This window comes from Pseudomonas sp. OTU5201, assembly GCF_038440135.1.
Classification (GTDB): Bacteria; Pseudomonadota; Gammaproteobacteria; order Pseudomonadales; family Pseudomonadaceae; genus Metapseudomonas; species Metapseudomonas resinovorans.
The window spans coordinates 1-112,955 of sequence record NZ_JASATC010000014.1 but is presented as its reverse complement, the minus strand read 5'-3'; the positions used below and the strand labels follow the sequence as shown (position 1 = coordinate 112,955).

Genomic DNA, 112,955 nt, shown 5'->3' with positions numbered 1-112,955 from the left:
CGCTCGAAGCGGCTGCGACAACCCCCGGGTTCACTACGGTTCAAGAACGCTTGGCGCAACTGGATGAGGGCTATTCCGCCTAGTCGCGAGGGCATTTTCCGCTCCTTCGACTACAGCTCCTGACCGGGCTGTAAACCAAATTGCGGGCTCTGGAAAACGCCTATCACCTATCCCATCGCGCGACCAGCAGCGTCATCGCTCGCCCGAGCAATCATCTCGGCCCACCAAGCCAAACTCATGGTCGCCTGCCGGGCGTGGCCCGTCGTCATCGAAAAGATGCTGGATCCGATGTTCTTGGCGTAGGGCTGCTAATGCCATGAAGAAGCAGCGCTCGCAGAGATGCACTTCGTAGCGCTCACCGTCATGCGTCGCCCCATGCCCCCAGTGCGCCTGGAGCGTCCCGTACTGCAGCCCATGGCCAGGCACCCGGGTGGTGCCGCCGCACACGTTGCAATGGATGTCGGGAGGACAGTCCTCTGTGACGATTGCCACGTGTCACCTCCACCTCACTGAAAAAGACTGGCCACGATGGTTGAATCGGCACTCAGCCGGCAGCCCGCACCGAGCAGCACGTAGACCGTATTTCGCGTCTCGAAAAGACCGCCCTCCGTGTACGAAACCAGCAGTGTGGTGCGAACCCAGTGCCCGGGCCGAAAGCGCGCACGGCTGTCAAACACGATCGTTTCAGCGAAGATCAGCGCCGGTCGACGACCCGAGCGTTCAACCTCCTCAAGCGCTGCGCCATCCAACTGTAGGTCGAGCCACCGCCAGTCCCGTACCAAGCAATAAGGCTTGTGCGGAAACTGCTGCTGCACCCATGCGATCGCTTCCGCCTCCGTGAGGGCGCAGCCCGGCAACGACTCGCCTTTGCCATAGAACACCTCGGCTATTTTCGACAAGAACTCGACGATGTCCATCACCGTTCTCGCTCATCTGGCGCACCGTTGAGCCCGTCCTGTTGCGGGTCGAGACATAGCTCCGTCAGGCACTTGTGCGCATATGGATCGCCGGCGACGATCGGGTACACCGCCCCGAAAAGGCGTTCCCGTTCAGCCCGACTCGCCAAAACGAGGGCCGCACGCCCAAGCTCTGCGTGCAGGCGACGAACCACTTGCGCCCGCTCGGCCAACAGCCGACTTTCCGTCGGCTGCATCAGCTGCGCGGCAAGGCGCCCAATAAGTTCAGCGGCGCGCTGGATGTTCAGCTCATCACCTGGATACAGAAGCTGGCTCACCGCACGGGCCTGCACTCCCAGGAACAGAAGCGTGCCTTGGTCGCCTTCGGTGAGCTCAAACGTGAGTGAGATAGCGCGCATATCGACCTCCTGCGTAGGCCTACTGCAAGGTGGAAGGCGCCGGATGGGCCTCGCTGAACAGCAACCATGCGTAATTCGCAAAGGTCGCCAAACCATCTGCTGGATCGAAACTGACGATCAGGTACTGGCTGTAATTCACCGTCCGGATAGTCCAATAGCCGTTCAGCCGCCGAACCTGAGCAATGCGCCCCGTGCGAATGCGCATACCCTCGGCAAAGCGCTCCAGCACGTCGGCGAAGACGCGTCCTGTGGCGCGACCATCTTCAATCCGGACATCGGCCAGGAAGGCCGTCATGGCCAGCAACAGGTCGGGGTCTTGGAGTACTCGGTGCAGTGCCTTGGTTGTCATGGCTCCACCTCTTCGATGAGAGCGAGCAACGCCGTCTGGCCGGTGCTGGGATCAGGTGACCTACGGTCGCCGCCCACGCCCTGCTTCACACGCAGTAGTCGACGGCATCGCCACACCAGATCAAGCAGGCTCTTCGTCTTTCACACAAAACGCCTCCACGATTTCCGCGAAACGTAGCGGCTGACGTAACTGAGCGCCTGACAGTAGGTCGTCGACACTCAGCAGGACACCGCGCCGCGCACCGGTGCCAGTCTGTGGCGCCAGGGCCTCCCGAATGCCAGCGGGCTTCAGCGACTGCAGGATCCAGTTGGATTTGCTGCCTGCGCGCCGCGCCAGATCAGCCAGCACGGCGTAGCGCGACATAAACTGAATCAGCGACGACAACGGAATCACCGTCTCCTGGCGGCGGCCGCGCGTTTCCTGGCTGGTGTGCAGGAAGCCGCCGGCAATCCATGCTTTGATGCATTCATGCTTCCAACCGCTGAGTCGCACCAGCTCGGTGATCAGCAAGCTGGGTTCGCGCCACTCGTTGATCAGCCGAGCCTGAATCTCACGCCAGTCGAAGCGCAAGCCGGCGATACCAGGCATACCTGCGATCACCGCAACCGGTGAAATCACGCCGTGCAGGATGTCCTGCAAGATCCCGGTGATGCGGTCATTTGACACCCCGCGTCGGGCCGAGATGTCCTGGATGCCCACGGAGCGCTCGACCGGAATCGGCCTGGGGCGCAATTGTTGGTGGAGTTGGCCAATGACCGTGTCGACATCCGCAAGGCGATATTCACCCGCCACCAGGACGGGACGATCGACTTTCGCCAAACGCGTCAAGCCGCCGGCTTGAATAAAGCGCTCGAAGAACACCTTCGACACCCCCAGCCGTTTCCGCGCATCGGTCGCCGAGAGGTGAGCCCTGCGGGCGGCGTCCAATTGCTCCACCACGCTTCGTTCAAGCGAGACAAATCGACTGCTCCCGACGGTATGGACACGCCCGGGAATTGCTCCATTTACCACCTGGGCGGCGAGGATCTGGTCACCGACGCCCAACAGACGCGCCGCCTCGGCCGACGATAGCCAGCTTTTGCCTTGCTGCTGCTCGGGGCTCAGCGTCCGTAGGCGCAGATTGATATGGCCATCGAAGTGCTGCACGACTATGGAGATCAGTGCATCGCGGAAGAAACTGTATGCCGAATCGGCGAACTCGCGATGCAGCATGCCGTACCAGCTGCCCAATCGTTTTGTCAGGCCTGGCCCCCCGCCCTCCTGCAATCGCGTCACCACTAACTGTTCCAGGGCCATGGGCCAGTGGCCCAAGACTGACCACAGCCGCTCAATCAGCGCGCGGGACTCCCCGAGGCTCGTCGGGCGCGCCGCTTTTCGTGGCTTGGCGGGAGCGTCGGCGCGCACATGGGCGGCCAGAAAGGTCAAAAATTCCCCGATGGAGCCGGGGGCCGCACCCGTGCCCAAGCTCCCCGGTAATCTGCCACGCGCGCCATGCTCCACCGACGCCATCAGGGCCGATATCGCCAGCTCGGCCTCATCGGCCGGTACAACCGGGACGTCGGACAGTGCAAAGCCACAGCCGTCACAGCCGTTGAGACCGGTACGCGATAAGGTGACAGGCTCCGTACAATTGGGGCATTCATCAATTAAACGGACGCCGTGCGCGGGGCAGGCCGTCACCAGGTCGTGTGCCCAGGCTTGGTTCAGATTCGGCGCCTCCGCCAGGCATTGCGGACACACCGGACACTTGGTGGCGCGCTGAAAGCGCAGATTCAACAGCGGATTGAGATGACCGGCAGCTGGATTGCGTGCAGCTAGCTCCTGCTCATCCAAACCGAACTCCTCGGCAATGATTGCCAATTGAGCCGAGGTGTACGCTTGGCGGGGGCTGAGCCCCACTGCTTTGAGCAGGTCGGCCACCGATCCCACGAGGTTTGCCTGGGCGAGGCGCAGGAAATAACCGTTCAACGCCTCTTGAATGGCAGGTGTCAGGATTACGAGCAAGGTCATAGCCTCGCCTCCACCGCGGATGCCGACTTGGACGAAGCCCGCCGACGTTGACTGCTCGGCACCGGCATATGCGCCTCGTCCAATAGCTTCACGTACCCCTGCACCAACACACTGTCATCCAGCACAGCATCAGGGTCGAAAGGGTTGTCGGCGATTAACTTCGTGCCAATGCTTTCGGCGTAAGCCCGAAACAGCAACGGTGTATCCAGGCGTGCAGCCTTGCTGGCCGCCTCGGCCGAGACGAACAATTTAATCAGCATGCCAATGCGTCCCAGACTCGCCGCGTAAGCACGTCGCACGAAGTCGGGACAATGGGCGTCGGGAATCTGCCAGCCAGCCTGAGCCAGTACGTTACACAAAGCCGTGAGAGTTCCCTGAAATGCGGCCCGTTCTGTCGGTTCGTTCCAGTTGTAGGGGTAGAACCAAAAGGGCGCCTCTGCGCGATAACGGAGCTGCTCGTTACGGTTCAAGATCTCCTCGGCAATGGGCAAGCCGACCATGAGGATGGTCAGGCGCATCTCCTCACCCAAGACTTTCAGCCAGTCGGCCGCCTCACGGGCAGCGGACTTCGATGAGCGTTCCACGAAGTGTTGGATTTCATCGAAGATGATCACTCGTGTATCCGCCAACTCGAGCAAACCACGGGCACGTGCGGTTAGCTGCTCAGCCGAGCTGCGGCCATATTTGCGCGGATCCAGAGTGGCTAACAGCGCCTCGGGCAAGGATCGGCGCGTCGGATTGACTGGGGTCGTGACCCGCAGCACCGGGATCATGCACCGCCCCTCCAGGGTGGATCGTGGGTGATCCTGCATCAGCATTTTGATCAGTTCAGTTTTGCCCACGCGGGAGGGGCCGAAGAGGGGGAGGATCAGCGCCTCCCCCTTCTGACCACGCAGAATCACTTGGCGGGCGCGCTCAAGAGCGCCCGAGAACCTCGGATGCAGCAGCAGTTTCTCTGCCGAAACCTGCATCATGGTTGAGCCTCCTTCTTGCGGGTCACCACCTGCACCACAACCGGCATCGTGACCTCGACATCGGCGAGCGGCTCATCTAGCGGTGCTGCGTTCTGCCGTTGCAGTTGCTGTGCGCGTTGTTGCTTGTCTGCTGCACGCGCACCTTGTCGGCGTGTTGCGACCTTCCTCGAGCGGTTCTTCTGGTCAACCTCGCGCATGATGCGCACGTAGGACTGCATATAGTTCTCGGCACTGAGGTCATAGTCCGACTTGTAGAAGCGTTGGCGAATCAGCTTCGCGTCGGCAAAGCTCATCGGCGGCAGGCCGCGCAACTTGTTGTCAGCAAGGACGGTACTCTTACCGTCGCGCGGATCGACGACATAGACGCGCGACACATCCAGGGGGAAGCTGCGGAGCTCCACCTTCGAATGTGGTGGCAAAGCCCGGAACAACTCCTGCAGTGCCGGGCTGTTGAAGACGAATGTACTGTAATGCACGCCTTGGTTGGTCAGATTCACCCGCTTGATCTGGAACTGCATGCAGGCCTTTTCGAACGCTTCCGGCGTCGGCGGGGGAATGCGCGGGTACTTCTCGCACAGCAGCTGCATCGCCCGCCGAGGCGAGCACGGCTCGCCAAATCGGCGGGTCAAACGCGGGTTCGGGGTATCCATGTAAACGTCCGCCAACCACTGGACAATGGCGCGCTCCAGTTCCGGCAGCGTGTAGCAAGCCTCGCGCATCGCTCGACCGAGGGGGTCTGGCTCCAAAGGCTCCTGGGAGACTTTGGCCCCGGCCAGCATTGCAATCAGGCCGGTCTCCAGCGTCTGGAAATACCGTTCCACAAAGGGTTTCTGCTGCGGAGTCTCCGCCTGAGCATATTCCGCGGTCGCTCCCAAATACCGCGCGGCGAGCATCATGGCATCGGCGTGATGCGCCGCCGCGTTATCCACGACCAAGCTACAAAACATGCTGGGCGCAGGTAGCGTGCGCTCAAGGCCGTACTTCTGCATGAAGACTTGGTCTTTCGGTGCAAACGCGGACTGTAGCACTTGCAATAACTCAATCTGATTCTCCGGCTGAATGCTTAGGCCAAATCCAACAGCCGCTGCCGACGCGCAATCAATCATGAGGTAAAGGGTGGGCGATCCTAATGGCTCACCTTTGTCGTCAACCACCAGCACTTTGAGCGGTGTCGCATCCAACTCGACACGCTCATACGGTCGTTCAACCTCCAGATACTCGATGGCCGCGCGCATGGCCTGACGCATGGTTCGAGAGTCCAGGCGACCCTGCTCATAATCGGCCAATGCGAACTTACGGATCAGGCGCGCGACGGTGCGCCGGGATACCCCACGACACGACAACTGCCTTGCCTCAGAAACCTCCCGTAAGCGGGTGTTGACCGCATCCGTGATACGGCGAGTGGAGAAGCGATCCGTCGAGAGATACCAACGCTGCAACTCCTCGAAGAGCACCTCACGCTGCTGATCCGAGAGGTCATAACTGCGCCGACCGCGCCGAGAAAAGCGCGGTGCGGCCAACTCCGGGAAGGGGCCGGGCTGCATCGATTTATTCCAGCGCTGCAGCGTGCGCATGCTCGGCGAGGCGCGACCAGTCGTCTGCCGAACTTTCTGCTCAATCTCCCCCCACGCAACGCCCTGTGCGCGAAGCTGGTTCACTTCGCTCAAGATGGGCAGCCGAGCGTCGAGCGCTTGTTTTTCGGTGCGGGTCAAAGTCCGAAGGCGGCCCGACACCTGGGTAACCGCTTCACTGTCGGTGAACAGCGGGATCAGTTCTCCGCGGGCGACCTGGTTGTGGAAGTCGTCGATCGGATAGACATGGCTGTCGCCCAGTTTGCCTTCGAGGATGATTTGGTTGTGCTGGGGCTTGATGGCGGTGATTCGCAGCAGGGTGTTGCCGGCACGAAACAGCGAATCGACTTTGAAGGCTTGGATGTGATTGCTCATAGCGGCAGTACCTCCAGGTGAGACAGGTCACCCAGTCCAGCCCGCAATGGCGTATCGGGGGCAAACAGATCTTCCGTAAGATCTGCGCTGAAGATGCCGCGTACGACCGCGACGGCAACGCCAAACAGACCCAGGTGGGTGGTTTGAGCGAGCTCGCCAGACGTCCAGCAGGCACGTTCGGCGGCCGCTTGGTTCAACGCCTCGAGCACCGGCTCCAGGCGGTCTTGCAGATACGGCGCGGTGGCAGCCTTGAGATACTTGGCATTCACCACCAGCGCGGGCGTGAGCTGCGCCTCGGTCAGAATCACGAGCCGCATGCCCAGTCGCTGCAGAAGGCACGCCGCCTCCTGCAACCTCACCTGCTCTTGCGCCAACCCGACCTGGCTCTTGACCTCGAGCACCAGCTCGACACCGCCCGCGAGACCGCAGAGAAAATCGGGGGTGTAAAAACTCGGCTTCAGGCCCGTGCGAGTCACGAAGTGCTTGCGGGAGGGGAGACGCTCGCCCGTCACCAGCTCCAAGGTGAACGGCTGCTCACGGTAGCTATGGACGCGAGGATCCAGCTCCAAGAGATAACCAATATCCCGTTCCAGGAAACTCTCTGCAGCGATCGTCAGACCCGGATTCTTGGCCGAGCCGTAGACGTGGCACCGGGTGCCACGCTTGACCCGTCTCGAAACATCCCGAGCCACCGATTCCGCTACCGTACTGCGTTTCATCAAGCATTCCTTTTTGATGGTTGTTAACCATTTAAATCATATAGGTCTCCTTGCCCCTGCCGTCAAGATAATTTATCGTTCACCAACAATTCGCATATATTGACAGGGCGTCGTGAGCAGACGCCCTGGGTGGGGAAGCTTCGTGGGACGGAAGGTAAATACGGCCTGGTTCGGCGCCTATCGGGCAGCCGAGGCGGCGTTGTCGGCCGCCATTCTGGCTGGCACCGGTCAGACCGAGGTCATCCGGCAGCACGCCCAGGAGGCCGGCATTAAGGAACAGTCGTTCTCCCGATTGATCAAGGCTGGGCGCTTTCTGGACAGCCAGGTTCCGACACTCGCAATGGAACAGGTTCAGTGCAGCTATGTGCAAGTGGAGGTACTGGCCAAGATCGCGCGAATTGCCCCGGAGATAGCCCAGGACAAGCTGGTTGCCGTCATTGACAACCAGGTCTCGCTGGCCGAGCTCGAAACGCTCCATGCGCAACTCACAGAACAGAACCCCGTGGCCCAGGCCAAAGTCATTCGCGAGAGCGTCAGGCGAAAAGCCGCCACCCACGAGCGCAATTGCACGGAGGCTGTACGTCAAGCCGGCCCAGCATTTTTCGGCGCACCGGGCGGAGAGATCTTCAAGCAAACCAAGGCGCGGGAATATGTCTCGCCACCTTTTGTCGTGATGCACGAGGGGAAACCGTTCGCTTCGTTGTACCTCCGGGTAGGGGGGCAGTCCAAGTCAGCTCTGGCCAATGCCTTTGAACTCTATGACTTGGCCTGTACCCGCAGGGACTTCACACCCAACATCTGGTTTATCTTCCCCGAGCATTCGGACATCGTGGACTGTCTGGCCTACTTGGCCTGCCGGCTAGGCGGGAGCCCGTTTAGCGGAGGCTGGCTGAAACTGGCCACCCTACCGAGTGCTGACGGCACCTTGAACGCACTGGATGAAATCGGTTTTGCGGCAGCGTTGGAACGTGACTTTCATCTTGGCGGGAGTCTCAAGCCGAACTTTGCATGGCAAGGTAAGAGTCTGATCCGCGACCGGCTTCTGACAATTGAAATGTACAAGCCGTTGGCAGAGCTAAAACCAACCTGACGTACTTGAAACGACGGAGCTGAGATGTCGGATAGCCGGACGCAGAACTGTCGGCATTGTGTACGGCAGAAAAATGCAATCGCCGACGCCGTAACGTCTGATCGGCGCCGCCTCACCATCGAAGATTACTTCTACAAGGTGGAAATCCGTCGATAGCTTTCGTCGAGGCAGCAGCCAGTCGCACCGTGACTGAGCGGCACACGCCAACGCTCCCCACACCACTAACGAGCGCAAGGCCACAACGTGATTGATACCCAGTTCGATGATCAATTGCTGCAGATTGCGCACCTGGCTCAGTACCCCAACCTGTTGCCCTGGGTCGGCAGCGGCTACCGCACGGCTGGCTTGAAGGTGCTCCTCCTGGGGGAAAGTCACTATCTGCCGCCTGGCGTGAGCTACCACCATGACCCGGCGACCTGGTACGCGGGGCTGACCATCCCGGACGCGCAATCCCTTCGCTGGATGAAAACCCGAGGCATCATCCAAAAGGGTCTCGCCTCAAACTGGAAGGGGGCGTCGAAAACCATCTATCGCCACCTGTCCTCCGCCGCCGAGGCGGGTGGTTTTGCGTCGACACCGCCGGTCTTCACCCAGCTGGCCTTCATGAATTACTTTCAGCGCCCCGCCGAAGTCACGGGCGACTCAATCCAGGTGTCGTCACTGGATCGCCAGGTCAGTGCGCAAACGGTCGAGGAGGTCGTCCGGGTGCTGCAACCACGGGTTGTGGTGTTCTGCAGCCGGCTGGCCTGGCGTGCGGCCGGGCAGTCCGGGCTGGTCGCGGCCCTGATAGCCGCAGGCCAGGTGGTCGGCCATACGCCTCACCCGGCCTCCGCCTGGTGGCACCGGCCGTCCCGCAAGCGCCAAGGGCGTAACGGGCGAACCGAGTTCATCGAGTTGTTGCGGCAGGCGACGACGAGCGGGCCAGCTTCGCTGGGATAGCATTGTGCGTTACATCCGAACGCTGGCGCGTCGTACCCGTCCGCAGCGTGCACGTAATGGGGCGTTATGGTCAATCGCCCCCCGCGCCTGGCCAATCGCTGGTGACTCCTGTCCAGAGGGCTGGCGACCAAGCCTACCCCCTACGCTATACCAGAACTCCAGGCACTGGTTGGACGCGTGAGCGGGGAGTAGGGCATGAAGCGTGCGATTGAACAGGACACCTTGCAGGCGCTGGTGGAGACCGGGGCGGCGCGGGAATTTCGCGTGCTGCGCGACGGGGAGAGCTGGCGGTTGGAGTTGCGCCTCGGGGTGAAATGGCTGACGGTGCGCTCACGACGGGAGCCGGTGCGGCTGTGGCGCTCGCTGACGGCGGTGGGGCGGTTTTGTGAGGGAGTGGGAATCAAGGTGCTGCCGGTCGAGCTCTGACACCCGCCACCACTCCCCTAAGCACCTACTGCCAAGCCTGCATAGAGTACCCGTACCCGTCCACTAGCAGTCTTCAAATATCCCACGGAGTTATAGAATTCCATTGTGCGAACTTTACGCATATTTTGCTTTCTTGACGCAAAGCAAGCTTTTCCATACATTTAACTCACGGTCACCCCATGCAGCAGGCCCACCATGCACACCACTCAACACTGCAAGACTCGTCAATCCCAGCGCGGTATCTCGCTCAAGATGGTCGATTACGTGCTCACTCACGGGTCTTTGGAAAACGACAAAATCGTGCTCGGGAAGAAAGAGGCCAAACAGCGCCTGGCTGATCTGGAGCGGGAAAAGCGCCTGCTGATGAAGATCGCGGACAAAGGCGGCGTCGTAGTCGTGGCCGAGGGAGAAGCGCTGATCACGACCTACAACTGTTCACATCGCATTTAATGCGCCTCAACGCGTGGAAAAACGAAATCACATGAACGACAAAATTCTTCCCCAGTTGCTGGATGTGGCCCGCAGGCTAGGAGCAGACAGCTACACATCCTTGTCTCTGATCCTACAGTTACTGTGCTGGTGGAAGCTTTCTAAGGAGCAGGTCGTCCCAGAGGGACATCGTTTCGATGCGCTCGCAGAGCAGGGACTTTCCACGCAGTTGGAAGCGCTGCGCAGCTTGCAGCCAAGTACGCCGTTTCCATTTCTTGATGAAGGGGTCTGGCAAAACCTGCGCGGCATACCCGATATCTCCCCGCTCATCCATAAGATCCGAGTTTTGGATGCTCAGGGCCTACTCGACGCGCTGCTCTTGGATGACGCCATCTACTGGTTCGGCGAGTCGCGCCTGGATAGCTTTGCTCATGCCCCAGGCCTGTGTGATCTGTTGATTAGCTTGGCCGGAGTGAATGCCAACCACAAGGTGTACATCCCCTGGGAAATCTCCGGACAGATTGCCGCGCGGGCAGTCCGCACGGGCGCAACGGTCTGGGCTGAATCTCAACAACCGACCACACCAGCGCAAATTCTTAATCTCACCGGCGGTAGTGCCTGGGAAATGCACCCCACAGATCCGGTGAAGGCTCCCTTGGCGATTCATCAAGGCAAACTGTTGCAGTTCGACGCCGCAGTCTGCGCCCCGCCCATGAATGTCAACTATTCCCATGAGGTTGCCGAGAACGACCTGTGGGGGCGTTTCGTCGAGAAGACTCCCGCCGGCAACGTGCTCCAGATTCGCCACCTTCTCGCACAAACCCACGGCCGGATTGTGGTGATGGTTCCGAACTCCGTGCTCTTTGGCAAAGGAGCCGAAAAGCAGCTGCGCGAAGACCTGATCAAGCACGGCTACCTGCAAGCCGTCGTGGCGCTTCCGCCGGGGTTGTGCAGCCACACCAGCATTCCGGTAAACATCCTTGTCCTGAACAGCGACCACCGGAGTCACACCATCCGTTTTGTAAATGCGAACGCTGACGAATTCCGAGAAGTGACAGCCAAGAGACGCTGCGAACTGAAAAACATCGCCAGACTGGTGCAGCTAGTCGAGGATGGCACCGCTTCGCCGATGGCCATCAGCGTCATGGTCGAGGAGATTGCAGCAAACGACTTCGGACTGGAGGTCGGCCGCTACGTACTGGACGAATCAACACGTCAACTAAACACAGCCCTAGAACGCTACCCGACTCGCAAACTGGGAGAGCTCTTCGAGATCCTGCGCCCGCGCCAACATGCCACGGCCTCATCCGGAGCCGAGGTGATGGAAGTGCTGGCCCAGGATCTTCCCCAATTCGGCTACATCCATAGTGCCGGCAAGGAGACCCTGTTTGACTTGGACTCCCCCAAGGCGGACACCTACTTCATCAGGCCGAATGACATCCTGATGACCTTCAAGGGCGTCGTTGGCAAAGCAGGCATCGCCGGCCCCGTTCCCAATCCAGGCGACAGCGGCTGGATCGCGGGGCAGTCCCTAGTTGTGTTACGCAGCCGATTCCCCGAAATCTATCCCCCCGAGGCGCTATTGATCTATCTGCGCTCAGCGATGGGGCAGGGGTTGCTGAGTCGCATGGCAGTGGGCGCCTCGATTCCCTCCATTCAGCTTTCTGCTCTCAAAGAAATGCAAATTCCCGTGGCCTCGATTGAGGAAATGCAGACGATGGCTCATGCGTTCGATGAAGAAGCGCAAATCCAAATGGAAATTGAGCAATTACGAATCCGGCAAGCCGAGCTAACCAAAGACTTCTGGTCACTCGAATAGATCAGCACTAAGCCAAAAGCGGATCAGTCACGTGTTAATGGCATGAAGACACATCCGCAGCGAATCGAACACTTTTCAGGAACTGCTCATGCAAAATGCTCAACATCAAAACCTAGTCGGCTTCATCTGGAATATCGCCAACAAGCTGCGTGGGCCCTATCGTCCGCCACAGTACCGTCGTGTGATGCTGCCGCTGATTGTGCTGCGTCGCTTTGATCTGGTGCTGGCTGAGAACAAGCAGAAGGTGCTGGACGAAAAGAAACGCCTGGAAGACAAAGGCATCACCGGCCCTGCGCTGGAGAAGGCGCTCTCACGCATCGCCGCTACCGACCGCAAGCAAGAACTGTTCAACACCAGTGGCTTCACATTTGAGAAGCTGCTGGGCGATGCGCCCAACATTGCTGGCAACTTAATCGCCTACATCCAGGGCTTCTCGCCGCGCGCCCGCGACATATTCGACAAGTTCGAGTTTGAAACCGAGATCGCCAAGCTAGACGAGGCGAACCGGCTCTACCTCATCATCAAGGAGTTCTGCTCCGCAGACATCAATCTCTCGCCCAAGGCCATCAGCAATTTGCAGATGGGCTATCTGTTCGAAGAGCTGGTGCGTAAGTTCAACGAACAAGCCAACGAAGAAGCAGGGGATCACTTCACTCCACGGGAAGTCATTCGCCTCATGGTGCAGTTGCTGTTCACCGGCGAGGACGGCATCTACGAAAAAGGCATTTATCGCAGCGTGTATGACCCCACCGCCGGTACTGGCGGCATGCTGTCCGAATCGGAGAAGTTCATCTGCGGTGACGGCTTCACAAACGGCCTGAACCCAGATGCAAACATCGAGTTGTTCGGCCAGGAATACAACCCCGAGTCCTACGCCATCTGTTGTTCAGACTTGCTGATCAAGGACGAGCCGATCAATAACCTGATCTACGGCGATACCTTGGGCATCAAGAATGCTAAGAACAAGACCAATGGTTTTGTGCCGCACGATGGGCATCCGGGTAAAAAATTCCACTACATGCTGGCCAATCCACCTTTTGGGGTGGAGTGGAAACCTGAAGAAGATTACGTCCGCGAGGAATACAGCAATCACGGCTTCTATGGACGTTTCGGCGCAGGCCTGCCACGCATCAACGACGGCTCGCTGCTCTTTTTGCAGCACATGATCTCTAAGATGCACCAGCCGCCCAAGCTGATCGATGGCAAGAACGTCGGTGGCGACGGCTCCAAGATCGCTATCGTATTCAATGGTTCCCCCCTATTCACGGGTGACGCCGGATCAGGCGAGTCCAATATTCGCCGCTGGATTATCGAGCGAGACATGCTGGACGCCATCGTCGCCCTGCCAGACCAGATGTTCTACAACACCGGCATCTACACCTATGTCTGGATCGTAACCAACAAGAAGCCAGTACACCGCCAAGGTAAGGTGCAGTTGATCGACGGCACACGCCATTTCAAGAAAATGGACAAGAGCCTGGGCAACAAGCGCAACGAGCTCTCGGATGACCATATCAAGGAACTGGTGCGTCTCTACGCCGAGCACGACCACGATGCGGAAAGCGAAGTATTGGTGGACAGTAAGGCTGAACGCAGGGTTTGCAGCAAGATCTTCGATAACCGCGAGTTTGGCTTCCTTAAGATCACCGTTGAGCGCCCACTACGTTTGAACTTCCAGGCCAGTGCTGAGCGGATCGCCAAGCTGGATGAGCAGAGCGCCTTCGTCAATCTGGCCAGTAGCAAGAAGCGTAAGGATGAGGCTACCTACCGCGCGGAAATCGCAGCAGGCCAAGAAACACAGGCGGCCATCAAAGCCGCCCTCGAAGGCATGGACAGTGAAGCGCTGTACCGCAATCGTACCGCCTTCTACGCAGTGATCGAAGCCGCCCTGAAAATGGCAGCCATCAAGGTCGGTGCGCCGGTCAAGAAAGCCATCCTGGCAGCACTGTCTGAGCGTGACCCCAAGGCCGACATCTGTTTGGACTCCAAAGGCAACCCGGAACCGGATGCCGACCTGCGCGATACTGAAATCGTGGCTTTACCGGGCGACATTGAGTTGCCGCTTCCGCTGGGCTACGACAACGAAACTGGCCACGACAAACTGCTGGCCTTGGTCAAAGACCACTGCGAGGACTACCTCAAGGCTCAAGTCCTACCGCATGTGCACGATGCCTGGATTGACCACAGCAAAACCAAGGTGGGCTATGAAATCCCACTGACCCGGCACTTCTATGTTTACCAGCCACCGCGTCCTTTGGAGGTGATAGCGGGCGAAATCGGCCAGCTGGAAAAAGATATCATGGCAATGCTGAGCGAGGTAGTGTGATGGCTCTTTACCCCGCGTATAAGAAGTACAAACAGACTCGTTGTGCTTGGCTTAAGGAAATTCCAGAGCATTGGGAATTCAAGCGCATAAAAAATGTGGCCTCACACAATGACGAGGCTCTTGACGAGCGAACCGACCCTGATTTGGAAATCGAGTACATCGATATTTCAAGCGTCTCTTTGATAAATGGAATTGAAAAAACAGAATCAATGCCTTTTGAGAAGGCGCCATCCCGCGCCAGACGTAAGGTAAAAGATGGAGACATTATCGTTTCCACCGTTCGCACTTATCTCAAGGCAATCGCCCCCATTTGTAAGCCTCAGGAAAACATGGTCGTTTCGACCGGGTTTGCGGTTATTAGACCAAGAGAAAACCTATTCTCCGGATTTGCAGCCTACCTACTCCAATCCAATGGATTTGTTGGCGATGTGGTTGCTAATTCGGTTGGGGTTAGCTATCCGGCCATCAACGCAAGTGACCTTGTTCGGATTCCAGCTGTAGAGCCGCCGTTGGAAGAGCAAAAAGCCATCGCTCGCTTCCTCGATTTCAAGACCGCGCAAATCGATGCGCTGATCGCGAAGAAAAAATCCCTGCTCGACAAGCTGGCCGAAAAGCGCACGGCGCTGATCAGCCATGCCGTCACCAAGGGACTTGATCCGTCGGTGCCGATGGAGGATTCAGGGGTAGCATGGTTGGGGGTGATTCCAGCGCATTGGAAATTTACTCGTGTGCGCTTTGCAATCGAAGCGCTAGAGCAGGGATGGTCACCACAATGCAACAGTGATCCTGCGGATGATGAGCAATGGGGCGTTATGAAGGTTGGCTGCGTAAATGGTGAGACTTTCGATAGCACGGAAAACAAAGCTCTGCCAGACGACTTACTACCGCTAACTCAATATGAACTTAAAGACGGCGATATCTTGGTTAGTCGGGCCAATACAAAAGAACTGCTTGGCAGCGCTGCGCTCGTAAAAAACGTTCGCCCCCGCCTTCTTCTTTGCGACAAGCTATATCGAATGAAAGTAGCTCCTATAGTCGATTCCGAGTATTTGGTGAGGTTTCTCAGATCATCTATCGCAAGATATCACTATGAGCGTCATGCCACCGGCACAAGTGGTTCCATGCAAAATATTGGACAGGATACTTTAAAGAACCTTCCTTTTCCTTTGCCCCCCAAGCCTGAGCAAATCTCTATTGCCAAATATATTGATTCTGTAGCTTCGAATATCTCCATGCAGATGCAGAAGGTAGGAAATGCCATTGAAAAGCTCAAGGAATACCGATCAGCACTAATCACCAATTCCGTCACCGGAAAAATCGACGTGCGCGGTTTTGAGATTCCGCAACCCGCCGAAGGGATTACCTCATGAATGAAGGTAAACCCAAATGGCGTTGAATGCGCAAGGCTATTTCAACTGCCTGAAGTCCTACCTGAACACCAACCACTACGGCCAGCAGCAGGCAAGTAGCAGCGAAGTTGTACTGAAGGAGAAGGTGTTCGGCCAAAGCGGCAGCAAGCCCATCGAGTACAAGGTGAGCTTGCAGACCACGGGCGAGACCTTGGTGATCAAGCTGGACACCAAGAAGAAAGGCTCATCGCTGCCGCTGTTTCACTTTCTGGACGATACCGCCAAGCCCTGGTCGAAGCGTTGTGACTTCGTGGTGTTCAACCTCCGCAAGAGCAAGCTGCATGTGTACTGCCTTGAGTTCAAGTCAGAGAGCATCCCGCACGACGTACCAGATCAGTTGAAAGCCAGTGTGGATTGGCTCAAGGCGCTGCACGCGACCATCAATGCCTATACCACCAAGCGCAGTGCTATTCATGCCACCAAGTAGGTTTTGAGCAATCATCCAGACCCGATGCCGTATCTGGATGAGGATGGCAAGTACCTTCAGCGCGATCACACGATACGCCACTACCGCTATGCCGACCTCAATGGCATCGCGCTGGCGGATTTGGAAAACAGCAATATTGAAGTGATTCGCTAACAGGCCGAATCGAATGCATTTAAGGGTGGGAAGATGCACAAAGAAATCGACTTTGAAAACGACATCGAGCACACGCTGGTAAGCCAAGGAGGGTACGAGAAGGGTGACCCTAACACCTACAATCCGGATATCGCGCTATTCCCGGCAGATGTCGTTGCTTTTGTGCAGAAGACGCAGCCAAAGATCTGGACTCGTCTGACCCAACTCGACGCAGCCAAAGCCTCAGCGTTTTTGTTGGATAGCTTGGTGAAAGAGCTTGCCCTTAAAGGCGCGCTGGCGATCTTGCGTGAAGGATTCAAGTGCGTGGGCAAGACGGTGCGGTTGGCCTACTTTGCGCCCAACACTGGACTCGACCCCGCAAGTACCGAGCGTTACGACGACAACCGCCTGACCATCGTGCGGCAGGTCAACACCAAGAGTGGGGCCATCCCCGACGTAGTGTTGGCGGTGAATGGCCTGCCTGTGGCCACGCTTGAGCTGAAGAACCCTATGTCGGCCACACGCTGGAACGTGGAGAACGCAAAGTACCAGTACCGCTTTGAGCGCGATCCCAATGAGCAGTTGTTCGCCTTCAAGCAGCGTTGCTTGGTGCATTTTGCCGTAGACACCGAATTGGTCTTCATGACAACCAAGCTGGAGGGCAAGGACACATTCTTCCTGCCTTTCAACCTTGGACATGACCACGGTGCCGGTAACCCGCCTGTTGAAGGCGATGTGCGTACCGCCTACCTGTGGCGCAAGGTGCTTACGCGCGACAGCTTGATGGACGTCCTTGCTCGGTTCATCCATCTGGACGTCGAGGAAAAGACCGTCGTGACCGAAAAAGGCATCAAGCGCCATAGTAAGGAGTCGATGATTTTCCCACGCTACCACCAGTTGGATGCGGTGCGAGCACTGACCGACCATGCGCAAGTGCATGGTTCGGGGCACAACTACTTGATCCAGCATTCCGCTGGTTCAGGCAAATCAAACTCCATAGCCTGGCTCGCACACCGTCTCTCCAGCCTGCATGATGCCTACAACGAGAAAATCTTTCATTCAGTGGTGGTGATCACCGACCGGCGCGTGCTGGATCAACAGCTGCAAGACACGATCTTCCAGTTTGAGCACAAGCTGGGTGTGGTGCAGAAGATCGACGAAAATACGCAGCAGTTGGCCAAGGCGCTGGCCGATGGCGTGCCGATCATCATTTCCACCATCCAGAAGTTTCCCTTCATCACCCAAGCCATTCGCACGATGGAAGCCAACGGCAAAGGGGTGGCCATCTCGACAGCAGGCAAGCGTTTCGCGGTGATCGTAGACGAGGCGCACAGCTCGCAGAGCGGTGAAACGGCGATGGAGCTGCGCAAGATCCTGAACAAGGATGGCATTGAATCCGCCATTGCTGAGCAGTTGCTGGATATGGACGACGATGCCTTGAGCGAAGAGGCAAAGAAGGAGCTACTGCGTGAGCAGCTCAAGCGCGCCAAACAACCCAACCTGAGTTTCTTTGCCTTCACGGCGACGCCCAAGTTCAAGACCCTGGCCGTTTTCAACGAGCCCGGCCCCAACGGCAAAGCGCCGTTCCACCACTACAGCATGCGGCAAGCCATCGAGGAAGGCTTCATTCACGACGTATTGGCCCACTACACCTGTTACAAGCGCTACTACAAGCTGATCCAGAAGGTGGAGGCTGATCCGGAGGTACCGCGCCGCAAGGCCGCCCGCGCACTGGCGCGTTTCGTCGAGTTTCACGACTACGAGATCGCGCAGAAGGTAGAAGTGATCGTGGAGCACTTCCGCACCCATACCCGCCACAAGATTGGCGGCAGGGCCAAAGCGATGGTGGTGACTGGCTCGCGCGAACACGCCGTGCGCTACAAGCTGGGGTTCGACAAGTACATCAAAGACAAGGGATACACCGACGTGAAATCGCTTGTGGCTTTCTCCGGCGAAATCACGCTCAAAGAGTTTGCCGACAAGAAATTCACCGAAGTGAGCATGAACAGCGGCATCAAGGAATCTGAGCTGCCGGAGAAGTTCAACACCGAGGAATACCAAGTCTTGCTGGTGGCCGAGAAGTACCAGACGGGCTTTGACCAGCCACTGTTGCACAGCATGTACGTCGACAAGCGTTTATCCGGCATCCAGGCGGTACAGACACTTTCGCGCCTAAATCGCACGACACGCGGTAAGACTGACACTTTCGTGCTCGATTTTGTCAACGAACCTGCGGACATCTACACCGCCTTCAAGCCCTATTACGAGACAACGGACAAGGGCGACGACACCGATCCGCAACAACTCAACACGTTGGCACATACTCTGGCTGGCTGGAAAATTTACACCGGGGCAGAGGTCAGCGCTTGGTGCGAGATTTGGTTCCGCAATCGCCTGAACCCTACTGGTGGCGAGCACAAGAAATTGAATGGCCTTCTCGATCTTGCGATTGAGCGATTCAAGAAACTCGGGGAAGAAGACCAAAACCTGTTCAAGGGGCAGCTGGTCAGCTTCCGCAATCTGTACAGCTTTGTTTCTCAGATCGTGCCTTACCAGGACTCCGATCACGAGAAGCTGTACACCTATACCCGTTTCCTCCTGACCAAGCTGCCACGCACGACGGACAACCGGACGGTGCAGGTCGACGACGAAGTCGAGCTCAAGTACTACCGCCTGCAAAAAATCAGCGAGGGGGCGATTGATCTGAAGGCGGGCGAGGCGGATGCGCTTGAGGGCCCGACCAACGTAGGCACAGGTCAAGCAGACGAGGATGTGCAGCTTTCGACCTTGGTTGGAAAGCTCAATGAGCGCTTCGGAACAGAGTTCACTCCTGCAGACCAGCTCTTCTTCGATCAAGTCCGTGAAACTGCCGTGGCCAATGAGCAGTTGCGACAGGCAGTCATGGCCAACAGCATCGAAAACTTCGAGCCGGTGTTCAACAAGCAGCTTGAGAACCTGTTCATTGAGCGCATGGACGGCAACGAAGAAATCTTCGTGCGCCTGATGAACGATGAGGCGTTTAGGAATGTTGCTGCAAGCCATCTGATGAGGGCGGTGTATCAACAGATACGAAAAGCCGACCAAGATTTTTAAGGTTCGTACATACAGCACCATAGTGAAGGTCACCAACTGAAGCAGCTGGCATCATTCCTTCAATGCTAAAAGCCCCTGCTGGTCTTACAACCAGCAGGGGCTTTTAGCAGGATGTAGGTACTTTCGCCGAATTACTTAACTTTGCCGACCTACACCCTGCCTGCCTGCCTGCCTGCCTGCCTGCCTGCCTCAGCATGGCGTCATTTCCGAAGAACCCGCAAAGAGGTTCGAACGCTTCGCCCATCAGCTCCGCGAGTGCAGTTCGTCATCCCTAGTTCGGACGGGCAGGGCGCCAAGAGCTGGCCGACCTAAAAGAAAAACCCCGGCGCAGAGGCCGGGGCTTCGGGTTGGGTCGCGACATTAATTCCGCTCAAACGCGACAATTAATATGCCCGTTCACAGTACGTCAGACGTCGAGGTTCGACACCGCCAGGGCGTTGCTCTCGATGAAGTCACGACGCGGCTCGACGGCGTCACCCATCAAGGTGTTGAAGATCTGGTCGGCGGCGATGGCGTCTTCGATGGTGACCTTGAGCATGCGACGGACAGTCGGGTCCATGGTGGTTTCCCACAGCTGCTCCGGGTTCATCTCACCCAGCCCTTTATAGCGCTGGATGGTGTGACGCTTGGTGCTTTCGGTCATCAGCCAGGACAGTGCTTCCTTGAAGCTCGTCACCGGTTTCTTGCGCTCACCACGCTGCACGTAGGCACCATCTTCCAGCAAGTTATTGAGCTGGTCGCCCAGCTCGGTCACCTGGCGGTAGTCGTTGCTGGCGAAGAAATCCCGGTTGAAGGTTATGTAGTGGGAGAGACCATGAGCAGTTTGCTCAACTTCCGGCAACCACAAGTGACGCTCGCGGTCTTCACGAAGGCTGGCAGTGTAGGTCAGACCCGACTTCTCCGCGGCCTTCAGACGCGCCTGCAAGCCTTCCAGCCAGGCTTGCATCGCCGCCTGGTCGGAGAGCTGATCAACACTGACACGTGGCATGTAGATCATGTACTCAGTCAGGTCCTGGGGATACAGGCGCGACAGGCGTTTGAGTGTGCGCATCACGTTGCGGTAATCGTTCACCAGACGCTCGAGGGCTTCACCGGAGAGACCAGGTGCATTCTCGTTGACATGCAGGCTGGCGTCTTCCAGGGCCGACTGGGTCATGTACTCATCCATGGCCTCGTCATCCTTGATGTACTGCTCCTGCTTGCCCTTCTTCACTTTGTACAGCGGCGGCTGCGCGATGTAGACGTAGCCGCGCTCGATCAGCTCTGGCATCTGCCGGAAGAAGAACGTCAGCAGCAGGGTTCGGATGTGCGAACCGTCGACGTCAGCGTCGGTCATGATAATGATGTTGTGGTAGCGCAGCTTCTCGATGTTGTACTCCTCACGCCCGATCCCGCAGCCTAGTGCAGTAATCAGGGTGCCGACTTCCTGGGAGGACAGCATCTTGTCGAAACGGGCTTTCTCTACGTTGAGGATCTTGCCCTTGAGCGGCAGGATCGCCTGGGTCTTGCGGTTGCGGCCTTGCTTCGCCGAGCCACCGGCGGAATCACCCTCCACGATGTAGAGTTCGGAAAGGGCAGGGTCTTTCTCCTGGCAGTCGGCCAGTTTTCCCGGCAAACCGGCGATGTCCAGGGCACCCTTGCGGCGGGTCATCTCACGAGCCTTGCGCGCCGCCTCTCGGGCGCGTGCGGCGTCGATCATCTTCCCGACTACGGCCTTGGCTTCGTTCGGGTTTTCCAGCAGGAAGTCAGCGAAGAACTTGCCCATTTCCTGTTCCACCGCGGTTTTCACTTCGGAGGAAACAAGTTTGTCCTTGGTCTGGGAGCTGAACTTGGGATCCGGCACCTTTACCGAAATAATGGCAGTCAGACCTTCGCGCGCATCGTCACCAGTGGTGGCGATCTTGTACTTCTTCGCCAGGCCTTCCTGTTCGATGTAGTTGTTCAGGTTACGGGTAAGCGCGGAGCGGAAGCCCGCCAGATGGGTGCCACCGTCACGCTGAGGAATGTTATTGGTGAAGCAGAGGAGGTTTTCGTTGAAGCTGTCGTTCCATTGCAGGGCGACTTCTACACCAACGCCGTCTTCTTCGCGCTGAACATTGAAGTGGAAGACCTCGTTAACGATGGTCTTGTTGGTGTTCAGATACTCGACGAAAGCCTTTAGGCCGCCTTCGTACTTGAACAGCTCTTCCTTTCCACTGCGCTCGTCGCGCAGCACGATGCCTACGCCCGAGTTGAGGAAGGACAGTTCACGCAGGCGCTTGGCCAGGATGTCCCAGCTGAAGTGGATGTTGCTGAACGTCTCAGACGACGCCTTGAAATGCACTTCGGTGCCGGTACCATCGGTCTCGCCCACCGGGCGCAACGGGAACTGCGGAACGCCATGGCGGTAGATCTGTTCCCAGACCTGACCGGCACGACGGATGGTAAGACGTAGCTCTTCGGAGAGGGCGTTCACAACGGACACACCCACTCCGTGGAGGCCGCCAGACACCTTGTAGGTATTGTCGTCGAACTTACCACCCGCGTGCAGAACGGTCATGATGACCTCAGCGGCAGAAACCCCTTCTTCCTTATGGATATCTACCGGAATGCCACGACCGTTGTCGCGAACGGTGATGGATTCGTCAGTGTGGATGGTGATGCTAATTTCCGAGCAGAAGCCGGCAAGCGCTTCGTCGATCGAGTTATCAACGACCTCGAACACCATGTGGTGTAGACCTGTCCCATCATCGGTGTCGCCGATGTACATACCGGGGCGTTTGCGTACGGCATCCAGCCCCTTCAGCACCTTGATGCTGGAAGAGTCGTACGTTCTATTCTCGCTCATGCTTCACTCCCGATGATCGTGGGGCTGATACAGCCATGTTCCACGTGGAACATGGCAACTGGCGTATCCGTGCGCCAGCCATCCCTCAGAAATTCATGGTCAACGCAGGTAATGAACACCTGGCAATCCAAATCTTCCAGCAAACGGCAAAGTGATTGCCGATGCTGCTCGTCCAACTCTGACGGTAAGTCGTCAACTAGGTAGATGCACTGGCCACGTTTCGTATGGTTCACCAAATGGCCCTGCGCGATTCGCAAGGCGCAAACCACTAGTTTCTGTTGACCGCGCGACAGTATGTCGGACGCGCTATGTGCACCTGAACGCAATCGCAGATCTGCGCGTTGCGGTCCGGCCTGGGTGTGACCGATTTGTTGATCGCGGAGAAGGGAAGTGGCCAGCACTTCGGATAGCTCCCGATCCTTGTCCCAGCCACGGTAATAACTAAGCGTGAGACTATCGAGTTCCACCAGGTCAGCAAGAGTCTGTTGAAAGACCGGTTTCAACGCCTGGATGTAGGCCCGGCGATACTGGTCTATCTCATCACTGGCCAGGCATAGTTCCCGGTCCCAAGCCGCCTGCGAAGCGGCGTCCAGTGTACCATGCCGGAGCCACGAGTTCCGCTGCCTAAGCGCCTTCTGCAGTCGTTGCCAAGCTGGAAGGAACCGAGGTTCCACGTGGAACACTCCCCAATCGAGGAACTGTCGACGTATCTTCGGAGCACCTTCAAGCAGACGAAAACTGTCCGGATTGATCAGCTGAAGCGGCAGGGTCTCAGCCAGCTGGGCAGCACTTTTTGCATTTTGCCCATCGATGCGAATCTGGAACTCGCCCTGACGATCCCGGGAAATCCCCAAACTACTCTGCCCACCCTCAGCAAGGCTGACTTGACCAAACACCGTGCACGCAGACTGTTCATACTGAATGACTGGTTGCAGCCTAGTACTGCGAAACGAACGGGCAAGACCGAGGAGGTGTATTGCTTCCAGCAGGCTGGTTTTTCCGCTGCCGTTAGCGCCGTAGAGAATGTTGATGCGGGGGGAGGGGGAGAGGGTCACCGGCTGCAGGTTGCGCACACCGGTGACCGAGATACGGCTAAGGGACATTGAGTCGTTACAGACGCATCGGCATTACGACATAGGAGGAGTCGTCGTTGCCAGCTTCCTGCACCAGGGCACTGCTGTTCGCATCGGACAGAATCAGACGAACCTGCTCGGTGGACATCACGCCCAGTACGTCCAGAAGGTAGCTCACGTTGAAACCAATCTCCAGGTTACTGCCGTTGTAATCCACCGCTACTTCTTCCTCTGCCTCCTCCTGCTCGGGGTTGTTCGCCTGGATCTTCAGCAGGCCGGAAGCAAGCGTCAGGCGAATACCACGGTACTTTTCGTTGGAAAGGATCGCAGTACGGCTGAAGGCTTCGCGCAGCGCCTGGCGGTCACCGATTACCAGCTTGTCACCGCCACGAGGAAGCACGCGCTCGTAATCCGGAAACTTACCGTCCACGAGTTTGGAGGTGAAGGTGAACTCGCCGGTAGTAGCGCGGATATGGTGCTGGCCGAGCACAATGCGAACTTCACCATCCTGCTCTGTCAGCAGGCGAGCCAGTTCCAGAATGCCTTTGCGCGGCACAATGACCTGGTGCCGGTCGACACCTTCAAGCCCGGCTTCCATGGCACACATGGCCAGTCGGTGACCGTCTGTGGCAACGGCACGCAAGACACCGGCATTCACCTCCAGCAACATGCCGTTGAGGTAGTAACGAACGTCCTGCTGAGCCATGGCAAAACTGGTGCGTTCGATTAGCCGACGCAGCTTGCTCTGCACGAGACTGAAATTCAGTGAGCCTGGACCTTCTTCCACAGTCGGGAAATCGTTCGCCGGCAGCGTCGAGAGCGTGAAGCGGCTGCGGCCAGCCTTGATCAACAGCTTCTGCTCGTCGAGACGGATGTCGATCAGCGCGTCGCTGGGCAGGCTCTTGCAGATGTCCATCAGCTTACGGGCCGGTACGGTGATCTCGCCCGGCTCAGCCAGTTCTTCCAGGGCAACGCGCCCAACCAGCTCGACCTCGAGGTCAGTGCCGGTCAACGACAGCTGCTGGCCTTCGACTACCAGCAGCACGTTGGAGAGGACCGGCAAGGTCTGGCGGCGCTCGACGACGCCGGCGACCAGTTGCAGGGGTTTCAACAGGGCTTCGCGTTGAATTGTGAAATGCATGGTCTAGTCCCTTGCCTCTTGGGCTGCGGTCAGGTGGTCAATGTGCGCAGCAGATTCTTGTAATCCTCGCGGATGTCCGCGTCGGATTCCCTTAGTTGAGCAATCTTACGACAGGCGTGGAGCACCGTGGTGTGGTCTCGTCCGCCGAACGCATCGCCGATCTCCGGAAGACTGTGGTTCGTCAATTCCTTGGACAGCGCCATGGCGACTTGCCGCGGCCGAGCCACCGAACGCGAGCGGCGCTTGGAGAGCATGTCGGACATCTTGATCTTGTAGTACTCGACTACAGTGCGCTGGATGTTATCGATGCTGACCAACTTGTCCTGCAAGGCCAGGAGATCCTTGAGTGACTCACGGATCAGTTCGATGGTGATATCCCGGCCCATGAAGTGGGCGTGGGCAATCACACGTTTCAGCGCACCTTCCAGTTCGCGCACGTTGGAACGAATACGCTGAGCGATGAAGAACGCGGCGTCGTGCGGCAGATCGACCTTGGCCTGCTCGGCCTTCTTCATCAGGATGGCGACACGGGTTTCCAACTCCGGCGGTTCGACCGCTACCGTCAAACCCCAGCCGAAGCGGGACTTCAGGCGCTCTTCTAGGCCTTCGATTTCCTTCGGGTAGCGGTCACTGGTGAGAATCACCTGCTGACCGCCCTCCAACAGGGCGTTGAAGGTGTGGAAAAACTCCTCCTGCGAACGCTCCTTGCGGGCGAAGAACTGAATGTCGTCGATGAGCAGCGCGTCTACAGATCGATAGAAACGCTTGAACTCGTTGATGGCATTCAGCTGAAGAGCCTTGACCATGTCTGCGACGAATCGCTCGGAATGCAGGTAAACCACCTTGGCATTCGGATTCTTCTTCAGCAGGTGGTTACCCACAGCGTGCATCAGGTGAGTTTTACCCAGACCCACACCGCCATAAAGGAACAGTGGGTTGTAGCCATGCTTGGGATTATCCGCCACCTGCCAGGCCGCCGCGCGGGCAAGCTGGTTGGACTTGCCCTCGACGAAGTTCTCGAAGGTGAAAGTGCGATTCAGGTAACTGGTGTGCTTCAACGCCCCTTCCACTTGCACGGAGCGCTCCGTACGGATCGCCGGTGCAGATACCGCCGATGCCAACGGATCGAGATTGTCGCGGGTTTCTTCCACGGTCTCGATGCGCTTATGCGATGGTGCGGCAGGAGGGGGTGGCGGAGGCGCCATGACCGGAGGCGGAGGCGGTGGTGCCTTCCGCGGAGCTGGGCTGCGCTTACTGCCTATTAATAATGAAAGAGCAGGCGCCAGGCCGTTGCCCCGTTCGCCGAGCAACTCGAGGAGCCGCCCCATGTACTTCTCGTTGACCCAATCGAGCACGAACCGATTCGGCGCGTAAACGCGCAGTTCGTCTCCATCGGCTTCAACCTGCAATGGGCGGATCCAGGTGTTGAATTGCTGGGCAGGCAGCTCATCGCGCAAGAGCTCCACGCACTGCTGCCAAAGTTCCACTGACACGGATGTCCCCCAAGTCGGAATGATGCCGGACTCAAACAAAACAGCCGTCATTGTAGCGGCGACAGGAAGAGTTATCCACACGAAAAATGTCGGATGGATGAATAAAATCAATATGTTATTCACTGCGCAGAATGACGCTGTGTCTGGCATGAATCTTGTGGATAACCACGCCATAACCCAGCCTTCTCCCCTGGGGAAAAGTGCCTGCATAACCCGCCTGTGGGTAACATCGCGATTCACCCCCAGCTTCTACCCAGATCCCCCACAGCCAGACCACCTCTTTCTGACAAGGTTGTTAGTCGACTCGCACGCAGATGGGATGCGGTCTGTGCCTGGTTGTCCACAGGCAAGGCTCAGGCACATTTATAAGAAACATAACCAAGCTTTTTTAAATTTCCCTTTCTTCTATATTCTTTTACTCGACAGCGCTGGTTGGAAATTGACCTGCCCGCACGGTTTCACTAGAATTGCCGGTCTCTTTAAACGGGGGCCACTTCCGGCCCGTAGTGACCACCAGGTAAAAGCATCATGAAACGCACTTTCCAACCCAGCACCATCAAGCGCGCTCGCACCCACGGTTTCCGTGCCCGCATGGCCACCAAGAACGGCCGTCAAGTCCTGTCGCGTCGTCGCGCCAAGGGCCGCAAGCGCCTGACCGTCTGATTTATCCGGAACGGGTGGTGAGTCAGGGCTTCGATCGGGAAAAGCGACTGCTGATACCCCGACAGTTCAAGGCAGTCTTCGACTCACCCACCGGAAAGGTTCCCGGCAAGCACGTCCTGCTCCTCGCGCGTGACAACGGCCTTGATCACCCCCGCCTGGGTCTGGTGATCGGCAAGAAAAGCGTCAAGCTTTCCGTCGAGCGCAATCGCCTAAAACGCCAGATTCGCGAATCCTTCCGCCAAAACCTTGAGTTACTGGTCGGGTGGGACATCGTCATCGTGGCGCGCAAAGGTATTGGCGATCTGGAGAATCCTGAGCTGAGACATCAGTTCGGCAAACTCTGGAAACGCCTCGCGCGCAGCCGGACTCGCCCTGAACCTTCTCCCGGATCAGGGGTGTCCGACAGTCCCCATGCGTAAACTGGCCCTCGCTCCGATCCAGTTCTATCGCTACGCCATCAGTCCACTGATGGCCAGTCACTGTCGTTTCTATCCCAGTTGTTCCTGCTACGCGCAGGAGGCCATCGAACAACATGGCATCCTGCGTGGCGGCTGGCTGACCCTGCGTCGGCTGGGCCGCTGTCATCCGTGGAATCCGGGCGGCTATGACCCGGTGCCACCCGCCAACACTCCCCAACCCCCTTCGATGGCCGAGTAATCATGGATATTCAACGCTCGATCCTGATCGTCGCCCTGGCAATCGTGTCCTACCTGATGGTTCTGCAGTGGAACCAGGACTACGGCCAAGCCGCCCTGCCGAGTGCAGGCAACAGCGCAAGCTCCGTGCAAGCGACGCTGCCGGACGACAACTCAACCGCCAAGTCCGGCGACGACGTGCCGACCGCCAGCGCTGAGCGCAGCGAACCGGCAACTCCCCAGACCGTCGCTCCCAGCAGCGAACTGATCCGTGTTGAAACCGACGTACTGAGCCTGGCCATCGATCCGAATGGCGGTGACATCGTCCAGCTGACCCTGCCGAAGTACCCGCGCCGCCAGGATCATCCGAATGTGCCATTCCAGCTGTTCGACAATGGTGGTGAGCGCCTCTACCAGGCCCAAAGCGGCTTGGTCGGTGCCAATGGTCCGGACGCCCGGGCCAACGGTCGCCCCATGTATAGCGCCACTCAGCGCAGCTACAAGCTGGCCGATGGTCAGGAACAACTGGTAGTCGACCTGACTTTCAGCGAAGCCGGTGTGAACTACACCAAGCGCTTCACCCTGAATCGCGGCAAGTACGAGCTGCAGGTGGCCTACAAGGTCGACAACCAGAGCGCCCAGCCCTGGTCCGGCAGCATGTATGCCCAGCTCAAGCGTGACGCCAGCGCCGATCCTTCCGCGACCACAGCCACTGGCGTGTCCACCTACCTGGGCGCTGCAGTCTGGACTCCGGACGAGCCGTACAAGAAACTTTCCATGAAAGACATGGACAAGCAGTCTTTCAAGGAAACCGTGCAGGGAGGCTGGGTCGCCTGGCTGCAGCACTACTTCGTGACCGCCTGGGTCGCACCTAAGGACCAGAACAACGCCATCCAGACCCGCAAGGACTCCCGCGGCAACTACATCGTCGGCTTCGTAGGCCCCTCGCTGAGCGTGCCAGCAGGTGCTTCGGCCGAAACGTCCGCGATTCTCTACGCCGGTCCGAAGACCCAGGATCACCTCAAGGAACTCTCCCCGGGCCTGGAACTCACCGTCGATTACGGCTTCCTGTGGTTCATCGCACAGCCGATCTTCTGGCTCTTGCAACATATCCACAGCCTGCTGGGCAACTGGGGCTGGTCGATCATCGTCCTGACCATCCTGATCAAGGCTGCATTCTTCCCGCTCTCGGCAGCCAGCTATCGATCCATGGCGCGTATGCGTGCCGTGTCGCCGAAGCTCCAAGCCCTGAAAGAACAGTTCGGTGACGATCGCCAGAAGATGTCCCAGGCGATGATGGAGCTGTACAAGAAGGAAAAGATCAACCCGCTGGGCGGCTGCCTACCGATTCTCGTGCAGATGCCAGTGTTCCTGGCCCTCTACTGGGTACTGCTGGAAAGCGTGGAGATGCGCCAGGCCCCGTGGATGTTCTGGATCACCGACCTGTCGATCAAGGATCCGTTCTTCATCCTGCCGATCATCATGGGCGCCACCATGTTCATCCAGCAGCAGCTGAACCCGACGCCGCCGGACCCGATGCAAGCCAAGGTACTGAAGCTGATGCCGATCATCTTCACCTTCTTCTTCCTGTGGTTCCCGGCCGGCCTGGTACTGTACTGGGTGGTCAACAACGTCCTGTCGATCGCACAGCAGTGGTACATTACCCGTCAGATCGAGGCGGCCAGCAAGAAGGCAGCAGCCTGACAGCGACGCCAGACAGCTTGAACAAGACGCCCCCTCTGGGGGCGTCTTGCTATCTGCCATTCGAAGATCCCAAGGTATCCACAGATGAATCCTATCCGTGACACCATTGTCGCCGTCGCCACCGCCCAAGGCCGCGGTGGCGTGGGCATCGTCCGCGTATCCGGGCCACATTCCGCGCGGATTGCCGAAGCCATCAGCGGTCGCTCGCCCAAACCCCGCTTTGCTCACTACGGACCCTTCCTCGATGGTTCCGGGCAAACCCTCGACCAAGGAATCGCGCTCTATTTTCCAGGCCCCAACTCCTTCACTGGAGAAGATGTCTTTGAGCTCCAGGGCCATGGCGGCCCGGTCGTGCTCGACCTGCTGCTGCGCCGCTGTATGGAATTGGGGGCTCGCCAGGCACGTCCTGGTGAGTTCAGCGAGCGTGCATTCCTCAATGACAAACTCGACTTGGCCCAGGCGGAGGCCATCGCCGATCTCATCGAAGCCAGCTCCGAACAGGCTGCGCGCAATGCCTTGCGCTCGCTGCAGGGGGAGTTCTCCAAGCGCGTACATGGACTGACCGAGAAGCTGATAGAGCTACGCATCTACGTGGAAGCCGCCATCGACTTCCCCGAGGAAGAAATAGATTTCCTCGCTGATGGTCACGTGCTGGGCCTGCTGGATGGCGTGAGGGAAAACTTATCCACAGTCATCCGTGAAGCAGGCCAGGGCGCTCTGCTGCGCGATGGCATGACCGTAGTGATCGCTGGTCGCCCCAATGCCGGCAAATCCAGCCTGTTGAATGCGCTGGCAGGGCGCGAAGCAGCCATCGTGACCGAAATCGCCGGCACCACCCGCGACGTACTGCGGGAACATATCCACATCGATGGCATGCCCCTGCACGTTGTAGATACTGCCGGCCTGCGCGATACCGACGACCATGTGGAAAAGATTGGCGTCGAGCGTGCCCTGAAGGCCATTGGCGAGGCTGATCGGGTACTGCTGGTGGTGGACGCTACCGCGCCTGAAGCGACCGATCCCTTCGCGCTATGGCCAGAGTTCCTTGACCAGAAGCCGGATCTGGCGAAAGTCACCCTGATCAGAAACAAAGCCGATCTCAGTGGCGAAACTAGCGCGCTTGAAATCAGCGACGATGGGCATGTCACCCTCAGTCTGTCGGCTCGCTCCGGAGACGGCCTTGAGCTGCTTCGCGAACACCTGAAGGCCTGCATGGGTTATCAACAGACTGCCGAAAGCAGCTTCAGCGCCCGTCGTCGTCACCTGGAAGCCCTTCGCCAGGCGGGTTCCTTCCTTGATCATGGTCGTTCCCAGCTCACGCTCGCCGGCGCTGGTGAACTGCTCGCCGAGGACCTTCGCCAAGCCCAGCAAGCCTTGGGCGAAATCACCGGCGCATTCAGCTCCGACGACCTGCTCGGCCGCATCTTCTCCAGTTTCTGCATCGGCAAGTAAGCCACCCCCCTTCTTATCCACAGAGAACGCGACTGCCTGCCAAACGGGCGGTTCGTTCCTGCCTTCTCGCCTGGAAAATGGTTCGCCGGAACCCTGTTAATAACTGGCCTTTAACCCAGTCGATAACCCTGGTGAAAAGCCAAGGGATAAATCTCCTGTGCATAACTACCATATAGATACACAGCTTTCTGACGGCATACTCAACGGCTACGGTCAGGAACGCCACAGAGTTATCATCCTCTGAGACCACCGCTCTTAAAGGCCTTGATAGACTTATCAACAGAAAAGCCTTCCCCTAAGGTATAAACATAAAAACAGGCTTTTTAAGAAATTCTTCTCTTTTTTCTATTCTTACCCACAGAGACTTTTCCCCATCTGGATAACTTCCCAAGGAGAAAGCGAGGTAAGGCTGTTGGCTATTTTTTGGCCAGACGGCTTCATGAGAGCGAGTGAATTCCCCTATACTGTGCGGCTTTCTCTATTTCCCAGCCTTGAACAGGCACGAGGTGCGTGGTGGATTTCCCTTCCCGTTTTGACGTGATCGTGATCGGTGGCGGCCATGCCGGCACTGAGGCCGCCTTGGCGGCCGCACGCATGGGCGTGAAGACCCTGCTGCTGACTCACAATGTGGAAACCCTCGGCCAGATGAGCTGCAACCCGGCCATCGGTGGTATCGGCAAAAGCCATCTGGTCAAAGAGATCGATGCCCTCGGCGGCGCGATGGCTATCGCCACTGACCTGGGGGGCATCCAGTTCCGTGTGCTGAACAGCCGCAAGGGCCCAGCCGTTCGTGCCACGCGTGCTCAGGCTGACCGCGTGCTCTACAAGGCCGCGATTCGCGAGATTCTCGAGAACCAGCCGAACCTGTGGATATTCCAGCAGGCCTGTGACGACCTGATTGTCGAGAACGACCAGGTCAGAGGCGTCGTGACTCAGATGGGTTTGCGCTTCCTCGCTGAATCTGTAGTGCTCACCACGGGCACCTTCCTCGGCGGACTTATCCACATTGGTCTACAGAACTATTCCGGCGGCCGTGCGGGAGATCCACCATCCATAGCCCTGGCCCGGCGCCTGCGAGAGTTGCCTCTGCGTGTCGGTCGACTGAAGACTGGCACCCCTCCGCGCATCGACGGTCGCTCTGTGGATTTCTCGGTGATGACCGAGCAACCTGGCGACACCCCGATCCCGGTCATGTCCTTCCTCGGCTCCAGGGAACAACACCCGCGCCAGGTCAGTTGCTGGATCACCCATACCAACACGCGGACCCACGAGATCATCGCCAGTAACCTGGATCGCTCACCGATGTATTCCGGCGTGATCGAAGGCATTGGTCCGCGCTACTGCCCGTCCATCGAAGACAAGATCCACCGCTTCGCCGACAAGGACAGTCACCAGGTGTTCCTAGAGCCGGAAGGTCTGACCACCAATGAGCTGTATCCCAACGGCATCTCCACGTCGCTGCCATTCGACGTGCAGCTGGACATCGTCCGGTCCATTCGCGGTATGGAGAACGCCCATATCGTGCGTCCTGGTTATGCCATCGAATATGACTACTTCGATCCACGCGACTTGAAGTACAGCCTGGAAACCAAAGTCATCTCCGGCCTGTTCTTCGCCGGTCAGATCAACGGCACCACTGGCTACGAAGAAGCCGGTGCCCAGGGCCTGCTCGCTGGCGCCAATGCCGCCCTGCGCGCCCAGGGCAGGGACGCCTGGTGTCCGCGTCGCGACGAGGCCTACATCGGCGTGCTGGTAGACGACCTGATTACCCTGGGTACCCAGGAGCCCTACCGCATGTTCACGTCGCGCGCCGAGTACCGGTTGATCCTGCGCGAGGACAACGCCGACCTGCGCCTCACCGAAAAAGGCCGCGAGCTCGGCCTAGTGGACGACAACCGCTGGGCGGCTTTCGAAGCCAAGCGCGAGGGCATCGCGCTCGAAGAGCAACGACTGAAAAGCACCTGGGTCCGTCCTGGAACGCCCGAGGGTGATGCAATCGCCCAGCGTTTCGGGACTCCTCTGGCCCATGAATACAACCTGCTCAACCTGCTGAGTCGTCCGGAAATCGATTACGCCGGACTGGTGGAAGTCACCGGTGGTGGCGCCGAGGATTCGCAAGTTGCCGAGCAGGTAGAGATCAAGACCAAATACGCCGGTTACATCGACCGGCAGCAGGACGAGATCGCACGCCTTCGGGCCAGCGAAGATATTCGACTGCCCGACGATCTGGACTACGCCACCATCTCGGGTCTCTCCAAGGAGATTCAGCACAAGCTCGGCAACTCCCGTCCGGAGACTCTCGGCCAGGCCGGTCGTATCCCCGGCGTGACCCCTGCGGCGATTTCCCTGTTGCTGATCCACCTGAAGAAACGCGGTGCCGGCCGCCATCTGGAGCAGAGCGCCTGATGTCCCTGGTTTCCCAGCGCCATGCCGACGAACTGGCCACTGGCGCACAGCAACTCGCTGTCGAACTCACCCCGGAAAAGCACGAAAAGCTCCTCGCCTACCTGGCCTTACTGATCAAGTGGAACAAGGCTTACAACCTGACTGCGGTCCGTGATCCGGATGAGATGGTCTCGCGCCACCTCCTCGATAGCCTGAGCGTTGTGCATCATGTCGCCGAGCTTGGGGATAACTGGCTGGACGTCGGTAGCGGCGGTGGCATGCCGGGCATACCGCTGGCCATCCTGTTCCCGGAGCGCCACTTCACCCTGCTCGATTCCAATGGCAAGAAAACCCGTTTCCTGACTCAGGTGAAGCTGGAACTGAAACTCACCAACCTCGAAGTGGTCCACAACCGGGTCGAAGCCTTCACTCCCGAGCGACCGTTCAGTGGCGTTGTGTCGCGCGCCTTCAGTTCGCTGGAGGATTTCAGTAACTGGACGCGCCATCTCGGAGATGGTGAAACACGCTGGCTGGCCATGAAAGGCTTGCACCCGGATGACGAGCTGCAGGCACTGCCCGCAGACTTCCGTGTCGAGTCCGCGTATCGGCTGGAGGTTCCCGGTTGCCAAGGTCAGCGCCATCTGCTGATACTGCGCCGCACGCTATGAGGGGGAAGGCAGCCATGGCCAAGGTATTCGCAATCGCCAATCAGAAAGGCGGGGTCGGCAAGACCACCACCTGTGTCAACCTCGCCGCGTCGCTGGTCGCTACCAAGCGGCGCGTGCTACTGATCGACCTCGATCCCCAGGGCAACGCCACCATGGGCAGCGGTGTCGACAAGCTTGCCCTTGAACATTCCGTCTACGACGTGCTGACCGGCGAGTGCGACCTGGCTACGGCCATGCAGTACTCCGAGCACGGCGGCTACCAGCTGCTGCCGGCCAACCGCGATCTCACTGCTGCCGAAGTGGCATTGCTGGACATGCCGAGCAAGGAACATCGCCTGCGCGAAGCCCTCGCCCCGATTCGCGAGAATTACGATTACATCCTCATCGACTGCCCGCCTTCGCTGTCGATGTTGACGATCAACGCTCTGGTCGCTTCCGACGGCGTGATCATCCCCATGCAGTGCGAGTACTACGCACTCGAAGGCTTGTCGGACCTGATGAACAGCATCCAGCGCATCGGCCAGCTGCTGAACCCGAACCTGAAGATCGAGGGCCTGTTGCGCACCATGTACGATCCGCGCATCAGCCTGACCAACGACGTTTCGGCGCAGCTCAAGCAACACTTCGGCGACAAGCTCTACGACGCTGTCATCCCTCGTAACGTACGGCTGGCAGAAGCCCCTAGCTTTGGCATGCCTGCCTTGGTGTACGACAAGCAATCCCGTGGCGCCATCGCCTATCTGGCGCTGGCAGGCGAACTGGTCCGACGCCAGCGCGCCAATGCCAAAACCGCTACCGCATAAGGAATCCGCATGGCCGCGAAAAAACGAGGTCTGGGCCGTGGCTTGGACGCCCTGTTGGGCGGCAGTACCGTCACCACGCTTGAAGAAGAAGCCGTAAAGGTCGATACCCGCGAGCTTCAGCACCTGCCCCTGGACCTGATCCAACGCGGAAAGTACCAACCCCGCCGCGACATGGACCCCACCGCCCTGGAAGAATTGGCCCAGTCGATCAGGGTTCAGGGCGTCATGCAGCCCATCGTGGTGCGCCCCATCGGTGCGGGCCGCTTCGAGATCATCGCCGGTGAGCGCCGTTGGCGCGCCAGCCAACAAGCCGGACTGGACAAGATCCCGGCCATGGTCCGAGAAGTGCCCGACGAAGCAGCCATCGCCATGGCGCTGATCGAAAACATCCAGCGCGAAGACCTCAACCCCATCGAGGAAGCCATTGCGCTGCAGCGTCTGCAGCAGGAATTCCAACTCACTCAGCAGCAAGTGGCTGAAGCGGTCGGCAAGTCCCGCGTCACCATTACCAACCTCCTGCGCCTGATCGGCTTACCTGAAGAGATCAAGACCCTCCTTTCCCACGGCGACCTGGAAATGGGGCACGCTCGGGCGCTGCTCGGTCTACCCCTGGAACGTCAGGTGGAAGGGGCGCGACATGTTGTCGCACGAGGTCTGACCGTGCGCCAAACCGAAGCACTGGTACGGCAGTGGCTGAACGCCACTGAAAAAACTGTCGAACCGGTCAAGGCCGATCCGGATATCAGCCGGCTTGAACAGCGCCTGGCTGAGCGGCTGGGCGCTCCGGTGCAGATCAAGCACGGCCAAAAAGGCAAAGGCCAACTGGTCATCCGTTACAACTCCCTCGACGAACTGCAGGGCGTCCTGGCCCACATCCGCTGAAACATTTGACGCTGTAGCGACGGTCGGATTTCACTACCCGGCAGTTGAACAGGGGGGGTTCCCCCCCTATACTCTGCGCGCAATTTTGTCGGCACAAAGTATGCCAAGTCGTTGATTCCAGCGGCCGACACCAGAGGAACTGCTGCGATGGAAATCCGCACGCCAAACCGCTTGCCCTTCCATCGTGTACCGGTTTTCCCGGTACTGCTGGTTCAACTGGTCGTACTGCTGCTCGCCGCTGTCGTTCTCTGGCAGTGGCGGGGTACGGTCGCTGGATATTCTGGCTTGTGCGGCGGTTTGATCGCCTGGTTGCCGAACCTGTATTTCGCCCGCAAGGCGTTCCGTTACAGCGGAGCCCGTGCAGCCCAGGCGATAGTCCGCTCTTTCTATGCGGGCGAGATGGGCAAGTTGATTTTGACGGCAGTGCTGTTTGCACTGACGTTTGCAGGTGTGAAACCCCTGGATGCGCCGGCAGTTTTCGGCGCTTTCCTGCTGACTCAGTCGGTCAGCTGGTTCGCCCCCCTGCTGATGAGAACAAGATTTTCGAAACCTTAGGGCGTTTGAGGCAAACATGGCAGAGCAAACCGCTTCGGGCTATATCCAGCACCACCTGCAGAACCTGACCTTCGGTCGTCTGCCCAATGGCGATTGGGGCTTCGCCCACAGCGCCGAGCAAGCCAAGGAAATGGGCTTCTGGGCTTTCCACGTCGACACCCTGGGCTGGTCCATCGGACTGGGCCTGATCTTCGTGCTCCTGTTCCGCCTGGCGGCCAAGAAAGCCACCTCCGGCATCCCTGGCGGTCTTCAGAACCTGGTGGAAGTCATGATCGACTTCGTCGACACCAACGTGAAGGACACTTTCCACGGTCGTAATCCGCTGATCGCCCCGCTGGCGCTGACCATCTTCGTCTGGATCTTCCTGATGAACGCCATCGACCTGATCCCAGTGGATTGGATCCCGATGCTGGCCGTGCTCATCTCCGGTGATTCGCACATTCCGTTCCGTGCCGTTCCGACCACCGACCCGAATGCCACCCTGGGCATGGCCTTCTCGGTGTTCGGCCTGATCATCTTCTACAGCATCAAGGTTAAAGGCATCGGCGGTTTCCTCGGCGAACTGACCCTACACCCCTTCAGCAGCAAGAACATCTTCGTCCAGATCCTGCTGATTCCGGTCAACTTCCTGCTCGAGTTCGTCACCCTGATCGCCAAGCCGATCTCCCTGGCTCTGCGTCTGTTCGGCAACATGTACGCCGGCGAGCTGGTGTTCATCCTGATCGCCGTCATGTTCGGCGCCGGCATTCTGCTGCTGAGCGGCCTGGGCATTGCACTGCAGTGGGCGTGGGCTGTGTTCCACATACTGATCATCACCCTGCAGGCTTTCATCTTCATGATGCTGACCATCGTCTATCTGTCGATGGCGCATGAGGACAACCATTAAGAACCTCTTGGTGCACCTGGTCGCTCTCCCGCTGGGGAGAAATCAAGTGCACCTGTGGTTCTGATGGTCCCGCGCTACTGCGCGGGAAGCCCGAAAGGGCAGTAGGAACAAAACGATTTCGCTTTACCGCTTCACTTAAACCTTAACCAACACGACATAAAGTCGGGAGGAAAAATGGAAACTGTAGTAGGTCTGACCGCGATCGCCGTAGCTCTGCTGATTGGTCTGGGTGCCCTGGGTACCGCCATTGGCTTCGGTCTGCTGGGTGGCAAGTTCCTGGAAGGCGCTGCTCGTCAGCCGGAAATGGTTCCGATGCTGCAAGTTAAAATGTTCATCGTGGCCGGTCTGCTTGACGCCGTAACCATGATCGGCGTTGGTATCGCTCTGTTCTTCACCTTCGCTAACCCGTTCATTGCTCAGGTAGCCCAGTAATCCTCGATTTTCGAGGATTCGACTGACAACGAACGAGCGAGGTGTTGGCGTGAATATTAATGCAACCCTGATCGGCCAGTCCGTTGCGTTCTTCATCTTCGTACTGTTCTGCATGAAGTTCGTGTGGCCTCCGGTCATCACTGCTCTGCGTGAACGTCAGAAGAAGATCGCTGATGGCCTGGACGCTGCCAACCGTGCGGCTCGTGACCTGGAGCTGGCCCATGAAAAAGTGGGTCAGCAACTGCGCGAAGCCAAGGCTCAGGCAGCAGAAATCATTGAGCAAGCCAAAAAGCGCGCTACCCAGATCGTCGACGAATCTCGCGATCAGGCACGTGCTGAAGGTGAGCGCCTGAAGGCGCAAGCTCAGGCCGAGATCGAGCAGGAACTGAACAGCGTCAAAGACGCGCTGCGCGCCCAACTGGGTAGCCTGGCCGTTAATGGTGCCGAGAAGATCCTGGGTGCCACTATCGATCAAAACGCGCACGCGGAGCTGGTTAACAAACTGGCAGCCGAAATTTAAGCGAGGGCGATCATGGCAGAACTGACCACGCTGGCCCGACCTTACGCCAAGGCTGCTTTCGAGTACGCCCAGGCCCATCAGCAGCTGGCCGCTTGGTCGGCCATGCTAGGCCTGGCCGCTGAGGTGTCGCAAGACGACACCATGCAGCGCGTGCTCAAAGCCCCGCGACTGACGAGCGCAGAGAAAGCCAACACCTTCATAGAGGTGGTTGGCGACAAGTTCGACGCCCAGGCACAGAACTTCATCCACGTTGTTTCCGAGAACGGCCGCCTCGTGCTGCTGCCGGAAATCGCCGAACAGTTCGAGCTCTACAAGGCCGAACAAGAGAAATCGGTAGACGTGGAAGTCACCAGTGCCTTCGCATTGAGCGATGAACAGCAAGACAAACTCGCCAAGGTTCTCAGCGCACGGCTCAGCCGGGAAGTGCGTCTGCACGCCGTGGAAGACTCCAGCCTCATAGGTGGTGTAGTCATCCGCGCCGGCGACCTGGTTATCGATGGCTCGGTTCGCGGCAAAATCGCGAAACTGGCCGAAGCGTTGAAATCTTGAGTTTGAAGGGGCAGCAGAGCAATGCAGCAACTCAATCCTTCCGAAATTAGTGAAATCATCAAGGGACGTATCGAGAAACTCGACGTCTCTTCCCAAGCCCGCAACGAAGGCACCATCGTCTCCGTTTCCGACGGCATCGTGCGCATCTACGGCCTGGCCGATGTGATGTACGGTGAAATGATCGAGTTCCCGGGCGGCATCTACGGTATGGCGCTGAACCTGGAGCAAGACTCCGTTGGTGCCGTAATCCTGGGCAAATACCTCGGCCTGGCCGAAGGTATGAGCGCCAAGTGCACCGGCCGCATCCTGGAAGTCCCGGTTGGTCCGGAACTGCTGGGTCGCGTCGTTGACGCCCTGGGCAACCCTATCGACGGCAAAGGTCCGATCAACGCTGCTGCCACCGATGCGGTGGAAAAAGTAGCGCCGGGCGTGATCTGGCGTAAGTCGGTAGACCAGCCGGTACAGACCGGCTACAAGGCCGTTGACGCCATGATCCCGATCGGCCGTGGCCAGCGTGAGCTGATCATCGGTGACCGTCAGATCGGCAAGACTGCCCTGGCTGTCGACGCCATCATCAACCAGAAAGACAGCGGCATCCGCTGCGTATACGTAGCCATCGGTCAGAAGCAATCGACCATCGCCAACGTAGTTCGCAAGCTGGAAGAAAACGGCGCCCTGGCCAACACCATCATCGTGGCCGCCAGTGCTTCCGAATCCCCTGCTCTGCAGTACATCGCTCCGTACTCTGGCTGCACCATGGGTGAATTCTTCCGCGACCGCGGCGAAGACGCCCTGATCATTTACGATGACCTGTCCAAGCAGGCCGTAGCCTACCGCCAGATCTCCCTGCTGCTGCGCCGCCCGCCGGGCCGCGAAGCCTACCCGGGCGACGTGTTCTATCTCCACAGCCGTCTGCTGGAGCGCGCTTCCCGCGTTTCCGAAGAGTACGTCGAGAAGTTCACCAACGGCGCTGTGAAAGGCAAGACCGGTTCCCTGACCGCCCTGCCGATCATCGAAACCCAGGCTGGTGACGTTTCCGCGTTCGTTCCGACCAACGTGATCTCCATCACCGACGGTCAGATCTTCCTGGAATCCGCCCTGTTCAACTCGGGTATCCGTCCGGCCGTTAACGCCGGTATCTCGGTATCCCGTGTTGGTGGCGCGGCCCAGACCAAGATCATCAAGAAGCTGTCCGGTGGTATCCGTACCGCCCTGGCCCAGTACCGTGAACTGGCTGCGTTCGCGCAGTTCGCTTCCGACCTGGACGAGGCTACTCGCAAGCAGCTCGAGCATGGTCAGCGCGTTACCGAGCTGATGAAGCAGAAGCAGTACGCGCCCATGTCCATTGCCGACATGTCGCTGAGCCTGTACGCCGCTGAGCGTGGCTTCCTGCAGGACATCGAGCTCGCCAAGATCGGCGCCTTCGAACAAGCCTTGATCGCCTACTTCAACCGTGATCACGCCGCACTGATGGCGAAGATCAACGAGAAGGGTGACTTCAACGACGAGATCGACGCCGGCATCAAGGCTGGTATCGAGAAGTTCAAGGCCACCCAAACCTGGTAAGCCGCAGCGGGGGGTCGTAAGGCCCCCCGCCTGCTAACCCGATAGGTGTTACATGGCAGGCGCAAAAGAGATTCGCAGCAAGATTGCGAGCATCAAAAGCACGCAGAAGATCACCAGCGCCATGGAAAAGGTGGCGGTCAGCAAGATGCGCAGGGCTCAACTGCGTATGGCTGCCAGCCGCCCCTACGCGGAGCGCATCCGCCAGGTGATCGGTCATTTGGCCAACGCGAACCCGGAATACCGCCATCCCTTCATGATCGAACGTGAGGTCAAGCGCGTCGGTTACGTGGTGGTGAGCAGCGACCGTGGTTTGTGTGGCGGCTTGAACATCAACCTGTTCAAGACTCTGGTCAAAGACATGGCGGGTTACCGTCAGGACGGCGTGGAGATCGACCTCTGCGTGATTGGTGGCAAGGGTGCGGCCTTCTTCCGCAACTACGGCGGTAACGTCGTTGCAGCCATCAGCCACCTCGGCGAGGAACCCTCGATCAACGACCTGATCGGCAGCGTCAAGGTCATGCTCGATGCATACCTGGATGGCCGTATCGATCGCCTGTTCGTGGTCTCCAACAAGTTCGTCAACACCATGACGCAGAAGCCGACCGTGGACCAACTGGTTCCGCTGGTGGCCGACCCGGATCAAGAGTTGAAGCATCACTGGGATTACCTCTACGAACCCGATGCCAAGGAGATCCTCGAAGGTCTGCTGGTGCGCTACGTGGAATCCCAGGTGTATCAGGCCGTGGTAGAGAACAACGCCTGCGAGCAGGCGGCACGGATGATCGCGATGAAGAACGCCACCGACAACGCCGGTGACCTGATCAGCAACCTCCAGCTGATCTACAACAAGGCGCGTCAGGCAGCGATCACTCAAGAGATTTCGGAAATCGTCGGCGGCGCTGCCGCGGTTTAAGACCGGTTCATATATTTAGAGGAACCAGATATGAGTAGCGGACGTATCGTTCAAATCATCGGCGCCGTTATCGACGTGGAATTCCCGCGTGATCAGGTGCCGAACGTATACGACGCGCTGAAAGTCAGCGGCGTCGAAACCACCCTGGAAGTTCAGCAGCAGCTGGGCGACGGCGTGGTTCGTTCCATCGCAATGGGTTCGACCGAAGGCCTCAAGCGTGGCCTGGACGTCTCCAACACTGGCAAAGCCATTTCCGTCCCGGTCGGTAAAGCGACCCTGGGCCGCATCATGGACGTGCTCGGCAACCCGATCGACGAAGCCGGCCCCATCGGCGAAGAAGAGCGCTGGGTTATCCACCGCGACGCTCCGTCCTACGCCGAGCAGGCGGGTGGCAACGAGCTGCTGGAAACCGGCATCAAGGTAATCGACCTGGTCTGCCCCTTCGCCAAAGGCGGTAAGGTCGGCCTGTTCGGTGGCGCCGGTGTAGGCAAGACCGTGAACATGATGGAACTGATCCGTAACATCGCGATCGAGCACAGCGGTTATTCCGTGTTCGCTGGCGTGGGTGAGCGTACTCGTGAGGGTAACGACTTCTACCACGAGATGAAGGATTCCAACGTTCTGGACAAAGTGGCCCTGGTATACGGCCAGATGAACGAGCCGCCGGGCAACCGTCTGCGCGTTGCACTGACCGGCCTGACCATGGCCGAGAAGTTCCGTGACGAAGGCCGCGACGTTCTGCTGTTCGTCGACAACATCTACCGCTACACCCTGGCCGGTACCGAAGTGTCCGCGCTGCTGGGTCGTATGCCGTCCGCTGTGGGTTACCAGCCGACCCTTGCCGAGGAAATGGGCGTTCTGCAAGAGCGCATCACCTCCACCAAGACCGGTTCGATCACCTCCATCCAGGCCGTATACGTTCCCGCGGACGACCTGACCGACCCGTCCCCGGCGACCACCTTCGCCCACCTGGACGCCACCGTCGTACTGTCCCGTGACATCGCGTCCCTGGGTATCTACCCGGCCGTTGATCCGCTGGACTCGACCTCCCGCCAGCTGGACCCGCTGGTGATCGGTCAGGACCACTACGAGACCGCTCGTGGCGTCCAGTACGTCCTGCAGCGTTACAAGGAACTGAAGGACATCATCGCGATCCTGGGTATGGACGAACTGTCCGAAGCGGACAAGCAGCTCGTTAACCGTGCTCGTAAGATCCAGCGCTTCCTGTCCCAGCCGTTCTTCGTGGCCGAAGTCTTCACCGGTTCCCCGGGCAAGTACGTGTCGCTGAAGGACACCATCGCTGGCTTCAAAGGCATCCTCAACGGTGACTACGACCACCTGCCCGAGCAGGCGTTCTACATGGTCGGCGGCATCGAAGAAGCCATCGAGAAAGCGAAGAAACTGTAACCCCCTGAGCGCCCGGCAACGGGCGCTTACGTGAGGCAAGCGTATGGCTATTACTGTCCATTGCGATATCGTCAGCGCCGAAGCGGAGATCTTCTCCGGTCTGGTGGAGATGGTGATTGCGCACGGCCACCTGGGCGATCTGGGTATCGCTCCGGGTCACGCCCCGCTGATCACCGACCTCAAGCCGGGTCCGATCCGCCTGGTCAAGCAGGGTGGTGAGGAGGAGGTGTACTACATCTCCGGTGGTTTCCTCGAGGTCCAGCCCAACATGGTGAAGGTCCTGGCCGACACCGTGCTGCGCGCCGGCGACCTGGACGAAGCTGCTGCTCAGGAGTCCCTCAAGGCTGCTGAGAAGGCCCTCCACGAGAAGGGCGCGGAGTTCGATTACTCCGCCGCCTCCGCTCGTCTGGCCGAGGCCGCGGCGCAGCTGCGTACCGTCCAGCAGATCCGCAAGAAGTTCGGCGGCTAAGGCCCAAGGCTTCATTGTGGATAAGTAAAAGGGTAGCCTTGGCTACCCTTTTTCTTTTCCGGCATTCCGGTTTTCGCTTACCAGCCTGATTCGGTGATTTTTTCCATGTCCCTCGATATCGTCATCCTCGCCGCTGGCCAGGGCACGCGCATGCGTTCGGCCCTGCCCAAGGTGCTGCATCCGGTGGCCGGCAAGGCCATGCTCGGCCACGTCATTGACTCCGCCCGCAAGCTCGATCCCCAGGGCATCCACGTCGTCATCGGCCATGGCGCCGAGACGGTACGCGAGCGGCTGGCCGCGGATGATCTCGGCTTCGTGCTGCAAGCCGAACAGCTGGGCACCGGCCATGCCGTCGCCCAGGCCCTGCCGCAGCTCAGTGCCGAACGCGTGCTGATCCTCTATGGCGACGTGCCGCTGATCGAGGTGGAGACCCTGCAGCGCCTGCTGGAGAAGGTGAAGGACGACCAGCTCGCCCTGCTCACCGTGGACCTGATCGATCCCACCGGCTACGGCCGCATCGTTCGCGACGCGGCGGGCCTGGTGAAGGCCATCGTCGAACACAAGGACGCGACCCCTGAGCAGCGCGCCATCTGCGAAGGCAATACCGGCATTCTCGCCGTGCCTGGCAAGCGCTTGGCCGACTGGCTGGGGCGGCTGTCCAACAACAACGCCCAGGGCGAGTACTACCTCACCGACGTCATCGCCATGGCCGTGGCAGACGGGCTGGTGGTGGCCACCGAGCAGCCCCATGACGCTATGGAGGTGCAAGGCGCCAACGACCGCATCCAGCTCGCCGAGCTGGAGCGTCACTTCCAGAAGCGCGCGACGCGCCGCCTGATGGCCCAGGGCGTCACCCTGCTGGACCCGGCGCGTTTCGACCTGCGTGGCGAAGTGACCGTGGGCCGCGACGTGCTGATCGACATCAACGTCATCCTGGAAGGCCGCGTGGTGATCGAGGACGGCGTGCAAATCGGCCCGAACTGCGTGATCAAGGACAGCACCCTGCGCCGTGGCGCGATCGTCAAGGCCAGCAGTCACCTGGAAGGGGCCGAACTGGGGGAGGGTGCCGACTGCGGTCCGTTCGCCCGCCTGCGTCCGGGTTCCGTGCTGGGGGCCAAGGCCCATGTGGGTAACTTCGTCGAACTGAAGAATGCCGTGTTGGGCGTAGGTGCCAAGGCCGGCCACCTCACCTATCTCGGCGATGCCGAGATAGGTGCGCGCACCAACGTCGGCGCCGGCACCATCACCTGCAACTACGACGGCGCCAACAAGTTCCGCACCGTCATGGGCGAGGACGTATTCGTCGGCTCCAACAGCTCCCTGGTGGCTCCGATCATCCTGGGTGACGGCTCCACCACCGGTGCCGGATCCACCATCACCCAGGACGTGCCGGCCAACAGCCTGGCCGTCGGTCGCGGCAAGCAGCGCAACATCGAAGGCTGGAAGCGCCCGGTAAAGATCAAGAAGTAAAGGCTGTGGAAAACCCGGCTGTGGATAACCATAGCCGGCCAAGGGGCGGCCAAGGCCGCCTTTTGTCGTTTTCGGGGTTGACGCATAGCCTTCGTTAGGTTTTGATTCGCGTCATTATCTTTCGAACCGAAACTTTCGTTGATGACGAAACGCAATACGCCGCAACGCCGCCATGCGATCCTCGCGCTGCTTGACCAGCAGGGCGAGGTGAGTGTCGACGAACTGGCGAAGGCCTTCGCCACCTCCGAAGTGACCATTCGCAAGGACCTCACCGCACTCGAGAAGAACGGCCTGCTCTTGCGCCGCTACGGGGGTGCCGTACCGATGCCCCAGGAGCTGATAGGTGAAGTCAGCCAGCCGGTGTCTTCCTACAAACTGGCCATTGCCCGTGCCGCCGTCGGCTCCATTCGCGAGCACGCGCGCATCATCATCGACAGCGGCAGCACCACGGCGACCATGATTCCTGAGCTGGGGCACAAGCCCGGCCTGGTGGTGATGACCAACTCCCTCAGCGTCGCCAATGCGCTGCGCGAGCTGGAGCATGAGCCCGTGCTGCTGATGACGGGCGGCACCTGGGACCCACATTCCGAGTCCTTCCAGGGCCAGGTGGCCGAGCAGGTCCTGCGCTCCTATGACTTCGACCAGCTCTTCATCGGTGCAGACGGCATCGACCTGCAGCGCGGCACCACAACTTTCAACGAGCTGCTGGGCCTTTCCAGGGTCATGGCCGAAGTCGCCCGCGAAGTGATAGTCCTGGCCGAGTCCGACAAGGTCGGCCGGCGCATCCCCAACCTCGAACTGCCCTGGAGCAGTATCGATACCCTGATTACCGATGAGCGCCTTGCCCCGGAAGCGCGCGAACAACTGGCCGCGCGCGGGATCAAGCTGATCTGCGCGAGCATTGATTGAGAAAGGAGAACAACCATGTGTGGCATCGTTGGCGCCATCGCCGAGCGCAATATCACCGCAATCCTGGTCGAGGGCCTGAAGCGCCTTGAGTACCGAGGCTACGACAGTGCCGGCGTGGCCGTATTCAGCCACGAAGGCGAGCTGGAACGCCGCCGCCGCGCCGGCAAGGTCGCCGAGCTGGAACAGGCCCTGCTGGATGAGCCCCTCGCGGGCCGCCTGGGCATTGCCCACACCCGTTGGGCCACACATGGCGCCCCCTGCGAGCGCAATGCCCACCCGCACTTCTCCGGCGAGCAGCTGGCCGTGGTGCACAACGGCATCATCGAGAACCACGACGCCCTGCGCGAGCAGCTCAAGGGCCTGGGCTACGTCTTCACCTCGGATACCGACACCGAGGTCATCGTCCATCTGCTGGACCACAAGTTGGCCGCGCTGGGCGACCTCACCAGCGCGCTCAAGGCAGCCGTGACCGAACTGCACGGTGCCTACGGCCTGGCCGTGATCAGCGCCAAGCAGCCGGACCGCCTGGTGGCGGCCCGCAGCGGCAGCCCGCTGGTGATCGGCCTCGGCCTGGGCGAGAACTTCCTCGCCTCGGACCAGTTGGCCCTGCGCCAGGTCACCGACCGTTTCGTTTACCTGGAGGAGGGCGACATCGCCGAGATCAGCCGCGACAGTGTGCAGATCTGGGACCAGCAAGGCCGCTCCGTACAGCGCGAGCAGGTGCAGTACCACGAAGGCGCCGAGGCCGCCGACAAGGGCGAGTACCGCCACTTCATGCTCAAGGAGATCCACGAGCAGCCCAAGGTGGTGCAGCGCACCCTGGAAGGCCGCCTGGGCGACGACCACGTTCTGGTCAATGCTTTCGGCCCGCGCGCCGCCGAGCTGTTCGCCAAAGTACGCAACGTGCAGATCGTCGCCTGCGGCACCAGCTACCACGCCGGCATGGTCGCCCGTTACTGGCTCGAAGGCCTGGCCGGCATTCCCTGCCAGATCGAAGTGGCCAGTGAGTTCCGCTACCGCAAGGTGGTGGTGCAGCCGGACACCCTGTTCGTCACCATCTCCCAGTCGGGCGAGACCGCCGACACCCTGGCCGCCCTGCGTAACGCCAAGGAGTTGTCCAGAGAAGAGGGGGGCTACCTGGCCAGCCTGGCCATCTGCAACGTCGGCACCAGCTCGCTGGTGCGTGAGTCCGACCTGACCCTGCTGACCCAGGCCGGCCCGGAAATCGGTGTCGCCTCGACCAAGGCCTTCACGACCCAGCTGGTTGGCCTGATGCTGTTGACCCTGTCCCTGGGCCAGGTGCGCGGCACCCTCGAGGCCGGCGTCGAAGCCGGTCTGGTCGAAGGGCTGCGTCGCCTGCCGACCCACCTGGGCGAAGCCCTGGCCATGGACAAGACCGTGGAGAAGGTCGCCGAGCTGTTCGCCGAGAAGCACCACACCCTGTTCCTCGGCCGCGGTGCCCAGTACCCGGTGGCGATGGAAGGCTCGCTGAAGCTCAAGGAAATCTCCTACATCCATGCCGAGGCCTATCCGGCCGGCGAGCTCAAGCACGGCCCGTTGGCCCTAGTGGACAGCGACATGCCAGTGGTCACCGTCGCGCCAAACAACGAGCTGGTGGAAAAGCTCAAATCCAACCTGCAGGAAGTGCGTGCCCGTGGCGGTGAGCTGATCGTGTTCGCTGACCGTGAAGCCGGTATCGACAATGGCGTGGGCACTCATGTGGTGGCCATGCCGCACATTGATGACTCCCTGGCACCGATCCTCTACACCATCCCTCTTCAACTGCTGTCCTACTACGTCGCCGTGCTCAAGGGTACTGACGTGGACCAACCGCGAAACCTCGCGAAGTCCGTGACTGTCGAATAGTTCACGCTCCTCGAACTGGAAGAAGCCCGGTTCGCCGGGCTTTTTTGTTGGCTAAATTGATGGAGGCTATCAACTCGATAGCCTGACAACCGTTCAGGGTGGTCTACCTTTCCAGTGTCCTTGGTGAAGGAGGAGTCCTCATGCTTGCGCAACTTCCACCGCTCCTGCGCGATCTGAAACTGCCGCTCCGCTTGCGGCTCTGGGATGGCAAGGAAATCGACCTTGGCCCGAATCCCACGGTGACCATGACGGTGAAAGATCCCAGTCTGGTCTCGCTGCTCAACCGGCCAAGCCTCGACATGCTGGGAGCTGCCTACGTCGAAGGGCGCCTGGAACTGACCGGGCCGATTCTGGAGGTGATCCGGGTTGGCGATGCCCTGACCGAAGCGCTGATCGGTGACGAAGAGGAGGTGGTGCCCGAGCGGCAGTCTCATGACAAGGCCACCGACGCCGCGGCTGTCTCCTATCACTACGATCTGTCCAATGACTTCTATGCGCTCTGGCTGGACCCTGAGATGGTCTATTCCTGCGCTTACTTCCCGACCGGTACCGAAGATCTGGCCAGCGCCCAGCAGGCCAAGCTGCACCACCTCTGCCGCAAGCTTCGGCTTAAACCCGGCGAGTATCTGCTGGACGTGGGCTGTGGCTGGGGCGGGCTGGCACGCTTCGCTGCCCGTGAGTACGGTGTCCGGGTGTTCGGCATCACCTTGAGCCAAGCGCAACTTGATCTGGGGCGGGAAAGGGTCAAGGCCGAAGGGCTAGAGGATCAGATCGATCTGGAACTGCTGGATTACCGTGACTTGCCGCAGGACGGTCGCTTCGACAAGGTCGTCAGCGTCGGCATGTTCGAACACGTCGGCCATGCCAATCTGCCGGTTTACTGCCAGCGGCTGTATGGTGCAGTGCGCGCAGGAGGACTGGTTATGAACCACGGCATTACTGCGCGCCATCCGGATGGCCGTCCGGTCGGACGGGGTGCTGGCGACTTCATCGACCGTTACGTCTTCCCTCACGGCGAGCTGCCACATCTGGCCACCATGGTTGCGGAGCTCAGTCTCGCCGGCCTCGAAGTGGCGGATGTGGAAAGCTTGCGGCTGCACTACGCGCGGACCCTGGAGTTCTGGAGCTGCAATCTGGAAGCCAACCTGGCCAAGGCCTCCCAGTTGGTGCCTGAGCAGGCGCTACGCATCTGGCGGTTGTATCTGGCGGGGTGCTCTCATGCCTTCCAGAAGGGCTGGATCAACCTGCATCAGATCCTTGCCACCAAGCCCCATGCGGATGGGGCACTTGAACTGCCGTGGAGCAGGGCGGACCTCTACGTCTCATAGCGCCAGGCATATTCAGCTACGGCGTCGTGGGCGTGCAGGCTTTCCGAATGCACGACCCGTAGCTTGAAGCCCTCCAGCCAGTCGTGTTCGCGCAGGGCCCTGCCCAGGCGTCGAGCGGCATCCTCGCAGAACATCAGATTCTGGCCATTGGCCAGGGCGAAGGCTTGCTCATCCGCCCGCTTGACTGCTGTCTGGACGGCGGTGCCCAAGGCCTGTTCGGCCAGATCGGTCAGACGACGAATCGGAATGGTTTGGAACGTTCCCAGGTGCACCCACAGCCTGGCGTTGCTGCGCTGGCTGTGCGGGGTGGCGACAATGCCCTGGGGGCTGTCCAGCCAGGCCAGCACGCGCTCCAGCTCCAGTGGGTGGTCGGCGAAATCCTTGGTGAAGCGTTGCTGGATCAACTGACGAGCGAGGGCGGCGGAGCATGGGCACGTGGACGAGTACGCCAGCTCCAGCTGAAGTTCCACGTGGAACCCCCGTCGATCCTGGCGCGCAAGGATTTCAAAGGGATACGCCCTCCATCCAGACAGGGCGCTGATCAGCGCTGGTCGCTTGAGCAGCATCTCGCCGTACAGCCTCAGGCTGGCGCTAGTGGACAGCCCTTGATGACTATCCAGGAAGCGCGCCAGCACCCCGCGCAGGAGGTGGGTGGACATTTCCTGCCGCTCCAGTTCTTCCAGCGCCAGATAAAGCCGCGACATATGGATTCCCCGGGCACTGGCGTCATCCAGGCTGACGCCTGCATCGGCGTGCGCGATGACGCGCTGGCCTTCTACCAGCAATGGCTGAGCAATACCGCACATGCCGACCCAGTCCAGGGGCTGGTTGTGGCCGGTGGCTTGGGCGGCGATATCCGGGAGAGGGATGATGTTCATCGGACGGGCTCTTGAAATTGATGGTGTATGTTATGTTATAACAAAAGTAAGTCAATGAAGATCGCCAGCATGCCAGACACTCCACTCAGCCGCGAAGAACCGTTGACCCAACCTGCCGAGGCCTACATGAACGACATCCAGCGGGTGTACTTCCGTGACCTGCTGCAGCGCCAGCGAGAGGCATTGCGTCGGCGCATCGACGGTGGGTTTGGTGCGCTGCGCGAGGTCGAGCCCGTCAGTGACGAACTCGATCTCGCCAGCCGCGAGGAACAGCGCTTGTGGCAGTTGCGTCTGCTGGAACGGGAGAAGCGCCTGCTGGACAAGATCGACGAAGCTCTGAGTCGCATCGCCCGGGGCGAGTATGGCTGGTGCGAGGAAAGCGGCGACCCCATTGGCCTGCGTCGACTGTTGCTACGCCCCACGGCAACCCTCTGCTTGGAGGCCAAGCAACGCCAGGAACTACAAGAACGCCACCAGCGCCCCGCCTGAAGGACACCACAATGGACCAACGCCTACCTGTCACCCTGCTGTCCGGCTTCCTCGGCGCGGGCAAAAGCACGCTGCTCAACCATGTGCTGCGCAATCGCGATCAGCTACGTGTGGCCGTGATCGTCAACGACATGAGTGAAATCAACATCGATGCCAGCGAGGTACAGCGGGACGTCAGCCTGAACCGCGCCGAAGAACGCCTCGTGGAGATGAGCAACGGTTGCATCTGCTGCACCCTGCGTGAGGACTTGCTGGAAGAGGTCAGTCGTCTCGCCAGTGAGGGGCGCTTCGATTACCTGCTGATCGAGTCCACTGGCATCTCCGAACCGCTGCCGGTGGCCGAGACCTTCACCTTTCGCGACGAGCAAGGCCGAAGCCTTTCCGACGTGGCGCGCCTGGATACCCTGGTGACGGTAGTGGATGGGGTGAACTTCCTGCGTGACTACCAGGCCGCAGAAAGCCTTGAAAGCCATGGTGAATCCTTGGGTCAGGACGATGAACGCTCGATCAGTGACCTGCTGATCGAACAGGTGGAATTCGCTGACGTGTTGTTGATCAGCAAGGCCGACCTGATCTCCAGTGCTGAGCGCGACGAACTGACCGCCATCCTGCGCCGCCTTAATCCCGTTGCTGATGTGCTGCCCATAGTCATGGGCCAGGTGGACCTCAAGCGTATCCTCGATACCGGCCGTTTCGATTTCGATCGTGCCGCCCAGGCGCCGGGCTGGCTGAAGGAGTTGCGGGGCGAGCACACCCCGGAAACCGAGGAATATGGCATCGCTTCCACCGCGTACCGCGCGCGAAGGCCGTTCCATCCGCAGCGCTTTTTCCGCTTTCTGAACCGCGAATGGAGCAATGGTCGCCTGTTGCGTTCCAAGGGGTTCTTCTGGCTGGCCAGCCGCTACCGCGATGCCGGTAGCTGGTCTCAGGCCGGTGGCCTGATGCGCTATGGCCTGGCTGGTCCCTGGTGGCGCTTCGTACCCCGTGAGCGCTGGCCCGACGACGAGGAGGGCCTGCGCACGGTTCTCCAGCACTGGACGACGGACGTGGGTGACTGCCGTCAGGAACTCGTATTCATCGGCCAAGGGATCGATTTCCAGCGCCTGAACGCCGAGCTGGATGCCTGCCTGCTGGATGACGACGAGATGTCCGGGGGGCCGGAAGGCTGGAGTCTGCTGCCCGACCCCTTCGGCCCGTGGCACATCGAGGAGGCTGCCTGATGCTGGCACAGCAGTTGGATTCCACCCCATACCCGGTGCTGGGCGATGGCCCCGATGTGCTCGGTGAGGTTTTGCAGGACGGGGTCAACCTCGCTATCTGGCGCCGGCAACTACCCCTACATATCCAGGGCTTCGCCAACAGCCTGCTGGCGCTGGGTGAGCCGCTGGCCGAGTCCCTGGTCCTGGAACTGCCAGATGCGGATTGCGAGCCCAACCTCTCTGACCTTGTCGCCGACTTCGCCGATCTGGAGGGGCACCGGGGATTCGTCGCGGACGTGAGATGGCTGGTGCGAGCCTTTGCCTGTCTGGTGGATGCCCGGCGCATCGGCTTGCGTCTGCGCCGCCTGGACAAACCCATGTGCCCGCGATTCCACGTTGACCATGTGCCGCTACGGCTGATCACCACCTACGCGGGAGCGGGCAGCCAGTGGCTGCGAGAGGGAGAGATGCTGCGTTCGCGGCTGGGCGATCCGGCCGCCGAGCCGGTCCGGGTTGTGGATAACCAGCAGATGGCTGCCGGCCATGTAGCCCTGTTCAAGGGAGAGAAGTGGCAAGGCAATGAGGGGCGTGGAATTATCCACAGGTCGCCGCAGGCCGTACTGGGCAAAGGCCGGTTACTGCTTACACTGGACTGGCTGGGTTAGGTGCAGCTTATGGCGGTTCTGCGTCACTCCCACTGGCCCTGGCTCTGCCCCTCGCAAAAGGGCTTCAGGTAGCGCGCATCGCTGGCTACGCCGTAATAGTGGATGTCCTGGCGATAGGGCTGGTTGCTGACTCTGGCATTGCGACAGACGCCGAAGGCACCGGTGGGGCAGTTATCCACAAAGCTCACGTCGATCTTCTGCCCTTTCATTTCCGGCTTGCAGAAGCCGTCACGGAAGAGTTGCCGCGGGATGCTACGGTTCTCCTGGCAGATCTTCACGTCCACGCCCTCGCCCTTGCTGTGCACCACACAGGCTTCGGCATGGGCACCAGAGGACAGCAATAGCAGCACGGGCAACAACCAGACACGCATCGGGAGGGTCTCCAGGCAATGAAGGACGCGACTCTAGCACGGTGCTTTCTAAGCCCGCTGTGAAGCAGCACCATAGGTCCATGCTTACTCATATTCCTACCCATCTTATTGCCGGGCCCCTGGGGGCAGGCAAAACCAGCCTGATCCGTCACCTGCTGGCGCAGCGTCCTGCGCACGAACGCTGGGCGGTGCTGATCAACGAATTCGGCCAGATTGGCCTGGATGCCGCATTGCTGGCCCGCAACGACGACGGTATCGCCATCGCCGAGGTGGCGGGCGGCTGCATCTGCTGCGTCAACGGCGCGCCCTTCCAGGTTGGCCTCGGCCGGCTACTGCGCAAGGCACGGCCGGACCGGCTACTGATTGAGCCCTCCGGGCTCGGACACCCGGTCGAGCTACTGCGACAGCTATGCGAACCCCCTTGGGAGGGCGTTTTGGCGCTACAGCCAAGCGTCATGGTGCTGGACGCGGCGGCGCTGGCTACGGGCCAGCTACTGCCAGACAGCCAGAGAGAGGCGATTTCCAGTGCTGGCCTGGTGCTACTAAACAAGGCCGAAAACCTGGATTTGGCCACCTGTGAACAACTTTCCGCCAAATTACCTGCCGTACCCCTGCTGTGGACGACACAGGGTAGGCTCGATATCCAGAGCCTTCCAGGCATTCATGCACAGAGTGGAAAAGCTGTTGGTATCAATGACTTACCAACAGGTGTGAATAAGCATCAGGTTCTGTGGAGGAACCCGGCCGAACCGATCTGCCAGATCCAGGCGAACGACGACGCCTGGAGCATCGGCTGGCGCTGGCATCCCAGCCAGCAGTTCGAGCTGATGCGTGTGCAGCAATGGCTGGCCAGCCTGCCCTGGCGCCGCGCCAAGCTGGTACTGCAGAGCAATGCTGGCTGGCACTCCGGCAACGCCCTGGACGGCGCGCCGATCCACTGGCAGGCCAGCGAATGGCGCAGGGATTCGCGTCTGGAGCTGATCTTCGCCGGGCCCCAGGACGAGGCGGCGCTGAAGGCGGGAATGGCGGCTTGCCGGCTGGGCTGAACGAGGGGCTGCGGATAGCCGCTGTGCCTGTGGGGGCGAATTCATTCGCCAAGGGCGGCATAGCTGCCCCATGCAAGCCATAAGGGCAGACCCGAGGTCTGCTTGGCGATTGAAATCGCCCCTACAGGGAACGCGCCCGGATGCTCCATGTGGAAACGAAAACGGGCCCCGAAGGGCCCGTCTCTTGTTGATCCGAAGGAGGGATCAGTCCTGGTTCATCCGCGAATGGGTGCGGGTGTCCTTCATGAACACGTACACCAGCAGCGAACAGGCGATACACGCCGTGACGTACCAGTAGAAGCCGCTTTCCATGCCGATGCTCTTGAACCACAGGGCCACGTACTCGGCGGTGCCGCCGAAGATCGACACGGTCAGTGCATAGGGCAGGCCCACGCCCAGGGCGCGGATCTCGGTGGGGAACAGCTCGGCCTTCACCACGGCGTTGATCGAGGTGTAGCCGCTGACGATGATCAGCGCCGCCATGATCAGGAAGAACGCGCCCCACCAGGTCTCGATGGTGTGCAAGGTGCTGAGGATCGGGTAGGTGAACAGGGTGCCCATCACGCCGAAGGCGATCAGGATCGGGCGCCGGCCGATCTTGTCGGAAAGCCCGCCGACGATGGGCTGTAGCAGCATGAACAGGAACAGCGTGGCGGCCGAGATCATGGTCGAGTCGTTCTTGGCCATGCCCACGGTGTTCACCAGGTACTTCTGCATGTAGGTGGTGTACGTGTAGAAGGCCAGGGTGCCGCCCATGGTCAGGCCGATCACGGTGAGCACTTCCTTCGGGTGGCGCATCAGGGTGCGCAGCAGGCTTTCCTTCGGCTTGTCCTTCTTCTTGGTGAAGGAGTCAGTTTCTTCCATGCCGCGACGCAGGAACATGGCCACTACCGCGCACAGTGCGCCGATGAAGAAGGGCACGCGCCAGCCCCAGCTTTCCAGCTGCTCGGTGGTCAGGGTCTGCTGGAGGATGATCAGCACCGCCAGCGCGATGAGCTGACCGGAGATCAGGGTCACGTACTGGAAGCTGGAGAAGAAGCCGCGTTGCTCCTTGGTTGCCATCTCCGACAGGTAGGTGGCCGAGGTGCCGTATTCACCGCCCACCGAGAGGCCCTGCAACAGGCGTGCGACCACCAACAGGATCGGCGCCGCCACACCAATGGTCTCGTAGCTGGGGGTCAGGGCGATGATCAGCGAGCCGAAACACATCAGCAGCACCGAGGCCAGCAGCGCGGCCTTGCGGCCCTTGCGGTCGGCGTAGATGCCCATCAACCAGCCGCCGATGGGGCGCATAAGGAAGCCCACGGCGAAGATCGCCGCCGTGTTGAGCAGTTGGGCGGTCATGTCGCCCTGGGGGAAGAACGCTTTGGCGAAGTACAGCGAGAAGGCGGCGTACACGTACCAGTCGTACCACTCGACCAGGTTGCCGACCGAACCGCTGAAAATGGATTTGATGCGTTGCGATGTCGTGCGGGCTTCTGCAGAGGCAGCCAGGGTGCTGGAGCTATCCATCATCTTTCCTCGACGCTTAGTAGTTGTTGTCGTGGGCGCTGGCCAAAGCCGCGCTTGTGCGCAGGGCACTTAGCAGGAGCTGTGCCAGGAGAGAAAAGACGCGGAATAGAGGGGTTGCAGCCTGATTTCGCGGCGCTCATGCGCGGAATCTTGCCGATGCCGCGGGGGTGATGAGCAAGATTCCGCCGATGGCGCAGTTCCACGTTTAGGGCCGATTTCAATGGCTATGTCTGCATGACGTGTTGTAGCCAGCTCCTACAAGGCTCTTGGCCGGATGGGAAATCTCTCAACAGCTAACGCAGACATAGCGATTTCAATCGCCAAGCGGACCGTTGGTTCGCCCCTGCCGGGGTGAGGTCAATCGTCGGCGTCCGGGAGGAACTCGCTGCGCTCCAGGCCGTGGCGGACCATCTTCTCGTTGAGGGTGCGGCGCGGCAGTTGCAGCAAGGTCATCACCGCCTTGATGTCGCCCTGGCAACGGGCCAGGGCCTGGCGCAGGCATTGCGCCTCGTAGGCTTCCATCAGGTCGGCCAGGGAGGGCTCGCCTTCGCGTTCTGCCTGGCCTGTGGATAACCCCAGTACGTGGCGCTCGGCGGCGTTGGCCAGTTCGCGCACATTGCCTGGCCAGTTGTGGGCGAGCAGTTGCGCCAGCTCGGCCGGTGTCAGGGTCGGTTGTGGCCGGCCCAGCCGCTCACTGGCCTGGCGGGAAAAATGCTCGAACAGCAGGGGAATGTCCTCGCGCCGCTCGCGCAGCGGTGGCAACTGCAGTTCGGCCACGTTCAGGCGGTAGAGCAGGTCCTCGCGGAAGCGCCCGGCGCGGACTTCCTCGCGCAGATCCGGTTTGGTGGCGGCGACCACGCGGATATCCACAGCAATGCTCTGGTTCGAGCCCAGGCGCTCCAGGCGCTGTTCTTGCAGAACCCGCAGCAGCTTCACCTGCTGGGCGAGGGGCATGCTTTCGATCTCGTCAAGGAACAGCGTGCCGCCGTGGGCGTGCTCGATCTTGCCGATGCGCTTGCCTTGGGCGCCGGTGAAGGCGCCGCTTTCGTGACCGAACAGCTCGCTCTCGAAGAGATTCTCCGGGATGGCCGCACAGTTCAGTGCCACGAAGGGTTTACCGGCACGGGGGCCAAAGTCGTGCAGGCAGCGCGCGACCATTTCCTTGCCGGAGCCGGTCTCGCCGCGCAGCAGGATGTTCACGGGTGTCGTGGCGAGGTCGAGCACCTGGCGTCGCAGCTGCACCATGGGGCGGGCCACACCAAGCAGGCGACCGTCGAGCTGGTCCTTGAGTTCCGCCTGCACGCGCAGACGACGGTTTTCCTGGACCAGCCGGCGCTTTTCCAGGGCGCGGCGCAGGCTGTCCAGCAGGCGCTCGGCGGTAAAGGGTTTCTCGATGAAGTCATAGGCGCCGAGGCGCATGGCTTCGACCGCCTGGGGCACATCGCCATGGCCGGTGACCATCAGGAAGGGCAGTTCGCGGTCCAGCGCTTGCACCGCCTGGAGCAGGGCCATGCCGTCCATGCCGGGCATGCGCAGGTCACTGACGACTACCCCGGGGAAATCGGGATCAAGGCGTTTCAGGCAGTTCTCAGCGCTGGATTCCACCCGCACTTCGAAGCCGGATAGCTCAAGCCATTCTTGCACTGCTTCGCGGATGGCCGCTTCGTCGTCGACGAAGATCACCTGGGCTGTCATGGCTATTCCTCTCTGGCTTTATCCACAGGCAGGCGCAAGCTGAACAGCGCGCCCTCGCCCTGGTTGGCGGCGCTCAGGGTTCCGCCCAGTTCATGGACAATGGCGTAGGACACCGCCAGCCCAATTCCTAGGCCGGCACCCGCCGGTTTGGTCGTAAAGAAGGGGTCGAAGACCCGTGTCAGGTCTGCTTCGGCGATGCCGCCGCCGTTGTCGGCGACTTCGAGCAGCCAGTGGGTGTCTTCGCGGCGCAGTGTTATCCACAATCTCGGGTCCGGCTTGCCGGCCACGGCGTCGAGGGCGTTGCGCAGCAGATTGACCAGTACCTGCTCCAGGCGGATGGCGTCACCCGAGACCCAGGCCGGCATGCTCAGCTCCTGGCTGATCTGCACCCTGGCATCGCGCAGATTGGGCGCTAGCAGTTGCAGGGACTTATCCACAACGCTGCCCAGTTCCAGGCACTCGCGCAGGCCGCCGGGAGTCTTGCGTGCATAAGTCTTGAGGTGGCCGGTGAGCGCGGCCATGCGCTGCAACAGCTCGTCATGGCGCGATAGCGCGTTGCGCGCTTGCTCCAGCTGGCCGCTGTCCAGCATCAGGCGCAGGCTGGCCAGGTGCATCTGCAGCGCAGTGAGCGGCTGGTTGATCTCATGGGCCAGGGCTGTGGACATCTGCCCCAGGGCCGCCAGCTTGGCGGCCTGGATCAGCCCGTCCTGGGCGGTGCGCAGGGCGGCGGTACGTTGCTCCACCAGTTGTTCGAGCTCCTCCCGGCTGCGCTGGCGGATGCGCGCCAGGCGCCAGCGTTGGTGCAGGAACAGCCCGAGGAAGAACAGCGCCAGCCAGGCGCCACCGGCGGCAAGGCTGGCGGCACGCGCGCTGCCGGCCGCCTCCTGCGGCGTGCGCAACAGGTGCAGAGTCCAGCCTTCACTGGGCAGCGGCAAGCTTTCCCAGAGATAGTCGGCGCGACCTTTTGGCCCTTCGACCCGGACCAGTCGACTGCCTTCGCCGAAGTCGATGCGCGTATTGTGGATAAGTGGCGCCAGGGGTTGCTTGTCGTACTGGCGGGTGGTGGCCATCTCGGCGCGGCCCTCGGCGGAGATCGGCTGCAGTTCCCGGTAGCGCCATCCTGGCTGGTTGGCGATGAACACCACGCCTCGGGCGTCGCTGACCAGGATGATGTCCGATCGCTGCCCCCATTCGTGTTCCAGTTCGGGGAATTCCAGCTTCACCACGATGGCGCCGATGAAGGCCTCGTCAACGCTGCGCACGGCGCTTGCGAGGAAGTAGCCAGGAATCCCGCTGGTCACGCCCACCGCGTAGAAGCGGCCGCTGCCAAAGCGCCGGGCTTCCGCGAAGTAAGGGCGGAAACCATAGTTGTGGCCGACGAAACTGGTGGGCAGGCGCCAGTTGCTCGCGGCTACGGCCAGGCCATCGCGGTTCAGCAGTTCCAGAGTGGTGGAACCGGCGGCGCGGTTCATCTGTTCGAGCTTGAGGTTGAGCAGCTGCTGCTCGTGTTTATCCACAGGCCCGGACAGCGTGGCCCGCAGCTCTGGGTCCAGCGCCAACACAGCGGGCAGGGCTCGGAAGCGGTCGATCAGGGTGCGCAGGCTGCCGGCGTAGAGCGTGAGCTGCTCGCGAGCCTGTTCACCTTCATCGCGCAGGGCCTGGCGCTCCGCCTGGCGGCCGGCCAGATGCATCGCCAGGAACAAGCCGGCGAGCAGCAGCAGGGTCAGCAGGGCGATGCGCTGGGAGCGGGAAATCAAGGCGTGGCGTCCGCAGGTAAGAGGCGGCGACGATATCACGGCCGGCTATGGCCACTGCTCTCGACCAATGTCAGCAGATACACTTCGCGCAGACATTTCGAGGCACGTTCGATGCAATTGATCCCTTGGTCCCACTCGACTTCGGCCGGTTTCACCCTGCGGGGCTGGCACAGCCCGGCCTCCGGCAAGCCGCTCCTGCACTTCCTTCATGGCAATGGTTTCTGCGGTCGCACCTACACGCCCTTGCTGCAGGCACTGGCAGAGGATTTCGACCTCTGGCTCTGCGATATCCAGGGCCACGGTGACAGCGACCATGGTGGCCGCTTCCTCGGCTGGAACCGCAATGCGGAACTGGCGGTGGAAGCGTTCGAGTGCGGTCGCGGGCAGTTCGGCGAGGTGCCACGGGTGGCGGTGGGGCACAGTTTCGGTGGTGTACTGAGCAGCCTGATCCTGGCCCGACATCCCGAGCTGTTCAGCCGAGCGGTATTGCTCGATCCGGTGATCTTCACCCCGGCGATGATCGGCGTGATGGCCTTTTCCGAAGTCCTCGGCCTTCACCGCCGCACCACCATGGCCAGTCGCGCGCGAGCGCGACGCAACCACTGGGCTGACCGCCAGGCCGCGTGGAGCGGCCTGCACGGACGCGGCATCTTCAAGGGCTGGACCGAGGAGGCCCTGCAGGGCTACGTCGACCACGCCATCAAGTCTGTGGATAACGGCGTCGAGCTGAAGTGCCGGCCGAGCCGCGAGGCGGAAATCTTCAGTTCCTTCCCGAAACGCCTGTGGCCGTCCCTGGGCCGCATCGTCACGCCGACCCTGATTCTTCACGGCCAGCAAAGCTACCCCTTCGTGGCCAAGTCGGTGGCGCGCCTGACCGCCCTAAACGGTCATGTCAGTGCGCAGGTGGTGGAGGGGGGACACTGCTTCATGCAGGAGTATCCACAGGCCAGCGCCGAGCGCACGGCCGAGTTCCTGTGGCGTGCGCTATGAGCCATGCCTGCCGGTACGACTGGTGGGATGTTATCCACAGAATGCAGCGCCACGAGTCGGGCTGGGCGCTATCGGATGAACTAGGTGCGGTTCAATCCACCCGGCGCTGCTCATCCGGCTTGGGATGGCTACGCCGCCACTCGTTCATGTGGATAACCTTGTCATCGAGCTGGGGTTCGGCCTTGAACGGGTGGGCCTCGACGTCGATGCGGCCCAGGTGGTTGCCGAACATCTGGATGCTGCCGGTGAGGCGCTGCTCGCCGGTGACGGTGAACTCGAAGTCATAGACGCGCGCCAGACGGCGATTGCCCTTACCGTCGCGCACCATCGCCAGGCGGCGGAAGGCGACATTGCCATCCAGCAGTTCCACATCGAGCCGGGCGCAGTGCTGTTTGGCCAGGGCCAGGGCACGCTCGCGCACACCATGGCCGCGCCACAGCCAGGCTGCACCGGCGGCGAACAACATCAGCAGGAAAACGTCAGCCAGGCTCAGCATGATGACTCCAGAAAGATAGGCCCAAGCTTAAACCATCCAAGGGGATTTTCAGCTGGCCATTTCGACGCGGTTTCGTCCCAGTTGCTTGGCTCGGTAGAGCGCCGCATCGGCCACACCCTGCAGGTGGTGCAAGTCGTCATTGGCGCCGACGCTGGCCAGGCCGATGCTCACGCTGACCCGGATGGGACCCGCCGGCGCGGCGATCTCCAGACCTTGCAGCGCCATGCGTAGGCGCTCCAGCAGGTGGTGGGCGGAATCGGCGCTGGTGTCCGGCAGCAGGAAGATGAACTCCTCGCCGCCATAACGGGCGAAGAGGTCGGTGCGTCGCGCCTGCTGCTGGCAAAGCTGGCTGAACTGACGCAGTACTTCGTCACCTACCTGGTGCCCATGGCGGTCGTTGATCTGCTTGAAGTGGTCCAGGTCGAGCAGCGCCAGGCACAGTGGCGAACTTTGCCGCCGTGCCCGCTGCAATTCCTGTTCGGCACGCTCTTCGAAGGCACGGCGGTTGAGGGCGCCGGTGAGTGGATCGGTGGTGGCAAGGTGCAGCAGCTGGCGCTCCAGGGCCTTGCGATGGCTGACGTCGCGGATCTCCACCAGGCGCTGCTGGGACTCGTCCAGAGAGGCTATGGCCAGTTCAGCCGGGAAACTGCCGCCGTCGCCACGGCGCGCCTCGATATCGTGCGGGCGGCCATCGGCCTGCCGTAGCAGGTTGGCCAGCAGCGGTCCCTCGGCCTCACCGACCAGTTGGGACAGGGGCTGGCCGAGCAGTTCATCCCGGCGCTGGGCGAAAAGCTGTTCGAGCATCGGGTTGGCATCGAGGATGCGGCCGTCCTCCACCACCAGCATGCCGGCGTTGGCGACACCCATCAGGCGCTCGAAGCGATGCGCGTTGGCCTCGGCCTCGCGGGCATGGCGCTGGCTGTCTTGGAGGATGCGGCGCATGGTCATCAGCGCCAGGCCCACCAGGGCGATGACCCAGAGCGGGATGCCGAAGTTGTAGGGCAGCAGGTAGCTCACCGAGCGGGTGACATCCGGATGCTCCACCTGCTGCAGCCAGTCATGCACGCCGATGGCCGCACGCAGCAGCGTGACCAGTGCATAGCCCAGCAGGGTGATGCCGACAAACAGCCGTACGCTGCGCAGCGCGGGCTCGCGCCGTTCGGCCAGGAGCACATAGCACGCTTGCAGCGGCAGGGCACCGCCGATGGCTGCATAGAGGGCGACCATCAGCTCGGTATTGATCGGGCTGATCCAGTACCAGCAGTTCACCACGGCCATGGCGCCAGCACTGGCCGGTACCGTCCAGTAAGGCGGGCGCAGGCCCAGGAAGCGGAACACGCCGAGCAGCAGGATGGCTTCGCCTGCGAGTTGGGTGGCGTTGCCCAGCACATTCAGGAGTGGGCTGCCGCTGGCCATGAAGCCCATGAACAGCAGGATGCCGAGGATCAGGGTCCAGGCGCCGGCCATCCAGAATCCAGGTCCCCTGTAGGGCCGCGAGAAATACCAGAGTGCGGTGCAGGCGACGGCGCTGGCGAGCATCAGATTGAGCCCGAGCAGCATGGGGGAAAAATAGAGGCTTTCCATCGAGGCCCTCCCGGGCCTGGTATCCGACGCGTGGATTCTGGCATCGCCAGGTGCGGCTGTCTTGCGGCCAAACGGTTGGAAACGCGGCGCATTCGGCCTGCGGCCTTCTATCCCAGCGACTAGGCTTCTACCCAGGCAGGGGCTTGGCTAGCATAGGTGCCCCCCGACACACCGGCATGGAACCTTCCCAGTGACTCACGGCAGAGCACGACAGCGCGGCGCCTGGCTTGGCCTTCTGGCCATGCTGCTGCTGTTCGTCGGTCCGCTGGTGTCCCAGGCGCGGGACATGGGGCCGGGCGGAGCGCCGGCCTGGATGGATGAACTGGCCTGCGCCACTGACCACCGCGCGCCCAGCCATGAGCCGTCCATGCCCAGCCACGAGATGTCCTGGGCCAAGTGCGGCTACTGCACTCTGCTGTTCAACTCACCGGCCCTCAGCCCCAACGCGCTGCACGGGCTGGTCCTGACCGACCTCGCCATCCCGGCTCCGACCTCGGCGACCCAGGCGGGTCATGGCTCCCGGGCAATCTTTCCCGGCGCCCTGACCCGCGCTCCCCCCGCTGCACTCGCCTGATCCAAGCAACCCCGTTACCGCATTTCTCGCACAGGCTCCGGCAAGCCCGCTGTGCGCGCGGACCATTGGCTCATCCGGGAGCACGACAATGTCGAAGAGCACGGTCTCCTTCTACAACCTGGCGTGGCGCTGGCATTTCTATGCCGGGCTGTTCGTCATCCCCTTCATGATCATGCTGGCGGTCACCGGCAGCATTTACCTGTTCAAACCCCAGCTGGACAACCTGCTTTACAGCGACCTGATGCGGGTCCAGCCTGCCGGGCAGGCGCTCAGTGCTGACCAGCAGCTGGACAAGGTGCGTCAGGCTTATCCACAGGCGGCCGTCAGCCAATACCAGCCACCGGTTGATGCTGAACACAGTGCGCAGTTCGTAGTCAGCCTCGACGAGCGCAAGACCAACCTGTTCCTCGACCCCTACAGCGGCCGGGTGTTGGGTGCCCAGGACGCGCAGAACAACCTGCAGGCTATCGCCCGCTCGCTCCATGGCACCCTGCTGATCGGCACCGCTGGCGACCGGCTGATCGAGCTGGCTGCCGGCTGGGCCATCGTCCTGGTGGTTTCCGGGCTCTACCTCTGGTGGCCACGTGGCCAGGGCATGCGCGGCGTGTTCTGGCCGCGTCTGGCTAATCGCGGACGGCTGTTCTGGCGCGACCTGCATGCGGTGACCGGATTCTGGGGGGCCCTGCTGCTGCTGTTCATGCTGCTCACTGGAATGACCTGGACCGGTTTCTGGGGAGAAAAATTCGCTGATGTCTGGAACCGCTTTCCGGCTGCAATGTGGAACGAAGTGCCCACGTCCGACCAGCAGGCCCGTAGCCTGAACAGTGCGACCGACCAGACCGTGGCCTGGGCGGTGGAAAGTACCCCGCTGCCGGTTTCCGATCCCCATGCCGCGCACAAGGGCCACGGCACCGCCGGCATGGCCGAGCAGGCTGGCCAGGTGCGCCTGCAGCAGGTGGTGGACACTGCCCGCGCGCGTGGTGTGGTGCCGGGCTACAGCATCACCCTGCCGGCTGACGCCAGCGGGGTTTACAGCATCGCCGTGTTTGCCGACGACCCGCGCAACGACGCCACCCTGCACTTGGACCAGTACAGCGGCAAGGTGCTGGCGGATATCCGCTGGCAGGACTACGGCCTGGTGGCGAAAAGTGTCGAAATGGGCGTGGTGCTTCATGAAGGCAAGTTTTTTGGCCTGGTCAACCAGCTGCTGATGTTCGGTGTCTGCCTGCTGATTCTGCTCAGTTCGGTGAGCGGCCTGGTGATGTGGTGGAAGCGCCGTCCGCAGGGCAGCCTCGGCGTGCCGCCGTTGCGCCATGACGTGCCGTTGTGGAAAACCGCGGTGGTGATCATGATCGGCCTCGGTATCGCTTTCCCGTTGGTGGGCTTGTCTCTGCTGGCGGTCTGGGCACTGGACTGGCTAGTGCTGTCGCGCATCGGCGGCAGCAAGGTGGTGGCCGGCTAGACCGGTGATGCAGGCGCGGCGAGGTCGTCGCGTCTGCAAGGGAAAGTAATCGGTGTCCGCCGGGGGTGGTCGCCAGTCAATCGAATGAATGGAGTTCCAACATGCGCAAGACCTTGCTGGCCCTGGGGGCCCTGCTGGGCTTTTCTGGCACCCTGACCGCCCATGAATACAACCTGGGCTCACTGCACATCGAACATCCCTGGGCCCTGGCCGTGCCCGCGGTATCTCCCAATGGCGCCGCCTACCTGGTTATCCACAACAAGGGCGCTGAGGCCGACAAGCTGCTTGGTGCCGACACCGCCCGCGCCGGCAAGACCGAGGTCCACGAGCACCTGCACAAGGACGGCCTGATGAAGATGCAGCAGGTTCCCGGCGGCCTGGACATTCCCGCTGGTGGCGAAGTGCGCCTGGAGCAGGGTGGCTACCACCTCATGATGTTCGGCCTGAAGCAGCCGTTGAACGCTGGTGACAAGTTCCCCATGACCCTGCACTTCCAGAAGGCGGGCGACCTGGAAGTGGAAATCCACGTGCAGAAGGAAGCGCCGTCGGGTTCCAGCGAGCACCAGCACTGATGTCTCCCACGCGGGGCCTTGTGGCCCCGCACCTCCACGCGCCCAGTTATCCACAGCCACCGCTTGGCGGCCTGGTTTGCCGGGTGGCGGCGCCTCTTCTAGCCTGAATCCATCGCACGGAGCACCCGCCGGCAGGACGCCAGCCCCCGCGCATTACGCGGCCTCGCTTAATCATCTGCCTCCGCTGTTTCCTGGCGATGCACTGCATCGGTCCTGGGGCGTTGCGCATAACGCAGCGCCCGGCTGGTCCGCGCCCTGATGAGCCGAACAAGGAGATGGAAGATGAACACAGCAAGGACATTCCGTGTTGCCTGGTTCCTGTCATTGATGTTGCTCTGTGCAGGCCCGCTGCTGGTCGCCAGTTCGGCGCAGGCGGCCAGTCCCGCATGCAGCGCCAGCCAGGATTGGATCACCAACCCCGCCCCACCCAGCGAGATTCCTGAAGGCAGCAATGCCGATTTCTGCGACTTCTACCAGTTCGCCTGGCAATGGTTCTTCCAACTGGTGAGCCCGTCCCAGAGCGATCCGAGCCTGCGCAACTTCCAGGTCAACGCCAATTACCCGATCCTCCAGGCGACCGGCACCAATTCCTGTGATCCGGCCAAGCAGGCCGAAGTGATGTTCGTGCGTCGCGATAAGCCCATCGCTGCCGGCACGCCCTTCCAGATTCCGGACCGCACCGGCCAGGCGGGTGGCGGCGACACCATCTTCGACCAGAATGGCAATGTGGTCTTCTATGAGATCCGCTTCAGCCAGAGCCTCTGCAATGTGGCGCAGATCCAGAGCGCGCCGAACTTCCCGGCCGGTACCACCGAGTTGAAAAGTGCCTGGCGGATCATCACCGATGCCGACAAACCGAATTACTTCTGGATAGAGGCAAACGTGGATGGGGTGCCCGGCAACGAGCTGCTGGGGCTGGTGGGGTTCCACATGGCCATCGCCACTGCGCTGCACCCGGAATTCATCTGGGCCACTTTCGAGCACCGCAGCAACGTGCCCGAATGCAGCAATCCGGGGACTGCTCCGGCTGGCGGATGGTCTTTTGCCAGCCCGACCTGTGCTGTGGATAACCCACCCTCGACCTGCAACATGAACCAGGCCGCGCCCAGCACCAGCCTTACCGGAACACCCTCGGAAATCTGCCGGGTCTACCACGACGGGACCAACACCGCCGACCACGAAGCCGCCACCAACATCACCGATATCGACAGCCTGAACACGCAGATCCAGGGCTTTCTCTCGGCATTGGGCAGCGACAATCCCATGAGCGTCTGGCAGAACTACATGAATGTCGGTGCCCTCTGGGAAAACGACGTTACCCAACCATCCTCCACATTCTCCAACCAGCGCGGCTCCATGCGCCTGGCCAATTCGGTGATGGAAACAACCTTCCAGAACGTGGACCCGACGCAACCCTTCATTTCCAACTGCTTCGGTTGTCACAACTTCAACGGCAGTGGAAACAGCAACACCATTCCCTGGGCCAGCTTGAGCCACATCTTCGACGACGTGATGCAGGGCCAATGTGCCACCCCGCAGGACGTGCAGGCCGGGCCCATCTGGAACAACAGCCAGGCTGCGCAGACTTGCCCGCAGGTGTGCAACAGCAAGGGCGGCTGGAACGGCAATTGGAAGACCACTGAACCCGGCAGCATGTCGGTCTGCGGCTGCTGCGGGGGATAAGTCCGTTTCACGGAGTCTGATCGTTTATTGATCAGATCCATGCAGGCCACGCCAGTCGAGGGATACAGCCGTGCCCGCACAGCTTATCCACAGACGGCTGCACAGATAATGTGAGCAGCCGTCTGTGTAAGTCATTGAAATTGTGTGAAAAATGCTCAATTGGCGGAAACCGGCGCCGTATCTGGCTTCCAGCCATCCATGGACATCTTGTGCACAGGACCATCCACGCAATTTGGGTACAAGCGTGGAAAATCATTCACGAGGTTGTGGATTACTTGCCAGCACCTAGAAGCTCCAAGCGACGGCGTCGCCGTGAAGGCAGGACTGGTCAGAGAATGATCAGACGGCTGAGGGGGGCACCAACACTGGCCTGCAGCGATGCCTGAACAGCTTATCCACAGATGCCTGCACAGATAATGTGCGCAATGCATAGCACAAGTGATTGAAATAGAACGAAAAATGTACAAAAGCTGAAAAGCTGCGACGGGCCTGCTCCCTGGAAGTCGAACTACAGTTTATCCACAGATGAGTCCACGGGTTTTGGGTAAAAGCGCCTGTTCCCTGTGAGCAGATCTCTGGTATTGGACACCTTTATGGAAAGTTGCCCACCAAGCCAGGCGCCTGGGCCATGTTTCGCGGATGAACTCACTCCCAAAGTAAAGGCGGCGCAACACCTTATGCACAGTGGATCCTTGCCAGCTTCAAGCTGGATAGAACGTGATCAGATCGATGGAGGCCGCGTCGGCTGTGACCTGCAGAATTGTCCGCACAAGCTATCCACAGAGGGCTACACAGATATTGTGCGCAATGGTCGAGTTATCCCTATGATTTGGCTCGAAAAATATCCAGGCAGTGGAAAGCTGCGCCAGGATTGGACGCTGTACATCCATTGACATCTTATCCACAGAAATATCCACCGGAACTGGGGGGAAAGGCTCTGCAATGGGTATCTCCACCAAAGGAAGAAGGCAGAACCAGCGCGTGCTTCACGGTGGCGCGAAACCTGGTCAGAAGTTGATCAAGTCTTGAAAAGGCCCGGCTGGCGGGGAATAGCGAAGTGTCCGAACAGCTTATCCACAGTCTGCTACACAGCATCTGTGTGAAACGCACAGGGCAAGTGATTGAAAATGCTCAGAAAATAGCCGGATAGCGGCAAGGCACACGTGGTGCGGGGTCTGGAGCTTGGTCTACATCTTATCCACAGGCCCTTCCACTGATTCTGGGGAGCAGTGTGGAAACGCGAAGGCTCAGTTGCCCTCGCGCATTTCCTGATAGCGCTGTTCCAGCTCCTGGCGAATCTGGCGGCGCTGCTGGGCTTGTGCGAATCGGCGCTTCTCGTCGGTGGTTTCTGGCTGCAAGGGCGGTACTTGTGCCGGGCGGCGTTCGTCGTCCAGGGCGACCATGGTGAAGAAGCAGCTGTTGGTATGGCGGACCGAACGTTCGCGGATGTTCTCGGTGACCACCTTGATACCCACCTCCATGGAGGTGTTGCCGGTGTAGTTCACCGAGGCGAGGAATGTCACAAGCTCGCCGACATGGATGGGTTCGCGGAAGATCACCTGATCCACCGACAAGGTGACCACGTAGCGCCCGGCATAGCGGCTGGCGCAGGCGTAAGCGACTTCATCGAGATATTTGAGCAGGGTGCCGCCGTGGACGTTGCCGGAGAAGTTGGCCATGTCCGGGGTCATTAAGACGGTCATCGAAAGATGTGCGGTTCCGGGTTCCATGTTGGCCTCGTCGGTAGTGGGGGCGGTCTGAGATAGACGCAGGCTGGCGCCTGGGCGCCACAGGGGATAATCACGCTACGCCGGGCTGGCTGTGGATAACCGCGCGGTCAGGGCGCGGCATCGGGTTGCTGGCAGGCCGGGTATTCCTCCGCCAGGTCGCTGGGACCGCAGGCCAGGCCATGCTGCCTGCGTAACTGGGCCAGTTCCTCGCTTTGCTCGATCAGGAAGCGGTCGAAGGCTTCCAGTAACTCCGGATGCTTCAGGCTGCTGGCGTGGAACGCGGTTTTCGCAAATGGCAGTTCCGGGTCCAGCAGCAGGCGATCGCCACCCAGATTGGTATTCGCGTCCAGGTAGTGGTGCAGCACTTCCGGGTTGGCATAGATGGCGTCGATGCGCAGGCGCAGCAGCATGCGTACCAGCGCGCCGATATCGCTGGCCTCCACCAATTGCACCTGGCCGTCGCGCAGGCGGTCCTGCCAGGCCTCGGGGGTGAAGCCGCGTACGGTGCCCAGGCGTCGTACGGCGTCTATGCCCCGTCCCAAATGTTCGCGCAGCACCAGGCTGCCGTCGACGATGCGGATGATCGGTTGGCTGTAATGCAGGCGTGCATTGCCCTTGAGCTGGCGGGACCAGGCGGGGTTGTCGGGAAACACCAGCATCAGCCGGTCGGTGGTTTGCAGATTGCGGTGCAGACGGTTGATTGGCAGGGCTTCCAGCTCAAGGGCCAGGCCCTGGTCGATGGCGAAGCGCTGCAGAAGCGCGATGGCATAGCCTTCGGCCGGCTTGCCGGGGAGTGCACGGTAGTAAGGCAGGTAGTCCTGGCTTTCCAGGCCGACGCGCAATGGCTCCGCTTGGCAGACGCCGAGAACCATCAACAGCAGCGCGAGGATCGCAGCTTTCATTGGGCGGGCCCGGAACGAAATGAGGATGCCGATGAGCCTAGCAGGCGGGCGGGCAAACTTCAGCGCCCGGCCAGGCCGGCCGGGCACTTCACTGGACCGCGAGTGCGGTGTCAGGCGTGGGTCAGGTACCAGCGCCAGTCCTGCTCGCCCACTTCGCTGACGAACTGGCGGAACTCCTCCCATTTGATGGCGAGGAAGATCTTCATGAAGTCCTCGCCCAGGGCGTCCCTGGCCCAGGTCGACTGCTCCAGATTGCGCAGGGCGGTCAGCCAATCGGTGGGCAGGGTTTCCCTGGCTTGCTCGTAACCATTGCCGACGATGGGCTCGCCCGGATCGATCTGCTCGCGAATGCCCTTGTGGATGCCGGCGAGAATCGCGGCGGCAGCCAGGTAGGGGTTGGCGTCGGCGCCGCAGATGCGGTGCTCGACGTGGCGGCTATTGGCCGGGCCGCCGGGCACGCGGAAGGACACGGTACGGTTGTTCACGCCCCAGCTTTTCGCCAGCGGCGCGTAGCTGTTGGCCTGGAAACGACGGTAGGAGTTGGCGTTGGGGCAGAAGATCGCCAGCGCGTCGTTGAGCGTGGCCATCATGCCGCCGATGGCGTGGCGCAGCAGTGGGGTACCGTGCGGGTCCTCGCTGGCCATCAGGTTGTTGCCCTGCTCATCGGCCAGACTCACGTGCATGTGCAGGCCACTGCCGGCCAGATCGCCGAAGGGTTTGGCCATGAAGCAGGCGATCAGCCCGTGCTTGTTGGCCACGCCTTTGACCAGGCGCTTGTAGCGGACGCCTTCGTCCACCGCACGAAGGGCGTCGAAGCGGTGTTCGAGGGTCAGCTCCAACTGGCCGGGGGCGTACTCGGAAATGGCGGTGCGTACCGGCAGGCCTTGGGCTTCGCAGGCCGCGTAGAGGTCGTCGAGGAAGGGCTGCAGCTGTTCCAGCTCGTAGACGCCATAGACCTGTGGCGCCTGCGGGCGCACGCCATTCATCTGCAGTGCCGGCTGTGGACGCCCGTTGGCATCGCGGCGCTTGTCCAGCAGGTAGAACTCCAGCTCGACTGCCATCACCGGGTGGTAGCCGTCAGCCTTGAGGCGCTCGATGGTGCCTGCCAGCACATGACGCGGATCACCGGGGGTGGCCGGCAGGCCCTGGGTCGGGTGCATGCTTACCTGCACCTGGCCGGTGGGTGTAGTGCGCCAGGGTTGCAGGGTCAGCGAGCCGGGCACCGGGTAGGTCCAACAGTCGGCGTCGGCGACTTCCCAGACCAGGCCGCTGGCTTCGACGTCCTCGCCCTGGATGGTCAGCGAGAGGATGGAGCTGGGCAGCGGACGGCCGTTCTCGAAGATCGCCAGCAGCTCGTCACGGTGCAGCAGCTTGCCGCGCGGGATGCCGTTGGCGTCGATCAACATCAGTTCGATGCTGCGCACTTCGGGGTGGCGTTCGAGGAAGTCGCGGGCTTCCTGGGGATCGGCGAATTGCATGGTCGTTCTCGCATAGGGTGGAGGGCGCTTTATCCATCCACCGGGGTTGGGTGTTGGTGGATGAAAAGAGCGTCATCCACCCTACGGATCATTCGCGGGCGCCAGGGATCGCCAGCAGTTCGGTGATGGCCTCGTCCAGGGTGACAATCAACTTGTCCACGTCAGCGGCGGTGGTGGCCGGGCAGCACAGGGTCATGTTGTGGAACGGCGTGATCAGGATGCCGCGGTTGATCAGGTAGAGGTGCAGGGCCATCTGCAGCTCATCGTGGAACGCGGCCTCGGCCTCGGCGCCGGTGCGCGGCGACACCGGGCAGAACTGGAATTCGCTGCGTGCGCCCAGTTCGGTCACCGACCACTTCAGGGCGTGCTTCGCAATCAGGTTGCGGAAGCCATCGGCCAGGCGCTTGGCCAGTGGCAGCATGTGGTCGTAGGCCGCCTGGGTCATCACCTGTTCGAGGTTGGCGCGCATGCAGTGCATGGCCAGGGCGTTGGCCGAGAGCGTGGTGCCCATGCCGCTGTGGCCGTGGCCATGGCTGTCCTGCTGGGCCTGCTTGCGCGAGGCGAGCATCCTGTCGGCCATCTCCGCGCTGCAGCCGAAGATGCCGCAAGGCACGCCGCCAGCGATGGGTTTGCCGACCACGAAGAAGTCCGGGTCGAGGTTCCACAGCCGGGTGCAGCCGCCGATGTTGGTGGAGATGGTGTGGGTTTCGTCGATGATCAGCAGTGTGCCGTATTTGCGGGTCAGCTCGCGGCACTTTTGCATGAAGCCCGGATCGGGCAGGACCATGCCGATGTTGGTCATCGCCGGCTCGCAGAGCAGGGCACAGACGTCGCCCTGGGCCAGCGCGGCCTCCAGCGCCTCGACATCGTTGAAGGGAACGGCGCGGCTGTACTGGGTCAGGTCGTAGGCCTGGCCGACCAGCCCGGAGCGGTGCACGGTCTCGCCATCGCGGCAGCGCACCATCACGTCGTCCACGGTGCCGTGGTAACAGCCGTCGAACACCAGCAGGGTCTTGCGCCCGGTGATGGCGCGGGCCCAGCGCAGCACATAGCGGTTGGAGTCGGTGGCGGTGGCGGTCACCTGCCAGTAGGGCAGGCCGAAGCGCTGGGCCAGCAGCTCGCCGCAAACCACGGCATCCTCGCCTGGCAGCATGGTGGTCAGGCCGTTGTCGGCCTGCTCGGCGATGGCGCGGGCGATCGGGTCCGGCGAGTGACCGAACATTGTGCCGGTGTCGCCCAGGCAGAAGTCGATGTACTCGTGGCCATCGACGTCGTAGAAGCGGGCCCCCTTGGCGCGCTCGACGAACAGCGAGCAGGGCGTGGACCAGTCGGCCATCCAGTGCATCGGCACGCCGGCGTAGAGGGACTTGTGCGCGCGTTCAGCGAGTGCGACGGATTTCGGGTTGCGCTCGAGGAAGCGGGCGCGCTCGCGGGCGGCGAAGGTTTCCACGGCGGCTTGGCTGATTCCACTGGCAGTCATATTGAACACCTCGTTCGAATTTCCGCACATCGTGTTTTGTGATCACAATTCTGTCAAGACTTGCGAAAAAAGGCGCTGAAATTTAACGTGAAACCTGATTTGTGATCACAGGGTAGAGCGAAAGGCCGGAGGGAAAGCCTCCTCTGGTCCGGATTCGCCCCGTGGTCCAGGCCACTACCCACAACAGAAGGCGACCAAAACCATGCGTAACTGCAGCCTGACCCTGAACCAACTGCCGGCGCCGCCGGCCCCTGCACGGTGATATGCCCATGGCCGAGAACCTGCAGGAACAGCTTTACCAACGACTACGCGAGGGCCTGCTGGCAGGCCAGTTCAAACCCGGCGAGCGCCTGAAGATCCGCGATCTCGCGGCTGCCTGGGGCACCAGCCCGATGCCGGTGCGCGCCGCCTTGCAGCGCCTGGTGGCTGAAGGTGCCCTGGAGGGCGAGCCACAGCGCTCGGTGCGCGTGCCGCCGATGACCCGTGAACGCTTCAAGCATATATTCCAGGTGCGCATGGCGCTGGAGGGCATGGCCGTAGAAGCGGCCGCGGGCCAGCTCTCCCGCGATGAGCTGGATGTCCTGCGGGGGTGCATGGAGCGCATGGATATCGCCATCGAACAACGCGACGTACAGGGCTACCTGACCGACAACAGCCGGTTCCATCGGGTGCTCTACGGCGCCTGTGGCAACCCCATCCTGCTGCGGACCATCGAAACGCTCTGGCTGCAGGTCGGCCCCTTCTTCAATCGCCTGTTCACCGAGGCAGACCTGTCGTTGCGTCTCAACGACTTTCACGAGGACGCCTACAAGGCGTTGCAGGCGGGCGACGGCAAGGCCGCGCGCGTTGCTATCGAGCAGGATCTTTCCTACTTCGGCCAATTCCTCCTCAACCTGCTGGAACTGGACTTCGCCCAGGCCCGCAGCGGCTGATGACGTCCCTCGCGGGAGCGAAGCTGGCTCGCTCCCGCGGGGCATGAGCGTCTTCGGTCAGCTGGTCAGCCAGACGTCCCGGGCCCAATGCCAGACCGAGTCCCAGCTCTCGTCGGTGAGCTCGCCTTCGTCGCCGTCCCACAGCACCACTTCGCCTTCGCCATCGACCACGTAGTAGTCACGGCCGTCCTGGCAGAGCGGCACCAGGTCGCGGGGTACGCCCAGGTCCCAGGCGACGGCGGCGACTTCCGGCAGATAGGTGTGGGATTGCGGATCGGTGACGGTCACCGGCTCCAGGCGGCCGTAGATCACGTCGCTGACCTTGAGCAGGAACTCGCGCAGTTCGAAGGGCAGGTTGATCAACAGCTGCTCCTCGATCTCCACCAACTGCTCTTCGTCCGGCAGCTCCAGGGGAACCGGCACAGGCTCGTTGAGTTCGCGCAGTTGTTCGATGACTTCTTCCATGGCGACAGGCCCTCATGCATTGGGATGCGCTTTATACAGTAGCCGGGCTTGGGAAGAAAAAAGCCTTGTCGTAACGTGGCGGACATTCTGTTGCCAATCCGTTTGTCGAGGCCCCCATCATGGCGATCACCTGGACCTGCAAGCACCACAGCGAACTCGATACCCGCGAGCTCTACTGTTTTCTAGCCCTGCGCTGCCAGGTGTTCGTGGTGGAGCAGAGCTGCCCCTACCTGGATGTCGACGGCCAGGACCTGGAAGCCGGCACCTGCCATGTGATGGCCTGGGAACAGGGCACGCTCCTGGCCTACCTGCGCCTGCTGGACCCGACCACCCAGGGCGGCGATGTCGTGATCGGACGGGTGGTCAGTGCCGCCGAGGCGCGCGGCCGCGGCTTGGGCCACGGGTTGATGGAACGGGCCCTGGACGAAGCCGGCAAACGCTGGCCGGGCATGCCGGTGTATCTCTCCGCCCAGGCGCACCTGCAGGGCTACTACGGCCGCTATGGCTTCTTGCCGGTGACCGAGCTGTACCTCGACGACGGCATTCCTCATATCGGCATGCGCCGCGCTTAGGCCCGGGGCTGCTAATGGCGGCCCTGTTCAGCACCAACTGCTTCAGCCCGGCCGGACACGCTGGCTAAACTTTGTGCACTGATCCGGCTGCCCGAGGCAGCTTCCGATCCCTGGTTATCCACAGGAGGTGCAACATGCGAATGGCCGCAACCCTGCAGCGCAGCCTGGAGCGTGCCCATGCCGAATTCGATCTGGTGCCACACCCGCACTCGGCCACCAGCCTGGAGTCGGCACGCGTCGCCAATATCCCCGCCGAGCGCCTGGCCAAGACAGTAATCCTCGACGACCGCCAAGGCCATTTCCTCATGGCAGTGGTGCCTGCCAGCCGCCATCTGGACATGGGCAAGGTGCGCAAGGATGCCAAGATCTGGCAACTCACCCACGAAGCCGATCTATCCCGCCTGTTCAAGGACTGCGAACTGGGCGCCGTGCCGGCCCTGGGCGAGCCGTATGGCATGAACATGCTGGTGGACCCGCAACTGACCCGGCAACGGGACATCTACCTGGAAGCCGGCGATCACCAGAACCTGGTGCACATGCGCATGGATGAGTACCTGAAGCTGGTGCCTCATGCCGAAGTCTGCGAGCTCTGCCATTAGGGCGATGATCGGCTGCGCTTCGGAAAAGATCGGGCTCGCTGAATCATGAAGAAACTCAAGGGCGTTCGACCGCCTATTCCGCCGCCCTTCTGGTTCCGCCGCTCCCTTGCGCGTCGGCGCTGGCGCAGGGGGGGCGGTCGCCATCAGTGAAAAGAAAAACCCGGGACAAGCCCGGGTTTTTCATTGCAGAAGCGATCAGTTCTGGCGGATGCCTGCCACCAGCCAAGGCTGGTTGTCGCCGTTGACGCGCTCCATGCGCCAGCTTTCGCTGAAGACTTCACCCTGGTCGAAGCGGGAAGACTTGGAGACGCCGTTGAAGGTCAGGGTAGCGACAGTCTTGTCGGCCAGTTCGTCAATGCCATCCAGTTGAACTTGCAGGTTGTCGACGTAGGTGGACTGGTAGGCGTCGCCCAGGCTGGCGCGTTCTTCCTTGAGGAAGCTCAGCATCTGCGGGGTGACGAACTCGGCGATCTTGTCCATCTCGGCCGCGTCCCAGTGCTGCTGCAGGGCCATGAAGTGTTCGCGACCGGCTTCGACGAAGCGCTGCTCATTGAACCAGCTCGGGGCATTGAAGGCGGGCTGGGCGACCGGGGCGGCGCTGCCGAAGATCGACGCGGGCTGTTGCTGCGGCATCTGCGGCATTTCACGCTGGAACGGCGCATGGCCGGCCATGGCGGGCTGACCCTGCTGCTGGGCACGTTTGCGCGCGGCCAGGAAGCGGAAGATCAGGAAGGCGATCAGGCCGATGATCAGGAAGTCGAAGATCTGCATGCCATCGAAGCCGTCGCCCATGAACATGGAGGCGAGCAGGCCACCGGCGGCGATGCCGGCCAGCGGGCCGAGCCAGCGGGAAGCACCGCTCGCGGCGGCGGCGGGTTTGCCGGCTGCAGCAGGGGCAGCAGCGTTCGGGGTTTGCTGGGCGGGAGCTGCCTGGCGGGTCTGGTGGGTCGGCGCGGAGCCGAAGGACTTGCCGCCACCCATACGCTTGGCGGCGTTGACATCCAGGCTGAGCGTCAGGCTGACGCAAAGGGCCAGGGCAATACTGAGAAATCGGCGCATCAGAGGCTTCTCTTGGTTATGAATCTACGCGCGCCATGCTGCACAGTCAGTCGCGCGATAGCTAGGGGCAGAGTGTTTCGGGATTTTGTCGGACAGCTCTGTCGGCCTTTTCCGGGCTTACCGTTCATCTGCGCAGTAGGAACACCAGGGGGCCGCAGCGCAACTGTTGGCGCAACAGGGCGCGCAAGTCGGCCTCGTCTTCCATGGGGTGACGCAGCCAGTGGATGAAGGTGCGCAGGTAGGCGCCAGTCAACAGGCTTTCTTCGGCGATGCGACACAGATGCAGGGTTTCCCGCTGTGCTGCTTCGCGCCACCACTGCACCGTGCGACTGACCCGCAAAAGGCCCAGCACCTGCAAATGGAAATGACCGGGCTCCAGCTTGTAGAGCAGCATCTGCCCGGTCACCGAGCGGTGCGACGCCAGGGCGCCAAGCCAGGCGATAAGAAGTTCTTCCAGGCGCTTTTCCGCGTTCAGGGCCTGCAGGTCGCTGCCCTTGCCGCGTTCCAGCAAGGCTTGGTCGGCGCGGTCGAACCAGGCCTCCACCAGGTCGTCCTTCTGTTTGTAGTGTTTGGCGATGGCGTCGAGGCCAACGCCGAGCTCGTTGGCCACCTCGAACAGGTGAAGCCGCTCCCAACCGCAGGTGTCGGCCAGGTTCAGGGCGCAATCGAGTATGTGCTGGGCGCTGGGAGAGCGGGGCATGGACGTACCTCCGCCACTCAGTATGGCCAAGCGAAAGGAGGCGGCAGGGGCATCGGACGGGCGGAACAGTTGTAGGGGCGACTTCAATCGCCAAGCGGAGCGTAGGTTCGCCCTCGAGATCGCACAGGGCAGCGATGCTGCCCCTTACCGGGCGTGTCTACCTTCGCGTCAGAGCGGCTGCAGTTTGGCGTAGGTCAGCATCAACCACTTGCTGCCCTCACTCTCGAACTTCACCTGCACCCGTGCCTGGGCACCGGCGCCTTCGAAGTTGAGGATGGTGCCTTCACCGAACAGCGCATGCTGGACGCGCTGACCCAGTGAGAAGGGGGTTTCCGGCACGGCGGCGCCATCGAAGATGGAACCGTGGCGACTGCCGGCACCCATGGGGCGGCTGATGCTGTTGTTCAGCCGCACTTCACGGATCAGCTGTGGCGGCACCTCGCGAACGAAGCGCGAGACCTTGTTATAGGTCTCGCTGCCGTACAGCCGGCGGGTTTCGGCGTAGGTCAGCACCAGCCGCTGCATGGCACGGGTGACGCCGACATAGGCCAGGCGGCGTTCTTCCTCCAGGCGGGTCGGGTCTTCCATGCTCATCTTGTGCGGGAAGAGGCCTTCTTCCATGCCCACCAGGAACACCAGCGGGAACTCCAGGCCCTTGGCGCTGTGCAGGGTCATCAACTGCACGCTGTCCTCGAAGGCGTCGGCCTGGGTTTCCCCGGCCTCCAGCGAGGCATGGCTGAGGAAGGCCTGCAGCGGCGTGAGGTCGTCCTCGGGCTCTTCGTTCTCGAAGGCGCGGGCGGCGCTGACCAGTTCTTCCAGGTTTTCCACCCGGGCCTGGCCTTTTTCGCCCTTCTCATCCTTGTGGTAGCCCACCAGGCCGCTCTGCTCGATGACGGTCTGGGTCATCAGGTGCAGGGGCATGTCGAGGGCCTTGGCGGCAAGGTTCTCGATCAGCTCCATGAAGGCCGCCAGGGCGCTGGAGGCACGGCCGGCCAGGGCCTTGTTGGCGAGCATCAGGCGGATCGCTTCCCACATCGCGACTTCATTGACGCGGGCGAACTCGCGGATGTTCTCCACGGTTTTCTCGCCGATGCCGCGTGGCGGCACGTTGATCACCCGCTCCAGCGCGGCATCGTTGCCGCGGCCGTCGAGAAGGCGCAGGTAGGCCATGGCGTTCTTGATTTCGGCGCGCTCGAAGAAGCGCTGGCCGCCGTAGATGCGGTAGGGAATCTTCTCCCGCAGCAGGGCCTCTTCCAGCACCCGCGACTGGGCGTTGGAACGGTAGAGGATGGCGATTTCGCTGCGGGCCATGCCGTCCTTCAGCGCGCTCTCGATGCTTTCCACGACGTAGCGGGCTTCGTCGTGCTCGTTGAAGGCGGCGTACAGGCCAATGGGTTCGCCTTCTTCGCCCTCGGTCCAGAGCTCCTTGCCCAGGCGCCCTTGATTGTTGGCGATCAGGGCGTTGGCGGCCTTGAGAATGCCCGCGGTGGAGCGGTAGTTCTGCTCCAGGCGGATTACCTCGGTGTCGGGGAAGTCGCTGGAGAACTGCTGGATGTTCTCGATCCGCGCGCCACGCCAGCCGTAGATGGACTGGTCGTCGTCGCCTACCACCATCAGGCTCTGGCCGCCCTTGGCGAGCAGGCGCAGCCAGGCGTACTGCACGGCGTTGGTGTCCTGGAACTCGTCCACCAGTACATGGCGGAAGCGCCGCTGGTAGTGCTCCAGCAGGCTCGGGCGGTCGCGCCAGAGGTCGAGGGCACGCAGCAGCAGCTCAGAGAAGTCGATCACCCCGGTGCGCGCACAGGCGGCCTCGTAGGCTTCGTAGATTTTCAACATGGTGCCGAGGAACAGATCGCCGCCGGCCTGGATGTGTTGCGGGCGGATGCCCTCGTCCTTCTGTCCGTTGATGAACCACTGGGCCTGGCGTGCCGGCCAGCGCTGCTCGTCGAGGCCGAGGTCGCGGATCACCCGCTTGACCAGTCGCTGCTGATCATCGCCGTCGAGGATCTGGAAGTTCTCGGACAGACCGGCTTCCTGCCAATGGGCCCGCAGCAGGCGGTGCGCCAGGCCGTGGAAGGTGCCGACCCACATGCCTGCCGGGTTGATCCCCAGCAATTGCTCGATGCGTTGGCGCATCTCGGCGGCGGCCTTGTTGGTGAAAGTCACCGACAGGATCGAATGCGGTGAAGCCTGCTCCACCTGGATCAGCCAGGCGATGCGGTGCACCAGCACGCGGGTTTTGCCGGAACCGGCGCCGGCAAGCACCAGTTGACGCCCCAGCGGGGCCGCTACGGCCTGGCGTTGAGCGTCGTTGAGGGAGTTCAGGAGGAGGGAGAGATCGTCGCGCATCGCGGCATTCTAGGGAGGTGGACGGGGGAGGGCAAACGGATGACCGGATGGTCAGCTGGGCGGTCGCTGATCCCCGTGCCAGAGACCCTCCTAAAGTTGGGGGACGCTCGTCTGGAACCTCGCACATAAAGCTATTGCAGCTTCTTCCCGCTCGGGTAAGCTCCGGGCTCGCTTAGGCAGACCACTACAAAAAAAGCGCCTATGACCGCTAATTCAATGCCCGTCGGCCCGGCCCTGTCCCTGGCTGACAACCGCGAGATCCGCCAGCAGTTCGCGACCGACATTGCGGCCGAACGCACGCGCCTTCTTTATCAGGGCTCCCAGGTTCCGACCCTGTTCATGCTGCTCAACGGCCTGGCCTGCGCCTATCTGCTCTGGGAGCCGGGCAACAGCCTGCTGCTCGGTGGCTGGCTGGCCTGGCTGGTGTTGCTGGCCGTCCTGCGCCTGACCCAGGTGGCTGCCTTCAAGAAAGCCCAGCCCGCCCAGCAGGCCTGCCCACGCTGGCGCCGCGCCTTTCTCCTCGGCGCGGGGGCTTCGGGTCTGACCCTGGCTTTCGCCGCCGTGGTGCTGGTGCCGCCGGACGCCTTTGTGCAGCAGGCCCTGGTCTATGGCCTGATTGCCGCTGCCATTCTCTCCGCCAGTGTCGCCTACGCCGTCAGCCTGTCGGCCTTCCTGACTTTCGCCTTGCCCTGCCTGCTGCCGTCGATTACCTGGCTGTTGCTGGGCGATACGCCGCTGCTCCGTGGGTGGGGCGTGCTCGGGGTGATACTCGCTGCCTCGCTCATGGTGGTGGCCTGGCAGGTCAACCGGCTGGTGCAGCGCAGCCTGCTGCAACGCTTCCAGAACCTGGCGCTGATCAGTCACCTGGAAGCAGCCAAGGGTCGCGCCGAAGGCCTCAATGAAGAGCTGGCCCGCGAGGTGGAGCAGCGCCGTCGTGCCGAACGCGAGTTGCGCCGCACCCACGCTGAGCTGGAAATGCGCGTGGCCCAACGCACCCTGGAGCTGGCCGACGCCAGCCATGCGCTCTCCAAGAGCGAGGCGCGCCTGGCACTGGCGCTGGAGGCCAGCGAGCTGGGGCTGTGGGACTGGAACCTGGAGACGGATGAGGTCCATCACTCCCAGCTCAAGGCCATCTTTGGCATTGAGGCCGAGGACGTGACCCGTGTGCTCAGTGACCTCAAGCCGCGCCTGCACCCGGACGACCTGCCACTGTTGCGCCGGGCGCTGGTCGAACACCTCAAGGGCCGCACCGATGGCTATTCCATTGACTACCGGGTGCGCCACAACGATGGCCACTGGGTTTGGGTGGAGGACCGTGGTCGGGTGGTGGAACGCGATGGCGACGGCAAGGTGCTACGAATGCTCGGCACCCGCCGTGACATCACGGCGCGCAAGGTCCGCGATGAAGAGCAACGCCTGGCGGCCACGGTGTTCGAGGCGGCCAGCGAGGGAATCGTTATCCTCGATCCCGACTACCGAGTGATCCAGACCAACGCGGCCTTCAGCCAGGTCACCGGTTATCGCCAGGAAGAAGTCATCGGGCGCAGCGTCGCTACCCTCATTGGCAGCCGCGAGGCGCGCCGCCGCTATCACCTGATCCGTGAAGAGCTGGAGCAGAGCGGCAGCTGGCAAGGCGAACTGGTGGATGCGCGCAAGAGCGGCGAGCTCTACCCCCAGTGGCTGCAACTCAACGTGGTACGCGACTCGCGGGGCAATGTCAGCCATATCGTCGGCTTCTTCGCCGACCTAACCGCCCGCCGCGAGGCCGAGGAGCGCCTGCGCTACCTGTCCAGTTACGACGAGCTCACCGGGCTGGCCAATCGCACCCTGTTCAAGGATCGCCTTCACGAGGCCAGTCAGCGTGCCCGCCAGAGTGGCCGCAGCCTGGCGCTGCTGCACATCGACCTGGACCGGTTCAAGGTGCTCAACGATAGCCTCGGCCATGAAGTAGCCGACCAGCTGCTGCGCCAGGTCAGCCGGCGCCTGACCCAGGCGGTGCCGGAAGCCGACACGATCGCACGCCTGGCCGGCGATGAGTTCGCTCTGATCCTCGACGCCTATGGCAGCGCCGCCAGCCTGGCGCGCCAGGCCAGTCGCCTGCTCGGCAAACTGCGCATGCCGATGACCGTGGGCGGACACGAACTGGTAATCAGCGGCTCTCTTGGCATCAGCCTGCTGCCGGATAACGCCCGCGACATTTCCGCCCTCATCAGCCAGGCCAACATGGCCATGCAGCACGCCAAGCACCTGGGTGGTAACACTTTCCAGTTCTTCACCGACAACCTGCAGGCCTGCACCCTGGAGCGCCTGCAGCTGGAGAACCAGCTGCGCAAGGCCATCGAGGAAGGCCAGCTGGAAGTCTTCTATCAGCCGAAGCTGGGCCTGGCCGATAACAGCCTGAACGCCGCCGAGGCGCTGGTGCGCTGGCGCCATCCGCAGCAGGGGCTGGTACCGCCTGGGGATTTCATCGGGCTGGCAGAAGAGACCGGGCTGATCGCCCCGATCGGGGAATTCGTGCTGCGCCAGGCCTGCCAGCAGGCCCGTGAGTGGCAGCGCCAGGGCCTGGCAGACATCCGCGTTTCGGTGAACCTGTCGATGCACCAACTGCGTCAGGGCAACCTGGTCAGCCTGGTTCGTCAGGTGCTGGAGGAAACCGGTCTGCAGGCGCGCCTGTTGGAGCTGGAGCTGACTGAAAGCCACCTGCTGGAAAACGTCGAGAACGTCATCGCCACCTTCCACCAGTTGCGCCAGCTCGGCGTGAAGCTGGCCATCGACGATTTCGGCACCGGCTATTCATCCCTGAGCTACCTCAAGCGCTTCCCGGTGGACTACGTGAAGATCGACCAGACCTTCATCCGTGACCTCTCCGCCGGCAGCGAGGACGCCGCCATTACCCGCGCGATCATCGCCATGGCCCACAGCCTGGAGCTGAAAGTGGTCGCCGAGGGCGTGGAGAACAGCGAGCAGCTGAGCTTCCTGCGCAGCCAGCGTTGCGACGAGATCCAGGGCTACCTGATCAGCCCGCCAGTGGAAGCACCGCAGTTCGTGCGGCTGCTCAAGGAACAGGCTACCGCGCTCTGGCGCTGATCAGTCGGGTGGGGCGATGGATATCGCTCCGTGTTCAACCCATCGACGAAGCTGAACTGTTGTAGGAGCGAGCTCTGCTCGCGAAGCTTTGTGCCACGGCGTTTCGCGAGCAAGCTCGCTCCTACAGGTTCGGACGGACGATTTCCGCCCGGCATCAAGCGCTGGCGGCGTTACGGCTGTTGCCGGTACTGAACCAGCGCATCAGCAGCGCGTGTTCCAGGGGCAGGTCCGCAGGCAGCGGCAGGTAGAGCGTGTGGCCGTCCCCCGGCGCCACGGCCTTGTGCTCGCCGTAGCGGTTCTCCAGCGCTTCCAGGCGGAAGTCCACATTGCCCCGCGGGGTCATCAGTTGCAGGCGGTCGCCTACCGCGAAGTGATTCTTCACCCGTACTTCCGCCAGGCCCTGGCGAACCACCCCGGTCAGCTCGCCCACGAACTGCTGGCGCTCGGCCAGGGAGTAGCCGTGTTCGTAGTTCTGGTACTCGTCGTGTACGTGGCGGCGCAGGAAACCCTCGGTGTAGCCGCGGTTGGCCAGGGACTCGAGGTCGTCCATCAGGGCGCGGTCGAAGGGGCGGCCGGCAACGGCGTCATCGATGGCCTTGCGGTAGGCCTGGGCGGTACGTGCCACATAGAAGTGCGATTTGGTTCGGCCCTCGATCTTCAGCGAATGCACGCCCATCTGCAGCAAACGCTCGACGTGGTGAACAGCGCGCAGGTCCTTGGAGTTCATGATGTAGGTGCCGTGCTCATCCTCCCAGGCGGACATCAGCTCGCCGGGGCGATTGGCTTCTTCCAGCAGGAACACCCGGTCGCTGCTCGCCCCGCAGCCGAGGGTCGGAACCACCTGGCCCAGTTCATCTTCGTGAGCCGCTTTGGCGTTGTACTGCCAGCGGCAGGCGTTGGTGCAGGTGCCCTGGTTGGGGTCGCGATGATTGAGGTAGCCGGACAGCAGGCAGCGGCCGGAGTAGGCCATGCACAGAGCGCCGTGGACGAAGACTTCCAGCTCCATGCCGGGCACCTGCTGGCGGATTTCGCCGATCTCCTCCAGGGACAGTTCGCGGGACAGGATCACCCGGCTCAGCCCCTGCTGCTGCCAGAACTTCACGCTGGCCCAGTTCACCGCATTGGCCTGCACCGAGAGGTGGATGGGCATCTGCGGGAAATGCTCGCGAACCAGCATGATCAGGCCGGGGTCGGACATGATCAGCGCATCCGGCCCCATAGCGATCACGGGCTCCAGGTCTTTGAGGAAGGTCCGCAGTTTGGCGTTATGCGGGGCGATGTTCACCACCACGTAGAAGCGCTTGCCGGCTGCGTGGGCCTCCGCAATACCGACGGCCAGGTTGGTGTGGTCGAACTCGTTGTTGCGCACCCGCAGGCTGTAGCGCGGCTGACCGGCATACACGGCATCGGCGCCGTAGGCAAAGGCATAACGCATGGCCTTGAGGGTACCAGCGGGGGAGAGCAGTTCGGGACTGGGCATGGCGCGGCTCGCGGTGGGGGGCGATGGACGCGCGATTCTAGGGAGTGGATTCAGGCCAGATATTGAGCTGAAGCAATGGTGTAGACACGGCCTCAGTCGTGCCAGGCACGGCCGTGCAGCTCCAGCAGGCTGTGGGCCTGTTCCGGCCCGGTGGAGCCGGCGGGGTAGGGGCGCGGGCTCTGGTAGTGCTCGTGCCAGCCTTCGAGGATGGGGTCGACCCAGCTCCAGGCGGCTTCCACCTCGTCGCGGCGCATGAACAGCGTCGAATCACCCTCGATCACATCCAGCAACAGGCGCTCGTAGGCGTCCCAGCGACGCTGGTGACTGAAGGCCTTGGCCAGGTTCAGGTCCAGCTCCACGGGCTCCAGGTTCATGCCCTTGCCAGGCGACTTGGCCATCAGTTGCAGGCTGATGCGCTCCTCCGGCTGCAGGCGAATCAGCAGGCGGTTGGCCTCGCCATCGGCGAACAGGCGGTGGGGCACCGGCTTGAACTGGATGACGATCTCAGAGTACTTGCGCGCCAGGCGCTTGCCGGTGCGCAGGTAGAAAGGCACGCCGGCCCAGCGCCAGTTGTCGATCTCCGCCTGCAGGGCGACGAAGGTTTCGGTGTCGCTGTCGTTGTCGACGTTTTTCTCGAAGTAGTAGGCCGGCACTTCCTGGCCGCCGATCTTGCCGGCGCTGTACTGGCCGCGCACGGTCTTGTCGCGCACGTCCTGCCCAGAGATGGGTTTCAACGCTTCGAGGATTTTCACCTTCTCGTTGCGCACCGCTTCGGCGTCGAAGCGCACCGGCGCCTCCATCGCCACCAGGCAGAGCAGTTGCAGCAGGTGGTTCTGCACCATGTCGCGCATGGCCCCGGAGCGGTCGTAGTAGGCGCCGCGGTTCTCCACGCCGAGGGTCTCGCAGACGCTGATCTGCACATGATCAATGTGCCCGGCACGCCAGATCGGCTCGAACAGACCGTTGGCGAAGCGCAGGGCCATGAGGTTCTGCACGGTTTCCTTGCCCAGGTAGTGGTCGATGCGGAACACCTGGGATTCGTCGAACACCTTGCCGATGGCGGCGTTGATCGCCTTGGCCGACTCCAGCGAGTGGCCGATGGGCTTCTCGAGCACGATGCGCGATTGCGGGGTAGCCAACTGGGCAACGGCCAGGTGCGCGGCGATGTCCTCGAACAAGTCGGGGGCGGTGGCCAGGTAGTACACCCGCCCGCAGCCGGGGTCAGGCCCGAGGTAGCGGGCCAGGCGGCCGAAGTCGGCGCTTTGGGAGACGTCCATGGCGAAGTAGTCCAGACGCTCGGAGAAGCCCCGCCAGGCCTCGGTGGTGAAGTCGGCGCGGGCCACCTGGGCACGGCAACGGCGTTCGGCCAGGGCGCGGTAGCCGTCACGGTCAAGGGCGTTGCGGGCCAGGGCGAGGATGCGCATCTGCGGATGCAGGCGCCCTTCGCGATGCAGGTGATAGAGGGCCGGAAGCAGTTTGTGCAGCGCGAGATCGCCGGTACCGCCGAAGACGAGCATGTCGCAGGAGCTGGTCAAGGATGCGCTCTCCCTTCCTTGCACGCGGATAGAGGGTCGTTCAACTGGGCGGAAAAGCGGCTCATGTAGTATAACTACACGATCACTACAGCCTGGTTCAGCCGATCATAACCGAGTCGAGGCCCGTTGCATGACGGAAGAAACCGGCAAAACCCCTATTCCAGACAGAGCCTGCCCTGTGAATCTGCTGCAACATATCGCTCAGTCGCGGCATCTGCTGCGCAAGTCGGAACTGAAAGTCGCCGACCACGTCCTGCTCGATCCCGCCGCGGTCATGCACAGCTCCATGGCCGACCTGGCCCAGGGGGTCGGGGTCAGCGAACCTACCATCGTGCGCTTCTGCCGGGCCATCGGCTGCGGCGGCTTCCAGGATCTGAAGCTGAAACTGGCGCAGAGCCTGGCCGCTGGTGCCAGCTTCGGCCAGTTCGCCATTCACGAAGAGGACTCGGTCGCCGACTTCAGCCTGAAGATCTTCGACACCACCCTGCACACCCTGATGGAAGTCCGCGAGAAGCTCGACCCGGAAGCCCTCCAGCGTGCCATCGGCGCCTGTGCCCAGGCTCAGCGCGTGGAGTTCTACGGCTTCGGCGCTTCGGGTGCAGTGGCGGCCGATGCCCAGCACAAGTTCTTCCGCCTGCTGCTCACGGCGGCGGCCTACTCCGATCCGCACATGCAGGCGATGTCGGCGGTCACCCTGAAGCCTTCGGACGTGGCCATCTGCATTTCCCAGTCGGGTCGCTCCAAGGACCTGCTGATCACCGCCAACCTGGTGCGTGAGGCCGGCGCTACTCTCATCACCCTCTGCCCGAGCCAGACGCCATTGGCTGACCTGGCCACGGTGAACCTCGCCATTGACGTGCAGGAAGACACCGAAATCTACACCCCGTTGACCTCGCGCATCGCCCACCTGGTGGTGATCGACGTACTCGCCATGGGCGTCGCCATGGCCCGTGGCCCGACCCTGGTCAACCACCTCAAGAGTGTGAAGCGCAGCCTGCGCAGCCTGCGTCTATCGCCCAAGTCGGTGAAGAGCGCCGAGGACTAGTTCGGAGCCTCATAGGCCATTCCCAAGGTAGTCGCTCCGACGCGTAGCCAATCAGGCCAGCCCCTGGCGTACCAGCAGCCGCTCGATGGCTTCGATGAAGGGTCCGCTGCCCGGCCAGCTGGTAATCCGTCCCAGCGGCCGGCCGTGGTACAGCGCAATGAAGGTCGGCACGCCGTGCAGGCCGAAGCGCAGGGCCAGCGCCGGGTCTTCTTCCACTTCGTCGTGCAGCCAGCGTACCTGCGGCCACTGGCAGCGCGCCTGGGTGCGCAGCAGGTCGTGTTTGGCGACATCGCAGAGCGGGCAGTCGTCCTGCCAGAGGTAGAGCAGCACCAGCCGTTGGCGTTCGCTGGCCAATACATCATCGAGAATGCTGGCGCGCACCCGTTGGATCGGAAAGCGTTGGAAGAACTCGACGGCATTGCTCATGGCGTCCTCCAGCGGCATGACCTGCACACAGCTGAGCAAAGTCCGCTCGTGCCGGTCTGTCCAGCTATCAGCCCGATAGCCTGAAACCCACGCTTCACCACAGATTCACCGAGCCTTCGCGAAAGCGTCACAGGTGCGGGCGATGCTGCGCCTACCGGACCCCACCCAGGGAGAGATGCCATGCAACGCTTTCACGATGATTCCGCCCATCTGGACAGCAAGACCCGGCGCAAACTGGAGGACCAGCGGCGTATGCAATTCCGTCGCGCCATCGAAGACCGCTGCGAGCAGCGCCGCCTGCAGATGGAATGCTCGGACTACCCCTACCCCGAGCTGATCGCCGTTAACTACCTGTTGTCGTCAAAGGCAGTGCGCCGGAAAAGCGGTGGGAAAGCGCGCTGATCTGTGCGCGTTCTTCGCGGATAAAGCTTAGAAACGCCTGGGCGACCGGCGACAGCCGCTTGCCCTTGGCGTGTACCGCGCACCAGCTCCGATAGAGCGGCAACTCCTCCACCGGCAGCTCTCGCAAGAGTCCTGTCGCCAGTTCCAGGCTCACTGCGTGGCGTGGGATCAGGGCGATGCCAAGGTCGGCCACCACACATTCCTTCTGTGCATCCAGCGAGGCCACTTCCATGGTCTGGGCGAAGTGCGCGCGCTTCTGCTGGAAGTATTCCTCGCAGGCCTTGCGCGTGCCTGAGCCGGCCTCACGCACCAGCAGGGTATAGGGCTCCAGGTCCTTCAGCGTCAGTTTGGCGGCGTTGCACAGCGGGTGGTCGGGCGGCGCCACCGCAACGATCGGGTTGTTCAGGAAGGGCAGGAACTCCAGCGCCATATCCTGGGGTACCAGGGACATGATCACCAGATCGTCGCGGTTGTCCGAGAGGCGCTTGATCACCTGGGCGCGGTTGGTCACCACCAGGTGCAGGCTGACGTCCGGATGCTGCTCGCGGAAGGCGGCGAACAGGTGCGGCACGAAGTACTTGGCGCTCGATTCCACCGCCAGATTCAGCTGGCCCTGCAGGGAGCCCTGCAAATCAGAGAGCTGCATGTCGAGGCTGGCCAGGCGCTGGAAGATGTCGCTGCTGGCGCGCATCAGCGCCTCGGCCGCGTCGGTCACGTAGAGCTTCTTGCCGACATACTCGAACAGCGGCTGGCCCACCAGTTCTTCGAGCTGGCGGATCTGCAGACTGACGGCCGGTTGAGTCAGCGCCATCTCCTCGGCCGCGCGGCTGTAGGAGCGGCTTTCATACACGGCACGGAACACCTGGAGCTGGCGCAGCGTCATACGCAGCAGGGTCTTGCGCATCGATTTTGGCCTCGAGGGGTGGGCAGGGTTGCTGACTATAAGCTCAACCTAATGGATACCCCAATAATTATTGATTGGGGTTATTCCCGCTCGCGGCGTAGGGTAATGACGCGACCGCTACACGATCTGCGGTCACCCAACGACCGGCCCAGCCGTTCGCCTGTTCACTTGGTCGAGGGAAAGCTCGTGATCAAGAAAATCCTGATCGCCAACCGTGGTGAGATTGCCGTCCGCATCGTGCGCGCTTGCGCCGAGATGGGCATCCGCTCGGTGGCCATCTACTCCGATGCCGACCGGCACGCCCTGCACGTCAAGCGTGCCGACGAAGCCCACAGCATTGGTGACGACCCGCTGGCCGGGTACCTGAACCCGCGCAAGCTGGTGAACCTGGCGGTCGAGACCGGCTGCGATGCCCTGCACCCGGGCTACGGTTTCCTCTCCGAAAACGCTGAGCTGGCGGACATCTGCGCCGAGCGCGGGATCAAGTTCATCGGCCCGAGCGCCGAAGTGATCCGCCGCATGGGCGACAAGACCGAAGCCCGCCGCAGCATGATCAAGGCCGGCGTGCCGGTCACCCCGGGCACCGAAGGCAACGTCGCCGACCTCGCCGAAGCGCTGCGTGAAGCCGAGCGCATCGGCTACCCGGTGATGCTCAAGGCCACCTCTGGCGGTGGCGGTCGCGGTATCCGTCGCTGCAACAGCCGCGAGGAGCTGGAACAGGCCTACCCGCGCGTGATTTCCGAAGCCACCAAGGCCTTCGGCTCGGCGGAAGTCTTCCTCGAGAAGTGCATCGTCAACCCGAAGCACATCGAAGCGCAGATCCTGGCCGACTCTTTCGGCAACACCGTTCACCTGTTCGAGCGCGACTGCTCGATCCAGCGCCGCAACCAGAAGCTCATCGAGATCGCCCCCAGCCCGCAGCTCACCCCCGAGCAGCGCGCCTACATCGGTGACCTCGCCGTACGCGCGGCCAAGGCCGTGGGCTACGAGAACGCCGGCACCGTGGAGTTCCTGCTCGCCGAAGGCGAGGTGTACTTCATGGAGATGAACACCCGCGTGCAGGTGGAGCACACCATCACCGAGGAAATCACCGGCATCGACATCGTCCGCGAGCAGATCCGCATTGCCTCGGGCCTCGAGCTGTCGGTCAAGCAGGACGACATCATCCATCGTGGTTTCGCCCTGCAGTTCCGCATCAACGCCGAGGACCCGAAGAACAACTTCCTGCCGTCCTTCGGCAAGATCACCCGCTACTACGCCCCCGGCGGCCCAGGCGTGCGCACCGACACCGCGATCTACACCGGCTACACCATTCCGCCGTACTACGACTCCATGTGCCTGAAACTGATCGTCTGGGCACTGACCTGGGAAGAAGCCCTGGACCGCGGCCTGCGCGCCCTCGATGACATGCGGGTGCAAGGTGTGCGGACCACCGCGCCCTACTACCAGGAAATCCTGCGCAATCCCGAGTTCCGCAGCGCCGAGTTCAATACCAGTTTCGTCGAGAGCCATCCGGAGCTGACCCAGTACTCGATCAAGCGCAACCCGTCGCACCTGGCCATCGCCATCGCCACCGCCATCGCCGCCCACGCCGGCCTGTAGGGGAAGGATTCAGAACATGAGCAAGAAGATCTCCATCACCGATACCATCCTGCGCGATGCGCACCAGTCCCTGCTGGCCACCCGCATGCGCACCGAAGACATGCTTCCGATCTGCGACAAGCTCGACAAGGTCGGCTACTGGTCGCTGGAAGTCTGGGGCGGCGCCACCTTCGACGCCTGCGTACGCTTCCTCAAGGAAGACCCGTGGGAGCGCCTGCGCAAGCTCAAAGCCGCCCTGCCCAACACCCGTCTGCAAATGCTCCTGCGCGGCCAGAACCTGCTGGGCTACCGCCACTACGGGGACGACGTGGTACGCGCCTTCGTCGCCAAGGCGGCCGTCAACGGCATCGACGTGTTCCGCATCTTCGACGCGATGAACGACGTGCGTAACCTGCGTGTCTCCATCGAAGCCGTGAAGGCTGCCGGCAAGCACGCCCAAGGCACCATCGCCTACACCACCAGCCCGGTGCACACCATCGATGCCTTTGTGAACCAGGCCAAGACCATGGCCGCCATGGGCGTCGATTCCATCGCCATCAAGGACATGGCCGGCCTGCTGACCCCGTACGCCACCGGCGACCTGGTGAAGGCCCTGAAGGATGCCCTGCCACTGGAAGTCGTGGTGCACTCCCACGACACCGCCGGCGTGGCCAGCATGTGCCAGCTGAAGGCTGTCGAAAACGGCGCTGACCGCATCGACACCGCGATCTCCAGCATGGCCTGGGGCACCAGCCACCCGGGCACCGAGTCCATGGTTGCCGCCCTGCGCAACACCCCGTACGACACCGGCCTGGACCTTGAGCTGATCCAGGAAATCGGCATGTACTTCCACGCCGTGCGCAAGAAGTACCACCAGTTCGAAAGCGAATTCACCGGCGTGGATACCCGCGTACAGGTCAACCAGGTGCCGGGCGGCATGATTTCCAACCTGGCCAACCAGCTGAAAGAGCAGGGCGCGCTCAACCGCATGGCCGAAGTGCTGGAAGAGATCCCGCGCGTGCGCGCCGACCTCGGCTTCCCGCCCCTGGTGACCCCGACCTCGCAGATCGTCGGCACCCAGGCCTTCTTCAACGTGCTGGCCGGTGAGCGCTACAAGACCATCACCAACGAGGTGAAGCTCTACCTGCAGGGCCGCTATGGCAAGGCGCCGGGCGAGATCAACGAGCAACTGCGCCGCCAGGCCATCGGCAACGAAGAAGTCATCGACGTGCGTCCGGCCGACCTGATCAAGCCGGAGCTGGACAAGCTGCGTGCCGACATCGGCAGCCTGGCCAAGTCCGAAGAGGACGTGCTGACCTATGCCATGTTCCCCGACATCGGCCGCAAGTTCCTCGAAGAGCGTGCAGCCGGCACCCTGAAACCTGAAGAGCTTCTGCCTATCCCCAATGGCCAGCGCGCCGCTCCGGTCGGCGGCGAAGGTGTGCCCACCGAGTTCGTGGTGGACGTGCACGGCGAAAGCTACCGTGTCGACATCACCGGCGTGGGTGTGAAGAGCGACGGTAAACGTCACTTCTACCTGTCCATCGATGGCATGCCGGAAGAAGTGGTATTCGAGCCGCTCAACGAGTTCGTCGCAGGCAGCGGCAGCAAGCGCAAGAGCGCCAGTGCGCCGGGCGATGTCAGCACGACCATGCCGGGCAACATCGTCGACGTGCTGGTGAAGGAAGGCGACCAGGTGAAAGCCGGTCAGGCCGTGCTGATCACCGAGGCCATGAAGATGGAAACCGAGGTCCAGGCGCCCATCGACGGCACCGTCAAGGCCGTCCACGTTGCTAAGGGCGACCGTGTGAACCCGGGTGAAGTGCTGATCGAAATCGCCTGATTGCTCCGAAGAGAGTCCCCTAGGGAGCCGCAAGGCTCCCGTTTTTATTGGGGCAAGATGCCGGGTGTGAGCCGCTGATCCGGGCGCAGCTTGATGTGCCGCCTACACTGCATGCTGTCGAGCCAGACAGCCGGTCTGGTTTTCCTGAAAGGAAATCAGCATATGAAAGCATGTGGAGCCGAGTTTCTGGGTACCTTCTGGTTGGTGTTGGGCGGCTGTGGCAGCGCGGTGCTGGCGGCCGCCTTTCCAGAGCTGGGGATTGGTTTGCTGGGTGTGTCGCTGGCCTTTGGCCTGACGGTGGTGACCATGGCCTACGCAGTGGGGCATATCTCCGGAGGGCATTTTAATCCGGCGGTTTCGGTCGGGCTCTGGGCTGGCGGGCGTCTGCCGTTGGCCAAGTTGCTGCCCTACATCTTGTCTCAGGTGCTGGGCGGCCTGGCGGCTGGCGGCGTGCTTTATCTGATCGCCTCTGGCAAGGCCGGTTTCGATCTGTCGGCCGGCTTCGCCTCCAACGGTTATGCCGAGCACTCCCCCGGCGGCTATTCGCTGACTGCGGCGGCCATCTGCGAAGTCGTGATGACGGCGTTCTTCCTGCTGATCATTCTCGGCTCTACGTCCAAGCGTGCTCCGGCCGGATTTGCGCCCTTGGCCATTGGCCTCAGCCTGGCATTGATCCACCTGATCTCGATCCCGGTGACCAATACTTCGGTCAACCCGGCGCGCAGTACGGCGGTAGCGCTCTACGTCGGAGATTGGGCGGTCAGTCAATTGTGGCTGTTCTGGCTGGCACCGATTGCCGGCGCGTTGATCGGTGCGCTGCTGTACCGGTTGATTGCCAGTGAGCAGGATTGAAGCCAGGCGCGGTTGACCTGCTTTCGTCGTGAGGGTCAGGCGTGCGGAAACGTCGCCCATTGACCCATTGCCAGGCCGTGCCACCAAGGTGCGGCCTGTTCTGATGAGTCTGCCGTTGCCGGTCAGATCACCGTCCTACACCCGTTCTCGCTTTGCTCCTTGGCTGCAACAAGGCCTTTGATCCCACTGGCCAATGAGCCGGGCGCCTGATCTCGAACGCGCTAACACGGGATTGGCAGTCCGTGATGAACCTTTTCATGGGGGGTGGATGCAGGCGAGTCCAGCGGTTCGCCGGCTCAATGAATTTTTCAATCATCACCATGCAAATCCCTTCTTGGCGCCGAGGCCACGACCGCGCGCATTCTGGCCTTCCAGCCAACGCAACCGGAGGGATTACAGATGAAGACCGTCGCACAGATGCTCCGCGCCAAGCCGCGGCAGAACGTTCACACCATTGATGTCGAAGCACCAATGCTCGAGGCATTGCGGATGATGGCCGAGCTGAACATCGGTGCTCTGCCAGTGACCGAGGGCGGGCGCCTGGTGGGTATCGTCAGTGAGCGTGACTATGCGCGCAAAGGCGTGCTGCAGGGACGCTCATCCGTGGCGACGGTGGTGCGCGAGTTCATGACCGAACCGGTACTGACGGTGACGCCGAAGCAGAGCATCCGCGAATGCATGTCGCTGATGACCGACCAGCACATGCGCCACCTCCCGGTGGTGGAGGGCGGCGAGCTGGTCGGCCTGCTGTCTATCGGCGACCTGGTGAAAGAGGCCATGGCCGAACAGGACGACCTGATCCTGCACCTGGAGCAGTACATCCGCGGCGAAGTGGCCTGAGTCCGCCGTATGTCCCTTCGTGCCAGCGCTGCACTCGACCCCTGCGTGGGATGTGGTTGAGCGAATCGAAACCCATTAGACGGAGCGGGTGGATGGAAGAGCGCCATCCACCCGGCGAATCCACTGTTTCGGGCAGGCTTTCGTAGGGTGGACCACGCTTCATCGGTCCGCCATCGAGGTTCAGCTGAGCACTTCCCGCCCTGTGCTCAGTCCGCCATTTCCCCGCAAAGGTCCACGGTAAACCACCGCTCCACCTCTTCCTGCCGCAAGCCTGCGCCGAGCAGGGCGAACAGCTTGCCCAGCGCCGCCTCGCGGGTCATGCCGCCGGCAGGTACCAGGCCGGTGGCCAGCAGTTGGCTGCCGGCGGCGTAGACGCCCGCCTGCACATGCCCGGCCGGGCACTGGCTGGTGGCGGCCAGCACGACTCCACGCTGGTGGGCGGCACGCAGGACGTCCAGCAGGGCCTTGTCGTCCGACGGGCCGGTACCGCTGCCGTAGCATTCCAGCACCAGGCCTTGCACACCGCTGCCGAGCAGCGCGTCCACATGGCTGGCCGCAAGGCCGGGGAACAGCGGTAGTACCGCGAGGTTCACCGGCTGGCGTGGGGTGCGGTAATCGAGGCCGGCTGGAATGGCTCCGGCGCGCTCGCCCTCGCGGGGGCGCGGCAGTTCGGCGAAGGCGTCGAAGGCCTCCGAGCGCAACTTGCTGGTGCGGGCGCCATGCAGCAGTTCGCCATTGAAGAAGAGGTGCACGCCGGGGGCGACCCCCGCCTGCAGCGCGTTGATGGCGCCCAGCAGGTTCGGCCAGGCATCGCTGCCTTCGCTGCCGGCCGGCAGCATGGCGCCCGTCAGTACCACCGGTACCGACAGGCCGAGCAGCAGGAAGCCAAGGGCCGCTGCGCTGTAAGCCAACGTGTCGGTGCCGTGCAACAGCAGCACGCCGTCATGGCCGCGTTCCACCGCCTCGACAATCGCGTCGCGCATGGCCAGCCAGTTGGCCTGGCGCATGTTGGCGCTGTCGATCAGTGGCAGCGTTTCCTTGAAGTGCCACTCCATTGCCGTTCCCTGGCCGTCCAGCAGCTCGCGCATGCGCGCTTCGAAGCCGCTGGCCGGGGCCAGGCCTTCAGGAGTCTGCAGCATGCCGATGGTGCCGCCGGTGTAGAGCACGAAGAGGTTCTTCACAGCTTTCATGGGTGTGGATAACTCGAAAAGAACAGGGTGCAGATACGACAGTGCCGCACCCCGCGTCAGCGGAGGAGCGGCACCAGGTCTTGCCGGTACAGCGAATTAGCGGTGGCTCTGAGCCAGTCTGCCTGTTGCCTCGGCATTGGAGGTCTCCGCCTTTTTGTTCCAGGCGTCATGGTCGATGTCCAGGTCGGCGAACTTGCTGGCGTCGAACACCGGCTCTTCTACGCCGGCCTTAATCTGGGCGTCGTAGTCGTGCATCAGGCGCATGCCGATCTTGAACAGCAGGGCGATGGCCACCAGGTTCACCAGGGCTAGCAGACCCATGGTCACGTCGGCGAAGCCGAACACGGTGGACAGGTCCTGCATGGAACCCCACAGCACCAGGGCCATGACCAGCACGCGGTAGGCCTGGAGCAGGATGCGCTTGGTACTGAAGAAGCTCAGGGCGTTTTCACCCAAGTAGTAGTTGTACACCAGGGTGGTGAACACGAAGAGCAGCAGCGCCACGCTCACGAAGATGCGGCCCCACTCGCCGACTTCCGCCGCCAGGGCTGTCTGCGTCAGCACGACACCGGCCATCTCGCTGCCCGGCTGGTACACGCCGGAGAGCAGGATGATCAGTGCGGTGCTGGTGCACACCAGCAGGGTATCGATGAACACGCTGAGGGACTGCACAATGCCTTGGGCGGCCGGATGCTTGACCTCGGCCACGGCGGCTACGTTGGGCGCGCTGCCCAGGCCCGCTTCGTTGGAGAACAGGCCGCGCTTCACACCCATCAGGATGGCTGCGCCCACGCCGCCGGCAAAGGCAGGTTCCAGGCCAAAGGCACTCTTCACGATCAGGGCCAGGGTCGCCGGCACTTCGGTGAAGTTCATGCCAATCACCACCAGCGCCATCAGGATGTAGGTACCCGCCATGATCGGAACGAGGACGTCAGCCATGGCGGCGATGCGCTTGATGCCGCCGAATACGATCAGGCCGATCACACCCACCAGGGCGATGCCGCTGATCCAGGTCGGTAGACCGAAGGTGTCATGCAGCGAAGTGGCCACGGTGAAGGATTGCACGGCGTTGAAACCGAAGCCGAAGGTCACCAGCAGCAGGATCGAGAAGATCACCGCCAGCCAGCGCTGACCGAGGCCATGCAGGATGTAGAAGGCCGGGCCGCCACGGTAGGTGCCATCGGCTTCGCGACGCTTGTAGAGCTGGGCCAGGGAGCACTCGAAGTAGCTGGTCGCCATGCCCAGCAGCGCCACGACCCACATCCAGAACACCGCGCCCGGGCCGCCAAGCATGATGGCCACCGCGACACCGGCGATGTTGCCTGCGCCCACGCGGCCGGCAACCGACAGCATTAGGGCCTGGAAGCCGCTCAGTTGGCCTTCCTTGCGCTGCAGCGCCTGGCCGAAGATGCGGAACATGTCGCTGAAGTAGCGGAACTGGACGAAACGGGAGCTGATGGAGAAGAAAAGACCGAGTCCGACGAGGACTACGATCAGCAATTTGCTCCAGAGGAGGTCATTGAGGAAATCGAGCATGGCGATTCACCTGATCCAGTTGTTGTTGTTGGCAATCAGCATTGCGGCCAGGACGGGAGCGGCGCTTTGCTGGGAGGGTTGCGCATGTTTGTGCAAGGAAAGGCACGGGGCAATTTCGCAGGTTGCACCTAATTGGCGCGAGTTGACGCTATAATCGCGCCACTCGCATCCACTTGGGCGGTAGCATGGCAGAGTATCTTGGCAACAATTTGAAACTTCTGTGCAGCCACTACCGCTCTATTGCGGAGGTTTGCCGCAAGCTGGGCATCAATCGGGCGCAGTTCAACAAATACCTCAATGGCCAGAGCCGGCCGACCGCCTACAACCTCAAACGCATCTGCGATTTCTTCGGCGTCGAGGACTACGAACTGGGCCTGCCGCCCGAACAGTTCGCCCGATTGCTGGGCACCCGTCCGGTCGGCCAGGAGGGTGACGCGCGCTCCGACCCGCTGATGGAACTGCTCGCCCCCCTGCGCGAGCAGTCCGGCAACCTGTCGCGCTATTGCGGTTTCTACTTCGAGTACTCCAACTGCATGTCGGTGCCTGGCACGGTCCTGCTCTCCCTGGTACGCCTGTGGGAAGACGACGGCAACTTCCTCTTCGAGCGCCAGGAACGTCAGGAGCGTGTCGGCAGTGTCGACGTGCAGGCCGAAGACTGGGTGCGCTGCTGCTACCGGGGCGCGGCCTTCCAGTTGCAGGATCGGTTGTTCCTGATGGATTACGAGTCGCTCACCTTGAACGAGATGAGCCAGACCATCCTCATTCCCAGTTACAAGAGCCGCATCACTCGCCTCAATGGCCTGAAGACCGGCGTCTCCAGCGGCGACCGTCGTAACCCGGCCTGCACCCGCGTGGTCTGGGAATACCTGGGCCCGGAAATCAACCGCGTCGCCGCCTACCGCCAGGTGAAGCTCTACCGCCCTGACGACCCGCGCATCGACGACGACGTGCGCCAGCGCCTGGATGTGGCGCCGCTCAAGAACGGGTTGTTCGAGATCGAGTGAAGACAGAGATAGGGGGTGCCGTGCGCACTGGAGCCGCTTTTGTAGGGTGGACCACGCGCCACCGGTCCACCATCGGGGTTCGGCTGGACTGCGCGGGTGGATGGAAAAGCGCTATCCACCCTACAGCCTGGTTTAACTCCTGAGCCGTTCCAGGGATTGGCGCTGTCGCCCCTCTCCATCGAAGTTATCCACAGCCAGCCAGCGCTCGAAGGCCTCACGGCACTTCGGCCAGTCGCCGTCGATGATGGAGAACCAGGCGGTGTCGCGGTTCTGGCCCTTGACGATCATGTGCTGGCGGAAAAGTCCCTCGTAGCTAAAACCCAGGCGCTCGGCGGCGCGCATGGAGCGGGCGTTGTTGGCGTTGCACTTCCATTCCAGACGGCGGTAGCCGAGGTCATCGAAGGCATGGCGGGCCAGCAACCAGACGGCCTCTGTGGAGCCCGGTGTACGCTGCATGGCCTTGCCGAAAGCGATGTGGCCGATCTCGATGGCACCGTCCTTGGGCGCGATGCGCAGGTAGCTGAGCAGGCCCAGCGCGCGACCGCTGGCCAGGTCGACCACGGTGTAGAAGAGCGGGTCGCGGCTCTCGGCATTGCCGGCCAGCCAGGCGTCGAAGGGCTCGCGGCTGGCAAAGGGGCCGTAGGGCAGGTAATCCCAGAGTGCCGGGTCCGGCCCTTGCAAGGCCTCCCAGAGGTCATCGCCGTGGCGCGCGATGTCCAGCGCCTCCAGGCGCACGAAGCGGCCCGGCAGTGGGGAGTGGTCGGGAGTGGGGCGGGGTTGCCAGTGGCTCAGGTCTTGAGTGGTCATGGCGCTCTCCGGTCAGAGGATCTTGCGGTACTGGACGAAGCCGGAACGGTCGGCGATGCGGTCGTAGAGTTGCATGGCGTCAGTGTTGGTTTCGTGGGTCAGCCAATGCACCCGCGAGGCGCCGGCGGCGCGGGCCTGTGCATAGACGTGTTCGATCAGTTGGCGGCCAACACCGCTGCCTCGCAGGCCTTCGGCTACGTACAGGTCCTGCAGGTAGCAATAGTCGCCGGTAGTCCAGCAACTGCGGTGGTAGATGAAGTGCACCAGGCCCACGGCCTTGCCGTCCTGCCAGGCCAGGGCGGCGTACATCGGTTCGTTCGGGTCGAGGAAACGCTGCCAGGTAACGGCGGTGGTTTCGGCGGCGATCTCGGTCTTGTAGAAGCGCTGGTAGCCCTGCCAGAGCGGCAGCCAGGCGGCGTGGTCGGCGGCGCTGACCGGGCGAATTTCAAGCGATGCGGACATGGGTTCCTTCCTGTAGTGGGTCAGTCGATAGCGGTCATGCGCGCAGCCAATTCACAGTCGCGCGGATTGCTCGATGCGGCCAGTCCGTCGCGTACCCCGGCCTGGTCGGCGGCCGGGCGGTTCTGGCCGAGCTTCCATTTGCCCTCCAGACGGCGGATCGGCAGGGCGAAGCCGGCGATGGCGCGGAGCATGCTGTCGAGGTAATCGCGCGGAGCCTCATCCACCGCCCAGGGCTGCGGCCGGCCGGCTTCGTGGCGGTCACTCAGACGGCTCACCAGACTCAGCAGGCGCTCGGGGTCGTCGAACACCTCGGCCTGGCCCCAGGCATGTACGGCGATGTAGTTCCAAGTAGGCACCACCTTGCCGTGCTCGGCCTTGGCCGGGTACCAACTGGGGGTGACGTAAGCATCCGGGCCGGCGAACACCACCAGCGTTTCCGCGCCTTCGGCGAGGTCACGCCAGTGCGGGTTGGCGCGGGCGAAGTGGCCGTAAAGGGTGCCGAACTCGCCTTCGCCCGGTTCCAATAGCAGCGGCAGGTGGCTGGCCATCAGGCCTTGGCTGCCCGAACTGGTGAGCACGGCGAGGCGAGTGGCCTGCATCTGTGCATGGAGCTGGGCGAGGTCGTTCTGGCGGAAGGATGAAGGGACGTACATGAAGACTTCTCCTGGCGGAATGGCTTCATGCTAGGCAGGATATTGGCCTGTTGTAAGAGCCATTTCCTGTCAGTTCGATAGAGCCAATCCGGGGCCGAATATGCCTGCCACGCCACCGCTTCCCGTCGACCTTTCCGGCATCCGCCTCGACCCTGGCCAGGGGCTGGCGCGCCAGCTCTACCAAGCCCTGCGCGAGCGCATTCTCGATGGCCGCCTGGCCAGCCGCACGCGCTTGCCGGCCACCCGCGACCTGGCAGCGCTGCTGGGCATCTCGCGCAATACCGTGACCCGTGCCTTCGATCAGCTCTACGCTGAGGGCTACGTGGAAGGGCGGGTGGGCGACGGCACCTATGTGGCGGAGTTATCCACAGCGCGGCCCGTGCCCCAGCAGCCGGTCGGCCCGGAGCCAGGGCCGGCGCTAAAGCGGTTGCAGAGCCACCATCTGCCGCCGCCGGTGACGGGCGCACCCCGGGCGTTCCGTATCGGCGTGCCGGCCTTCGACCTGTTCCCCTTCGAAACCTGGGCGCGGCTGCAGGCGCGCTTCTGGCGCAAGCCCTCGCCCGCGCGCCTGGGTTATGGCGATCCGGCGGGGGACTGGGGCCTGCGTGAGCTGGTGGCCGCTTACCTGCGCAGCTGTCGCGGGCTGTCCTGCGACCCGGCGCAGGTGGTGATCACCTGCGGTGCCCAGCAGGCCATCAGCCTCTGCGCCCAGTTGCTGGTGCAGCCGGGCGACCGGGTGGCCATCGAGAATCCCGGCTATCGTGCCGCCGGCCATGCATTTGCCGTGGCGGGGGCCGAGTTGTGCGGCGTGCCTGTGGATAACGATGGCCTGGACAGCGCCGCGCTGGCGCAGGTAGAAGCCTGCCGGCTGGTCTATGTCACGCCCTCGCACCAGTACCCGACCGGGGTGACGCTGTCCCTGGCGCGACGCTTGGAACTGCTGGAGTGGGCCGAGCGCCGCGATGGCTGGATAGTCGAAGACGACTACGACGGCGAGTACCGCTACAGCGGAACCCCGCTGGCTCCCTTGGCTTCGCTGGACCAGCAGGGGCGGGTGATCTACGTCGGCACGTTCTGCAAGATCACCTTTCCGGCACTGCGCCTGGGCTACCTGGTGCTGCCACCGGCGCTGGCCAAGTCTTTCGCCCAACGCCGCGCACTGGACATGCGTCATTCGGAGATTGGCACCCAGGCGGTGATGGCCGAGTTCATCGCCGCCGGACACTTCCAGCGCCATGTCCGGCGCATGCGCCTGGCCGCCCGCGCCCGACGCGATGCCCTGTTGCGCGACTGGCCGGAAGCAATTCCCGGCTGCGCGCCCATGTCACCGGTGGATGCCGGTCTGCACCTCTGTGTGCGGGTGGACAGCCTGGCACGCGAACGCCAACTGGTGGACGCCGCCCGTGCAGTCGGAGTGGAGATGAACGGGCTCAGCGAATATTGGTTGGAGAACAGTTCCGAGCCTGTGGATAACCGCGCCGGTCTGGTGCTGGGCTTCGCTGCGGTGCCGGAGGTGCAGATCGCCGAGGCGATTCGTACCCTCAGAAAGGCGTGGCATTTGTAGGAGCGAGCTTGCTCGCGAAGCGTTGTGCCGGCTCGTTCGCGAGCAGAGCTCGCTCCTACAGGGCAAAAAAAAGGATGGCTGGCGCCATCCTTGAAGGATGAAGGGGCGAGGCCCCTCCTGGTGAGTTCGTTTGCCTGATCAGGCCTTCAGCGGCACGAGGCGCGGGGCGATCATGTTTTCCGGGCGGAGGATGTCGGCCAACATGGACTCGTCCAGCAGCTTCTCCTCACGCACCAGCTCCAGCACGCCGCGGCCGGTTTCCAGGGCCTGCTTGGCGATGCGGGTGGCGTTCTCGTAGCCGATGTATGGGTTCAGCGCGGTGATCAGGCCAATGGAGTTTTCCATCAGGCGGCGGCAGTGCTCTTCGTTGGCGGTGATGCCGACGATGCAGTGCTCGCGCAGCATGTCCATGGCGCGTTGCAGCAGGCGGATCGAGTCGAAGATCTTGTAGGCGATCAGCGGTTCCATCACGTTCAGCTGCAGTTGGCCGCCTTCGGCTGCCAGGGTCAGGGCCAGGTCGTTGCCGATGACTTCGAAGGCGACCTGGTTCACGGCCTCCGGGATTACCGGGTTGACCTTGCCCGGCATGATCGAGCTGCCCGGCTGGCGCGGGGGCAGGTTGATTTCGTTGATGCCGGTACGCGGGCCGCTGGAGAGCAGACGCAGGTCGTTGCAGATCTTCGACAGCTTGACCGCAGTGCGCTTGAGCATGCCGGAGAACAGTACGAAGGCGCCCATGTCGGAGGTGGCTTCGATCAGGTCGGCGGCGGGTACGACCGGCTGGCCGCTGATGGCGGCGAGGCGCTGGACGGCGAGGGCCTGGTAGCGCGGGTCGGCGTTGATGCCGGTGCCGATGGCGGTGCCGCCCAGGTTCACCTCGGTCAGCAGCTCCGGCGCCAGGCGGCGCAGGCGGTCGAGGTCTTCACCCAGGGTGGTGGCGAAGGCGCGGAATTCCTGGCCCAGGGTCATGGGCACTGCGTCCTGCAGCTGGGTGCGGCCCATTTTCAGCACGTGGGCGAACTCTTCACCCTTGGCGGCGAAGGCCTGGATCAGGCTGTCGAGGCTGGCCAGCAGGGCGTCGTGGCCCAGCAGCAGGCCGAGGCGAATGGCGGTGGGGTAGGCGTCGTTGGTCGACTGCGCCATGTTCACGTCGTTGTTCGGGTGCAGGTACTTGTACTCACCCTTCTGCTTGCCCATGGCCTCGAGGGCGATGTTGGCGATCACCTCGTTGGCGTTCATGTTGGTGGAGGTACCGGCACCACCCTGGATCATGTCCACCACGAACTGGTCGTGGAAATCACCGCGGATCAGGCGAGCACAGGCTTCGCTGATGGCCGCGTGCTTCTCGGCGCTGAGGTGACCGAGTTCCTTGTTGGCATCGGCAGCGGCCTGCTTGACCATGGCCAGGGCGACGACCAGCTTCGGGTAGTGCGACAGCGGCACACCGGACAGGCGGAAGTTGTGGACCGCACGCAGGGTCTGGATGCCGTAGTAGGCGTCGGAAGAAACTTCGAGGGTGCCGAGCAGGTCTTTTTCGATGCGGAAGGATGCAGCGGAGGACATGATGCGATTCATCTCTGGGGGAGCACGGCCAGTGCCGCGATGCCCAATAATCTAGGCCTCTGGCCGTTTGTCGGCCAATGCTGTTATTCGCTGGGTCATGCACAATCGGCATAATGTGCGAGTGACGCGGGTTCGCCTGCGAGCGTGTGCACCAAAATCGAGCATCCTGGAAATTCACGATGAACCTGGAAACCAAATGGCTGGAAGACTTCGTCGCCCTGGCCAGTACCCGCAGCTTCTCCCAGGCCGCCGAGCGGCGCTTCGTCACCCAGCCGGCGTTCAGCCGCCGCATTCGCAGCCTGGAGGCGGCGCTGGGGTTGACGCTGGTCAACCGCTCGCGCACCCCCATCGAGCTGACCGAATCGGGCCAGCTGTTCCTGGTTACCGCGCGCAGCCTGGTGGAGCAGTTGGGTGAAGTGGTGCGCCACCTGCACCACCTGGAAGGTCAGCAGGGAGAGGTGCTGCAGTTCGCTGCCGCGCACTCGTTGGCATTGGGCTTCTTCCCGCAGTGGATCGCGCGGCTCCGGGCCGATGGCTTGAACATCGCCAGCCGGCTGATCGCCACCAACGTGGGCGAGGCGGTGCATTCGCTGCGCGAGGGCGGCTGCGATCTGATCCTGGCCTTCTACGATCCGGATGCAGCGCTGCAGATGGACCCGGAAATCTTCCCCTCCATGCAGCTGGGTCGGACCGAGATGCTGCCCGTCTGCGCCGTAGATGCCGACGGTAAGCCGCTCTACGAGCTGGACAGCGGACAGAGCGTGCCACTGTTGGCCTACAGCGCCGGCGCCTTCCTCGGCCGCTCGGTGAACATCCTGCTGCGCCAGCGCGCGCTGCGTTCCACCACGGTGTACGAAACGGCCATGGCCGACAGCCTGAAAAGCATGGCGCTGCAAGGGTTGGGCGTGGCCTGGGTGCCGCGCTTCAGCGCCCAAGCCGAGCTGGCCCGTGGTGATCTGGTGGTCTGCGGCGGGAGCCAGTGGCATGTGCCACTGGAAATCCGCCTCTACCGCTGCGCCCTGGTGCGCAAGGCCGCGGTGCGCCTGCTCTGGCGCAAGCTGGAAGGTGGGGTGGGCGGGGAGGTGTGAGTGCCACTGCGCGAGGCAGGCTACTTGTAGAAGATGTTCAACGTCGCACCGGCATTGAACTCGCCGTGCTTGGGTGTTGCCTTCATCCACTTCAGGCGTGCCAGGAATTCCCGCGAATTGCTCTCAAAGCCGATGTTCTTAGGCGCCAGGACGAAGTCCTGTTTAAAGGGGATCACCGTCTCGTCGCTGGCGTCGAGGATAGTAATGCCCACGGAGTCGTTGTCGGTTGGTATCAGGGTATTGCTGTCTGACGACAACGTTGCGTTCAAGGGTTCCAGATAGCCACTGACGCCGTAAATTGCGTTACATGACCGCTTCTCGGTGATGGTGAAGGGGGTCTCGTTGATCGTGGCGCCGGCCTTGGCTCCGGAGGTCTCGATAGGTCCGAAGTTGATGGTGCTTGGCGATATGCTGACGGTGGATGCACAAGGCATGTATCTGAAACTGTTCAGTCCGTTGATGGTGAAATTGTAGCTTTTGCCTAGGCGAACTCCGCCTTTGCCGTCAATCTGGAATGCTCGGTAACTAAATAGGTTTGTAAGCGCTCCTTCCTTGTTTTCAGTGGGACGGGATTTCTTTTGAAAAAAGAGCGAATAGGTCATGGTTTTACGCTCCTTCTTCCAGCCACAGGTGTCGTTCTCGGCGCAGCCGCTGACAAACCAGCCAAGTGCCAGCCCTCCACCTGCATTCGACGTAAAGTAATAGTTTCTGCCCTCGTAAGTTATTCCAGCTTCGATGTCGGGGCCCAAATTCATCCCTTCTGGGTTTGAGTAGAGGTAGACGTTCTCGCCAGGGCGTCCATTCTTGTCTACCCAACACTCCACGGTGAGGGTTTGCGTGGGTTGCCGCCAGATAGTCGTGCCTTTAGGCAGTGTGCTGGGAGTTGCTTGTGTCGAATTGATCGTCATTGAGTCGTTGATGGTTCCAGAAGAACTTTTCTGGCAAATCAGCGCGTGACTGTATGGGGTACTCAGGAAAAACGTCAGGAAGATCAGCAGCAATTTTTTGATTTTCATGATGTAAGACTTCCGTAGTGGCGTTGCTTGAATGCAACATGAGTTCGGTCATTGTTGTTGATTGGCTTGATTGGCTTGATTGGCTTGATTTGGCGGCAGGTCGTACTTTCGCAGATGTTCAGCACCCCCATCGCTGATAATGCGATAGGAGAGCTGGCTCGGCGGCTCGGTGCAATCAGGGATGGCGAGGTCGAAGGTACTGAACGGCGCCACCATCAAATGATTGACCGGGGTTCCACAGCGTTGCCCCTGCTCGCCAAGTAACTCGACCTCCGTGAGTGTCAGGTAATACGGCGAGTTATTATTCGCTTGAAAGTGCATGGGGGCGTCGCGGCTTGTCCGGGTCCAGCGAAGTTTCTCGACCGCCTCTTCACGGGATTCGCTGAAGTGAGGACGGTAGAACAACTTCAAATTATGTTGCAGTGCAATCTGGGCAATATTTCCCTCTGTTGGCTCTTTCGGAACTTCCAGTACACTCAACAGGAAGAAGGATTCCTGGTTGTCGGGCAGGCCGGTGCCCTCGTAAAGAATATCCACAGAGGCTTTGCCCTTGGCCGGGATCATCAGTAATGGTCGAGACAAGGCCATGGGTACTTGGGCCGAATTTCGCTTTTCTCCCCAGTCGAGTGTTACTTGCACCAGTGCTGCATCATCGAATTCATTGACGATATTGAAAGTCAATTGTTTATGGCTGCTTTCGAAGATGAGTCGTGTATATCCGTCAAAGCTGATGTCTGCACAGACGCTATTGCTCAGTAATGCGAATATAACTGCGATGAGTTTGGAAGCTATGCTCTTGGCTGGTTTCATTTCATGCAATTTCAAGATTGTCTGGAGTTAAAGTTGTGCAAGGCTCCGAATACAGTCATTTATTGAGGTTGTATATTTTGATCTTATTATTGTTGCGGGGGTTGTAGGGTGCCGGTCTTGGGCTTTTCAAATGTCTGGAGTTGGCGGTAAACGAATGCGGGGGAGTATGGGGTGCGCAGAAAAGCTTTTATGTCAGCGGGCGTATGTTGTGGGGGTAATAAAATTCTGAAATGGATGTAAGGTTCGCTATACCAAGAGGGGGCAGGACTTGTCCGGGAGAGGCTTGCTGTGGCGCAAGCTGGAAGGCGGCATGGGCGGGGAGAGCTGATCACTGGGTAGGAGCGAGCTTGCTCGCGAACCCTGCCGGCGCATTCGCCAGCAAGCTGGCTCCTACAGGTTCGATCGCCTAGACCTCGACCACGATCCGGCCTTCGATCTTGCCGGCGCGCATCTGGTCGAAGATGGCGTTGATGTTGTCCAGCTTGTCGCGGTGAATAGTGGCTTTCACCAGGCCTTCGCCAGCGAAGTCCAGGGCTTCCTGCAGGTCGGCACGGGTGCCGACGATGGAGCCGGTGATGCTGATGGCTTTGAGTACCACATCGAAGATCGGCGTCGGGAAGTCGCCTGGCGGCAGGCCCACCAGGGCTACGGTGCCATGGCGACGGGCCATGCCGATGGCCTGGCCGAAGGCGCTGTTGGAAACGGCGGTAACCAGCACGCCGTGGGCGCCGCCTATATCGCGTTGGATCACCTCGACGGGGTTCTCGTTGCGAGCATTGATGGTCAGGCTGGCACCCAGCTTGCGCGCCAGTTCCAGCTTGGTGTCATCCACATCCACTGCGGCTACGTGTAGGCCCATGGCGCGGGCGTATTGCACAGCGACGTGGCCAAGGCCGCCGATACCGGAAATCGCCACCCACTGGCCGGGCCGCGCGCCCGTCACCTTGAGGCCCTTGTAGACGGTGACGCCGGCACAAAGAATTGGCGCGATCTCGGCGAATTCGACGTTTTTCGGCAGGATTCCGACAAAATTAGGGTCGGCCAGCACGTATTCGGCATAGCCGCCATTCACCGAGTAGCCGGTGTTCTGCTGGCTTTCGCAGAGGGTTTCCCAGCCGGTCAGACAGTGCTCGCAGCAGCCGCAGGCGGTGTAGAGCCAGGGCACGCCGACGCGGTCTCCCTCCTTGAGGCGGGTGACACCGGCACCCACCGCCGCAACAAAACCAACGCCTTCATGGCCCGGAATGAACGGCAGGCTCGGCTTCACCGGCCAGTCGCCTTCGGCTGCGTGCAGGTCGGTGTGGCAGACGCCCGAGGCTTCGATCTTCACCAGAATCTGCCCGGGGCCGGGCAGGGGAACCTTCACTTCTTCGATCCGTAGCGGTTCGCCGAAGGCGTGGACAACCGCGGCTTTCATGGTCTGGTTCATGGCATGCACCTCCTTGGAAGAGGTTTCCGATTCTGCGCCGCCACCTCCCGCGAGCATTGCGCTGGAGCAAGGTTTGGCCACGCCCGCGCGCCCTGGCGCCGGCTCTGGACGAGCGGTAAGGGCAAATGCACGCCGGGCCTGGCTTTGCGTTATACTGCGCGGCCTTCGGCCGGCAGCGCGCCCCGCAGCACGGCCCCCTTCGCATAACAAGCCACGCCATCGCGTGGCTTGTTGGTTTTTCGACCATTGACGAGGCACGACGATGAGCGCACTGGTAGGCGTGATCATGGGCTCCAAGTCCGATTGGAGCACCCTTAGCCACACCACCGAGATGCTGGACAAGCTGGGCATCCCTTATGAAGTGAAGGTGGTTTCCGCCCACCGCACTCCGGACCTCTTGTTCCAGTACGCCGAAGAGGCCGAAGGCCGTGGCATAGAGGTGATCATCGCCGGTGCCGGCGGTGCCGCCCACCTGCCGGGCATGTGCGCCGCCAAGACCCACCTGCCAGTACTCGGCGTGCCGGTGCAGTCGTCCATGCTCTCGGGCGTCGACTCCCTGTTGTCCATCGTGCAGATGCCTGCTGGCATTCCGGTTGCCACCCTTGCCATCGGCAAGGCGGGCGCGATCAACGCGGCCTTGCTGGCGGCCAGCATCCTCGGCGGCAAGTACCCGAAGTACCACGTTGCGCTGAAGGACTTCCGCCGCGAGCAGACCGACATGGTCCTGGACAACCCGGACCCGCGTGAGGCCTGACCCATGAAGATCGGCGTTATTGGTGGCGGCCAGTTGGGTCGCATGATGGCCCTGGCGGGCACTCCGCTGGGCATGAACTTCGCCTTCCTCGACCCGGCGCCGGATGCTTGCGCCCAGGCCCTCGGCGAACACATCCGCGCCGACTATGGCGACCAGGACCACCTGCGCCAACTGGCCGATGAAGTGGATCTGGTGACCTTCGAGTTCGAGAGCGTGCCCGCCGAAACCGTGGCCTTTCTCTCGCAGTTCGTGCCGGTGTACCCCAGCGCCGAAGCGCTGCGCATCGCCCGCGATCGCTGGTTCGAGAAGTCGATGTTCAAGGACCTCGGAATTCCGACGCCCGAGTTCGCCGATATCCAGTCCCAGTCCGACCTCGACGCCGCTGCCGCCAGCATTGGCCTGCCGGCGGTGCTCAAGACCCGCACGCTGGGTTACGACGGCAAGGGCCAGAAGGTCCTGCGCAAGCCCGAGGACGTGACGGGCGCCTTCGCCGAACTGGGCAGCGTACCTTGCATCCTCGAAGGCTTCGTGCCCTTCACCGGTGAAGTGTCCCTGGTGGCGGTACGCGCCCGAGACGGCGAGACCCGCTTCTACCCGCTGGTGCACAACACCCACGAGAACGGCATCCTGCGCCTGTCCATCGCCAGCAGCGAGCATCCGCTGCAGGCCCTGGCTGAGGACTACGTCGGCCGCGTGCTGACCAAGCTGGACTACGTTGGTGTGCTGGCCTTCGAGTTCTTCGAAGTGGACGGCGGCCTGAAGGCCAACGAAATCGCCCCACGCGTACATAACTCCGGCCACTGGACCATCGAAGGCGCCGAGTGCAGCCAGTTCGAGAACCATCTGCGCGCCGTCGCCGGCCTGCCGCTGGGCTCGACCGCCAAGCTGGGCGAGAGCGCCATGCTCAACTTCATCGGCGAAGTGCCGGCTGTGGATAAAGTGATTTCCATCGCCGACTGCCACCTGCACCACTATGGCAAGGCCTTCAAGGCTGGCCGCAAGGTGGGTCACGCCACCCTGCGTTGTGCCGATCGTGCCACCCTCGATCGCCAGATCGCCGCGGTCGAAGCCCTGATCGACCAGGCCTGATGCACCCACGACCGCCCCGCAATGGGGCGGTCGATGGCGGGAAAGCCGCCGCCCATCTAGGCTCAGGCATGCCTCAACTACTTCGGAGGGCATGGCATGGGCATCATCGGCACCATCATCATCGGGCTGATCGTTGGCCTGATCGCACGTTTCATCAAACCCGGCGACGACAGCATGGGCTGGATCATGACGATCCTGATCGGCATCGGTGGTTCGCTGTTGGCCACCTATGGTGGCCAGGCGCTTGGCATCTACCAGGCTGGGCAGGCCGCGGGCTTCATCGGCGCGGTGGTGGGCGCGGTGGTGGTGCTGGTGATCTACGGCATGGTGCGCAAGAGTTAGCTGCATTGCTCGCGGGGCTGGGAAGCGGCGCTCGTCAGCGTTAGTCTTGGTGCCTGTTTCCCGCCGTTGTCCGCGAGTTTCTCCCATGCGCCGTCTCGCCTGCCTGCTCCTGCTGTTCTGCTGCACCCTTGCCCGTGCCGAGCTCCCCGAAACCGACTGGCTGGAACTGATGCCGCCCGAGGACCGCAAGGCCCTGGAGGAAATGCCGGAAATCAGCCACGACAGCCCCGAGGGCGATGGGACCTTTGGCCAGAAAGGCGGCCTCAAACAACAGAAAGACCTGCCGGCGGTGATGTATTCCGCCAAGACGGTGGCTGCGCTAAATGGCAAGCAAATCCATATCGGCGGCTACCCGGTGCCGCTGGAAAGCGATGCCAAGGGCCGCAGCACGCTGTTCTTCCTGGTGCCTTACCCCGGCGCCTGCATCCACGTCCCGCCGCCGCCACCGAACCAGATCGTGCTGGTGCGCTACCCCCAGGGCATCCAGCTTGACGATATCTACGCGCCCATCTGGGTCGACGGCACCCTGAAGGTCGAGCAGGTCAGCAACGACTTGGCCGATGCCGCCTATGCCATGGATGCCGGTAGCGTACGGTTGGTGGAGGAAGGGGACCTGTAGCGCTCCCGGGCGGAGCTGCTTTGATAGCGAGGACCACGCTCAATCGGTCCTCCATCGGAGCACGGCCAGGCTTCGCGGGTGGATGGAAGAGCGCCACCCACCCTGCGTAATGCGCGGTCCCTGGCGAATGAATTCGCCCGGCGATCATCGGGTGGGCTTCAGCCCACCGCAGGGCATCAGAGCGGTTTGCTGGCGATGTTGAGCACCATGCACTGCTCTTCGCCGGGTTTGAGCATCAGGATGTCGTCCATCACCCGAGCCGTCTCGATGCAGAGCATGCCCTGCCAGGCGTCTTCGGCGAACTGGGACAGGCGCCTGGCTTTGTCGATCCAGGGATTCCACACCACCGCCGAGGCAGAACCTTCGACATCGAGCTGGATCCGGCGCTTCCAGGCGCGGTCGACAATGGTCATGCAGCTTGGCGTTTTGAGGTAAATGCGGTCCGTTTCGCTGGAGAACGCGAGATTTCCCTGCTGCTTGCGCAGTTGCCAGTCCTCCAGGGTCTCAATGAAGGGGCAGCCGTCCAGGCCTTCCACGTCCACCTCGCGAATATCGCTGATGGCGAAGTAGCTGTGCAGCGCCTGGCTGATGGCCAGGGGGCTGTCGCCGGTGTTGCGGGTAGAGAGGGTGAGCTGCAGGCGTTCGTCCAGCAGGATGGAGAGCTTCAGCTCGGTGTCATGGGGCCAGCCGGGCAGGGGTTCGCTGGCGGTATCCAGGGCGAACTCCAGGCGCACGGCCGGTCCCTCGCTGTCGATGCCCAGCAGCGTCCAGTCGCGCTCGCGCACCAGGCCATGGGCTGGACTGATGGGGCCGCCCTGGTGCATGCCTTGCACCTCCGCCGGATTGCGGCGCAGGTCGCCGAACCAGGGCCAACATACCGGCACGCCGCCGCGCACGGCCTTGCCCTTCTGATAGGCCGCCTGGCCGCTGAGCCAGATCACTGGTTCCTCGCCGTGTGGCTGGTAGCTCAGGATCTGCGCGCCTTGTTGGGTCATAAGCATTTCCGCGTGACGGGTATGTACTCGCCAGCAGACCAGTTCATCCACCTCCAACTGTTCCACGGTGGGCAGGGTTTCGTCGTACATCGCAATCTCCGCTTGCTGTGCTGTCGGGCCGTCTGGGCGCCCATCTGCTATTTCGAATCAGCTTGGCAGAGGCGGCAAGGGCTTTCTCAGGATTCGACCAGAAGCACCGTGCCCAGGTTGCGAATGACTTTGTTTTGACGCGTTCTCATTCTCCCTCTGCAAGTGTCGATCCACTTGTCGGCATTTTGACATTGATGGTCAGAGGCCCCGGACGGCAAGGGCTGGGGCATTCCGCAGCTAAGGTCTTCATTTCTGAGCGGTCCTGTGCCCCAGAACCGGGGAATGCGGCACGCGGGTACCGAATGGGGATTCCGACTACGCACCTAGACTCTGCTTACCCGCTCGCAAACGGAGTCGGTGCCATGCGCAAGCTACTGATAATTATTCCTATTTTAGCTTCCCTCGCGATGCTGGTCGGCTTCTGGGCGCGTCCCGAGCCGGTACCGGTTCAGTTGGTGGAGGTGGCCAGGGGCGAGGTGGAAACGCTGGTCGCCAATACCCGAGCGGGCACGGTGAAGGCGTGTCGACGTGCGCATCTGTCATTCAAGACGGGCGGGCAGGTCAGCCAGTTGCTGATCCATGCCGGGCAGCGGGTGCAGGCCGGCGATGTGCTGATGCGCCTGCGCCAGGATGACTTGCTTGCGCGAGTGGAGGAAGCCCGCGCACGGCTCGATGCCCAACGCAACCTGCGTGAGCAGAGTTGCCGCCAAGCCAGCCAGGACCAGCGCGACCAGCAGCGCCTCGAACGCCTGGCCGAGCGCAACCTGGCCTCCCAGGACCTGCTGGACCAGAGCACCACTCGCGCGCGGCTGTCGCAGCTGCTGTGCAGTGGCGGCGAGGCGAAGATCCGTGAAGCCGTGGCTAGCCTTGACCTGCAGCTGGCGCAGTTGGACCAGGCCACCCTGCGGGCGCCCTTTGCCGGCATAGTCGCCGAGATCAACGGCGAGCTCGGCGAGGTGGTGACCCCGTCGCCGCCGGGCATCCCGACACCGCCGGCCGTGGACCTGATCGATGACCAGTGCCTCTTTGTCGAGGCGCCCATCGACGAGGTGGATGCGGCCTTGGTGCGTCCCGGCATGCCCGTGCGCATCACCCTGGATGCTTTCCGTGGACGCAGTTTCGAAGGGCGGGTGAGCCGCATCGCGCCCTTTGTCCGTGAACTGGAAAAACAGGCGCGCACTGTTGACGTGGAGGTGAAGTTCGAGCGGGTGCCGCCGGACCTGCTCCTGCTCAGCGGCTACAGTGCCGACGTGGAAATCCTCCTGGCGCAACGCGAGCAGACCCTGCGGGTGCCGACGGAAAGCCTGCTGGAAGGTGGCAAGGTGCTGCGCTACGACCCGAGCAATGGTCATTTGCGTGAACAGCGAGTGGAGATCGGTCTGGCCAACTGGCGCTGGAGCGAGGTGAAGGGTGGGCTGGACGCCGGAGACCGTATCCTGCCCAGCCTGCAGCATGACGGCCTGGCCGATGGCAGTGTGGTCAGCCCCCGTGGCGAGGCCGGGGAGGCGGCGCCGTGATCCAAATGCATCAAGTCAGCCGCTGCTTCCAGTTGGGCGAGCAGCGGGTGCGAGGTCTCGACCACCTCGACCTGGACGTGGCAGACGGCGAGTACCTGGCCATCACCGGGGCCTCCGGCTCGGGCAAGTCCACCTTGCTGAACATCCTCGGCCTGCTGGATGCACCGGACAGCGGCGAGTTATGGCTGGACGAGGAGCCCACCGCCCGCCTGGGGGAAGAGCGTCGCGCGTCCTTGCGTAGTCGTCTGATCGGCTTTGTCTTCCAGTCCTTTCACCTGATCCCGCGTTTGACTGCGCTGGAGAATATCGAGCTGCCTATGCTGCTGGCCGGCGTCGAGCCCGCCGAGCGTCGGCGTCGCAGTCTGCACCTGGCCGAGCGCCTGGGGCTGGCCGAGCGGTTGCAGCATCACCCGGCCGAGCTCTCTGGTGGCCAGCGCCAGCGGGTGGCCATTGCCCGCGCCATGGTGATGCGACCGCGCCTGCTGTTGGCCGACGAGCCCACCGGTAACCTCGACAGCCAGTCCGGTGCCGAGGTGGTGGCCCTGCTGGAAGAGCTGAATGTCGAGGGTCTTACCCTGATCCTGGTGACCCACGACGCCCAGCATGCCGCCCGAGCCCATCGACAGATACAGATGCGTGACGGCTGTATCCTCAGCGACCGGTGCCAGGGAGCGCTTGCCTGATGGACCCGTTGGACGCCTGCCGTTTCTGGCTCGGCGCCCTGCGAGGGCACGGCTCGCGCAGCATCATGTTATTGCTGGCGATGGCCGTGGGCGTGTTCTTCGTGACCCTGCTGGGCGGTCTCGGGGAGGGTGTGAGGACTTACATGTTGGGGGAGTTCTCGCTGCTCGGGCGCGACATTCTTATCGTCCTGCCTGGCCGCAATGAAACCGCCGGCGGTATGCCACCCATCACCGGCATGGCCCCGCGGTCCCTGACCCAGGCCGATGCTGCCGCCCTCGGCCGCTTGCCGGCGGTGCGCCGGGTGGCGCCCCTGCATGCCGGGCAACTGGAGGTCAGCCGTGACAACCGGAATCGCGAAGCCCTGACCCTGGGCACCACTCGCGCCTTCTTCGCCATTCGCCAGTTGCGTCTCGCTCAGGGCCAACCGCTGCCGGAACTGGAGTCGGGCCAGGCGGAGGACGTCTGCGTGATCGGCAGTCGTCTGCGTCAGGCGCTGTTCGGCAGCTCTCCGGCGCTGGGCCAGTGGCTGCGCGCCGGTGATCGGCGCTTCCGGGTGATCGGCGTGCTGGACGAGCGCGGGGAGTCTCTGGGGATGGATTTCTCCGAGGCGTTGATCGTCCCGGTGGCCAGTGCCGAGGGGCTGTTCAACCGCGAGGGGTTGTACCGTGTCTTCGTCGAGGCCCGTGGCCCAAGCTACCTGGACAGCGCGCGGCGTCAGGTGCTGGCGACCCTGACCGAGCGTCACCAGGGAGAGGAAGATGTCACGCTGCTCAGCCAGGACTCCATGCTCGCCGCCTTCGACGGCATCCTCAGTGGTCTGACCTTGGCGCTGGCCGGCATCGTGGCCATCAGCCTGCTGGTGGCCGGCATCCTGATCATGAACGTCACCTGGATCGCAGTCCTGCAGCGCACCGCCGAGATCGGCCTGCTCAAGGCGGTCGGCGCCAGCTCGGCCCAGGTGCGCCTGCTGTTCCTGGGTGAGGCGGCGCTATTGGCATTGCTGGGAGCTGGTAGCGGGTTGGCACTGGGTGAGCTGCTGCTCTGGGTGGGACGGATGGCCAGCGACCTGCCGCTGTATGCGCCCTGGTGGGCGCGGCTGGGTGCGCCGTCGCTGGCCCTGGCGGCGGCGCTGCTATTCGCCTGGCTGCCGGCGAACCACGCCGCGGCTCAGGTGCCGGTGCAGGCCTTGCGCCCGCAAGGTAGCCTCTGATGCGCTGGCGCGACGGCTTTGGACTGTGTGGCTCGGCCTTGTCCAGCCAGCCACTGCGCAGCTTGTTGACCCTGCTCGGAGTGGCCATCGGTATAGCCGCCGTGGCGCTGCTCACGGCGATGGGGGAGGGGCTGCGCGACCGCGTGCTGGATAGCTTCGCCCAGTTCGGCACGCGGGTGGTCACGGTGCGCCCCGGAACCCTGCCCACCGGCGGCATCGGCGGGATTCTCGCCAGTGCGCGGCCATTGTCCATCGCTGACGCCGACGCCCTGGGGCGACTGCCCCATGCCGAAGCCGTGGTGCCGATCATCCAGGGCAACGGAGACATCCAGGCGGGAGGGCGGCAACGGCGGGTGGACATTCTTGGCACCGGCTCCCAGCTGGCGTCCGCCTGGCGCGTGCGCATGGCCCAGGGGCAGTTTCTGCCGCCGTCACGGAATGGTCGCACCCCGTCTTATGTCGTGCTGGGCGCAAAGTTGGGCACGGAGCTTTTCGGCAGCGCCAACCCCGTGGGCCAGCGAGTGCGGGTTGGCGGCATGAGCTTCCGGGTGAGCGGCGTGATGGAACGCAAGGGCAATCTGCTGGGGTTCGACCTCGACGACATCGCCTACATCCCGGTGGACTGGGCGGAGAACCTGTTCAACCGCGAAGGGCTGGTAAAGATCCATGTACTGTTCGACGAGCGCACGCCGGCCGAACCCTTCGCCGACAGCGTGCGCCGGCTGTTGGTGGAACGCCATGGCCGCGAGGACTTTCGCATGACGTCGCAGAGCGACCTGCTGGGCAGCCTCAATCGCATCCTCGCCACCATCACCCTGGGTGTTGCAGCGCTGGGCGGGATTTCTTTGCTGGTGGGTGCGGTGGGCATTCTCACCATCATGACCACCACAGTCGGTGAAAGGACCGCCGAAATCGGTCTGCTCCGCGCCGTGGGCGCAGCACCCCGCCAGGTGCTGGCGCTGTTCCTTGCCGAGGCGACGCTGCTGTCTGTGCTGGGAGGCGTGCTGGGGCTGGCGATGGTGGGGCTGTTGCTGGCGGCGCTGCACTGGATGGTGCCCGGGCTACCGCTGAACTTGAGCCCGCCGATGGTGCTGCTGGCACTGCTGCTGTCGGCCGTGGTGGGCATTGTTGCGGGCCTGGCGCCGGCCCGACGCGCGGCGAAGCTGCATCCGGTGGATGCATTGCGCCTGTAGGGATAAGTTCATTCGCCAAGCAGGACATCGTCCTGCACTTCAGCTGCTCAGGGGGCAGTTGCGCCGCCCTTGGCGATTGAAATGGCTATGTCTGCGTTAAGTGTTGT

103 protein-coding genes (1 of these 103 running past the window's edge) are annotated in these 112,955 nt (G+C 62.0%); 63 read left to right on the top strand and 40 right to left on the bottom strand.

Annotated features, from left to right (window positions below):
* A protein-coding gene (locus AAHM40_RS11335; RefSeq protein ID WP_342244726.1) for an antitoxin Xre-like helix-turn-helix domain-containing protein crosses the window boundary here: on the top strand, window positions 1-83 show its 3' portion. It extends 328 nt beyond the left edge of the window; only the last 83 of its 411 coding nucleotides appear in the window; the start codon falls outside the window, past its left edge; its stop codon occupies window positions 81-83.
* 423 nt (window positions 84-506) lie between these two features.
* Here AAHM40_RS11335 and AAHM40_RS11325 read toward each other — a convergent pair whose 3' ends face one another.
* The 7 genes from AAHM40_RS11325 to AAHM40_RS11295 all read right to left on the bottom strand — a co-directional run bounded on the left by AAHM40_RS11325 (window position 507) and on the right by AAHM40_RS11295 (window position 7,313).
* Window positions 507-917 carry a DUF6957 family protein gene (locus tag AAHM40_RS11325; RefSeq protein WP_342244725.1) on the bottom strand — a complete coding sequence of 137 codons (411 nt, stop codon included), beginning with the start codon at window positions 915-917 and terminating at the stop codon, window positions 507-509.
* On the bottom strand, window positions 917-1,315 hold the full coding sequence (locus AAHM40_RS11320; RefSeq protein ID WP_342244724.1) for a hypothetical protein: 399 nt from the start codon (window positions 1,313-1,315) through the stop codon (window positions 917-919). Before AAHM40_RS11320 ends, AAHM40_RS11325 begins: the two co-directional genes overlap by 1 nt.
* A gap of 19 nt (window positions 1,316-1,334) precedes the next feature.
* Entirely contained in the window at window positions 1,335-1,664 is a 330-nt protein-coding gene (locus tag AAHM40_RS11315) for a hypothetical protein (RefSeq protein ID WP_342244723.1), read from the bottom strand.
* Between the two features lie 120 nt (window positions 1,665-1,784).
* The gene (locus AAHM40_RS11310; RefSeq protein ID WP_342244722.1) at window positions 1,785-3,674 is read right to left on the bottom strand and encodes a TniQ family protein; all 1,890 of its coding nucleotides are present in this window, start codon (window positions 3,672-3,674) and stop codon (window positions 1,785-1,787) included.
* Complete coding sequence (locus tag AAHM40_RS11305) at window positions 3,671-4,648, bottom strand: TniB family NTP-binding protein (RefSeq protein WP_342244721.1); 978 nt, start codon at window positions 4,646-4,648, stop codon at window positions 3,671-3,673. Before AAHM40_RS11305 ends, AAHM40_RS11310 begins: the two co-directional genes overlap by 4 nt.
* A complete protein-coding gene (locus tag AAHM40_RS11300) occupies window positions 4,645-6,594 on the bottom strand; it encodes a hypothetical protein (RefSeq protein WP_342244720.1) in 1,950 nt (649 codons plus the stop codon). The genes AAHM40_RS11305 and AAHM40_RS11300 overlap by 4 nt, the downstream gene beginning before the upstream one ends.
* Window positions 6,591-7,313 (bottom strand): hypothetical protein, encoded by a 723-nt coding sequence (locus AAHM40_RS11295; RefSeq protein ID WP_342244719.1) that lies wholly within the window; start codon window positions 7,311-7,313, stop codon window positions 6,591-6,593. Before AAHM40_RS11295 ends, AAHM40_RS11300 begins: the two co-directional genes overlap by 4 nt.
* 142 nt (window positions 7,314-7,455) lie before the next feature.
* On the opposite strand from AAHM40_RS11295, the gene AAHM40_RS11290 reads away from it, so the two are divergent.
* The 10 genes from AAHM40_RS11290 to AAHM40_RS11245 all read left to right on the top strand — a co-directional run bounded on the left by AAHM40_RS11290 (window position 7,456) and on the right by AAHM40_RS11245 (window position 19,403).
* Window positions 7,456-8,403 carry a hypothetical protein gene (locus AAHM40_RS11290; protein ID WP_342244718.1) on the top strand — a complete coding sequence of 316 codons (948 nt, stop codon included), beginning with the start codon at window positions 7,456-7,458 and terminating at the stop codon, window positions 8,401-8,403.
* A gap of 243 nt (window positions 8,404-8,646) precedes the next feature.
* On the top strand, window positions 8,647-9,342 hold the full coding sequence (locus AAHM40_RS11285; RefSeq protein WP_342244717.1) for a hypothetical protein: 696 nt from the start codon (window positions 8,647-8,649) through the stop codon (window positions 9,340-9,342).
* A gap of 195 nt (window positions 9,343-9,537) precedes the next feature.
* On the top strand, window positions 9,538-9,768 hold the full coding sequence (locus AAHM40_RS11280) for a hypothetical protein (RefSeq protein ID WP_342244716.1): 231 nt from the start codon (window positions 9,538-9,540) through the stop codon (window positions 9,766-9,768).
* Between the two features lie 195 nt (window positions 9,769-9,963).
* Entirely contained in the window at window positions 9,964-10,218 is a 255-nt protein-coding gene (locus AAHM40_RS11275; protein WP_342244715.1) for a DUF4258 domain-containing protein, read from the top strand.
* 31 nt (window positions 10,219-10,249) lie between these two features.
* On the top strand, window positions 10,250-12,016 hold the full coding sequence (locus tag AAHM40_RS11270) for a type I restriction-modification system subunit M/S (protein ID WP_342244714.1): 1,767 nt from the start codon (window positions 10,250-10,252) through the stop codon (window positions 12,014-12,016).
* Window positions 12,017-12,104: 88 nt separating this feature from the next.
* Window positions 12,105-14,342 (top strand): type I restriction-modification system subunit M, encoded by a 2,238-nt coding sequence (locus tag AAHM40_RS11265; protein WP_342244713.1) that lies wholly within the window; start codon window positions 12,105-12,107, stop codon window positions 14,340-14,342.
* Window positions 14,342-15,712, top strand: a complete 1,371-nt coding sequence (locus tag AAHM40_RS11260) for a restriction endonuclease subunit S (RefSeq protein ID WP_342244712.1) — start codon at window positions 14,342-14,344, stop codon at window positions 15,710-15,712. The genes AAHM40_RS11265 and AAHM40_RS11260 overlap by 1 nt, the downstream gene beginning before the upstream one ends.
* 16 nt (window positions 15,713-15,728) lie before the next feature.
* Entirely contained in the window at window positions 15,729-16,178 is a 450-nt protein-coding gene (locus tag AAHM40_RS11255; RefSeq protein ID WP_342244711.1) for a hypothetical protein, read from the top strand.
* 24 nt (window positions 16,179-16,202) lie between these two features.
* Window positions 16,203-16,331: a hypothetical protein gene (locus AAHM40_RS11250; RefSeq protein WP_342244710.1), complete on the top strand. Its 129-nt coding sequence runs from the start codon at window positions 16,203-16,205 to the stop codon at window positions 16,329-16,331.
* A gap of 33 nt (window positions 16,332-16,364) precedes the next feature.
* On the top strand, window positions 16,365-19,403 hold the full coding sequence (locus AAHM40_RS11245; protein WP_342244709.1) for a type I restriction endonuclease subunit R: 3,039 nt from the start codon (window positions 16,365-16,367) through the stop codon (window positions 19,401-19,403).
* 406 nt (window positions 19,404-19,809) lie between these two features.
* Here the strand turns inward: AAHM40_RS11245 and gyrB are convergent, their stop codons facing one another.
* The 4 genes from gyrB to dnaA are packed head-to-tail and all read right to left on the bottom strand — an operon-like array spanning window position 19,810 to window position 25,937.
* Window positions 19,810-22,230 (bottom strand): DNA topoisomerase (ATP-hydrolyzing) subunit B, encoded by a 2,421-nt coding sequence (gene gyrB / locus AAHM40_RS11240; RefSeq protein WP_342244708.1) that lies wholly within the window; start codon window positions 22,228-22,230, stop codon window positions 19,810-19,812.
* Window positions 22,227-23,333 (bottom strand): DNA replication/repair protein RecF, encoded by a 1,107-nt coding sequence (gene recF, locus AAHM40_RS11235; protein WP_446731561.1) that lies wholly within the window; start codon window positions 23,331-23,333, stop codon window positions 22,227-22,229. Before recF ends, gyrB begins: the two co-directional genes overlap by 4 nt.
* Before the next feature lie 7 nt (window positions 23,334-23,340).
* Window positions 23,341-24,444 (bottom strand): DNA polymerase III subunit beta, encoded by a 1,104-nt coding sequence (gene dnaN, locus AAHM40_RS11230; RefSeq protein ID WP_342244707.1) that lies wholly within the window; start codon window positions 24,442-24,444, stop codon window positions 23,341-23,343.
* Window positions 24,445-24,473: 29 nt separating this feature from the next.
* Entirely contained in the window at window positions 24,474-25,937 is a 1,464-nt protein-coding gene (dnaA, locus tag AAHM40_RS11225; protein ID WP_342244744.1) for a chromosomal replication initiator protein DnaA, read from the bottom strand.
* A gap of 528 nt (window positions 25,938-26,465) precedes the next feature.
* Between dnaA and rpmH the strand changes: the two genes are divergently transcribed.
* The 22 genes from rpmH (at window position 26,466) to cfaB (ending at window position 47,999) form a co-directional block, all read left to right on the top strand.
* Window positions 26,466-26,600, top strand: coding sequence for a 50S ribosomal protein L34 (rpmH, locus tag AAHM40_RS11220; protein ID WP_003290924.1), 135 nt, complete (start codon window positions 26,466-26,468; stop codon window positions 26,598-26,600).
* A gap of 14 nt (window positions 26,601-26,614) precedes the next feature.
* Window positions 26,615-27,019 carry a ribonuclease P protein component gene (gene rnpA / locus AAHM40_RS11215; protein WP_342244706.1) on the top strand — a complete coding sequence of 135 codons (405 nt, stop codon included), beginning with the start codon at window positions 26,615-26,617 and terminating at the stop codon, window positions 27,017-27,019.
* Window positions 27,012-27,257 carry a membrane protein insertion efficiency factor YidD gene (gene yidD / locus AAHM40_RS11210; RefSeq protein ID WP_342244705.1) on the top strand — a complete coding sequence of 82 codons (246 nt, stop codon included), beginning with the start codon at window positions 27,012-27,014 and terminating at the stop codon, window positions 27,255-27,257. Before rnpA ends, yidD begins: the two co-directional genes overlap by 8 nt.
* Window positions 27,258-27,259: 2 nt before the next feature.
* The gene (gene yidC / locus AAHM40_RS11205; protein ID WP_342244704.1) at window positions 27,260-28,939 is read left to right on the top strand and encodes a membrane protein insertase YidC; all 1,680 of its coding nucleotides are present in this window, start codon (window positions 27,260-27,262) and stop codon (window positions 28,937-28,939) included.
* An 84-nt stretch (window positions 28,940-29,023) separates the two neighbouring features.
* Entirely contained in the window at window positions 29,024-30,391 is a 1,368-nt protein-coding gene (gene mnmE / locus AAHM40_RS11200) for a tRNA uridine-5-carboxymethylaminomethyl(34) synthesis GTPase MnmE (RefSeq protein WP_342244703.1), read from the top strand.
* 513 nt (window positions 30,392-30,904) lie between these two features.
* Window positions 30,905-32,797 carry a tRNA uridine-5-carboxymethylaminomethyl(34) synthesis enzyme MnmG gene (gene mnmG / locus AAHM40_RS11195; protein ID WP_342244702.1) on the top strand — a complete coding sequence of 631 codons (1,893 nt, stop codon included), beginning with the start codon at window positions 30,905-30,907 and terminating at the stop codon, window positions 32,795-32,797.
* Window positions 32,797-33,444 carry a 16S rRNA (guanine(527)-N(7))-methyltransferase RsmG gene (gene rsmG / locus AAHM40_RS11190; RefSeq protein ID WP_342244701.1) on the top strand — a complete coding sequence of 216 codons (648 nt, stop codon included), beginning with the start codon at window positions 32,797-32,799 and terminating at the stop codon, window positions 33,442-33,444. The genes mnmG and rsmG overlap by 1 nt, the downstream gene beginning before the upstream one ends.
* A 14-nt stretch (window positions 33,445-33,458) precedes the next feature.
* Entirely contained in the window at window positions 33,459-34,247 is a 789-nt protein-coding gene (locus AAHM40_RS11185; RefSeq protein ID WP_342244700.1) for a ParA family protein, read from the top strand.
* A gap of 9 nt (window positions 34,248-34,256) precedes the next feature.
* On the top strand, window positions 34,257-35,129 hold the full coding sequence (locus AAHM40_RS11180; RefSeq protein ID WP_342244699.1) for a ParB/RepB/Spo0J family partition protein: 873 nt from the start codon (window positions 34,257-34,259) through the stop codon (window positions 35,127-35,129).
* A 147-nt stretch (window positions 35,130-35,276) separates the two neighbouring features.
* Entirely contained in the window at window positions 35,277-35,684 is a 408-nt protein-coding gene (locus AAHM40_RS11175) for a F0F1 ATP synthase subunit I (RefSeq protein ID WP_342244698.1), read from the top strand.
* 16 nt (window positions 35,685-35,700) lie between these two features.
* A complete protein-coding gene (gene atpB / locus AAHM40_RS11170; RefSeq protein ID WP_028627002.1) occupies window positions 35,701-36,570 on the top strand; it encodes a F0F1 ATP synthase subunit A in 870 nt (289 codons plus the stop codon).
* 174 nt (window positions 36,571-36,744) lie between these two features.
* A complete protein-coding gene (atpE, locus tag AAHM40_RS11165; RefSeq protein WP_003457994.1) occupies window positions 36,745-37,002 on the top strand; it encodes a F0F1 ATP synthase subunit C in 258 nt (85 codons plus the stop codon).
* A gap of 49 nt (window positions 37,003-37,051) precedes the next feature.
* Entirely contained in the window at window positions 37,052-37,522 is a 471-nt protein-coding gene (locus AAHM40_RS11160; RefSeq protein WP_077527493.1) for a F0F1 ATP synthase subunit B, read from the top strand.
* Window positions 37,523-37,534: 12 nt separating this feature from the next.
* Complete coding sequence (locus AAHM40_RS11155; RefSeq protein ID WP_342244697.1) at window positions 37,535-38,071, top strand: F0F1 ATP synthase subunit delta; 537 nt, start codon at window positions 37,535-37,537, stop codon at window positions 38,069-38,071.
* Window positions 38,072-38,092: 21 nt separating this feature from the next.
* Window positions 38,093-39,637, top strand: coding sequence for a F0F1 ATP synthase subunit alpha (gene atpA / locus AAHM40_RS11150; protein WP_342244696.1), 1,545 nt, complete (start codon window positions 38,093-38,095; stop codon window positions 39,635-39,637).
* Window positions 39,638-39,689: 52 nt separating this feature from the next.
* Window positions 39,690-40,550, top strand: coding sequence for a F0F1 ATP synthase subunit gamma (atpG, locus tag AAHM40_RS11145; RefSeq protein ID WP_120653846.1), 861 nt, complete (start codon window positions 39,690-39,692; stop codon window positions 40,548-40,550).
* Window positions 40,551-40,580: 30 nt separating this feature from the next.
* Window positions 40,581-41,957 carry a F0F1 ATP synthase subunit beta gene (gene atpD / locus AAHM40_RS11140; RefSeq protein ID WP_028626997.1) on the top strand — a complete coding sequence of 459 codons (1,377 nt, stop codon included), beginning with the start codon at window positions 40,581-40,583 and terminating at the stop codon, window positions 41,955-41,957.
* Window positions 41,958-42,000: 43 nt separating this feature from the next.
* A complete protein-coding gene (locus AAHM40_RS11135; RefSeq protein ID WP_120653847.1) occupies window positions 42,001-42,426 on the top strand; it encodes a F0F1 ATP synthase subunit epsilon in 426 nt (141 codons plus the stop codon).
* A gap of 105 nt (window positions 42,427-42,531) precedes the next feature.
* Entirely contained in the window at window positions 42,532-43,896 is a 1,365-nt protein-coding gene (gene glmU, locus AAHM40_RS11130) for a bifunctional UDP-N-acetylglucosamine diphosphorylase/glucosamine-1-phosphate N-acetyltransferase GlmU (protein ID WP_342244695.1), read from the top strand.
* A gap of 138 nt (window positions 43,897-44,034) precedes the next feature.
* Complete coding sequence (locus AAHM40_RS11125) at window positions 44,035-44,805, top strand: DeoR/GlpR family DNA-binding transcription regulator (protein ID WP_342244694.1); 771 nt, start codon at window positions 44,035-44,037, stop codon at window positions 44,803-44,805.
* 15 nt (window positions 44,806-44,820) lie between these two features.
* A complete protein-coding gene (gene glmS, locus AAHM40_RS11120; RefSeq protein ID WP_342244693.1) occupies window positions 44,821-46,671 on the top strand; it encodes a glutamine--fructose-6-phosphate transaminase (isomerizing) in 1,851 nt (616 codons plus the stop codon).
* A 140-nt stretch (window positions 46,672-46,811) separates the two neighbouring features.
* On the top strand, window positions 46,812-47,999 hold the full coding sequence (gene cfaB / locus AAHM40_RS11115) for a C17 cyclopropane fatty acid synthase CfaB (protein ID WP_342244692.1): 1,188 nt from the start codon (window positions 46,812-46,814) through the stop codon (window positions 47,997-47,999).
* On the opposite strand, the gene folE2 is transcribed toward cfaB, so the two are convergent.
* Window positions 47,987-48,877 carry a GTP cyclohydrolase FolE2 gene (folE2, locus tag AAHM40_RS11110; protein ID WP_342244691.1) on the bottom strand — a complete coding sequence of 297 codons (891 nt, stop codon included), beginning with the start codon at window positions 48,875-48,877 and terminating at the stop codon, window positions 47,987-47,989. The two genes, cfaB and folE2, sit on opposite strands and share 13 nt — an antisense overlap.
* Before the next feature lie 69 nt (window positions 48,878-48,946).
* On the opposite strand from folE2, the gene dksA reads away from it, so the two are divergent.
* From dksA to AAHM40_RS11095, 3 genes are read left to right on the top strand one after another with little or no spacing between them, the layout of a single operon-like run.
* The gene (gene dksA / locus AAHM40_RS11105; protein ID WP_342244690.1) at window positions 48,947-49,366 is read left to right on the top strand and encodes an RNA polymerase-binding protein DksA; all 420 of its coding nucleotides are present in this window, start codon (window positions 48,947-48,949) and stop codon (window positions 49,364-49,366) included.
* Between the two features lie 11 nt (window positions 49,367-49,377).
* Entirely contained in the window at window positions 49,378-50,586 is a 1,209-nt protein-coding gene (zigA, locus tag AAHM40_RS11100) for a zinc metallochaperone GTPase ZigA (RefSeq protein WP_342244689.1), read from the top strand.
* A complete protein-coding gene (locus AAHM40_RS11095; protein WP_342244688.1) occupies window positions 50,586-51,230 on the top strand; it encodes a DUF1826 domain-containing protein in 645 nt (214 codons plus the stop codon). The genes zigA and AAHM40_RS11095 overlap by 1 nt, the downstream gene beginning before the upstream one ends.
* 23 nt (window positions 51,231-51,253) lie before the next feature.
* Here the strand turns inward: AAHM40_RS11095 and AAHM40_RS11090 are convergent, their stop codons facing one another.
* Window positions 51,254-51,601: an NADH:ubiquinone oxidoreductase gene (locus tag AAHM40_RS11090; RefSeq protein ID WP_342244687.1), complete on the bottom strand. Its 348-nt coding sequence runs from the start codon at window positions 51,599-51,601 to the stop codon at window positions 51,254-51,256.
* 80 nt (window positions 51,602-51,681) lie between these two features.
* Here AAHM40_RS11090 and AAHM40_RS11085 point away from each other — a divergent pair, with 80 nt between their 5' ends.
* The gene (locus AAHM40_RS11085) at window positions 51,682-52,647 is read left to right on the top strand and encodes a CobW family GTP-binding protein (RefSeq protein WP_342244686.1); all 966 of its coding nucleotides are present in this window, start codon (window positions 51,682-51,684) and stop codon (window positions 52,645-52,647) included.
* Between the two features lie 204 nt (window positions 52,648-52,851).
* Here the strand turns inward: AAHM40_RS11085 and AAHM40_RS11080 are convergent, their stop codons facing one another.
* The 3 genes from AAHM40_RS11080 to AAHM40_RS11070 all read right to left on the bottom strand — a co-directional run bounded on the left by AAHM40_RS11080 (window position 52,852) and on the right by AAHM40_RS11070 (window position 57,611).
* On the bottom strand, window positions 52,852-54,159 hold the full coding sequence (locus tag AAHM40_RS11080) for an MFS transporter (protein WP_342244685.1): 1,308 nt from the start codon (window positions 54,157-54,159) through the stop codon (window positions 52,852-52,854).
* A gap of 357 nt (window positions 54,160-54,516) precedes the next feature.
* Window positions 54,517-55,854 (bottom strand): sigma-54-dependent transcriptional regulator, encoded by a 1,338-nt coding sequence (locus tag AAHM40_RS11075; RefSeq protein ID WP_342244684.1) that lies wholly within the window; start codon window positions 55,852-55,854, stop codon window positions 54,517-54,519.
* Between the two features lie 2 nt (window positions 55,855-55,856).
* Window positions 55,857-57,611, bottom strand: a complete 1,755-nt coding sequence (locus AAHM40_RS11070) for an ATP-binding protein (protein ID WP_446731560.1) — start codon at window positions 57,609-57,611, stop codon at window positions 55,857-55,859.
* Between the two features lie 111 nt (window positions 57,612-57,722).
* On the opposite strand from AAHM40_RS11070, the gene AAHM40_RS11065 reads away from it, so the two are divergent.
* Window positions 57,723-58,601 (top strand): alpha/beta fold hydrolase, encoded by an 879-nt coding sequence (locus AAHM40_RS11065; RefSeq protein WP_342244683.1) that lies wholly within the window; start codon window positions 57,723-57,725, stop codon window positions 58,599-58,601.
* A 91-nt stretch (window positions 58,602-58,692) separates the two neighbouring features.
* Here the strand turns inward: AAHM40_RS11065 and AAHM40_RS11060 are convergent, their stop codons facing one another.
* Together AAHM40_RS11060 and AAHM40_RS11055 are read right to left on the bottom strand one after the other, a co-directional pair.
* Window positions 58,693-59,097, bottom strand: a complete 405-nt coding sequence (locus AAHM40_RS11060) for a DUF3301 domain-containing protein (protein WP_028626981.1) — start codon at window positions 59,095-59,097, stop codon at window positions 58,693-58,695.
* 48 nt (window positions 59,098-59,145) lie between these two features.
* Window positions 59,146-60,681, bottom strand: a complete 1,536-nt coding sequence (locus AAHM40_RS11055) for a sensor domain-containing diguanylate cyclase (RefSeq protein ID WP_342244682.1) — start codon at window positions 60,679-60,681, stop codon at window positions 59,146-59,148.
* A 190-nt stretch (window positions 60,682-60,871) separates the two neighbouring features.
* Between AAHM40_RS11055 and AAHM40_RS11050 the strand changes: the two genes are divergently transcribed.
* The 4 genes from AAHM40_RS11050 (at window position 60,872) to AAHM40_RS11035 (ending at window position 64,972) form a co-directional block, all read left to right on the top strand.
* Window positions 60,872-61,255 carry a DUF2946 domain-containing protein gene (locus AAHM40_RS11050; protein ID WP_342244681.1) on the top strand — a complete coding sequence of 128 codons (384 nt, stop codon included), beginning with the start codon at window positions 60,872-60,874 and terminating at the stop codon, window positions 61,253-61,255.
* Between the two features lie 88 nt (window positions 61,256-61,343).
* Entirely contained in the window at window positions 61,344-62,717 is a 1,374-nt protein-coding gene (locus AAHM40_RS11045) for a PepSY-associated TM helix domain-containing protein (protein WP_342244680.1), read from the top strand.
* Between the two features lie 101 nt (window positions 62,718-62,818).
* Window positions 62,819-63,289 carry a copper chaperone PCu(A)C gene (locus tag AAHM40_RS11040; RefSeq protein WP_342244679.1) on the top strand — a complete coding sequence of 157 codons (471 nt, stop codon included), beginning with the start codon at window positions 62,819-62,821 and terminating at the stop codon, window positions 63,287-63,289.
* Between the two features lie 282 nt (window positions 63,290-63,571).
* The gene (locus AAHM40_RS11035) at window positions 63,572-64,972 is read left to right on the top strand and encodes a mannan-binding lectin (RefSeq protein ID WP_342244678.1); all 1,401 of its coding nucleotides are present in this window, start codon (window positions 63,572-63,574) and stop codon (window positions 64,970-64,972) included.
* A gap of 1,247 nt (window positions 64,973-66,219) precedes the next feature.
* Here the strand turns inward: AAHM40_RS11035 and AAHM40_RS11030 are convergent.
* The 4 genes from AAHM40_RS11030 to AAHM40_RS11015 form a co-directional block, all read right to left on the bottom strand.
* Window positions 66,220-66,702 (bottom strand): acyl-CoA thioesterase, encoded by a 483-nt coding sequence (locus AAHM40_RS11030; RefSeq protein ID WP_028626977.1) that lies wholly within the window; start codon window positions 66,700-66,702, stop codon window positions 66,220-66,222.
* A 107-nt stretch (window positions 66,703-66,809) separates the two neighbouring features.
* Window positions 66,810-67,604, bottom strand: coding sequence for a substrate-binding periplasmic protein (locus AAHM40_RS11025; protein WP_342244677.1), 795 nt, complete (start codon window positions 67,602-67,604; stop codon window positions 66,810-66,812).
* A gap of 110 nt (window positions 67,605-67,714) precedes the next feature.
* Window positions 67,715-69,082 (bottom strand): glutamine synthetase family protein, encoded by a 1,368-nt coding sequence (locus tag AAHM40_RS11020; protein ID WP_342244676.1) that lies wholly within the window; start codon window positions 69,080-69,082, stop codon window positions 67,715-67,717.
* Between the two features lie 88 nt (window positions 69,083-69,170).
* Complete coding sequence (locus AAHM40_RS11015; protein ID WP_342244675.1) at window positions 69,171-70,562, bottom strand: aspartate aminotransferase family protein; 1,392 nt, start codon at window positions 70,560-70,562, stop codon at window positions 69,171-69,173.
* Between the two features lie 269 nt (window positions 70,563-70,831).
* Here AAHM40_RS11015 and AAHM40_RS11010 point away from each other — a divergent pair, with 269 nt between their 5' ends.
* Entirely contained in the window at window positions 70,832-71,494 is a 663-nt protein-coding gene (locus tag AAHM40_RS11010; protein ID WP_342244674.1) for a GntR family transcriptional regulator, read from the top strand.
* Window positions 71,495-71,551: 57 nt separating this feature from the next.
* Here the strand turns inward: AAHM40_RS11010 and AAHM40_RS11005 are convergent, their stop codons facing one another.
* On the bottom strand, window positions 71,552-71,959 hold the full coding sequence (locus AAHM40_RS11005) for an SMI1/KNR4 family protein (protein ID WP_028626972.1): 408 nt from the start codon (window positions 71,957-71,959) through the stop codon (window positions 71,552-71,554).
* Between the two features lie 119 nt (window positions 71,960-72,078).
* Here AAHM40_RS11005 and AAHM40_RS11000 point away from each other — a divergent pair, with 119 nt between their 5' ends.
* Complete coding sequence (locus AAHM40_RS11000) at window positions 72,079-72,531, top strand: GNAT family N-acetyltransferase (RefSeq protein ID WP_342244673.1); 453 nt, start codon at window positions 72,079-72,081, stop codon at window positions 72,529-72,531.
* A 134-nt stretch (window positions 72,532-72,665) separates the two neighbouring features.
* On the top strand, window positions 72,666-73,130 hold the full coding sequence (locus AAHM40_RS10995) for an aminoacyl-tRNA deacylase (protein ID WP_342244672.1): 465 nt from the start codon (window positions 72,666-72,668) through the stop codon (window positions 73,128-73,130).
* A 195-nt stretch (window positions 73,131-73,325) separates the two neighbouring features.
* Here AAHM40_RS10995 and AAHM40_RS10990 read toward each other — a convergent pair whose 3' ends face one another.
* The 3 genes from AAHM40_RS10990 to uvrD form a co-directional block, all read right to left on the bottom strand.
* The gene (locus AAHM40_RS10990; protein ID WP_342244671.1) at window positions 73,326-74,189 is read right to left on the bottom strand and encodes a Tim44 domain-containing protein; all 864 of its coding nucleotides are present in this window, start codon (window positions 74,187-74,189) and stop codon (window positions 73,326-73,328) included.
* Window positions 74,190-74,313: 124 nt separating this feature from the next.
* Window positions 74,314-74,889, bottom strand: a complete 576-nt coding sequence (locus tag AAHM40_RS10985; RefSeq protein WP_342244670.1) for a TetR/AcrR family transcriptional regulator — start codon at window positions 74,887-74,889, stop codon at window positions 74,314-74,316.
* A 168-nt stretch (window positions 74,890-75,057) separates the two neighbouring features.
* Complete coding sequence (uvrD, locus tag AAHM40_RS10980; protein ID WP_342244669.1) at window positions 75,058-77,238, bottom strand: DNA helicase II; 2,181 nt, start codon at window positions 77,236-77,238, stop codon at window positions 75,058-75,060.
* A gap of 216 nt (window positions 77,239-77,454) precedes the next feature.
* Here uvrD and AAHM40_RS10975 point away from each other — a divergent pair, with 216 nt between their 5' ends.
* Window positions 77,455-80,325, top strand: coding sequence for an EAL domain-containing protein (locus AAHM40_RS10975; protein ID WP_446731563.1), 2,871 nt, complete (start codon window positions 77,455-77,457; stop codon window positions 80,323-80,325).
* A gap of 154 nt (window positions 80,326-80,479) precedes the next feature.
* Here AAHM40_RS10975 and trhP read toward each other — a convergent pair whose 3' ends face one another.
* Together trhP and zwf are read right to left on the bottom strand one after the other, a co-directional pair.
* Complete coding sequence (gene trhP, locus AAHM40_RS10970) at window positions 80,480-81,805, bottom strand: prephenate-dependent tRNA uridine(34) hydroxylase TrhP (protein WP_342244667.1); 1,326 nt, start codon at window positions 81,803-81,805, stop codon at window positions 80,480-80,482.
* A 92-nt stretch (window positions 81,806-81,897) separates the two neighbouring features.
* Window positions 81,898-83,322, bottom strand: a complete 1,425-nt coding sequence (gene zwf, locus AAHM40_RS10965) for a glucose-6-phosphate dehydrogenase (protein ID WP_342244742.1) — start codon at window positions 83,320-83,322, stop codon at window positions 81,898-81,900.
* Between the two features lie 196 nt (window positions 83,323-83,518).
* On the opposite strand from zwf, the gene hexR reads away from it, so the two are divergent.
* Window positions 83,519-84,385: a transcriptional regulator HexR gene (gene hexR, locus AAHM40_RS10960; RefSeq protein WP_280285199.1), complete on the top strand. Its 867-nt coding sequence runs from the start codon at window positions 83,519-83,521 to the stop codon at window positions 84,383-84,385.
* A gap of 51 nt (window positions 84,386-84,436) precedes the next feature.
* On the opposite strand, the gene AAHM40_RS10955 is transcribed toward hexR, so the two are convergent.
* A complete protein-coding gene (locus AAHM40_RS10955) occupies window positions 84,437-84,811 on the bottom strand; it encodes a thioredoxin family protein (protein WP_342244666.1) in 375 nt (124 codons plus the stop codon).
* A 180-nt stretch (window positions 84,812-84,991) separates the two neighbouring features.
* Between AAHM40_RS10955 and AAHM40_RS10950 the strand changes: the two genes are divergently transcribed.
* The gene (locus tag AAHM40_RS10950; protein WP_081667902.1) at window positions 84,992-85,213 is read left to right on the top strand and encodes a PA3496 family putative envelope integrity protein; all 222 of its coding nucleotides are present in this window, start codon (window positions 84,992-84,994) and stop codon (window positions 85,211-85,213) included.
* Here the strand turns inward: AAHM40_RS10950 and AAHM40_RS10945 are convergent.
* Complete coding sequence (locus AAHM40_RS10945) at window positions 85,155-86,102, bottom strand: LysR family transcriptional regulator (protein ID WP_280285428.1); 948 nt, start codon at window positions 86,100-86,102, stop codon at window positions 85,155-85,157. The genes AAHM40_RS10950 and AAHM40_RS10945 overlap by 59 nt on opposite strands.
* Window positions 86,103-86,303: 201 nt before the next feature.
* On the opposite strand from AAHM40_RS10945, the gene AAHM40_RS10940 reads away from it, so the two are divergent.
* The 4 genes from AAHM40_RS10940 to AAHM40_RS10925 all read left to right on the top strand — a co-directional run bounded on the left by AAHM40_RS10940 (window position 86,304) and on the right by AAHM40_RS10925 (window position 91,233).
* Window positions 86,304-87,719, top strand: a complete 1,416-nt coding sequence (locus tag AAHM40_RS10940; RefSeq protein ID WP_280369838.1) for an acetyl-CoA carboxylase biotin carboxylase subunit — start codon at window positions 86,304-86,306, stop codon at window positions 87,717-87,719.
* Window positions 87,720-87,735: 16 nt separating this feature from the next.
* Window positions 87,736-89,541: a sodium-extruding oxaloacetate decarboxylase subunit alpha gene (gene oadA / locus AAHM40_RS10935; RefSeq protein ID WP_342244665.1), complete on the top strand. Its 1,806-nt coding sequence runs from the start codon at window positions 87,736-87,738 to the stop codon at window positions 89,539-89,541.
* Window positions 89,542-89,703: 162 nt separating this feature from the next.
* On the top strand, window positions 89,704-90,393 hold the full coding sequence (gene aqpZ / locus AAHM40_RS10930; RefSeq protein WP_342244664.1) for an aquaporin Z: 690 nt from the start codon (window positions 89,704-89,706) through the stop codon (window positions 90,391-90,393).
* A gap of 399 nt (window positions 90,394-90,792) precedes the next feature.
* A complete protein-coding gene (locus AAHM40_RS10925; RefSeq protein WP_342244663.1) occupies window positions 90,793-91,233 on the top strand; it encodes a CBS domain-containing protein in 441 nt (146 codons plus the stop codon).
* A gap of 206 nt (window positions 91,234-91,439) precedes the next feature.
* Here AAHM40_RS10925 and AAHM40_RS10920 read toward each other — a convergent pair whose 3' ends face one another.
* Both AAHM40_RS10920 and AAHM40_RS10915 read right to left on the bottom strand, forming a co-directional pair.
* Complete coding sequence (locus tag AAHM40_RS10920) at window positions 91,440-92,423, bottom strand: asparaginase (protein ID WP_342244662.1); 984 nt, start codon at window positions 92,421-92,423, stop codon at window positions 91,440-91,442.
* Between the two features lie 96 nt (window positions 92,424-92,519).
* A complete protein-coding gene (locus tag AAHM40_RS10915) occupies window positions 92,520-93,959 on the bottom strand; it encodes an alanine/glycine:cation symporter family protein (protein ID WP_342244661.1) in 1,440 nt (479 codons plus the stop codon).
* A gap of 185 nt (window positions 93,960-94,144) precedes the next feature.
* Between AAHM40_RS10915 and AAHM40_RS10910 the strand changes: the two genes are divergently transcribed.
* Window positions 94,145-94,963, top strand: a complete 819-nt coding sequence (locus AAHM40_RS10910; protein WP_342244660.1) for a helix-turn-helix domain-containing protein — start codon at window positions 94,145-94,147, stop codon at window positions 94,961-94,963.
* Between the two features lie 132 nt (window positions 94,964-95,095).
* Here AAHM40_RS10910 and AAHM40_RS10905 read toward each other — a convergent pair whose 3' ends face one another.
* Genes AAHM40_RS10905 through AAHM40_RS10895 form a run of 3 tightly spaced genes read right to left on the bottom strand, consistent with a single transcriptional unit; the run spans window position 95,096 to window position 96,885 of the window.
* Window positions 95,096-95,770, bottom strand: coding sequence for a GNAT family N-acetyltransferase (locus AAHM40_RS10905; RefSeq protein ID WP_342244659.1), 675 nt, complete (start codon window positions 95,768-95,770; stop codon window positions 95,096-95,098).
* A gap of 12 nt (window positions 95,771-95,782) precedes the next feature.
* Entirely contained in the window at window positions 95,783-96,232 is a 450-nt protein-coding gene (locus AAHM40_RS10900) for a GNAT family N-acetyltransferase (RefSeq protein WP_342244658.1), read from the bottom strand.
* Between the two features lie 20 nt (window positions 96,233-96,252).
* On the bottom strand, window positions 96,253-96,885 hold the full coding sequence (locus AAHM40_RS10895) for an FMN-binding negative transcriptional regulator (protein WP_342244657.1): 633 nt from the start codon (window positions 96,883-96,885) through the stop codon (window positions 96,253-96,255).
* Between the two features lie 100 nt (window positions 96,886-96,985).
* On the opposite strand from AAHM40_RS10895, the gene pdxR reads away from it, so the two are divergent.
* Complete coding sequence (gene pdxR, locus AAHM40_RS10890) at window positions 96,986-98,449, top strand: MocR-like pyridoxine biosynthesis transcription factor PdxR (protein WP_342244656.1); 1,464 nt, start codon at window positions 96,986-96,988, stop codon at window positions 98,447-98,449.
* Between the two features lie 138 nt (window positions 98,450-98,587).
* Here pdxR and aspA read toward each other — a convergent pair whose 3' ends face one another.
* Entirely contained in the window at window positions 98,588-100,012 is a 1,425-nt protein-coding gene (gene aspA, locus AAHM40_RS10885; RefSeq protein ID WP_342244655.1) for an aspartate ammonia-lyase, read from the bottom strand.
* 179 nt (window positions 100,013-100,191) lie between these two features.
* On the opposite strand from aspA, the gene AAHM40_RS10880 reads away from it, so the two are divergent.
* Window positions 100,192-101,100, top strand: coding sequence for a LysR substrate-binding domain-containing protein (locus tag AAHM40_RS10880; protein WP_342244654.1), 909 nt, complete (start codon window positions 100,192-100,194; stop codon window positions 101,098-101,100).
* Between the two features lie 20 nt (window positions 101,101-101,120).
* Here the strand turns inward: AAHM40_RS10880 and AAHM40_RS10875 are convergent, their stop codons facing one another.
* The 3 genes from AAHM40_RS10875 to adhP form a co-directional block, all read right to left on the bottom strand.
* Window positions 101,121-102,116 carry a fimbrial protein gene (locus tag AAHM40_RS10875; RefSeq protein WP_342244653.1) on the bottom strand — a complete coding sequence of 332 codons (996 nt, stop codon included), beginning with the start codon at window positions 102,114-102,116 and terminating at the stop codon, window positions 101,121-101,123.
* Window positions 102,117-102,164: 48 nt separating this feature from the next.
* On the bottom strand, window positions 102,165-102,926 hold the full coding sequence (locus tag AAHM40_RS10870) for a fimbrial biogenesis chaperone (RefSeq protein ID WP_342244652.1): 762 nt from the start codon (window positions 102,924-102,926) through the stop codon (window positions 102,165-102,167).
* Between the two features lie 406 nt (window positions 102,927-103,332).
* Window positions 103,333-104,355 carry an alcohol dehydrogenase AdhP gene (gene adhP / locus AAHM40_RS10865; RefSeq protein ID WP_342244651.1) on the bottom strand — a complete coding sequence of 341 codons (1,023 nt, stop codon included), beginning with the start codon at window positions 104,353-104,355 and terminating at the stop codon, window positions 103,333-103,335.
* Between the two features lie 262 nt (window positions 104,356-104,617).
* Here adhP and purE point away from each other — a divergent pair, with 262 nt between their 5' ends.
* The 4 genes from purE (at window position 104,618) to AAHM40_RS10845 (ending at window position 107,159) form a co-directional block, all read left to right on the top strand.
* The gene (gene purE, locus AAHM40_RS10860; protein ID WP_028626945.1) at window positions 104,618-105,109 is read left to right on the top strand and encodes a 5-(carboxyamino)imidazole ribonucleotide mutase; all 492 of its coding nucleotides are present in this window, start codon (window positions 104,618-104,620) and stop codon (window positions 105,107-105,109) included.
* A 3-nt stretch (window positions 105,110-105,112) separates the two neighbouring features.
* A complete protein-coding gene (locus tag AAHM40_RS10855; RefSeq protein ID WP_342244650.1) occupies window positions 105,113-106,198 on the top strand; it encodes a 5-(carboxyamino)imidazole ribonucleotide synthase in 1,086 nt (361 codons plus the stop codon).
* Window positions 106,199-106,294: 96 nt separating this feature from the next.
* Window positions 106,295-106,540, top strand: a complete 246-nt coding sequence (locus tag AAHM40_RS10850; RefSeq protein ID WP_342244649.1) for a GlsB/YeaQ/YmgE family stress response membrane protein — start codon at window positions 106,295-106,297, stop codon at window positions 106,538-106,540.
* Window positions 106,541-106,625: 85 nt separating this feature from the next.
* A complete protein-coding gene (locus tag AAHM40_RS10845) occupies window positions 106,626-107,159 on the top strand; it encodes a DUF3299 domain-containing protein (protein ID WP_342244648.1) in 534 nt (177 codons plus the stop codon).
* 176 nt (window positions 107,160-107,335) lie between these two features.
* Here the strand turns inward: AAHM40_RS10845 and AAHM40_RS10840 are convergent, their stop codons facing one another.
* On the bottom strand, window positions 107,336-108,244 hold the full coding sequence (locus AAHM40_RS10840; protein WP_342244647.1) for a D-hexose-6-phosphate mutarotase: 909 nt from the start codon (window positions 108,242-108,244) through the stop codon (window positions 107,336-107,338).
* A 362-nt stretch (window positions 108,245-108,606) separates the two neighbouring features.
* Between AAHM40_RS10840 and AAHM40_RS10835 the strand changes: the two genes are divergently transcribed.
* Genes AAHM40_RS10835 through AAHM40_RS10820 form a run of 4 tightly spaced genes read left to right on the top strand, consistent with a single transcriptional unit; the run spans window position 108,607 to window position 112,848 of the window.
* The gene (locus tag AAHM40_RS10835) at window positions 108,607-109,761 is read left to right on the top strand and encodes an efflux RND transporter periplasmic adaptor subunit (RefSeq protein ID WP_342244646.1); all 1,155 of its coding nucleotides are present in this window, start codon (window positions 108,607-108,609) and stop codon (window positions 109,759-109,761) included.
* A complete protein-coding gene (locus AAHM40_RS10830; protein ID WP_342244645.1) occupies window positions 109,758-110,444 on the top strand; it encodes an ABC transporter ATP-binding protein in 687 nt (228 codons plus the stop codon). Before AAHM40_RS10835 ends, AAHM40_RS10830 begins: the two co-directional genes overlap by 4 nt.
* A complete protein-coding gene (locus AAHM40_RS10825; protein ID WP_342244644.1) occupies window positions 110,444-111,655 on the top strand; it encodes an ABC transporter permease in 1,212 nt (403 codons plus the stop codon). Before AAHM40_RS10830 ends, AAHM40_RS10825 begins: the two co-directional genes overlap by 1 nt.
* Window positions 111,655-112,848, top strand: a complete 1,194-nt coding sequence (locus AAHM40_RS10820; RefSeq protein ID WP_342244643.1) for an ABC transporter permease — start codon at window positions 111,655-111,657, stop codon at window positions 112,846-112,848. The genes AAHM40_RS10825 and AAHM40_RS10820 overlap by 1 nt, the downstream gene beginning before the upstream one ends.
* The last annotated feature ends 107 nt before the right edge of the window (window positions 112,849-112,955 follow it).

Bases quoted from the DNA above. Each gene is read 5' to 3' on its own strand.
- aspA (WP_342244655.1), bottom strand. From the start codon at position 100,012: ATGTCCTCCGCTGCATCCTTCCGCATCGAAAAAGACCTGCTCGGCACC.
- dnaN (WP_342244707.1), bottom strand. From the start codon at position 24,444: ATGCATTTCACAATTCAACGCGAAGCCCTGTTGAAACCCCTGCAACTG.
- yidD (WP_342244705.1), top strand. From the start codon at position 27,012: ATGCGTAAACTGGCCCTCGCTCCGATCCAGTTCTATCGCTACGCCATC.
- AAHM40_RS11315 (WP_342244723.1), bottom strand. From the start codon at position 1,664: ATGACAACCAAGGCACTGCACCGAGTACTCCAAGACCCCGACCTGTTG.
- zwf (WP_342244742.1), bottom strand. From the start codon at position 83,322: ATGCTCGTCTTCGGCGGTACCGGCGATCTCGCGCTGCACAAACTGCTT.
- folE2 (WP_342244691.1), bottom strand. From the start codon at position 48,877: ATGAACATCATCCCTCTCCCGGATATCGCCGCCCAAGCCACCGGCCAC.
- AAHM40_RS10985 (WP_342244670.1), bottom strand. From the start codon at position 74,889: ATGCCCCGCTCTCCCAGCGCCCAGCACATACTCGATTGCGCCCTGAAC.
- AAHM40_RS11010 (WP_342244674.1), top strand. From the start codon at position 70,832: ATGGCCGAGAACCTGCAGGAACAGCTTTACCAACGACTACGCGAGGGC.
- AAHM40_RS10920 (WP_342244662.1), bottom strand. From the start codon at position 92,423: ATGAAAGCTGTGAAGAACCTCTTCGTGCTCTACACCGGCGGCACCATC.
- AAHM40_RS10915 (WP_342244661.1), bottom strand. From the start codon at position 93,959: ATGCTCGATTTCCTCAATGACCTCCTCTGGAGCAAATTGCTGATCGTA.
- AAHM40_RS10825 (WP_342244644.1), top strand. From the start codon at position 110,444: ATGGACCCGTTGGACGCCTGCCGTTTCTGGCTCGGCGCCCTGCGAGGG.
- AAHM40_RS11095 (WP_342244688.1), top strand. From the start codon at position 50,586: ATGCTGGCACAGCAGTTGGATTCCACCCCATACCCGGTGCTGGGCGAT.
- mnmE (WP_342244703.1), top strand. From the start codon at position 29,024: ATGAATCCTATCCGTGACACCATTGTCGCCGTCGCCACCGCCCAAGGC.
- AAHM40_RS11040 (WP_342244679.1), top strand. From the start codon at position 62,819: ATGCGCAAGACCTTGCTGGCCCTGGGGGCCCTGCTGGGCTTTTCTGGC.
- AAHM40_RS11260 (WP_342244712.1), top strand. From the start codon at position 14,342: ATGGCTCTTTACCCCGCGTATAAGAAGTACAAACAGACTCGTTGTGCT.
- AAHM40_RS11265 (WP_342244713.1), top strand. From the start codon at position 12,105: ATGCAAAATGCTCAACATCAAAACCTAGTCGGCTTCATCTGGAATATC.
- AAHM40_RS11090 (WP_342244687.1), bottom strand. From the start codon at position 51,601: ATGCGTGTCTGGTTGTTGCCCGTGCTGCTATTGCTGTCCTCTGGTGCC.
- purE (WP_028626945.1), top strand. From the start codon at position 104,618: ATGAGCGCACTGGTAGGCGTGATCATGGGCTCCAAGTCCGATTGGAGC.
- cfaB (WP_342244692.1), top strand. From the start codon at position 46,812: ATGCTTGCGCAACTTCCACCGCTCCTGCGCGATCTGAAACTGCCGCTC.
- recF (WP_446731561.1), bottom strand. From the start codon at position 23,333: ATGTCCCTTAGCCGTATCTCGGTCACCGGTGTGCGCAACCTGCAGCCG.
- AAHM40_RS10925 (WP_342244663.1), top strand. From the start codon at position 90,793: ATGAAGACCGTCGCACAGATGCTCCGCGCCAAGCCGCGGCAGAACGTT.
- AAHM40_RS11055 (WP_342244682.1), bottom strand. From the start codon at position 60,681: ATGGAAAGCCTCTATTTTTCCCCCATGCTGCTCGGGCTCAATCTGATG.
- zigA (WP_342244689.1), top strand. From the start codon at position 49,378: ATGGACCAACGCCTACCTGTCACCCTGCTGTCCGGCTTCCTCGGCGCG.
- AAHM40_RS10995 (WP_342244672.1), top strand. From the start codon at position 72,666: ATGCGAATGGCCGCAACCCTGCAGCGCAGCCTGGAGCGTGCCCATGCC.
- AAHM40_RS11305 (WP_342244721.1), bottom strand. From the start codon at position 4,648: ATGATGCAGGTTTCGGCAGAGAAACTGCTGCTGCATCCGAGGTTCTCG.
- AAHM40_RS11275 (WP_342244715.1), top strand. From the start codon at position 9,964: ATGCACACCACTCAACACTGCAAGACTCGTCAATCCCAGCGCGGTATC.
- AAHM40_RS10910 (WP_342244660.1), top strand. From the start codon at position 94,145: ATGGCAGAGTATCTTGGCAACAATTTGAAACTTCTGTGCAGCCACTAC.
- AAHM40_RS11175 (WP_342244698.1), top strand. From the start codon at position 35,277: ATGGAAATCCGCACGCCAAACCGCTTGCCCTTCCATCGTGTACCGGTT.
- pdxR (WP_342244656.1), top strand. From the start codon at position 96,986: ATGCCTGCCACGCCACCGCTTCCCGTCGACCTTTCCGGCATCCGCCTC.
- AAHM40_RS11255 (WP_342244711.1), top strand. From the start codon at position 15,729: ATGGCGTTGAATGCGCAAGGCTATTTCAACTGCCTGAAGTCCTACCTG.
- AAHM40_RS11300 (WP_342244720.1), bottom strand. From the start codon at position 6,594: ATGAGCAATCACATCCAAGCCTTCAAAGTCGATTCGCTGTTTCGTGCC.
- atpD (WP_028626997.1), top strand. From the start codon at position 40,581: ATGAGTAGCGGACGTATCGTTCAAATCATCGGCGCCGTTATCGACGTG.
- AAHM40_RS10875 (WP_342244653.1), bottom strand. From the start codon at position 102,116: ATGAAAATCAAAAAATTGCTGCTGATCTTCCTGACGTTTTTCCTGAGT.
- AAHM40_RS11180 (WP_342244699.1), top strand. From the start codon at position 34,257: ATGGCCGCGAAAAAACGAGGTCTGGGCCGTGGCTTGGACGCCCTGTTG.
- AAHM40_RS10950 (WP_081667902.1), top strand. From the start codon at position 84,992: ATGCAACGCTTTCACGATGATTCCGCCCATCTGGACAGCAAGACCCGG.
- AAHM40_RS11270 (WP_342244714.1), top strand. From the start codon at position 10,250: ATGAACGACAAAATTCTTCCCCAGTTGCTGGATGTGGCCCGCAGGCTA.
- AAHM40_RS11245 (WP_342244709.1), top strand. From the start codon at position 16,365: ATGCACAAAGAAATCGACTTTGAAAACGACATCGAGCACACGCTGGTA.
- AAHM40_RS11280 (WP_342244716.1), top strand. From the start codon at position 9,538: ATGAAGCGTGCGATTGAACAGGACACCTTGCAGGCGCTGGTGGAGACC.
- atpB (WP_028627002.1), top strand. From the start codon at position 35,701: ATGGCAGAGCAAACCGCTTCGGGCTATATCCAGCACCACCTGCAGAAC.
- AAHM40_RS11185 (WP_342244700.1), top strand. From the start codon at position 33,459: ATGGCCAAGGTATTCGCAATCGCCAATCAGAAAGGCGGGGTCGGCAAG.
- trhP (WP_342244667.1), bottom strand. From the start codon at position 81,805: ATGCCCAGTCCCGAACTGCTCTCCCCCGCTGGTACCCTCAAGGCCATG.
- AAHM40_RS11065 (WP_342244683.1), top strand. From the start codon at position 57,723: ATGCAATTGATCCCTTGGTCCCACTCGACTTCGGCCGGTTTCACCCTG.
- AAHM40_RS10895 (WP_342244657.1), bottom strand. From the start codon at position 96,885: ATGTACGTCCCTTCATCCTTCCGCCAGAACGACCTCGCCCAGCTCCAT.
- AAHM40_RS11310 (WP_342244722.1), bottom strand. From the start codon at position 3,674: ATGACCTTGCTCGTAATCCTGACACCTGCCATTCAAGAGGCGTTGAAC.
- AAHM40_RS10840 (WP_342244647.1), bottom strand. From the start codon at position 108,244: ATGTACGACGAAACCCTGCCCACCGTGGAACAGTTGGAGGTGGATGAA.
- AAHM40_RS11020 (WP_342244676.1), bottom strand. From the start codon at position 69,082: ATGCAATTCGCCGATCCCCAGGAAGCCCGCGACTTCCTCGAACGCCAC.
- AAHM40_RS11155 (WP_342244697.1), top strand. From the start codon at position 37,535: ATGGCAGAACTGACCACGCTGGCCCGACCTTACGCCAAGGCTGCTTTC.
- glmS (WP_342244693.1), top strand. From the start codon at position 44,821: ATGTGTGGCATCGTTGGCGCCATCGCCGAGCGCAATATCACCGCAATC.
- AAHM40_RS10845 (WP_342244648.1), top strand. From the start codon at position 106,626: ATGCGCCGTCTCGCCTGCCTGCTCCTGCTGTTCTGCTGCACCCTTGCC.
- adhP (WP_342244651.1), bottom strand. From the start codon at position 104,355: ATGAACCAGACCATGAAAGCCGCGGTTGTCCACGCCTTCGGCGAACCG.
- AAHM40_RS11250 (WP_342244710.1), top strand. From the start codon at position 16,203: ATGCCGTATCTGGATGAGGATGGCAAGTACCTTCAGCGCGATCACACG.
- yidC (WP_342244704.1), top strand. From the start codon at position 27,260: ATGGATATTCAACGCTCGATCCTGATCGTCGCCCTGGCAATCGTGTCC.
- AAHM40_RS11295 (WP_342244719.1), bottom strand. From the start codon at position 7,313: ATGAAACGCAGTACGGTAGCGGAATCGGTGGCTCGGGATGTTTCGAGA.
- aqpZ (WP_342244664.1), top strand. From the start codon at position 89,704: ATGAAAGCATGTGGAGCCGAGTTTCTGGGTACCTTCTGGTTGGTGTTG.
- AAHM40_RS10900 (WP_342244658.1), bottom strand. From the start codon at position 96,232: ATGTCCGCATCGCTTGAAATTCGCCCGGTCAGCGCCGCCGACCACGCC.
- AAHM40_RS11325 (WP_342244725.1), bottom strand. From the start codon at position 917: ATGGACATCGTCGAGTTCTTGTCGAAAATAGCCGAGGTGTTCTATGGC.
- oadA (WP_342244665.1), top strand. From the start codon at position 87,736: ATGAGCAAGAAGATCTCCATCACCGATACCATCCTGCGCGATGCGCAC.
- atpA (WP_342244696.1), top strand. From the start codon at position 38,093: ATGCAGCAACTCAATCCTTCCGAAATTAGTGAAATCATCAAGGGACGT.
- rsmG (WP_342244701.1), top strand. From the start codon at position 32,797: ATGTCCCTGGTTTCCCAGCGCCATGCCGACGAACTGGCCACTGGCGCA.
- AAHM40_RS11075 (WP_342244684.1), bottom strand. From the start codon at position 55,854: ATGACAGCCCAGGTGATCTTCGTCGACGACGAAGCGGCCATCCGCGAA.
- AAHM40_RS10850 (WP_342244649.1), top strand. From the start codon at position 106,295: ATGGGCATCATCGGCACCATCATCATCGGGCTGATCGTTGGCCTGATC.
- glmU (WP_342244695.1), top strand. From the start codon at position 42,532: ATGTCCCTCGATATCGTCATCCTCGCCGCTGGCCAGGGCACGCGCATG.
- AAHM40_RS10975 (WP_446731563.1), top strand. From the start codon at position 77,455: ATGCCCGTCGGCCCGGCCCTGTCCCTGGCTGACAACCGCGAGATCCGC.
- AAHM40_RS10880 (WP_342244654.1), top strand. From the start codon at position 100,192: ATGAACCTGGAAACCAAATGGCTGGAAGACTTCGTCGCCCTGGCCAGT.
- AAHM40_RS11085 (WP_342244686.1), top strand. From the start codon at position 51,682: ATGCTTACTCATATTCCTACCCATCTTATTGCCGGGCCCCTGGGGGCA.
- AAHM40_RS11015 (WP_342244675.1), bottom strand. From the start codon at position 70,562: ATGACTGCCAGTGGAATCAGCCAAGCCGCCGTGGAAACCTTCGCCGCC.
- AAHM40_RS10990 (WP_342244671.1), bottom strand. From the start codon at position 74,189: ATGCGCCGATTTCTCAGTATTGCCCTGGCCCTTTGCGTCAGCCTGACG.
- AAHM40_RS11025 (WP_342244677.1), bottom strand. From the start codon at position 67,604: ATGAAAGCTGCGATCCTCGCGCTGCTGTTGATGGTTCTCGGCGTCTGC.
- AAHM40_RS10820 (WP_342244643.1), top strand. From the start codon at position 111,655: ATGCGCTGGCGCGACGGCTTTGGACTGTGTGGCTCGGCCTTGTCCAGC.
- AAHM40_RS11035 (WP_342244678.1), top strand. From the start codon at position 63,572: ATGAACACAGCAAGGACATTCCGTGTTGCCTGGTTCCTGTCATTGATG.
- AAHM40_RS10870 (WP_342244652.1), bottom strand. From the start codon at position 102,926: ATGAAACCAGCCAAGAGCATAGCTTCCAAACTCATCGCAGTTATATTC.
- AAHM40_RS11080 (WP_342244685.1), bottom strand. From the start codon at position 54,159: ATGGATAGCTCCAGCACCCTGGCTGCCTCTGCAGAAGCCCGCACGACA.
- uvrD (WP_342244669.1), bottom strand. From the start codon at position 77,238: ATGCGCGACGATCTCTCCCTCCTCCTGAACTCCCTCAACGACGCTCAA.
- AAHM40_RS10905 (WP_342244659.1), bottom strand. From the start codon at position 95,770: ATGACCACTCAAGACCTGAGCCACTGGCAACCCCGCCCCACTCCCGAC.
- AAHM40_RS10955 (WP_342244666.1), bottom strand. From the start codon at position 84,811: ATGAGCAATGCCGTCGAGTTCTTCCAACGCTTTCCGATCCAACGGGTG.
- atpG (WP_120653846.1), top strand. From the start codon at position 39,690: ATGGCAGGCGCAAAAGAGATTCGCAGCAAGATTGCGAGCATCAAAAGC.
- AAHM40_RS11005 (WP_028626972.1), bottom strand. From the start codon at position 71,959: ATGGAAGAAGTCATCGAACAACTGCGCGAACTCAACGAGCCTGTGCCG.
- atpE (WP_003457994.1), top strand. From the start codon at position 36,745: ATGGAAACTGTAGTAGGTCTGACCGCGATCGCCGTAGCTCTGCTGATT.
- AAHM40_RS10835 (WP_342244646.1), top strand. From the start codon at position 108,607: ATGCGCAAGCTACTGATAATTATTCCTATTTTAGCTTCCCTCGCGATG.
- dksA (WP_342244690.1), top strand. From the start codon at position 48,947: ATGCCAGACACTCCACTCAGCCGCGAAGAACCGTTGACCCAACCTGCC.
- gyrB (WP_342244708.1), bottom strand. From the start codon at position 22,230: ATGAGCGAGAATAGAACGTACGACTCTTCCAGCATCAAGGTGCTGAAG.
- rpmH (WP_003290924.1), top strand. From the start codon at position 26,466: ATGAAACGCACTTTCCAACCCAGCACCATCAAGCGCGCTCGCACCCAC.
- AAHM40_RS10855 (WP_342244650.1), top strand. From the start codon at position 105,113: ATGAAGATCGGCGTTATTGGTGGCGGCCAGTTGGGTCGCATGATGGCC.
- AAHM40_RS11320 (WP_342244724.1), bottom strand. From the start codon at position 1,315: ATGCGCGCTATCTCACTCACGTTTGAGCTCACCGAAGGCGACCAAGGC.
- AAHM40_RS11060 (WP_028626981.1), bottom strand. From the start codon at position 59,097: ATGCTGAGCCTGGCTGACGTTTTCCTGCTGATGTTGTTCGCCGCCGGT.
- AAHM40_RS11135 (WP_120653847.1), top strand. From the start codon at position 42,001: ATGGCTATTACTGTCCATTGCGATATCGTCAGCGCCGAAGCGGAGATC.
- AAHM40_RS11000 (WP_342244673.1), top strand. From the start codon at position 72,079: ATGGCGATCACCTGGACCTGCAAGCACCACAGCGAACTCGATACCCGC.
- AAHM40_RS11045 (WP_342244680.1), top strand. From the start codon at position 61,344: ATGTCGAAGAGCACGGTCTCCTTCTACAACCTGGCGTGGCGCTGGCAT.
- AAHM40_RS11030 (WP_028626977.1), bottom strand. From the start codon at position 66,702: ATGGAACCCGGAACCGCACATCTTTCGATGACCGTCTTAATGACCCCG.